Raw genomic sequence first — 115,343 nt, 5'->3', positions numbered from 1 at the left:
CGCGCCGCCAAGACCCCCGTCGCCGTGCACCTCGACCACGCCGAGAACCCCGACCTCGTCCGCGAGGCCGTCGGACTCGGCCTGGGCTCGGTCATGTTCGACGCCTCGAAGCTCCCCTACGCCGAGAACGTGACCTCGACCCGCGAGGTCGTGGAGTACTGCCACCAGCACGGTGTCTGGGTCGAGGCCGAACTCGGCGAGGTCGGCGGCAAGGGCGGCGCCCACACCCCCGGTGTACGGACCGATCCCGACGAGGCCCGTGCCTTCGTCGCGGCCACCGGCGTCGACGCCCTCGCGGTCGCGGTCGGCAGCTCCCACCAGATGCTGACCCGGGACGCGGTCCTGGACTTCGCCCTCATCACGCGCCTGCGTGCCGCCGTCGACACACCGCTCGTCCTGCACGGCTCCTCGGGTGTGTCGGACGCGGACCTCACCGCCGCCATCGCCGCCGGCATGACCAAGGTGAACGTCTCCACCCATCTGAACAAGGCCTTCACCCAGGCCGTCCGCACCCACCTGACCGAGCACCCCACGGCGGTGGACCCCCGGCACTACCTGAACCCGGCGCGCGCGGCCGTGGCCCGGGAGGTGGCGCACCTCCTCACGGTCCTGTCACCCGCCTGACCTGGAGACGACACCGGACGCCCTCCTCGCGCCCGTTCACCCTTCCTGGAGCGCCGCGAGGAGGCCGCGTACGGCGGGGAGGGACAGCGAGGACTTCCGTACCGCCGCGTGGATCGAGCGGACCGGCTCCGGCCCGCGGACCCTGCGGACGACCACGTTCGGATGGCGGCTTCCCAGGCCCATCAGCGGCACCAGGCTGACGCCGAGACCGGCCGCGACGAAACCCTGCGCGGTGGCGTACTCCTCGCACTCCACCGCGATGTCCGGGGCGAACCCGGCCGCCGCGCAGGCGTCGAGGACCGCGTCAAGGCAGGGGCCGGGGCGTTCGCTGCCCACCCACGGTTCGCCGGCGAGCTCGGCCAGGTCGACGGCGGTACGGCGGTCGGCGAGCGGATGCCCCTTGGGCAGCACGGCGCGATAGGGATCGTCGAGCAGATGGACCAGCCGGAGTCCGTCGCCCGCCGCGTCCGGCCCGCCGCCCCGGGGACGTACGACGAGCGTGAGGTCCGCCTCCTCGTCGGGCGGCGCGCCGTCGGCGATCCTCAGATCGACGCGTACGCCCGGGTGTTCGGTACGGAACCGGGCCAGGGCGGGGGCCACGAGATCCGCGCCCGCGGTGGCGAAGTAGCGGACGGAGATCCGCCCGGTGCGGCCCGCCCGCAGATCGGCGAGAGCGGTCTCGGCCTCGGCGACCTGGCGCCCGATGACGGCGGCGTGCTCCGTGAGCAGCCGCCCGGCGGCGGTCGGTCGCACGCCCCGGCCGAACCGTTCGAGCAGGGCGATGCCTGCCTCCTTCTCCAGGACGCCGATCTGCTGACTCACGGCGGACGGGGTGTAGCCGAGGTTCCCGGCGGCGGCCGTGATGGAGCCGCTGGTGACGACGGCCCGGAGCACCTGCATACGTCTCACATCCAGCATGTAGCACAGCTTAACGCTGGATGCATGATTCATCGCTTGTCCTGTCGGATGGGGCGCGGGACGGTGAGGACATGACATCGGCGACACGTATGGGCGTGCTGGCCCTGCTCTGGGGCTCGGGCTTCCTCTGGATCAAGATCTCCCTCAACGAGGGCCTCACTCCCGGGTGGATCACCTTCGTCCGCTGCGTGCTCGGCGCGGCGGTGCTCCTCGCGCTCGCGTACGGGGCGGGGCAGCGGCTGCCACGGGACCGGGCCACCTGGGGGCGGCTCGTCGTCGCCGCCTTCTTCTGCAACGCGCTGCCGTTCCTGCTCTTCTCGGTCGGCGAACAGACCGTGGACAGCGGAGTGGCGGGCGTGCTCAACGCGACGACCCCGCTCTGGTCCCTCCTCATCGGCCTGGCGCTCGGCACCGAACGTTCTCTGCGCGCCACCAACTCGGCCGGGCTCGCCCTCGGCTTCGCCGGGGTGCTGCTGATCTTCGCGCCCTGGAGCCACGGCTCCGGCCTGATGAGCTGGGGCGCCCTCGCACTCCTCGGCGCCTCCGCGAGCTACGCCGTGGCCTTCGCCTACATGGCCCGGCACCTCACCGGCCGGGGCACCGCGCCGCTGGCGCTCTCCGCCGCGCAACTCCTCACCGCGACCGGCCTGAGCACGCCCGCGCTCGCGGCCGGCGGAACGGCGACGGTGACCTGGGCGGGCGTCCTCGCGGTGGCCGTCCTCGGCGTCTTCGCCACCGGACTCACCTTCCACCTGAACTACCGGATGATCGAGGAGGAGGGCCCGACCGCCGCCGCCACGGTCGGCTATCTGCTCCCGGTGGTGTCCGTCGCCCTGGGCGCGCTGATCCTCGACGAACCGCTGACGGTACGGGTGGCGGCGGGGATGGCGATCGTGCTGGCGGGGGTGGGACTGACGAGGTCACGGACGCGACCCCGACGTCCGGTCGGTCGTACGTACCGCCCGCAGCACCTACCCGAACAGGCCCTGGCCGACCCGCTCGACCACGAAGACGGGAATCTCCCGCTCCGTCCTGAGCTGGTAGTCGGCGTAGTCGGGGAAGGCCGCGACCGCCCGCTCCCACCAGGCCGCGCGCTCCTCGCCGGTGACCAGGCGGGCCTTCATGTCCCACGCCCGGGTGCCGTCGCGGACCTCGACAAGGGGTGAGGCGACGAGGTTGTGGTACCAGACCGGGTGTGCGACGGCTCCGCCGTTCGACGCGACGAGCGCGTACGCCCCCTCGTGCTCGACCCGCATGAGCGGGGTCTTGCGGAGTTTGCCGCTCTTCACGCCGCGGTTCGTGACCAGGACGACGGGCATGCCCCGCAAGGTGGTGCCCTTGGTGCCGCCGGACGACTCGTACAGCTCGACCTGCTTGCGCACCCACGTCGTCGGGCTGGGCTCGTATTCGCCTTCGAGTGGCATAAGCATCCCTTTCGTCGATTCGCGGCGTCGCCACCCGTCCGCCTCCGCGTTGTCAGTGCCGACTCCTAGGCTGGCTCCCGACGTGACGGACACGCGCGACACAGGGGAGAGCACAGAGCATGCGGGAATTGTTCCTGGCGGGTCAGCGGGCGTACATCCGATGGATCGACCTGCCGGGCGCGGGGGACGGGCCCGTGCGTGTGTTCGTCCACGGCCTCGGGTGCACCTCGGCCTCGGACTTCGCCCATATCGCGGCCCACCCCGCGCTCGGCGGCGGCCGGGCGCTGCTCGTGGACCTGCTCGGGTACGGGCTGAGCGACCGGCCGGCGGAGTACGACTACCGCATGGAGTCCCAGGCGGCCGCGGTCGCCGCGGTCCTCGACCACCTCGGGCTCACGGGCGTGGACCTGGTCGGGCACTCCATGGGCGGTGCGGTGGCGATCCACCTGGCGGCGGCGCGCCCGGAGCTCGTGGCGAGACTCGTGGTGGCGGAGCCGAACCTGTACGGGGGCGGCGGAGCGTTCAGTTCTCCGGTGGCCGCCCAGGACGAGGACGCGTTCGTGGCGGAGGGGTTCGCCCGGATGGTGGCCGGCGCCGACCGCGCCGACTACGCGGCCCGGCTGCGCCTCGCCGACCCGCTGGCCGTGCACCGCAGTGCGGTCGCCCTGGTCGAGGGCAGTACGCCCGCGCCCGGTGACCTCCTCGCCGGGCTCGGGATTCCCCGGACGTTCCTGGTGGGGGAGTTGAGCCTGCCGGACCCGGACGCGGAGAAGGCGGCCACGTTCGGCATCCCGGTGGTCGAGGTCCCCCACGCGGGACACAACCTGATGCTGGACAACCCCGACGGCTTCGCCAGGGCCCTCGGCCGTGCTCTCGGGGATGGCTCGACCCCACCTCCAGGACAGGGCTGAAACCGATGCGGCCTCCCGGTCGAGAGGACCGCACCCCTGAGAGGATCGATGCCATGACCGTCCCGTTCTCCTCCGGCCCTCGGCACTCCCACCCGCACCCGCACCAGGAGCCCGCCGTGCCCACCCCCCTCACGTACGCCGACGTCAAGATCGCCGCCGATCGGATCGCCGGACAGGTCCGACCCGTCACGGTGGCCGACGCCGACCCCGGCGCCGAGCCGTACACGCTGCACTTCGCCCTGGAACACATGCAGCACACCGGCTCCTTCAAGGCCCGCGGCGCACAGAACTTCCTGCTCGCCCACCGGGAGGACGGCACCCTCCCCGCCGCCGGAGTCACGATCGCCTCCGGGGGCAACGCCGGACTCGCCTGTGCCTGGGCCGCGCTGCGGCAGGGCGTCCGGGCCACCGTCTTCCTGCCGACCACCGCCCCGAAGGTGAAGGCCGACAAGCTCGCCGGCTACGGCGCCGATGTCCGGCTCGTCGGTACGGAGTACGCCGAAGCACTCGCCGCCTGCGAGGCGTTCGCGGCCGACACCGGGGCGCTCGCCTCCCACGCGTACGACCATCCGCTGATCGCCGCCGGCGCCGGCACCCTGCTGGACGAGATCCACGACCGGATCCCGGACCTCGACACCGTCGTCGTCGCGGTCGGTGGGGGCGGCCTCTTCTCCGGCGTCGCCACCGCCGCCCGGCACCACGGCATCCGGACCGTCGCCGTCGAACCCGAGAACTGCCGCGCCCTCGACGCCGCGCTCCGGGCCGGACACCCCGTCGACGTGACCGTCGACTCCGTCGCCGCCGACTCCCTCGGCGCCCGCCGGGCCTCCGCCACCGCCCTGGCGGCCGCCCGACACGAGGGAGTCCGAACCGTCCTCGTACCGGACACCGAGATCATCCGAGTGCGCCGATCCCTGTGGGACGACCGCCGCCTCGCCGTCGAGCACGCGGCCGCCACCGCCCTGGCCGCCCTCACGGCACCGGACCGGCAGGGTGCGACGGACCACGGCTACCGCCCGGCCCCGGGCGAGAAGGTCTGCGTCGTCCTCTGCGGCGCCAACACCGACCCCACCGACCTCACGCACACCGGGGCAACCGCGTAACGCGCCCATGGGCCGCACCCACCCCGAGGCACCCCTCACCCACCCCGACGACCCGGCGTTCCGCGCCTGGCTCCAGACGCTCTCCCACGCCGTCGGCCACGACTTCGAGGAGGAGCTCGCCTCGCCGGGCGGACGCGCCTTCCTCCGGACGACCTTCACCGACAACGGTGCCGTCCCCGCGCCCTGCTTCGCACCCCTCGTGGACGAACACCGGCGGGTCCACGCCGAGCGCGTCGTGACCGCGCTGCTCGCCCGGGCGCACCGGGACACGGGCCGGACCTTCGACGTACCGGTGCGCTACGAGTGGTCCGACGACCGGGACGGGATCGGCCGGGTCTCCGTCGGCCACGAGACCGTCGACGCCCTCGACCCGGTCGACATCGCCGTGACGGCGGCGGAGGGCCTGCAGTGTCATCTCGCCGACCGCGAGCTCCTGGTCTGGCCGCTCTGCCCCGACCACCGCACCGGCCCCCACGCCACCCGTACGCCCACCGGAGCGGCCTGGGTCTGCTCGGTCACCGGCCACGTGGTGGCACCGCTCCCGAGCTGAGCCCTCCTGGGAGGGCCGGTGGCGCGGGGGGCTCGTCGCGTGCGTCAGGATGGGGGCATGACCGAAATTCGTACCCCCCGTCTCATCCTCCGGCGCTGGAGCGACGACGACCTTGTCCCGCTGGCCGAGATCAACGCCGACCCCGAGGTGATGCGCTGGATCGGGGACGGCTCGGTCCGGGATCTGGAGCGGACCGCCGAGGACATCGAGCGGTACGAGGAGGAGTGGGACGAGGAGGGCTTCGGGATCTTCGCCGTCGAGCTCATCGCCTCGGGCGAGCTGATCGGCTTCGCCGGTCTGTCCCTGCCGGAGTTCCTCCCGGAGGTGATGCCGGACGTGGAGATCGGCTGGCGTCTGGGCAGGCAGTTCTGGGGACAGGGATACGCCTCCGAGGCCGCCCACGCGGTCCTGGAGTTCGCGCTCCAGGACCGCGGGCTCGACCGGGTCGTCGCCATCACCCACATCAGCAACCAGGCCTCCGAGAACGTCATCGGCAAGCTCGGCATGACCGAGGAGCGGGAGACGACCCACCCGGCCTTCGGCGTTCCCCTGCGGGTCTACGCGATCGACCTCACCGAGTACGAGGCCTGACGCCCCGGGTCACCGCTGCCTCAGTGGCGCTCGGGCAGGTCCCGTTCCGCCGGCAGTGACGTGAGGTCACGGGCCGTGGGGGAGGCGGCGGCGCGCGAGGACGCCGTGGGCGCCGGCTTCGTGCCGCAGAAGGCCGCCTCCAGCGTCCCGCCGAGCGCCGTGTTGGCGGCACCGTGGTTCGAGGTGTTCGCCATGGCCGCGAGGCTGCGGCGGCCGTCGCGGGTCGAGAAGGCGTACGTGTAGAAGCCCTGCACCGTGCCGGTGTGCCCGTACACCTGCGTACCGCACGACAGGTCGTAGCGGCGCAGACCGAGCCCGTAGAACCGGGTGTTGGTGGTGTCGGTCGGCGTGACCGTCGTCATGGCCTCCATCATCGCCGGGGACAGCAGCCGGCCGCGCATGAGCGCGCTGGTGAAGGTGTTCAGGTCGGCGGGATGGGAGATGACGGCCCCGGCGGACTGGGCCCAGGAGACGGTCTGCTCCGTGGAGTCCACCAGCGCGCCGCCCTCCTCGTCCGGATGCAGGTAGCCGCGCACGTGCGTGCCCTTGATCCGGGTGTCGGGGTGCACGTACGAGGTCTTGCGGAGCTTCAGCGGCTCGAAGATGCGGCGCTCGTACGCGTCGGCCACCGAATGGCCGGTGGCCGCTTCGATGAGCATCCCGACCACCACGAAGTTGGTGTTCGAGTACTTGTAGGACACGCCCGGCTCGGTGGTCCGCGGCTCGCTCAGCGAGAGGCCGACGAGCTCCTGGTAACTGAACACCCGGTTCCGCACGGCCTCGAAGCCCGGTACCGTGTGCTCGAACATCGCGTTCGTGTGGTCGGCCAACCCGCTGCGGTGGGTCAGCAGATGACGGACCGTGATGCGGTCGTCGGGGAGCAGGCCGGGAAGGTACGTGTTCACCGGTGCGTCCAGTTCCAGCTTGCCCTCCTCCACCAGCTGCAGCAGCACGACCGTGGAGAACGTCTTGCTGACGCTGCCGATCCGGAAGCGCGACTGGATGGCCATCGGCGCCCCCGAGACCCGGTCCTGGACACCGACCGTGCGGCTCCGGACGCCGTCGGGACCGGTGAACCGGGCCATGGCACCCGGAGCACCGTTGTCCATGGCCGAGTTCAGCGCGGCGACCACACCGTCCATGTCGGGCTCGGGGACCGCGGGTGTCGTGGCGGCGATGGGCGGGACGGGAGCGCCGGGAGCGGCGAACGCGCTGGTGGCGGGGGCGACGCCCGCGGCGAGCGCGGCGATCAGGGTGGCACTCACGGCCAGGCGTCGGTGCGACGACAGGGGCACGGTGATTCCTCGACTTCTTCCGAATCGTTCGTCACGGCGCACTGTGGAGGTACGCCGCAGGGCACCGGAACATCCGACCGCGAGGCCTGGCCCCGATACCCATGGATCATGAGTGCCAACGTCCGAAAACGGTTCCTGACACGGGGAACGGGTTGTGGAACCCGCACGTCCGCCGGAGGGGATGACGCGGGGGACGCGCAGGGGCCCGGCCGGTCGACTCATGTCGACCGGCCGGGCCCCTGGGGATCATCAGACGAGGTCGAACCGGTCCAGGTTCATGACCTTGTCCCACGCGGAGACGAAGTCGGTCACGAACTTCTCCTTCGCGTCGTCGCTCGCGTAGACCTCGGCGAGCGCGCGCAGCTCGGAGTTCGAGCCGAAGACCAGGTCGGCGCGGGTGCCCGTCCACTTGACCTCGCCCGTGGCGGAGTCGCGGCCCTCGTACGTCGTCGCGTCCTCGGACGTCGCCGTCCAGGTCGTCCCCATGTCGAGCAGGTTGACGAAGAAGTCGTTCGTCAGGGAGCCCGGGGTCGTGGTGAGGACGCCGTGCGCGGACTGCTGGTGGTTCGCGCCCAGGACGCGAAGGCCGCCGACGAGGACCGTCAGCTCCGGCGCGCTCAGGGTCAGCAGGTTCGCGCGGTCGACCAGCAGGTACTCGGCCGGGAGGCGGTTGCCCTTGCCCAGGTAGTTGCGGAAGCCGTCGGCCTGGGGCTCGAGCGCGGCGAAGGACTCCACGTCCGTCTGGTCCTGCGCGGCGTCCACGCGGCCCGGCGTGAACGGCACCTCGACGTCGAAGCCGCCGTCCTTGGCCGCCTTCTCGACGGCCGCGGAGCCCGCGAGCACGACCAGGTCGGCGATCGAGACCTTCTTGTCGCCCGCGGCGTCGAAGGAGGCCTTGACGCTCTCGAGCGTGCGCAGCACCTGCGCGAGGTCGTCCGGGTTGTTGACCTCCCAGTTGCGCTGCGGCTCCAGGCGGATGCGGCCGCCGTTGGCGCCGCCGCGCTTGTCGCTGCCGCGGAAGGAGGACGCCGCGGCCCAGGCCGCGGAGACCAGCTGCGCGACGGTGAGGTCCGAACCGAGGATCTGCTCCTTGAGGGAGGCGATGTCCGCGGCGTCGATCAGCTCGCCCTCGCGGGCCGGCAGCGGGTCCTGCCACAGGAGGACCTCGGAGGGGACCTCCGGGCCGAGGTAGCGGACGGCCGGACCCATGTCTCGGTGCGTCAGCTTGTACCAGGCGCGGGCGAAGGCGTCCGCGAACTGCTCCGGGTTCTCGTAGAAGCGCCGCGAGATCTGCTCGTAGGCCGGGTCGAAGCGCAGCGAGAGGTCGGTGGTGAGCATCGTCGGGAGGTGCTTCTTCGACGCGTCGTGGGCGTCGGGGATGATCGCCTCGGCGTTCTTCGCCACCCACTGGTTCGCGCCGGCCGGGCTCTGGGTGAGCTCGTACTCGTACTCGAAGAGGTGCTTGAAGAAGTCGTTGCTCCACTGCGCCGGGGTCGTGGTCCAGGTGACCTCCAGACCACTGGTGATCGCGTCGCCGCCCTTGCCGGTGCCGTACGAGTTCGCCCAGCCGAAGCCCTGCGCCTCGAGCGGGGCGGCCTCGGGGTCGTCGCCGACGTTCTCGGCGGGGCCGGCGCCGTGGGCCTTGCCGAAGGTGTGGCCACCGGCGATGAGGGCGACCGTCTCCTCGTCGTTCATCGCCATGCGGCGGAAGGTCTCGCGGATGTCGCGGGCCGCGGCGATCGGGTCCGGGTTGCCGTTGGGGCCCTCGGGGTTGACGTAGATGAGGCCCATCTGGACCGCGCCGAGCGGGTTCTCCAGCTCGCGGTCACCGGTGTAGCGCTCGTCGCCGAGCCAGGTGGTCTCGGGACCCCAGTACACGTCCTCGTCGGCCTCCCAGACGTCGGCGCGGCCGCCGGCGAAGCCGAAGGTCTTGAAGCCCATCGTCTCGAGGGCGACGTTGCCGGTGAGGATCATGAGGTCGGCCCAGGAGATGTTCTGGCCGTACTTCTTCTTCACGGGCCACAGCAGACGGCGGGCCTTGTCCAGGTTGCCGTTGTCCGGCCAGCTGTTCAGCGGCGCGAAACGCTGCTGACCGGCGCCGGCGCCACCACGGCCGTCGCTGATGCGGTACGTGCCCGCGCTGTGCCAGGCCATACGGATCATGAGCGGGCCGTAGTGGCCGAAGTCGGCGGGCCACCAGTCCTGCGAGGTGGTGAGCACGTCGGCGATGTCCCGCTTCACGGCCGCCAGGTCGAGGGAGCCGAACGCCTCGGCGTAGTCGAACTCCTCACCGAGCGGGTTCCCCACGGCGGGGTTGGTGGCGAGGATCTTCAGGTTGAGCCGCTCCGGCCACCACTGGCGGTTGCCGCCGCCCTGGGTCGGGTGCGCGGCACGGCCGTGCGCCACCGGGCAGCCGCCCGACTCCTGGGGTACGGGGTCGGTGACGATGGCGTCGTGGTTCTCGGACATGGGAATCCTTCCGGACGGGGCGGATCGCGGTGCTCAGCCGGGGCGGGCACCAGTGGGGTGTCTTGTGCCCGACCGGAGCCGTGGTGTGCCTTGGCTATTGCCGGAAGCGATCCTACGATGGACAGAGTCCAAGTCAAGAACCACGCCAATCATCCGAAGAGGTGAGCCGAAAATGAGCGACCTGCTGGAGCGCCTGCGGGCGCGTGGCTGGCGGATGACGTCCCAGCGGCGTGTCGTCGCGGAGGTCCTCTCCGGTGAGCATGTCCACCTCACGGCGGACGAGGTCCACGCGCTCGCGGTGACGCGCCTGCCGGAGATCGCGCGGGCGACGGTCTACAACACCCTGGGGGAGCTGGTCGCGCTGGGGGAGGTGGTGGAGCTCTCCACCGACGGGCGGGCGAAGCGGTACGACCCGAACGCGCGCCACGCGCACCAGCACCTGGTCTGCTCGAACTGCGGCATCATCCGCGACGTCCACCCGACGGGCGACCCTCTGACGGTCCTCCCGCCGACGGAGCGGTTCGGCTTCACCGTCTCGAAGGCGGACGTGACGTACCGCGGGCTCTGCCCGGCCTGCGCCTGAGAGGGCCGAAAAACGGCGGGAGCCCCTCCACCGTGGCGGTGGAGGGGCTCCCGGGTGTCGCAGCGAGGCGGCGGCGCTCCTAGTTGAGGGCGGCGAGCGCGTCGTCGTAGCTGGGCTCCTCGGCGATCTCGCCGACGAGCTGCGCGTGCAGGACGGTGTCGTTCTCGTCGAGCACGACGACCGCGCGGGCGGTCAGCCCGGCCAGCGGGCCGTTCGCGATCTCCACGCCGTAGTTGGTGTGGAACTCACGGCCGCGGAGCGTCGAGAGGTTCTTGACGTTCTCGAGGCCCTCGGCGCCGCAGAAGCGGGCCTGCGCGAAGGGGAGGTCGGCGGAGATGCAGAGCACCACCGTGTTCTCCAGCGCGCCGACCTTCTCGTTGAACGCGCGGACCGAGGACGCGCAGGTCGGCGTGTCGACGCTCGGGAAGATGTTGAGGACCTTGCGCTGGCCGGCGTAGTCCTTCAGCGACTTGTCCGCCAGGCCCTCGGCGACGAGCGTGAAGTCAGGAGCCTGGCTACCGGGGGTCGGCAGGGTGCCGTTGACCTGTACCGGGCTGCCCTTCAGCGTGACCTGGGCCATGGGAGATCTCCTTCGGACGATGTAAGTGACAACGAGGGGAATCGTACGGCGTGGCGGCCCACCCACGGGACACGGCCCAATTGACCGGTACGCGCGGGGTGGTCCGCGCCTCTTGACGCCCCCTTACTTCACTTCTTAAATCATGGAGGCGACTAAGACTCCTGCTATGTCATGGGCATGGCAAGAGTCGCGTCTTTCCCCACACCCGACGGAAGTGAGAGTCATGCCCTCCGCCCGTTCAGCACGGCGGCCGTTGTTCACCGCCGTGACGGCACTCGCCCTGGCCCTGGCCACCGCGGCGCTCGGCCCCAGCGGCCTCCCTCAGCACAGCGGTCCCGCCGAAGCGACCGCCGCCCTCCGGACCGCGGTCCTCCAGCCGGCGGCCGAGGCGGCCGCCGTCACCTTCTCCGACACCTTCGACGGCGCCGCGGGGCTCCCCGTGGACGGCTCGCGGTGGCAGATCGAGACCGGTGACAACGTCAACAACCACGAGCGGCAGTACTACACGGCCGGCAACCGCAACGCCGCACTCGACGGCCAGGGCCACCTCGTGATCACCGCCCGCAAGGAGAACCCCGGCAACTACCAGTGCTGGTACGGCCGCTGCGAGTACACCTCGGCTCGGCTCAACACCGCCGGGAAGTTCACCGCGCAGTACGGCCACGTCGAGGCCCGGATGAAGGTGCCGCGCGGCCAGGGCATGTGGCCCGCCTTCTGGATGCTCGGCAACGACCTCGGCCAGGTCGGCTGGCCCGCCTCCGGCGAGATCGACATCATGGAGAACGTCGGCTTCGAGCCGTCCACCGTGCACGGCACCCTGCACGGCCCCGGCTACTCCGGCTCCGGCGGCATCGGCGCCGGCTACACCCTGCCCGGCGGCCAGGCCTTCGCCGACGCCTTCCACACCTTCGCCGTGGACTGGTCGCCCGGCAAGATCACCTGGTCCGTGGACGGAACCGTCTACCAGACCCGTACGCCCGCCGACCTCGGCGGCCGTGCCTGGGTCTTCGACAAGCCGTTCTTCCTCATCCTCAACCTCGCGGTCGGCGGCTACTGGCCCGGCGACCCGGACGGCTCGACCACCTTCCCGCAGCAGCTCGTCGTCGACCACGTCCGCGTCACCACCGCCGACGGCCCCACCGCCGGGGGACCGATCACCGGCATCGGCGGCAAGTGCGTCGACGTGGCGGGAGCGAACAGCGCGAACGGCACCCCCGTACAGCTCTACGACTGCAACGGCACCGGCGCCCAGCAGTGGACCGTGGGGACCGACGGAGCGATACGGGCGCTGGGCAAGTGCCTCGACGTCACCTCCGCGGGTACGGCCGACGGCACCCCCGTCCAGCTGTGGGACTGCAACGGCACCGGCGCCCAGCAGTGGACCGCCAACGCCGCCCGGGACATCGTCAGCCTCGGATCCGGCAAGTGCCTCGACGCCACCGGCAACAGCTCCGCCAATGGCACCAGGCTGCAGATCTGGTCGTGCGGCGGCGGCGCGAACCAGAAGTGGACGGTGACGCGCTGACCTGCGGAGCAGTCTGACGGTGCGGCGGGTGACGCGCTGACCTGCGGAGCCGTCTGACGGTGAGGCGGGCGGCCCGCCTACGCTGGTACCCGTGCCGCCCACTCCCCGCCTCCACCGCGTCGCCGTCCTCGTACTCGAAGGGGCGAAGCCGCTCGACGTCGGCATCCCCGCGCAGGTCTTCACGACCCGCGCGAGCATGCCGTACGAGGTGAGGGTGTGCGGCGCGGAACCCGGTCTCGTCGCCGGGGGCGACGGCCTCTCGTACGCCGTCGCCCACGGCCTCGATACGCTCGACTGGGCCGATATCGTCTTCGTCCCCGGTTACCGCTTCCCCGACCGCGAGGACCCGCCGCGGGGTGTGGTCGACGCACTGATCGCGGCCCACGACCGGGGAGCCCGCCTCGCCGCGATCTCCACGGGCGCCTTCGCGCTCGCGGCGACCGGCCTGCTCGACGGCAAGCGCGCCACCACCCACTGGCACTACACCCAGGCCCTCGCGGCGAAACGCCCGCTCGTCCACGTGGACGAGAACGTGCTCTTCGTCGACGAGGGCAGTGTGCTCACCTCCGCCGGCGCCGCCTCCGGCATCGACCTGTGCCTGCACATCCTCCGCGGCGACCTGGGCGTCGCCGCCGCCAACCACGCCGCCCGACGGCTGGTCGCCGCCCCCTACCGCAGCGGCGGCCAGGCGCAGTACGTGCCCCGCAGCCTGCCCGAGCCGCTCGGGGAACGATTCGCCGCCACCCGCGAGTGGGCCCTGCACCGGCTCGGCGAGCCGCTCACCCTCGACGTCCTCGCCCACCACGCGGCGGTCTCGGCGCGCACCTTCTCCCGGCGCTTCGTCGAGGACACCGGGTACACGCCCATGCAGTGGGTGATGCGTGCCCGCGTCGACCTCGCGCGGGAACTCCTGGAGCGCTCGGAGCGGAGCGTCGAGCAGATCGCCGCCGACGTCGGCCTCGGCACCGGAGCGAATCTGCGGCTGCACTTCCAACGCATCCTCGGCACCACGCCGAGCGAGTACCGGCGGACCTTCACCAAGGGCGACTAGCGCCCCACGACGCTCTCCCGGGCGCCACTCGGCACTCGGGGCGCCCGTGAGGTGTCACCGCGCAGGGCGAGGGCGATGAGCACGACGAAGGCCGCGATGCCGCAGAGCGTGCGCGCGATGTTGAAGAGTTCCCAGCGGCTCAGCAGTTCCGCGGTCCCGGGTTCGGGGCCGCTGACCGCCCACTGCTTGATCCTGCCGTTGATCGGCACGTTGCCGAAGCGGGTGATCAGGAAGGACGCGAAAGCGAGCAGAGAGGCCGCGGCGGCGGCGAGGCGGGGCCGGCCGCGGCTGAGGACGGCGAGCGCGAGTGAGCCGAGGGTGGACACGACCATCGCGCCCTGCACGGTGATTCCGTTGACCTTCATCAACTCGGCGTGGAAGGCGAACCGCATGTCCTGCGGTACGGCGTCGAAGGTGGGTACGAGGTTGGCCGCGCCGTACCCGAAGGAGCCGGCGAGGAGACCGGTGGCGAGCAGTGCGACCCCGTGCACGATCCGGATCCGCGCCCTCACTTCGCACGCTCGCTCGCCCCGGCGGCCGGAAGGACGCGGGTGAGCTGGTGCGACCGGCGCATCCGCCCGTCCTCCGTGAACTCCCCGAAGAGATGCACCTCGGTCGAGGTCGGTCCGCCTCTGCGGGTCCGGGCGTGGATGGTGAGGCGGGCGGCGATCCGGTGGCCCTCGGCGACGGCCTCGTGCACCTCGAAGCGACAGTCGACGACGTTCTTCCGTACCGGGCGGAGGTGAGCGAGAAGCCGGTCGTGGTCGAGCGGCAGGCCGTCGCTGACCTGGACGACGTCGGGCGTGTAGTGACGGGCCATCACGGATTCCGGGGGATCGCCCCGGACGGTGGAGTCCGTGAGGGACGTGAAGAACTCCGTGACGAACCGTGCCGGGTCGCGGGAAGGGGTGGGCATGACGCTCCGATCCAGAGACGTTACTATCTCTTACATAGCTGTAAAGATATTGCCGGTCGCCAACGTGGACAAGGCTGTAAGAGATGACTGTCTCCGGAGAAGCTCCCGCACCCCGTGTCCGTCGGCGCCGGGCCGATGCCGAGCGCAGCAGAGCAGCCATCCTCGACGCGGCCGTCCGCCTCCTCCGCGAGCGGCCCGAGGCCGGCCTCGAGACCATCGCCAGGACCGCCGGAGTGACCCGGCAGACCGTCTACGCCCACTTCTCCTCCCGGGACGAACTCCTCGCCGCCGCCGTCGACCGCGTCACCGCTGACGCCGTCGCCGCGATGGACGCCGCCGCCCTCGACGAGGGCCCCGCCGTCGCCGGGCTCCTGAGGTTCCTCGACGCGTCCTGGCGGGCGCACGAGGCCAACGCCTTCCTCCTCCGGGCCGCCCCCGTGCGCACCTTCGGGAGCGAGAGCGACCGGGAGCGGCACGAGCCCGTCACGAGCAGGCTCGCCCGTCTCTTCGAGCGGGGCATCACGTCCGGCGAGTTCGTGACCCGTCAGGACCCTCGCTGGCTGGTCGCCGCCGTGGTCGCACTCGGCCACGCGGCCGGCGACGAGATCACCGCCGGCCGCCTGACGGCCCCCGAGTCCGAGGCCGCCCTTCGCGTCTCCGTCCTGCGCCTGCTGGGCGTCGAGGACACCCAGTCGGTCGGTCGTCGGTCGAGTAGTCGGTCGAGCAGGACCCCTCCGCCCCGATGACCTTGGCGTGATCCTTGCGGACCGTGGCGATCCCGCCTCTGGCCCGGCCGCTCCCACCGCGCGAACCTGGTGGCACCGCAGAAGGGACACTGTTCATGACTCGCATCGCCATCAATGGTTTCGGTCGCATCGGACGCAACGTGCTGCGCGCCCTGCTGGAGCGCGACACCGACATCGAGGTCGTGGCCGTCAACGACCTGACGGAGCCGACCGCCCTCGCGCGGCTGCTCGCCTTCGACTCGACCTCCGGCCGCCTCGGCCGCCCGGTGAGCGTCGACGGCGACACCCTCGTCGTCGACGGCCGTCGCATCAAGGTCCTCGCCGAGCGCGAGCCCGCGCAGCTTCCCTGGGCCGAGCTCGGCGTCGAGATCGTCCTGGAGGCGACCGGCCGGTTCACCAACGCCAAGGCCGCCCGCGCCCACATCGACGCCGGTGCCAAGCGCGTCCTCGTCAGCGCGCCCGCCGACGGTGCCGACGTCACCCTCGCGTACGGCGTCAACACCGACGCGTACGACGCGGAGCTGCACACGATCGTCTCGAACGCCTCGTGCACCACGAACGCGCTCGCGCCCCTCGCCAAGGTCCTCGACGACCTGGCCGGCATCGAGCACGGCTTCATGACGACGGTCCACGCCTACACGCAGGAGCAGAACCTGCAGGACGGCCCGCACCGCGACCCGCGTCGCGCCCGCGCCGCCGGCGTCAACATCGTGCCGACCTCGACGGGTGCCGCCAAGGCGATCGGCCACGTGCTGCCGAACCTCGACGGCAAGCTCTCGGGCGACTCGATCCGCGTGCCGGTCCCGGTCGGCTCGATCGTCGAGCTCAACACGACCGTCGCCCGCGACGTGACCCGTGAGGACGTCCTGGAGGCGTACCGCACCGCCGCGGCCGGCCCGCTCGCGGGTGTCCTGGAGTACTCGGAGGACGCGCTGGTCTCCTCCGACATCACGGGCAACCCGGCCTCGTCGATCTTCGACTCGGAGCTGACCCGCGTCGAGGGCCGTCACATCAAGGTCGTCGCCTGGTACGACAACGAGTGGGGCTTCTCGAACCGCGTGATCGACACGCTCCAGCTGCTGGCCCGCTGACCCCGGACGCCACCACCGAGCACCGCCACCGCGCCTCGCCCTCGCCGAACCACGGATTCGGCGGGGGCGGCGTGCGTTTCTGGGCAGCTGCCCAAGGCGGTGGCGCGAGGTCTGGGCTCCTGCGGACAGACACCCGCCCAGGCGAGCTCGATCATGGCCTGGTCACGTATGCGAGGACGCGCAACGTGCCGGATCCGTAGAGGAGTTCGTATGCCAGGGAGAACGAGCCGCGTGTGGGGCGGTCTGCTGCTCGCCGCCGTGATGGCCGTGTGCACCGCGCCGGGCACAGCCGGAGCGGTCGCCGACGCGGGGACCGCGGGCACCATTCCGTCCGTCGGCACCGACTGGGGCCGGACGGGCCCCTACGAGGTGGACGTCGACATCGAGGCGGTGCACACCTTCTACTACCCGCGGACCATGGGACAGTCGGGCGAGCGCCACCCGGTGATCATCTGGGGCAACGGTACGGGCGCCGTCCCCGGGATCTACAGCTCGCTGCTGCGCCACTGGGCGAGCCAGGGCTTCATCGTCGCCGCCGCCAACACCCCCACGTCGAACTTCGCGATCAGCATGCGTGCGGGGATCGACGTCCTGGAGCACCGGAACGCCGACAGCTCCAGCAGGTTCCACGGCAAGGTGGACCTCGACCACATCGCCTCCGCCGGTCACTCGCAGGGTGGGGCCGCCGCCGTCAACGCGGCCGTCGACCCGCGGGTCGACACCGCCGTCCCGATCCAGCCGGGTCCGCTGACCGACCCGGACCTCATGGACGAGCCGGTCTTCTACCTGGCCGGTCAGCGCGACCTGACGGTGTGGCCGGCCCTGGTGAAGGCCCTGTACCGGGACACGGACCACGTCCCCGCCGTGTACGGCGAGGTCCGCGGCGCCGGGCACCTCAGCTCCATCGGCGACGGCGGGGACTTCCGCGCCCCGACCACCGCCTGGCTGCGCTACTGGCTGCTCGGTGACGAGAACGCGCGCGGGATGTTCTTCGGCCCCGGCTGCGGCTACTGCGTCGACAGCGACCTGTGGTCCGGCTGGGACCGTAACGCCAAGGCGCTCCAGATCCCCGGGCCCGCCGCCTGACGGCGACTCCGAGCGTACGACCGGCTCCGGGACGGCCTCTCGGGAGGGCCCGTCCCGGAGCCGTGTCGCTCCGCGGCGTCAGCGGCGCACGGCCCGCATCAGGAGGACGGCGCCGAGGACCGGGACGCCCAGCGAGAACGCGAGGATCAGCAGGACCTCCATCGGGCCGATCCGGGACGCGTCCCCGAGCAGCGCGCCCAGGAAGACCACGACGGGCACGGCCGCGCCGGTGGCGGTTCCGATGAGCTTCTGACGGTTCTCCCACTGGGGCGCGCCCCACAGCAGCACCAGGGCGACGATCAGCGCGATCGCCCCGGCGTACGGGTTGAGCACGAGGAGCACTCCGGAGACGCCGAGCAGGGTCGCGGTCAGCTTGGTGCGGCCGGTCCTGGGCGACGCCGCCGGTCCGGCCGGCGCCTCCTCGGCGAGGGCGGAAGCGGCGACGGTACGCGGCTCACCGAGGCCCGACAGGACCGCGCGGACCTGGTCGTCGCCCTCCGCGCCGCTGACCTCGATGTGCTCGCGGAGGTCCGCGAGGAGCTCGGCCCGGCGCTCGGCGGGCAGCTCGGCCGTCTCGCGCGCGACGGCGTCGAGGTAGGCGGTGACGAGCGGGTGCTGGTCGGTGGCGTTCATGCGGAATCCCCCTGTGGGTCGGTGAGGAAGTGATCGACGGCGTCCCTGAACAGCGGCCACGCCTGGGCGAACTCGGCGAGGGAGGCCCGGCCGACACCCGTGAGCGTGTAGTAGCGGCGCGGCGGTCCGCTGGGGGAGTCGCGCAGCTCGGTGTCGACGAGCCCTTCGCGGCGCAGTCGCGACAGCAGGGGGTAGATCGTGCCCTGACTGGTGGTCATGACGCTGACCGCGGAGAGCTCGGCGACGAGCTCGACGCCGTACTTCGGCTCGTCCCTGAGCAGCGCGAGGACGCAGTACTCCAGCACCCCCTTGCGGAGCTGGCTGGGGACCCTGTCGCCCGCCTCGTTCATTGCGTTACCAGGAACCATGCAATGCAAGATAGCTCGGGAAGGTGATCACGACAAGCCCGACCCCCGGGGCACGCCTCGTGACCACGACAAGCCCGGCCCCCCGGGGGAGCGAGCTCTCCCGGGGGGCCGGATCACAGCGGCACCAGTCAGCCCGCGGCCCGGTACGCCTCCGTCAGCTTGCCGACCGCGCCCGCGAGATCGCCGGTGAGCAGCAGATGGTCCGCGTCGGCGAACGGCTTGGCCGTGGCCTCGGTGATGTTCTGGCCGATCCTCTGCTGGACGATCTGCCGTGCCACCGCGACGAGCTTCCGCCCCTCGGCGGAGTCGCCCCGGCCGACCGCCTGGAGCGCCTTGCCGGCGACCCGCAGCGCCCGCAGCGCGGGCTCCCCACCGGACGGCGCCGAGGTGAGGGTGGTCAGCCCCCAGCCGTACGGGTACTGCGGGTCGTAGCTGCTGTCGCCCACGTTGAGGGGCAGCTGGGACTCCGACTTCGGCCACGTCACCGGCAGCTGCCCGGTGAACGGCCGCTTGCCGTAGAGGACGTCGGCGACGCCGTCGCCCTCCGTGCCCGGCAGCCAGGACGCGACCAGGGCGTCGACGGCCGGGAGCCGGTCGCCGATGAGCTGCGGCCGTCCCGACACGACCAGGACCGCGCACGGCATCGCCGCGCAGACCTTGTCGACCGCCGCCTTGTCGGCGGCCGTCAGCTCCAGGTCGTTGCCGTTGCCCACGTCACCGAACCCCTCCGCGTACGGGGTCTCGCCGACCACCACCACACCGACGTCGTAGCCCTCGGTCGGCGCGGAGGCGTCCTTCGACCAGCCGATCCCGGCCTCCGGCGCGGCCTTCCGCATCCCTTCGAGGATCGTCGTACCGGTCGTGGTGCGGCCGGAGGAACCCTGCCAGCTGATGGTCCAGCCACCGGCCTGGTTGCCGAGGTCATCGGCGTTCGACCCGGCCACGTACACCTTCTGGGCAGGCTTCAGCGGCAGGACGGAGTCCTCGTTCTTGAGGAGCACCTGCGACTTCGCCACGGCCTCCCGCGCCACCGCGCGGTGCTCGGCCGAGCCGATCGACGGCAGGTTCGTGGTGTCCGCGTACGGCTTCTCGAACAGACCGAGGCGGAACTTCTGGGTCAGGATGCGGGCCACCGCGTCGTCGATCCGCGCGGTGGAGATCCGGCCCGCCTCGACCTCGGAGGTGAGGGTCCGGGTGAACTCCTGGTAGTTCGTCGGCACCATGATCATGTCGAGACCGGCGTTGACCGAGGTGCGCACATCGCTGGGGTAGTCGCCGGGGATCTGGTCGATGGCCTGCCAGTCGCTGATGACGAAGCCCTCGAAGCCCATGCGGTCCTTGAGGACGCCGTTGATCATCTCGGCGTTGGCGTGCATCTTCACCGGACCCTGCTCGTCCCCGAGGACGTCGAGCGAGGAGTACGAGGGCATGACCGTGCCCGTACCGCGCTTCACCGCCTCGGCGAACGGGGCCAGGTGCACCGCTTCCAGCTCCGCGCGCGTGACCTCGGTGACGCCCTGGTCGATCGTGTACGACCCCGTGGTCGAGGAGCCGAAGGCGGTGCCGCCGTCGCCGACGAAGTGCTTGGCGCTGGTGAGGACCTTGTCGTTGCGGTCGAGGTCCTTGCCGTTCCGCGCACCCTGCATCCCGTTGATGACGGTCTCCATGGCGGTGACGAGGGCCGGGTCCTCGCCGAAGGCCTCGTAGGAACGGCCCCAGCGCTCGTCTCGGGTCACGCAGACGCACGGCGCGAAGTCCCAGGGCACGCCGGTCGCCCGCACCTCCTTCGCCGTGACGGCGCCGGTCCGCGCGGCGAGCTCCGGGTCACGGCCGGCGCCGATGCCGATGTTGTGCGGCATGATCGTCGCGCCGATGACGTTGTTGTGCCCGTGCACCGCGTCCACGCCGTAGATCAGCGGGATCTGGTGGCGGGTCGCCTGTGCGCGCAGCTGGTACGCGTCGACCATCGCGGCCCAGGCCGCGGGCGTGTTGGGGGTGGGCACCGAGCCGCCGCCGGAGAGCAGGGAGCCGAGCGCGTACCCGGCGATGTCCCCCTGCGCGCGCAGCGCGTTGCGCTCGGCCTGCGTCATCTGGCCGGCCTTCTCCGCCAGGGACATCCGGGAGAGCAGATCGGCGACCCGCTTGCGTACCGGCAGCCTGGCGTCGAGATACGGCAGGCCGTGCGCGTTCACCACGACGAGCGGGGTCTCCGCCGGTGCCTTGGCGCCGTCGACCGTCAGCCTGAGAGGAACGCTCTCGGCGGCCTCTGCGGCGCCGTCCTTCAGCGTCTGTACCGTGATCGAGCGCGTCGTACCGGACGGCGTCCCGGCGGGGAACACCATGCTGCCCGTGACCGGCGTGTAGTCCTTCCCCGGCTCGGCCCCTCCCGGCTCGGTGCCGCCGCTCTCCGTCTCGTACGTCACGGTGACGGGCTCACCGATCGGCCCGGAGCCGGTGGTGGCCACCGAGACGTCGACCCGGGCGCTGCCGCCCTCGTCGACGGGGTGCACGACGGACCTGGTGACCACCTTGGTGTTCAGGGCGGGCTCCGCCGTGCCGTACAGCTCGACGCCGTCCAGGGCGAACGCCCCCGGCCCGCCGGTCGGGAGCGTGACCGCGTACCCCCACATCCGGTCGAGCCCGAGGACCTGGTCGATGCCGCCGACGGGCTGGTAGTCGGTCCGGTACTGGAACTCCGAGAACGGGACCTCGACGAGGTGCCAGCCCTCCCAGTCGTCGGTGAACGAGGTCGTCCACAGCTCGGAGGCCTCGCCGTTCGCGCCGCCGTCCTTGATCTCCAGCGCGATCCGCTTGCCCGAGCCGGGCGGCAGCGGCGCCGTGTTCTGGCCGTACCACCAGAACCGGATGCCCTTGTACGCCGTCCAGTCGTGCGCCGGCCGGTCGAACGCGAAGTCGTGGGTGAAGCCGCCCCAGCCGCTGATGTCGTAGCGGCCTTCGAGGACCGAGCCGCCCTCGGGGGCGTCGGCACGCTCCCTCAGTTCGAGCTTCGGGTGGGACTCGGTGGCGTTCCCCCAGGTGAACAGGCCCTCGGCGGGCGGCGACGCGAAGGGGACCTCACCCTCGAACCGGTCGACGGCTCGGGGCGCGGGTTCCTGGGCGGCGGCGCTCGGCAGACCGCCGGTGAGCAGGCCGGTGAGGACGGCCGTCGCGGCGACGACGGCCGCGCTCACCCTTCTTCGGGGACGTGCGGATGGCATGCGGGCTCCTTGAAGGGCCTTGGTGGGGCCCTTGTGCGGGGGAGGGGAGTTGAGGGGTGGGCGGGGGATCAGGCCGCGTTGTGGGTCCACTTCTGGTTGGCCCCGCCGGTGCAGGTCCAGATCTGCGCCCTGGTCCCGTCGGCGGAGGAGTTGCCGGTGATGTCCAGGCACTTGTTCGCGCCGGTGTTGACCACGTCGTGCGTGGTGGCGTTGTACGTCCAGCGCTGAGCCGCGGTGCCGTTGCAGTTGTACAGCTGGACCTGGGCGCCGTCGGCCGTCGAACCGCCGGTGACGTCGAGACACTTGCCGAGCGCCCGGACGCTGCCGTCGGCTGCGAGCGTCCAGCGCTGCGCCTCGGTGCCGTTGCAGCCGTACAGCTGGACGGGGGTGCCGTCGGCGGTGGCGCCGCCGGCCACGTCCAGGCACTTGCCGGCCAGACCGGTCAGCGTGCCGGTGCCGCTCTCGCCGTCGGTCGTTCCCGACCAGGCGAAGGTCGCGGTGGTGCGGGCGGGCAGCGTGTACGTGAAGGACTGGTTGCCCCAGTCGACCCGCACCGACTGGGCGGAGGTCCCGCCGTTGTGGGCGATCAGCGCCTTGGAGCCGTCGGCGTTGCGCCAGGCCACGTTCTGGACCGTGCTGTTCGCGGTGGAGTCGATGCGGTACGCGCCGGGCTTCACGAACTTGGTGAGGTGCCCCGTCGTGTAGTACTCGACCGTGTAGTCGACCTGTCCGGCCCGGGCGCCGCCCTCCTGCACGGTGATGAGACCGGTGCAGGTGCCGCAGCCGCCGTTGTGCGGGCCCATGTTCTGGTTGAGCCCCAGGCTCCACTTGACCAGGCTGCCGCTCCAGTTGCGGGCGTAGGTGACGATGTCGCTCATGTCCTCGTTGTGCTGGTTCCCGATCCAGGTGCCGCCCGAGTGCTCGGTGCTGAACTGCTTCACCGAGGGGTACTGGTTGTGGACCTGGGTGCCCACGGCCGGGTCGCCGAAGTAGCCGTGCCAGGCGATGCCGCCGAACAGCGGATCGTTGCGCACACCCGCGTCGTTCAGGATGCCGGCGCCGAAGTTGGCGTAGTCGCCGTAGTTCCAGTCGTGGACGAGGACCTTGGTGGTGATGCCCGCGGCCCGGAAGGCCGGGTAGACGTGGTTCTTGGTGAACTCGACGAGCCCGGCCGGGTTCCAGCTCATCCCCGGGTAGTTCATGGCGGTCGGGTTGCCGGCCTGACAGCAGTTCGGCTCGTTCTGCACGGAGAGGTAGTCGACCTTCACCCCGGCGGCCTGGTAGCTCTGCACGTACTTCACCAGGTACTGGGCGTACAGCGGGTAGTACTCCGCCTTCAGCCAGCCCATCTGGTCCATCCGGCCGTTGTCCTTCATCCAGCCCGGGGCGCTCCACGGCACGCCCTTGACCCGGAGGGCCGGGTTGAGCTGCTTGGCCTGCGCGGTGAGCAGCCGGACATTGGTGTCGTAGCCGTTGGAGCCGAAGTCGCCCAGATCGCAGCAGGTGTCGTCGAGGGAGACGTTCCCGGGCCGGGAGAGGTCCGAGGCGCCGATCGGGTTGCGGACGAACGACAGACCGATGCCCTCGGTCGGCGAGAACAGCTTGCGCATCACGTCGTCACGGGTGGCGGCGCTGATGGCACCGCCGCGCAGCAGATGGGCGGTGGTGTCGGTGATCGACGCGCCCCCGCCCTCGAACTGCTGGTACGTGGTGTTCTCGTCGACGGTGATCGTGTGGTTCGCGGAGCCGCCGGCCGGGCCGAACGCGAGGGGCGCCTGCTGGGCGAGACCGCGCGTGACGGTACGGCCGCCGGAGTCGGAGGTCGTGGTGAGCCAGACGTCGACCCGCTCGCCCGCGGCCTGCGCGGTGCCGGGCCCGGTGAGGACCAGGCTGCCGGCGACGAGGACGCCGGCGGTCAGCGCGGTGAGCGGCCGGAGGCGGCGGGCGCGGAGCCCGGCGGCCGCTCGTCGCTCTCGTCTCTCCACTCCCCGCCGGAAGAACGTGCGTACACCCATATGTGTGTTATGCACCTGACAATCCCTTCGCCGTCTCGCGCCCAACGGGCAACAACAGCAAGCCTTTTATCAAGGCCTGAAGTTATGAGGCGCCCTTCTGCCCGTCAACCCTTCAAGCGTTGTCCGCTCTCATGGGTTGCGTTCGCCCCCTGCAAGGGGATGGCAATGACGCAACTCGCTTGCGAAGTTTGCGATACTCTTGCGCTCATGACGCGACGACTTGCTCAAGTGGCCAAGAAGGTGGGAGTCAGCGAGGCGACGGTCAGCCGTGTCCTCAACGGAAAGCCCGGTGTCTCCGAGGCGACACGGCAGTCCGTCCTCACCGCGCTCGACGTGCTCGGATACGAGCGGCCCACCCAGCTGCGGGGCGAGCGCGCGCGCCTGGTCGGCCTGGTCCTGCCCGAGCTGCAGAACCCCATCTTCCCCGCGTTCGCGGAGGTCATCGGCGGCGCGCTCGCGCAGCAGGGACTGACCCCGGTCCTGTGCACCCAGACCAAGGGCGGCGTCTCCGAGGCGGACTACGTCGACCTCCTGCTCCAGCAGCAGGTGTCCGGAGTCGTCTTCGCCGGCGGACTGTTCGCGCAGGCCGACGCCCCGCACGAGCACTACCACCAGCTCGCCGAGCGCAACATCCCGGTGGTCCTGATCAACGCCTCCATCAAGGGGCTCAACTTCCCCTGCGTCTCCTGCGACGACGCCGTCGCCGTCGAGCAGGCCTGGCGCCACCTGGCCTCCCTCGGGCACGAACGGATCGGCCTCGTCCTCGGCCCCAGCGACCACGTCCCCTCGCGCCGCAAGCTCGAAGCGGCCCGCGCCGTGGCCGAGGCCGCCGGCGGAGAGCTCCCGGACGAGTACGTCGTGCGGTCGATCTTCTCGCTCGAAGGCGGGCAGGCCGCCGCAACCCGCCTCCTGGAGCGGGGCGTCACCGGCATCGTGTGTGCCAGCGACCCGCTCGCCCTGGGCGCCATCAGGGCCGCCCGCCGCCGCGGCCTCTCGGTCCCCTCGCAGGTGTCCGTCGTCGGCTTCGACGACTCCGCCTTCATGAACTGCACCGAGCCGCCGCTCTCCACCGTGCGCCAGCCCATCGAGGCCATGGGGCGCGCCGCCGTCGAGCTGCTCTGCGCCCAGATCCAGGGCACGCAGACGGACCCCGGTGAGCTCCTCTTCGAGCCCGAACTCGTGGTGCGCGGCTCGACGGCGCCGCCGCCGACCGTCTGACCCCTCCGCTCACCGTTCCTCGGCTCCGGCGCCGGGGAGGCCTCACCGCCTCCCCGGCGCCGGAGCCGTTTGTCGTTGACCTGCGGGGATGCGGTGGCCCAACCCCCGTTTCTGCCACGGCTGTTGACAAAGACGTGACCTGCTAGAAACCTGACACCCCGGCGGCGCAAAAGATTAACGAAAATGCTCAATAAGTCTGTATCTCGCCGTCATTCATTGTCAGAGTTCCGCTGGGTTCCTGGCGAACGGCCCCGTGTCGGCTCCGAGCCGGTGGCCCAGCAGACGGAGAGGCCCATATGAGAGGCAAAATCCTGAGCTGGCGGCTGACGATCGGTGTCCTGATAGCCGGACTGATCGCCGTCGGACTCCTGCCGGTCACCGCACACGCGGCAGCCGCGGCCAACCTCGCCCTCGGCAGAACGACGACGGCATCGGGCGCCCACAGCGCCTACCCGGCCGGCAACGTCACCGACGGCGGCCAGCAGTCCTACTGGGAAGGCCCCGCCGGATCGTTCCCGCAGTGGGTGCAGGTCGACCTCGGCGCCGGAACCCGCGTCGACAGCGTCGTCCTGAAGCTCCCCACCACGTGGGAGGCCCGCTCCCAGACCGTCGCCGTGCTCGGCAGCACCGACGGCGGCACCTTCACCACCCTCGCCGCACCCCAGCCACGGGTGTTCGACCCCTCCGCGTCGAACACCGTCACCGTCGGCATCGCCTCCACGACGACCCGGTACATCCGCGTCCAGGTGACGGCCAACACCGGCTGGAACGCGGCCCAGCTCTCCGAGGTCGAGGTCTACGGCGAGAGCGGCGGCCCGGTCGACCCGCCGCCCACGGGCACCAACCTCGCACGCAACAAGCCCATCGAGGCGAGCTCCACGACACAGACGTACGTCGCGGCCAACGCCAACGACGACAGCACCACCACCTACTGGGAGTCCGCCGGATTCCCGGCCGACCTGACGGTGAGGCTCGGCGCCAACGCCGATGTCACGGCCGTGGTCGTCAAGCTCAACCCCGCCCAGGTCTGGGGCCCGCGCACCCAGGCCATCCAGGTCCTCGGGCGGGAGCAGTCAGCCTCCGGCTTCACCTCGCTCAAGGCACGGGCCGACTACGCGTTCAGCCCCTCCAGCGGGCAGAACACCGTCACCATCCCGGTCACCGGGCGCTACGCCGACCTGCGGCTGACCTTCTTCTCCAACACCGGCGCCCCCGGCGCCCAGGTCGCGGAGTTCCAGGTCGTGGGCGCGGCCGCACCCGGCCCCGACCTCACCGTCACCGATCTGACCTGGACGCCGTCCACCCCCTCCGAGACGGACTCCGTGACCGTCCACGCCACCGTCCGCAACGCCGGCACGGCGGCGGCCGCCGCCACCACCGTCCAGGTCACCGTCGAAGGTGCCGTGGCCGGCTCCGCCCCGGTCGGCGCGCTCGCCGCCGGCGCCTCGGCGACCGTCCCGGTCACCGTGGGCAAGCGGCCCATGGGCTCGTACACCGTCTCCGCGGTGGTCGACCCGACCGACACCGTCCCCGAGCAGGACAACGGCAACAACAGCCGCACGGCCGCCACGAAGCTGGTCGTCGGCCAGAGCCCCGGCCCCGACCTCCGCGTCACCGGGATCACCAGCAACCCCACCAGCCCCGCCGTCGGCTCCGCCGTCACCTTCACCGCCGCGGTCCAGAACCGCGGTACCACCACCGCCGCCGGCACGGTCACCCGGCTGACCGCGGGCACCACCACCCTCAACGGCACCACGGGCACCATCGCCGCGGGCCAGACGGTCAATGTGCCGATCTCCGGCAGCTGGACCGCCACCACCGGCGGTGCCACGCTCACCGCGACCGCCGACGCCACGGGCACCCTCACCGAGACCGACGAGACCAACAACGTCTTCTCGCGTTCCCTCGTCGTGGGCCGGGGCGCCGCCGTTCCGTACACCGAGTACGAGGCGGAGGACGCCCGCTACCAGGGCACCCTGCTCACCGCCGACCAGAAGCGGACCTTCGGGCACACCAACTTCGCCACCGAGTCCTCCGGCCGCAAGTCGGTCCGGCTGGGCACCACGGGTGAGTTCGTCGAGTTCACCTCCACCAACCCGGCCAACTCCATCGTCGTCCGCAACTCGGTGCCCGACGCGGCCGCCGGCGGCGGCGCCGAGGCCACGATCAGCCTCTACGCCGACGACGTCTTCGTCCGCAAGCTGATCCTGTCGTCCAAGCACAGCTGGCTCTACGGCAGCACCGACGACCCCGAAGGACTCACCAACCGTCCCGGCGGTGACGCCCGGCGCCTCTTCGACGAGTCGCACGCCCTGCTGGCCCAGTCCTACCCGGTCGGTACGAAGTTCCGCCTCCAGCGCGACGCCGGGGACTCGGCGTCCTTCTACATCATCGATCTGATCGACCTGGAGCAGGTCGCGCCCCCGGCCGCCAAGCCCGCGAACTGCGTCTCCATCACCGAGTACGGCGCCGTCCCCAACGACGGCATCGACGACACCGACGCCCTCCAGCGCGCGGTGACCGCCGACCAGAACGGCCAGATCCCCTGCGTCTGGATCCCCGCCGGCCAGTGGCGCCAGGAGAAGAAGATCCTCACCGACGACCCGCTCAACCGCGGTCAGTTCAACCAGGTCGGCATCCGCGACGTCACCATCCGAGGCGCGGGCATGTGGCACTCCCAGCTCCACACCCTCACCCCACCGCACGAGGCCGGCGGCATCAACCACCCGCACGAGGGCAACTTCGGCTTCGACATCGACCACAACACCCAGATCTCCGACATCGCCATCTTCGGCTCCGGAACGATCCGCGGCGGTGACGGCAACGCCGAGGGCGGCGTCGGCCTCAACGGACGCTTCGGCAAGGACACGAAGATCAGCAACGTCTGGATCGAGCACGCCAACGTCGGCGTCTGGGCCGGCCGCGACTACTCCAACATCCCCGAACTGTGGGGCCCCGGAGACGGCCTGGAGTTCACCGGCATGCGGATCCGCAACACCTACGCCGACGGCATCAACTTCGCCAACGGCACCCGCAACTCGACCGTCTTCAACTCGTCCTTCCGCAACACCGGCGACGACGCCCTCGCCGTCTGGGCCAGCAAGTACGTCAAGGACACCTCGGTCGACGTCGGCCACGACAACCACTTCCGCAACAACACCATCCAGCTGCCCTGGCGTGCCAACGGCATCGCCGTCTACGGCGGTCACGGCAACACGATCGAGAACAACATCATCTCGGACACCATGAACTACCCCGGGATCATGCTCGCGACCGACCACGACCCGCTGCCCTTCTCCGGCCAGACCCTCATCTCCAACAACGCCCTGCACCGCACCGGCGGCGCGTTCTGGAACGAGGACCAGGAGTTCGGCGCCATCACCCTCTTCGCCCAGGGCCAGCCCATCCCCGGCGTGACCATCCGGGACACCGAGATCCTCGACTCGACCTACGACGGCATCCAGTTCAAGACGGGTGGCGGCGAGATGCCGGACGTGAGGATCACCAACGTCCGCATCGACAAGTCGGTCAACGGCTCCGGGATCCTCGCGATGAGCGGCGCCCGCGGCAGCGCGACGCTGACCGGGGTCACCATCACCAACTCGGCCGAGGGCGATGTCCTCGTCGAGCCCGGTTCCCCGTTCGTCGTCAACCGGACCGGCTGACCCCGTGCCCACGAATCGAGAGCGAGGACGGATGAGTTTCCGCCACTGGAGATCACGGGGCCTGAGTGCCGTGATCGCGACCAGCCTTCTGGCCCTGGGAGGACCCCTCATGTCCGCCCAGGCGGCGGGCGGCCCCAACATCGCCCTGGGCGACCCCGCCGCGGCGTCCGGTTCCCACGCCGAGTACGGCGCCGGGAACATCACGGACGGCAACCAGGGAACGTACTGGCAGAGCGCCGGCAGCAGCCTGCCCCAATGGGTCCAGGTCGACCTCGGCGCCACCACCCGCGTGGACGAGGTGGTCCTGAAACTGCCCGCCGGATGGGAGAGCCGCAACCAGACGCTCTCCGTCCAGGGCAGCGCCGACGGCACGAGCTTCGCCACCCTCAAGAACTCCGCCTCCTACACCTTCGCCCCGGGCACGGCCAACACCGTCACGGTCGCCTTCCCGGCCACCCAGGCCCGGTTCGTACGGGTCGACATCACCGCCAACACCGGCTGGCAGGCCGCGCAGCTCTCCGAACTGGAGGTCCACGCCGCCGACGGGTCCTCCGCGAACCTGGCGAGCGGCCGCACCCTGACCGCGAGCAGCCACACCGAGGTGTACGCGGCCGGCAACGCCAACGACGGCAACCGGGCCACCTACTGGGAGAGCGCCAACAACGCCCTCCCGCAGTGGATCCAGGCCGACCTCGGCTCGTCCGTCCGGGTCGACCGGGTCGTCCTCCGGCTGCCCGACGGCTGGGGCGCGCGCAGCCAGACCCTCAAGCTCCAGGGCAGTGCGAACGGCACCACCTTCACCGATCTGACCGCCTCCCGGGCGTACACCTTCGACGCCGCCGGGGGACGGGCCGCGACGATCACCTTCGACGCGACCACCACCCGGTACGTCCGGGTCCTCGTCACGGCGAACAGCGTCCAGCCCGCCGCCCAGCTCTCCGAACTGGAGGTCTACGGGCCGACCTCGGGTGACACCCAGGCACCGTCCGCGCCCGCGAACCTCGCCCTCACCCAGCCGGCCACCGACCAGATCCGGCTCACCTGGAACGCCGCCACCGACGACACCGGCGTCACCGGCTACGACATCTACGCCAACGGCACCCTGCTGACGAGTGTCGCCGGGAACGTCACCACCTTCACCGACACCCGGCCGGCGAACCAGACGGTCACCTACCGCGTCCGCGCCAAGGACGCGGCCGGAAACCAGTCAGCCGACAGCAACGCCGTCACCCGTACCGGCGACACCGGCGACACCCAGGCTCCGACGGCGCCCGCGAACCTCGCGTTCACCGAGCCCACCGCCGGCCAGATCAAGCTGACCTGGAACGCCTCCTCGGACAACACGGGCGTCACCGGCTACGACGTCTACGCCAACAACGTCCTCCGGGGCAGCGTCGCCGGGAACGTCACCACCTACACCGACAACCAGCCGGTCTCCGCTTCCGTCACCTACCACGTCCGCGCGAAGGACGTGGCGGGCAACCGCTCGACCGACAGCAACGCCGTCACCCGCACCGGCAGCGGCGGCACCGGCTCCAACCTCGCCGTCGCCAAGGAGATCAAGGCCTCCTCCGTCGTGCACACCTTCGTCGCGGCCAACGCCAACGACAACAACGTCAGCACCTACTGGGAAGGCGCAGGCGGCAGCTACCCGAACACCCTGACCGTCAAGCTCGGCTCCAACGCCGACGTCGACAGCCTCGTCCTCAAGCTCAATCCGGACACGGCCTGGTCGACCCGCAGCCAGACCGTCGAGGTCCTCGGCCGCGAACAGAGCGCCACCGGCTTCAGCAGCATCGCCGTCGCGAAGAGCCACACCTTCGACCCGGCGAGCGGCAACACCGTCACCATCCCCGTCTCCGCCCGCGTCGCCGACGTCCAGCTGAAATTCACCGCCAACACCGGCGCCCCGGCGGGCCAGCTCGCCGAGTTCCAGATCATCGGCGTCCCCGCCCCCAACCCCGACCTGGAGGTCACCGGCCTCACCACGACGCCCGCCTCGCCCGTCGAGTCGGACCCGATCACCGTCAGCGCCACCGTCCGCAACACCGGTCCGGCCGCCGCGCCGGCCAGCGCCGTCGCGCTGCGCCTCGGCGGCACGAAGGTCGCGACCGCGCAGGTCGGGGCTCTGGCCGCCGGCGCACAGACCACGGTCAGCGCCTCCATCGGAGCCCGCGACGCAGGCAGCTACCAGCTCAGCGCCGTCGCCGACGACGCGAGCGCCGTCATCGAGCAGAACGAGTCCAACAACACCTACACCCGCCCCACCGCCCTGGTGGTCGCGCCGGTGTCCAGCTCCGATCTGGTCGCCGCCTCGGTGACGACCTCGCCGTCCAGCCCGGCGGCCGGCGACACGGTCACCTTCAAGGTGGCCCTGAAGAACCAGGGCACCGCGGCGAGCGCGGCGGGCAGCCACGGCGTCACCCTCACCGTCACGGACTCCACGGGCGCGGTCGTCAAGACCCTGACGGGAGCCCACAACGGAGCCCTCGCGGCCGGTGCGAGCACCGAGGTGGCCCTCGGCCCGTGGACGGCGGCCAACGGTTCGTACACGGTGAAGACGGTCGTCGCCGACGACGCCGACGAACTCCCGGTCAAGCGCGCCAACAACACCTCCAGCCAGCCCCTCTTCGTGGGTCGCGGCGCCAACATGCCGTACGACATGTACGAGGCGGAGGACGGCACCGTCGGCGGCGGAGCCACCGTCGCCGGGCCCAACCGCACCATCGGCGACATCGCGGGCGAGGCCTCCGGCCGCAAGGCCGTCAGCCTGGACGCGACGGGGGAGTACGTCGAGTTCACCACCCGGCGCTCGACCAACACCCTGGTGACCCGCTTCTCCATCCCGGACTCCCCGGGCGGTGGCGGCATCGACTCCACCATCAACGTCTACGTCGACGGGGTGTTCAAGAAGTCGCTGCCGCTGACGTCCAAGTACGCCTGGCTGTACGGCGCCGAGGCCGGTCCGGGCAACTCCCCGGGCTCGGGCGCCCCGCGCCACATCTACGACGAGGCGCACCTCCTCCTCGGCGAGACCGTCCAGGCGGGCAGCAGGATCCGGCTCCAGAAGGACGCCGCGAACACCTCCACGTACGCGATCGACTTCGTCAACCTGGAGCAGGTCGCCCCGGTCGGGAACCCGGACCCGGCCACGTACACCGTGCCGGCCGGATTCGGCCACCAGGACGTGCAGAACGCCCTGGACAAGGTCCGGATGGACACCACCGGAACCCTCGTGGGTGTCTACCTGCCGCCGGGCGACTACCAGACGGCGAGCAAGTTCCAGGTGTACGGGAAGCCGGTCAAGGTGGTCGGCGCCGGGCCGTGGTTCACGACGTTCCACGCGCCGTCGACCCAGGACAACACCGACGTCGGCTTCCGCGCCGAGGCGGCGGCCAAGGGCTCGCTGTTCAAGGGCTTCGCCTACTTCGGCAACTACACCTCGCGCATCGACGGACCGGGCAAGGTCTTCGACTTCGCGAACGTCACCGACATCGTCATCGACGACATCTGGAACGAGCACATGGTGTGCCTCTACTGGGGCGCCAACACCGACCGGATGACGATCAAGAACTCCCGGATCCGCAACCTGTTCGCCGACGGCATCAACATGACCAACGGCTCGACGGACAACCACGTCGTCAACAACGACGCCCGGGCGACCGGTGACGACAGCTTCGCCCTGTTCTCCGCGATCGACGCCGGCGGCGCCGACATGAAGAACAACGTCTACGAGAACCTCACCACGACCCTGACCTGGCGAGCGGCGGGCGTGGCCGTCTACGGCGGCTACGACAACACCTTCCGCAACATCCACATCGCCGACACGTTCGTCTACGCGGGCATCACCATCTCGTCCCTGGACTTCGGCTATCCGATGAACGGCTTCGGGACCGAACCGACGACCTTCGAGAACATCTCCATCGTCCGGGCGGGCGGCCACTTCTGGGGCTCCCAGACCTTCCCCGGCATCTGGGTGTTCTCCGCCTCGAAGGTCTTCCAGGGCATCAGGGTGAACCATGTGGACATCGTCGACCCCACGTACAGCGGGGTGATGTTCCAGACGAACTACGTGGGCGGTCAGCCACAGTTCCCCATCAAGGACACCGTGTTCACGGACGTCTCGATCACGGGTGCACGCAAGAGCGGTGACGCCTTCGACGCGAAGTCCGGGTTCGGGCTGTGGGCCAACGAGATGCCCGAGTCGGGGCAGGGGCCCGCCGTGGGCGAGGTGACCTTCAACGGGCTGCGGCTGAGCGGCAACGCCGTGGACATCCGTAACACCACCTCCACGTTCAGGATCAACGTCAACCCGTAACCCGTAACCCGTAACCCGTAACCCGTACTCCCCAGCGAGGCCGATGCAGGTGGCTTGCAGCCACTTGCATCGGTCTTGCGTGCGTTCTGGCCGACCCCGCCAGGAACCGGGCGCGTGGACCCCCTGCAGAGCCGTTGAACTGTCGGTTTCCTGAGTGGTGTATTCGACTCATCAGCCCTTGGCTGTCGGGCAATTACGAAATCGGCGCGATATCTTGCGTTCACTTGTTGATGGTGATTGAGTGTGCGGCGCCCCACAACGCACAGGCGGTGGGGCGACCTCCACGTTCAGGCCCGAAGGGGACCACCCATGAGAAGTGCCCGGTTCCGCCGTACGCGCCGCGCCAGCGCGGTCACCCTCGTCTCCGCGCTCACGCTGACCGCGCTCGCCGCCTGCGGCACGAGCAGCAGCAACAACAACGGCAGCGGCGGTTCCGAGGGCGGTGGGTCCTCCGACCCCACCGCCCCGCTGGACCCGAAGACCAAGGTCACGCTCACGATCGACTGCATGCCCCCCGCGGCGAAGGCGGCCGAGCTCAAGGAGTGGAAGGAGGACGTCGCCGCGTTCAACAAGACGTACCCCAATGTCACCATCGAGGGCCGCTCCACCCCCGGCCAGTGTCTGGAGCCGCCGCGCTTCACCGCGATGCTCAAGGCCAAGTCCCAGCCGGACGTGTTCTACACCTACTTCACCGACCTGCCGCAGGTGCTCTCCGAGAACGGCGCCGCGGACATCACCGCGTACGTCAACGACAAGAGCGTCCCGCTCCTCAAGGACATCGACCCGAACGTCCTGAACTCCCTCAAGCAGGACGGCAAGCTCTACGGCCTCCCCACCAGCAACTACACGATGGGCCTGCTGGTCAACCGCAAGCTCTTCAAGGACGCCGGCCTCGACCCCGACGCCCCGCCGCGCACCTGGGAAGAGGTCCGCACCGCCGCCAAGAAGATCGCCGGACTCGGCAACGGCGTCGCAGGCTTCGGCGAGTACAGCGCCGGCAACACCGGCGGCTGGCACTTCACCGCCCAGATGTACAGCATCGGCGGAGAGGTCGTCGACGCGAGCGGCAAGAAGGCCGCCTTCAACAACGAGCTGGGCAAGCAGGTCGCCAAGAACCTCCACGCCATGCGCTGGGAGGACGACAGCATGGGCAAGACCCAGCTGCTCAAGTGGGGCGACCTGCAGAAGCAGATCGCCACCGACAAGCTCGGCATGTTCCTCGCCGCCCCCGACGACATCGCGTACATGGTCCAGCAACTCGGCGCGAAGTACGAGAACTTCGGCATGGGCCCCATCCCCGGCGAGAAGAACACCCTGGCCGGCGGCAACAACTACATGATCAAGCAGGGCATCTCCGGCGACAAGATCAAGGCCGCCGTCGCCTGGCTCAACTTCAAGAACCTCACGGTCGGCAAGGGCCAGTTCGACTGGGCCCGCACCAAGCAGGACGCGCTCCCCGTCGGCGTGCCGCAGCCCAACTTCTGGCTGAACGACTCCAAGACGAAGGACGACGCCGCACGCGTCGCCAACGCCACCATGCCGGTCGAGAACTTCAAGTCCTTCATGGACAACCCCGTCGCAGGCAAGGCCGAGCCGCCGAAGGCGCAGGAGGTCTACAAGGTCCTCGACAACGTGATGTCCGGCCTCCTCACCAACGAGGACGCGGACATCGACAAGCTCCTCGCCACCGCCGAGGCGCAGGTCAACCAGGTCCTCGCCACCCAGTGACGGGCACCGGTGGGGGCGGACCGACCGCCCGCCCCCGCCGGCCCCCGACCCCTCCCAGGACCACCCCGGCAGACCAGTACCAAGGAGCGACGATGTCGGCCCCCAGCCTGACCCCGAGCACGACGGGCAGTGCCCGCCACTCCCCGCCGCCCGCGGCGGGACCCGTACCCCCCGGTGGCCGTGCCCGCTTCGCGAAGAGCCTGCGGCGCAACCTCACCGCCCACGGCTTCCTCATCGGCGCCGTGCTCTGCTTCGCCTTCTTCTCCTGGTACCCGATGGTCAGGGAGTTCCTCCTGGCCTTCCAGAAGACCGAGAGCGGACAGTCGACCTGGGTCGGCTTCGACAACCTCGTCACCGTCGTCAACGACCCGGCCTTCTGGCAGGCCTGGCGCAACACGCTCCTCTTCACCGTGCTCGCGCTCGTCTTCGGCTTCGTCGTCCCCTTCGTCGTCGCCCTCGTCATCAACGAGTTCCACCACGGCCAGGGTTACCTGCGGCTCCTCGTCTACCTGCCCGTGATGCTGCCGCCGGTCGCCTCGGTTCTCCTCTTCAAGTACCTGTACGACCCCGGCTACGGCCTCCTCAACGAACTGTTCCGGTCCGTCGGCCTCCCCGAGCAGCAATGGCTCCAGGACCCCGACCTCTCCATGCTCTCCGTCGTCATCGCGTCGACCTGGATGAACATGGGCGGCGCCGCCCTGATCTACCTCGCGGCGCTCCAGAGCATCCCCGGCGAGCTCTACGAGGCGGCCGAACTCGACGGCGCCGGGCTGTTCCGCAAGATCTGGCACGTCACCATCCCGCAGACCCGCCTGATCCTCTCCCTGATGCTGCTCATGCAGGTCATCGCCACCATGCAGGTCTTCGTCGAACCGTTCCTGCTCACCGGGGGCGCGGGCCCCGAGGGATCGACCACGACCGTCGTCTACCTCATCTACCAGTACGCCTTCAACTTCAACAACTACGGTGCCGCGGCGGCGCTCGGCCTGCTCCTCCTCGTACTCCTGGCCGGATTCTCGGCGGCGTACGTGAAGCTCAGCCGCGCCGAGGACGAGTAGGACCGGGGAGACCACCATGTCCACACGCACACTCATCTCGCCGGCGCAGCTCGCCCGCCCCCGCGGCAAGGCCCTCTACTGGGTCGTCTTCGCCGTCGTCGTCGGCGGCTTCACCCTGGCGTTCCTCGGCCCCCTCTACTGGATGGTGTCCAGCGGCTTCAAGGACACCCAGGAGGTCATCCAGACACCGCCGACCCTGGTGCCGGAAACCTTCGCGCCGGAGAACTACTCGCGCGCCTGGGAGGTCATGGACCTCTCCACGCTGCTCTTCAACACCCTCTACTACGCGTTCGGCGCGCTCGCCTTCCAGCTCGTGCTCGACGTGGCCGCCGCCTACTCCCTCTCCAAGCTCAGGCCGATCTTCGGCAAGGCCGTGCTCGGCATGATGCTCGCGACCCTGATGATCCCGGCGACCGTCCTCGTCGTACCCCAGTACCTGACCGTCCTGGACCTGCCGATCTTCGAGCGCAACCTGCTGAACTCGCCCTGGGTGATCTGGCTGCCCTCGGTGACCAACGCGTTCAACATCTTCCTGCTCAAGCGCTTCTTCGACTCGATCCCCAAGGAACTCCTGGACGCCGCGTCCATCGACGGAGCGTCCCCGATGCGGATCCTGTGGTCGATCGTGCTGCCCATCTCACGGCCGATCCTCGGAGTCGTGTCGATCTTCGCCGTCGTGGGGGTCTGGAAGGACTTCCTCTGGCCGATGCTCACGCTGCCCGACCCCGCCGGCCAGACCCTCAACGTCGGCATCTACTCCCTCTCCAACGGCGTCCCGGTCAACGTCCTGATCGCCGCGCTGACCATCGCGTCCGTGCCGACCCTCCTCATCTTCCTGGTCTTCCAGCGCAACATCATGAGCGGCCTCACGGCGGGCGGCCTCAAGGGCTGACCGTCCGTCCGCTTCCCGCGCACCACCCCATGCCTTCGTCGCCGGCCCGCCTTCCATGCCCCGCAGCATCCGGGCCGGCGACGAAGAACCCCGACCTGCCCGAAAGGACCGTCACGTGGCAGCCCCTCACTCGCATCGCACCGACGACTGGTGGCGCAACGCCGTCATCTACCAGGTGTATCCGCGCAGTTTCGCCGACGGCGACGGCGACGGCACCGGGGACCTCGCGGGCGTCCGGGCGAGACTGCCCTACCTCGCCGAACTGGGCGTCGACGCCGTCTGGTTCACGCCCTGGTACCTCTCGCCCCTGGTCGACGGCGGCTACGACGTCGCCGACTACCGCACCATCGACCCCGCATTCGGCACCCTCGCCGAGGCCGAGAAGCTCATCGCCGAGGCCCGCGAACTCGGCATCCGGGTGATCGTCGACATCGTCCCCAACCACGTCTCCGACCAGCACGCCTGGTTCCGCGCCGCCCTCGCGGCCGGCCCCGGCAGCCCGGAGCGCGAGCTCTTCCACTTCCGGCCCGGCCACGGCGAGAACGGTGAACTCCCGCCGAACACCTGGCCCTCCCAGTTCTCCGGACCGACCTGGACCCGGGTCGAGGACGGCGAGTGGTACCTCCACCTCTTCACCCCCGAACAGCCCGACCTCAACTGGGACCACCCGGCCGTGCGCCGCGAACACGAGGACGTCCTCCGCTTCTGGTTCGAACGAGGAGTCGCCGGCGTACGGATCGACTCCGCCGCGCTGCTCGCCAAGCACCCGGCCCTCGCCGACTTCGTCGAGGGCGTCGACCCCCACCCGTACATCGACCAGGACGAACTCCACGACATCTACCGGGCGTGGCGCGCGATAGCCGACGAGTACGGAGCCGTCTTCGTCGGCGAGGTCTGGCTCCCCGACTCCGAACGCTTCGCCCGCTACCTCCGCCCCGACGAACTCCACACCGCGTTCAACTTCAACTTCCTCTCCTGCCCCTGGGAGGCGGACCGGCTGCGCCGCACCATCGACGACACCCTCGCCGAACACGCCCCCGTCGGCGCCCCCGCGACCTGGGTCCTCTGCAACCACGACGTCACCCGCACGGTCACCCGCTACGGGCGCGCCGACACCGGCTTCGACTTCGCCACGAAGACCTTCGGCACCCCCACGGACCTCGCCCTCGGAACCCGACGGGCCCGCGCGGCGGCCCTGCTGACCCTGGCGCTCCCGGGATCGGTGTACGTGTACCAGGGCGAGGAACTGGGACTGCCCGAGGCGGAAGTGCCGCCGGACAGGATCGAGGACCCCATGCACGCCCGCTCCGGCGGCACCGACCCCGGCCGCGACGGCTGCCGCGTCCCGCTGCCGTGGACCGCCGGAGCGCCCTGGTACGGCTTCGGCTCCGACGCCGGCTCCCAGCCGTGGCTTCCCCAGCCCCGGGACTGGGACGACTACGCGGTGGACCGTCAGCAGACGGACCCGGGGTCGATGCTGGCGCTCTACCGCGAGGCGCTGAGGCTGCGCCGCTCGGTCGCGGGCTTCGGCGACGGCCCCCTGACCTGGCTGCCCGCGGCGGAGGGAGTGCTCGCCTTCGCCCGCGGCGAGGGCCTGCTGTGCCTGGTCAACCTCTCCGCGACCCCGGCCGAACTCCCGGCGCACCAGCAACTGCTCCTGGCGAGCGGCCCCCTGGCCGCCGACGGCCGCCTGCCCGCGGACACGGCGGTGTGGCTACGGACCTGACCTCACTCACACGGTCGTGAGCGCTCCCGGTGCCGACCACGGCGCCGGGACGCCGCTCCGTGCTGAGCCGCCAGGCACGGGCTCAGACCGAATCGCCGTACCGGCGCAGGACCTGAGGCAGATAGTCCGCCCCCGGACCGAGCCGCTGCGCCTCGGCGACCGACGACACGAAGGCGACCACGTCCAGCTCGGGCCCGCCGCCACGCCCGGTCTCCACGGCCACGAGCTCGGCATACCGCCCGAGCACGAGGGCGCAGGCCACGGGCGGTGCGAGGAAATGGAAACCGAGGCTGCCGAATCGGCGTCCACGGGTGACCGCGAACAACCGCAACTCCTCGTCGGCGATCCGGACCCCGAGCTCTTCGGCGAGCTCTCGCGCGGCGTCGCGCCGCACGGCCTGCCCGTCGAGCGGGTGACCGTCGGCAGGCGGTTCCACCGAGCCACCCGGGAGCGTCCAGCGGCCGGGTGCGGCTGTGGTGGGGGCCCCGCGGCCGACCACGAGGCCCCGTTCGGTGGGCAGCAGCACCGTGACGAACACCGACCCCGGCACGTCTTCGGGGGGCCGGAGAACCCGCAGGGCCCTGTGCCGGTAGGAGAGCCGGGCCCAGCGCGCCACCAGCACACCGGGCGCGGGGAGATCGATTCCCAGACTCGCGACCAGGGGCCCGTCGAACGTGGTAGGCGTGCGGGCCTTCGTGTCGGCCCACAGGCGGTCCACCTCCCCCTGTTCCCACGGTGTCAGGGCGGGCAGAGGGTGCTCGACGAAGCTGATCCGGCGAACGTCGAGGAACTCCACGGGCCGCGCCGGGCGGGGGTCGCTACCTGAGGTGGTCACGGAGTACCTCCTCCGCCTCGTCGAGCCGCTCGCGCAGTTCGACCGCGGCCCGAACGCGACTCCGGGCGTACGCCTCCAGGGACGGTGTGACCGGTCCCAGCCCGTCGACGACGGTGTTCAAGGGGTAGACCGCGCACCCGAGGTACGCCGCCGTCAGCCGCACCACGCTCACCAGCTCCGCCACCGGCGGCACCGGATGCAGCTCGCGGTAGGCGGCGACGAGCCGCGCGAGGCCTTCCGGCCAGTCCGCGTGGGTCAGCACGGTGCGGGGATCGAGCGCCAGGCGCCCCAGCTCCCACATCGCGTCGCGCCGGCCGGGCGGATGGAAGTCGATCACGGCGGCGACGCGGTCACCCCGCAACAGCACGTTCGGCCCCGACAGATCCCCGTGCACGATCTGCGAGGTCGTCTCCGACGGCGCCTTCTCGAGCAGCCGTTCCACGTGATGCAGCGCGGCCAGCCGTTCCCCCGAGGCTCTCGCCGCCCACTGCTCGAAACCGCTGCGCGGCGGCTCCGCCTCGTACCGGCGCACCAGGTCCGTGAGCCGCACGCGGGCGCGCGCCGGATCGAAGGACCGGTCCCTCGGGCCGCGCGTGGGCCGGCCGAACGGATGGCGGGCCAGACCCCGGTGCAGGCGCCCGATCGCCGTCCCGACCGCCTCCCATCTCCGGCCCGTGAGCCGTCCGTCGGCCGTGACCGCTCCGGCGACGTACGCCGTCACCGAGAGGGCCGTCGCCCGGTACGAGGCGACCAGCCGCTCCTCGTCGATGACGGGACGGGCCCGCGCCACGGGCACACCGCAGAGCCGGGCGTACTCGCTGAGCCCGGCAGCGGCCTCGGCCCGGGTGAGATCCGTCCCGGCCGGGTACGTCTTCACGAACCAGCGGTCGCCCGTGTCCGTCTCCGCCACGAAGTTCCGGGTCGCCGTGCCCGCCGGCCCCTCGGTGAGGGAGGCCGGAACGATGCCGAACTCGCCCGCGAGCAGGAGCGTCACACGGTCGAGCAGCACACGGGAGCCGATGGTCACGACCGAGCCTTCCCCGGGGGGCGGCGCGCGAACCCGGCCATGCCGTGTGACGCGGGGCACCCGTCCCCGTCCCGGCTCACGACGCAACGCCTGGAAGCGAAGGAGCAGAAGCATGACCGCGCAGAACCCGCTGACCGCGCAGAACCGGCCGACCGCGCCACGGGCCGCGATGTGGCCCCTGTACGCGGCGGGCTTCACGACCGCGTTCGGCGCCCACGGCATCGCCGCGAGCCTCGGCGGCTTCTCGGAGGACGCCGTCACCTCGCTCCTGATACTCGGCGGGCTCCTCGCCCTGTACGACGGCGCCGAGGTCCTCCTCAAGCCGGTCTTCGGCACCCTCGCCGACCGGATCGGCGCGCGCCCCGTGCTCCTCGGCGGCCTGGTGGCGTTCGCCGCCGCCTCGGCGGTGTACGCGATCGCCGACAGCCCCGGCTGGCTGTGGGCCGCCCGCCTGGGCCAGGGCGCCGCCGCCTCCGCCTTCTCGCCCTCGGCCTCCGCGCTCGTCGCCCGGCTCAATCCGGCCGCCAAGCACGGGCGGGCCTTCGGCAGTTACGGCTTCCACAAGTCCATCGGCTACACCCTCGGCCCGCTCCTCGGCGGCATCCTCGTCTGGGCCGGCGGACTGCGCCTCCTCTTCACGGTCATGGCGGTCCTCGCGGCGGCCGTCGCGGTGTGGGCGTCCCTCGCCGTGCCCGTCGTGCCGCCGCTCCCCAAGGCCCGGCAGACCGTGCTCGATCTGGCCCGCCGGCTGACCTCCCGCACGTTCCTGGCGCCGACCGCCGCCCTCGCCGGCGCGACGGCGGCCCTCTCGGTCGGCGTCGGCTTCCTGCCGGTCTCCGGCCGCGCGGCCGGCCTCGGCACCGTGGCCACCGGCGCCGCCGTCTCCCTCCTCGCCCTGACCGCCGCCGTCGTCCAGCCCGCAGCCGGCCGCGCCCTGGACGAGGGCCGCCTGACGACCCGTACCGGTCTCACGGCCGGACTCCTCGTCACCGCCGCCGGACTCGGCTGCGCCATGCTCCCCGGCCTCCTCGGCGTACTCACCGGAGCGACCCTCATCGGCGCGGGCACCGGCCTGATCACCCCGCTCGGCTTCGCCGCCCTCGCGGCCGGCACCCCGCGGGAGCGGCTGGGACAGACCATGGGTTCGGCCGAACTCGGCCGGGAACTCGGCGACGCCGGCGGCCCCCTGCTCGTCGCCGCCGTCGCGACCGCCACGACCCTCACGTTCGGCTTCGCCGCACTCGCCCTTCTGCTGGCGATCGGCCCACTCCTGGCGCTGCGCCGACGACCCGCCTAGGGCGCGCATCGAGTCGTGATCACCGACTGTCCTGGTGAGGTCTTTGATCCAGATCATCGAGGCGTGCAGGTGGAGACTGGCGCGGTAGCTGCCGGGAGTCCTGATGTCCGGGCGGGGACTCAGGGGACATGGCCCGGCACCCGGCTCAGGTTCCGGGGAGGACACGGCGCGTTTCGTAGGCCCACATCGCGATCTCGACCCGGTTGCGGGCGCCGAGTTTGGCCATCAAGCTCGCCAGGTGCGTCTTCACCGTGCTGAGGCTGATGTGCAGCACGTCGGCGATCTCGGTGTTGGTCAGACCGCGCGCGACGGCGAGGAGCACCTGCTCCTCGCGGGCGGTGACGGGGGAGACCGGCTGGGCCGCGGGCCGGCCGGCGGGCAGGTCCGCGAACGTCTGGAGCAGGCGGACGGTGACGCTGGGCGCGATGAGCGCCTCACCGTCGGCCGCCGACCGTACGGCCTGCGCCAGAAGGTCCGGTCCCGTGTCCTTGAGGAGGAATCCGCGGGCGCCGGCACGCAGTGAGCCGTAGACGTACTCGTCGAGGTCGAACGTGGTGATGACGACGACGGCCAGCGGGTCGGCGACGCCCGGGCCGGCGACCAGCCGGGTGGCCTCGAGCCCGTCGAGTACGGGCATCCGGATGTCGAACAGGCAGACGTCGGGGCGCAGTTCGCGGGCCAGACGTACCGCTTCCCGCCCGTCGGCGGCCTCGCCGACCACCTCGATACCGGGCTGGGCGTTCAGAATGATCCGCAACCCGGTGCGGATGATCGTCTGGTCGTCAGCGACGAGGACGCGAATGGACACCGCTCTCGCTCCTCGCTCTCGGCAGTTCGGCTTCGACATGCCAGCCCCGGTCGGTACCCGGCCCGGCTCGTAGTGTGCCGCCGAGCAGGGTCGCGCGCTCGCGCAGTCCGGTAAGTCCGTATCCGTCGCGACCCCGGCCGGTGCGCCGGCCGTTGTCGCGCACGCTCACCCGTACCGAGTGCCGTTCCGCGGCGACCCGAACGACGAGCTCGGTCGCGTCGACGGCATGGCGCAGCGCGTTGGTCACCGACTCCTGCACGATCCGGTAGACGGCCGCGTCCACGGCCGGGGGCAGCGCGTCCAGTTCGCCGTCGAGCCCCAGGTCGAGCCTGAGGCGACCACCCGGGGTGCGCACCAGGCGCTCCAGATCCGCGACTCCTGCAGGGGGCGCCAGCTCGGCGCCGACCTCGCGGTCGCGCAGCGTGGCGACCATGGCGCGCATTTCCTCCAGCGTGCGCGCCCCTTCCTCCTCGACCCCCTCCAGCGCCTCGACGGCGGCGGACGGGTCGGTGCCCGCGAGCACCCGGCCCGCCTGGGCGATGATCACCATGGCCGACACGTGGTGGGCCACCGTGTCGTGCAGTTCCCGGGCGAGCTGCTCGCGCTCGCGGGAGCGCACCTGCTCCAACTGCCGCTCGCGAGCGGTCACCCGGAACCGCACGGCAGCCCCGACCACGCCGGGCAGCAGCAGGAAGACGAAGCCCACGACCTTTTCGACGACCGGGGTCTCGTCCGTGACGACACACAGCGCGCCGACCGCGAGGATCACCGCGCCGCCCAGCACGATCTCGCGTCCCGATCCCCACCGGGGCAGCGCGTACACCAGCACGAGCACGACCCCGCCGGTGTACAGGCCGACGGGCTCGCGCGGTGCGGCGACGAGCGAGGCCACCGGAAGCAGGATCACCGAGCCGAAGGCCAGCGTCACCATCGCCAGCGGGCGGGTCCGGCGCCACAGGGGCAGCAGGCACAGCCATACGGCCAACACCACCGCCACCGGCCGCCACACGACGTCCTCGCGCAGGGTGGCCTCCAGCGCCACAGCGGCAAGGCCCGCGGCGAGCAGCGCCCAGTCCCGCCGCACCCGGGCGGGCGCGTCGGGCGGCCGGGGTTCGGTCCACAGGGTTCGCAGGTCGTCTCGGAGCACGGTTCTCAGCCTAGGGACCGCGGCGTGCCGCGCATCGGCCGAAAGGACGGGTCGTCACTCCGCCCCGGGGCCGACGGATCCGCGGCTCGCGGGCCGATGCCGCGGAGCGCCCTGGCGACGAGCCTCGGCATCGGCGGCCGTACAAGGACGGCCGACGAGGTGGTTGGAGGACCCGATGCTCTCGAAAGCCCTGTTGCGCCTGGGCGCAGGCGCCGCCCGCCATCCCTGGCGGGTGATCGCGGCATGGCTGGTCGCCGCCACGCTCGCCGTCCTCGCCGCGATCGCCTTCGGCGGGCGGAATGCGGATTCGATGACCGCTCCGGGACTGGACTCCCAGCGGGCCGCGGAACTGATCGAGCGGACCGGCACCGGCCAGGAGGGGATGACCGCCCAGGTGGTCGTCACCCCCCTCGACGGCGCTGCGACGTTCTTCGACCACGACAGTGCGCGCACCGCCCTCACGCGGCTGCGGGCCGAGGTGAAGCGGCTGCCGCACGTGCTCGGCACGAGCGACCCGGCGGGGGCACTCGACGCGGGCGGGGACACCGCCGTGCGCGGCGGCCTCGTCTCGGCCGACGGGCGGATCGCGGTCGTCCGGGTGCAGTACCCCGACCAGAGCCGGCTGTCGGCAGAAGACCTCGACGCCCTCGTCGATCTCGGCGACCGGCTGCGCGCCGAACTGCCCCTGCGCATCGAGATGGGCGGGAGCCTCTTCTATGCCTTCTCCGACCCCGACGGCGGCGCGAGCGAGCTGATCGGCCTCGTCGCCGCGGCCGCGATCCTGTTCCTGGCGTTCGGTTCGCTCGTCGCCGCCGCACTGCCGATCGGCATGGCGGTCTTCGGACTGACCGTCGGGGTCGCCACGATGACGGTACTGGCGGGGGTCACGGACGTCCCCACCTTCGCACCGGTCCTGGGCAGCATGGTCGGGCTCGGAGTGGGCATCGACTACGCACTGTTCGTGCTCGCCAGGCACCGGGAGTACCTCGCGCGCGGGCTCGATCCGCACGAGGCGGCCGGACGAGCGGTGGCCACGGCGGGGCGGCCGGTGGTCTTCGCCGGCGGAACCGTCGTCGTGTCGATCCTCGGAATGGCGGTCGCGAACGTGCCGTTCATGACGGTGGGCGGGGTTGCCGTCTCGATCGTCGTCCTGACGATGGTGCTCGCGTCGGTGACGCTGCTGCCGGCCTTCCTCGGCGCCGCCGGCCCACGCCTGGCCCGGGCCGGCCGGATCGCCCGGGCTCTGCAGACCAGGAAGCCGGGCCGACTCGCACGGCGGCGGGACCCGGCGGCAGACGCCGCCCACGCCGCCGGGTGGCGTCGCTGGATCGGGCACGTCAGCCGGCACCCGGTGCCGTACGCGGTCGGCGCGGCGGGGCTGCTGCTGACCGCGACGCTGCCCGTGCTCGGCCTGCGCGTCGGCCTGCCCGACGACGGCTCACTGCCCCACAGCCGTACCGAGCGCCGGGCCTACGACCTCGTCGCCGAGGGGTTCGGCCCGGGCACCAACGGTCCCCTCGTCATCGCCGCGGACCCCACCGGTGATCCGGGAGTGCTGGACCGACTCGTCGCGACGGTCGCGGCGGATCCGGGCATCGCATCCGTCGCGCCGACGCACATCGATCGGGCCACCGGCATCGCGACCCTCGTGGTGTTCCCGACCAGCAGCCCTCAGGACAAGGCCACGGCCGACACCATCGCCCGGCTGCGCACCGACGTGCTGCCCACGGCGATCGGGCACGGCCCGGCCAGGGCCCACGTCGGCGGCGCCGCCGCGAGCCTGTCCGATGTGGGCCGACGCACCAGCCAACGCCTGCCGGTGTTCGTCGCCGCCGTGCTGGCGATGTCGTTCCTGCTGCTGATGCTGGTCTTCCGCTCGATACTCGTACCGCTCAAGGCGGTACTGCTGAATCTGCTGAGCATCGGCGCGGCCTACGGCATCATGGTCGCGGTCTTCCAGTGGGGCTGGGGAGGCGCACTCATCGGGCTGGAAGCGACCGTTCCGATCGTGTCGTTCATCCCGATGTTCCTCTTCGCCATCCTGTTCGGCCTGTCGATGGACTACGAGGTGTTCCTCCTCTCCCGCGTACGCGAGGAGTACCTGCGCACCGGCGACAACGGCACGGCGATCGTCGAGGGCGTCTCGCGCACCGCCCGGATCATCACCTCGGCCGCCCTCATCATGGTGGCGGTCTTCCTGTCCTTCGCCGTCGCCGAGGACCCCTCCACCAAAATGTTCGGGCTCGGCCTGGCCACCGCGATCTTCATCGACGCCACGGTCGTACGCATGGTGCTGGTACCGGCGACCATGACACTCCTCGGACGGACCAACTGGTGGCTGCCGAAGTGGCTGGACCGGATGCTTCCCCGCGGCCCGGTCGGCACCGACGACACCGACGCGGAATCCACGGGTGAAGCCCCGCGTCCACGGCTGGTTGACCGTTGACTCGACTCCTGCCCGTCCTTGACGTCCGGCACCTCACCGCCAACCGTGCACGAGCTCGTTAGAGCCGGGTCTCGTCCACCCGCACTTCCGCGCCCCGGATCATCTCCATCACCGTCTCCGACACTGCGCGGGTCCGGGGCTCGCGCAGGTCGAGGACCGGCGTCGGGTTCGAGACGCCATGGGCGACGAGCAGGTTCATCAGGGGCCAGAGGGCCTCGGAGCGTCTCGGCAGCGGGATTCCACGACCGTCCGGCGCGATGACCTGGGCCGTCGTGACTCCGGCGAGGAGGCTGGTGCGGGCCCAGTCGACCACCTGTGACCTGCCGTTCGGGCTGACCCGGAGAACGACGTCCCTCGTGTGGTGGAGAACCGCCAGATAGTTCATCGGGACCGTCAGGCGCCGGGCCACGTCGTACGGGGGTGAGCCGTCCGCCGGGCGGACACGGAGCAGCGTGTCCAGGACCGGACCGTGGTCCTGGAAGGTGGTCCTGCCGCGCAGCGACAGGAACCGGGCGAGCACCAGGTGGCCGCCGCGGCGCGACCAGCGGCGGGGGACAGAGCCGAAGGCCCCCTCCTCACCCGGGAGGAACTCCGCCAGCCGACGGGCCTCCTCGCCCGGCTCGGTCACCGGGGCCCGTTCCTCGACCACCTCGCGGGCCACGGCGGCGTACCGGGCCGCCGTGGCCGCGTCGAGGCGCCGGAGGTCGATGAGGTCGCCGTCCATCACGACACCGCCGACCGACATCGATATCCGCATCTGCTCCAGCTGACGACGGGCGTAACGGGTCACGTCCGTCATGCGTCCGTCGAGGTCGATCACCCGGCACGTCCGTGTCCCCGCGAGGAGGAGGCTGCGCGGCCAGAGGACCGTGACCTTCCCCGGCGTCGGCGCGTCCGGCGGATCGACGAGGACGGCCAGCCGCCCCGCCGTGATCGCCGACAGGCACAGGGACGGTACCTGGACCTCTTCGGTGACCTCGCGTCCCCCGGAACACCCGGCGGCGTCCTCCCCGTCGTGGACCCACAGCCTCAGCCCGACCGTCGCCTTGAACTCTGCCGGATCGTGATCGCCCCCGTACGTCGTGAACGTCCCACCCCCTTCGGGGCTGTACCGCACGAACGACGCCTCGCGGACGTCCGCCCGTACCAAGCGCGCGCCCACCGCACCCCCGGGGGAGCGAGGCGCCCACACCACCGTGGTGTCGTCCCCGTAGGCGGGGCCCGCGTCCCGCTCCCGGTTCCGCCGGGTGATCCGGGGAAACTCCTGCCGGGCGCTCCGGACCGCTGCGAAGGGGATCACGGCCGTTCCCACCGCCCCGAGGCCCAGGGCGCCCGCCACCCAGAACCACGCGGCACCCTCGACCCAGGCGACGTACCCCACGACGAGGAGCACCGGTCCGGCCAGACCGGCGAACGCGGCGAGGATCAGATTGCCGATGAGCACGCCGGCATAGCTGCGCATGGACCCCTCCTTCGGTCAGGTACCCAGGGGATCATCGTTCTCCCCGGCCCCGCCCCTGAGAAGGGGTCCCGCCCCGTGACTTCCGCCCGCTCCGGGCCGCTGCCCGCTCGGACGGGGAGTCAGGACACGGACCTGCCGAAGAACTCCAGCTCCGCGACCGCCACCTGCTTCGTGGGGTCGGCACGCCACGCCGTACGCAGCACCAACTGCACCGTCAGCGCGTCCCGCACCCGCACGTCGACCCGCTGGGTGCCGCCGTCGTTGATGCGGTGCTGCGAGACGTGCGTCTCGCCGGAGGAGTCCTTGACCACCAGGTCGAAGGTGCGCGGGGTCGCCTGGCCGTCGGCCTGCGTGGTGTTCTTCGAGCTGCCCGGCGTGATCAGGACGCTGAGCAGATCGGTCGGCTCGGCGAACCTGGCCTCCATGTACTGACCCGCCGAGTCGCCCGCGTACCCCGTGCCCCACCAGGTGTTGGAGTACCCGTCGCCCGCCAGCTTCGCCTGCTGCTTCGGCGCGGAGTGGGAGGCGGCCCAGGCCACCGGGTGGACCGGGACCCGCTTGGCGAAGTGGTCCTGGATCGCACGGACGGCCGGCGGACCGCCGACGATGCCGCCGACCACCACGGTGACGACGCCCGCCGCGATCAGGGCGCGGACGATCCAGCGGCTCCGGTCGCGGCTGAGCCCGGGACGCCGGCCCGCGTACGGGCCCTCGGCCGTCGAGAGCTGCTCGGGGACCATCGGAGTCGCACAGAAGCGGCAGAAGTGACGGCCCGGGGCGTTGGCCAGCGAGCACGCCGGACACGGCGTGCCGCCCGGCACGGGAACGGCCGCCTCGGCGGCCCGCACCGTCGGCCGCGCCGCCTCCGGACGCGCGGGGAGCACCGGCGCCGCGACGGCCGGCTCCGCGGCACTACGGCCCGGGACCGGGACGAGGAGGGACCGCACGAGCGTGTCCGACGGTGTGTCGGAGGCCGGCCCGTGGGATGCCGTCCCTGCCACCTCCGGTACGGGGACGGGCGCGGGCTCCGGTGCGGCCGAAGGCGCCTCCGAGGAGGGGGCCACGGCGGGCAGCGGGGCGGTCACCTCCTCGGGACCGACGGAGGACCGGCTGTCCGTCCCCTCGGCCGGGGAGCCGGCCGAATCCCCCGCGGTGGCCTGCGGCGCATCGTCCGCCGACGCGGAGGCCGGCTCTTCCCGGACCGTCCCCGCGGACTCCGAAACCGAAGCCGACGCGGAGGGCGGGGCCGACGTGCCGGACGGGGTGGCGGCGGACCCGCCCTCCTCGCTCGCCGCGCCGGCCGGGCTGTCCCAGCGCAGGAACGCGCCGCAACTGTCACAGAACGACTGGTCCGCCGCACGTACCGGGCTCGCGCAGTCCGGGCAGGGGCGGGACTGGGGCGCGTCACTCATCAGGGTCAAGCTCCTTCGGATGGACGGGAAGAGGTCGCCGAGGACGGCGGGGAGATCGTCACCGCGACCGTGAACGGCAGATGCGCGGGACGGGCCGCGGCCACGACCGCGCGCAGCCGGTGCGGATCCACGGCGGCCGGGTCGGCGACCCGGAGAACCACGTGCAGCCCGGCCACCGGCGCCCCGGGGAACGGTCCCAGCGGCGCCGCCGACCAGCTCGCACCCCCGCTCTCGGTGATCTCCGGAGGCACGCCGAAGGCGAGCCGCACCGCCGCCGCGAGACCCTGCCGGGTGCCGCGCACCCGGTGCAGCGCCACGGCCGAGGCGACCGCGTGCCGGCGGAGCGGCAGCGGCTCGTCGCCGCCCAGCTCGGCCCCGACCCAGGTCGCGAGGTAGTCCACGAAATCGGCGGGGGCCAGCGCGGGCGAGAAGTACGCCTCAAGGGAGTCGAGGACGGTGAAGAGCGGAGCGAGGACGACGTCCAGGCCGGACACGAACCGCTGCCCGAAGTCGTCCTCCGCGTAGACGGCGGGCAGCGCCGCCCCCAGCGGGTACGGGGTCGCGAGGCCCGGCACCGTACCCCGCGCGGACCCGCTCACCGCGCCTCGATCACACGGACACGATGGTCGAACGGGAAGAGCAGCGCGGACGGCGCCAGCTCGATCCGGTCCGTCGTGTCACCCCGGCGGCCGGTCAGCGGATCCGCCGGATGCAGCAGGACCTCGTCCACCAGCTCCACGCCCGGTACCCGCTGGAGCGCCGCGAAGACCTCACCGGCCCGCAGCGGGCGCCCGAACGGCCACCCCGCGCCGTGCGCCCCACCCGTCAGCGGGTCCAGATACGCGTACAACGCGTCGAGGGCCTCGGCCCGTACGCGCTCCGCCTCGGCCGCCCGGAAGGAGTGCAGCGTCGCCACCACCGTCACCCCCTGGTAGAACGGCGGCCCGACAGCCAGCCGCGTGCCCAGCGGGCGCCGCTCGTCGAGGAAGCCCGTCACCCGGGACAGCAGCTCCTCGCCCGGCACGAGCTGCTCGAACCGCAGCCGGCCGCCCCGGTCCGGTACGGCCTGCGGCACGACCAGGACCCGGACCGCGTTGTCGCCCGCCTCCGCGGCGTCCGCCGCCAGGCAGGAGATCCGCGCCGCCTCGGGCGCCGCGCGGCGCGCCAGCTCCTCGTAGTCCCGGGCGGTGACGGCCCGTTCCTGCGCACGGAGGCTGATCGGCGCACGGGACTTGGCCTCCTCGACGGTCTCCCCGTCCACCCCGCCCCGCGCCGCCTCGCGGTTCTCCACGCGCGCGATGTACGGGATGGAACTGCGCAGGACGGTGATCGTCGAGCGGGCCACATTCCCCGCCCGGCCGCCCCCGGTGCCGTACCGGACCGCCCGGATCGCCGCCCCCTTCGGCGGAACCGCCCCGAACTGCCGCAGCGTGCCGTCCGGTTGACGTACGCACGGCCCGAAGGCGATCTCGCCGGTGGTCGCGTCGAGGGTGACGTGCCGGTCACCGGGGCGCGAGGAGGCGAAGTCGCGGACGACGGTCCACTCCTGCCAGCCCGCCTCGGGGTCCTCCTCGTCGACGCCGCTGTCCGCCCGCTCGGCGACCTGGAGCAGCAGCGGCGGCCGGTCCACGACCGGCGCGTGCGCCAGTCGCAGCCGCTGCGCCGGCACGCCCTCGGACTCGCCGAGCTGCTCGTTCCGCACCGCCTCGGCGTGCGCCGCGCGGACCGTCCCGCCGATGGTGAACGCCCCGGCCGCCCGTACCGTCGGCGACTCGCTGTACGAGGGGAGACCCGCGGCGGCCTCGACGACCCGGCAGCGGACCCAGCCCGCCTCGTGCCCGCCGAGACGCGAGACCGCGTGCCCGGACGGCATGTGCAGCACCACCTCACCCGGGCGGTTGAGCCCGCCCGTGCTGTCCTCGTCGACCTCGCACACGACCCAGCCCTCGGCCCCGGTCCACGCCTCCCACACCAGCGGCGGCCTGCGCGGGTCCACACCGACGCCGTCCACCCGGCTGTCCAGGTCGAGGACGAGCACACAGTCCGGCACCGCCGCCGAGAGACCGAGCAGCAGCAGATCACCGACGCGCGGCAGGGGAGAGAAAGCCGGTACGTCCTCACCGCCGAGAAGATCCTGCGAGCGGTCCTCGGGCGCCCCACCCGCCTCCTGGCGCAGGAGGTGCGTCAACGAGCAGGGCACGACGGTCAGATCGGCGGCCGTCGCGAAGACGACCGCCTCCTCCGTCTCCGTACGCCCGGTGGACACCTCCGTGCCCGTGGGCAGCACCACCGGCTCCGGCTGCGGCGCCGAGAGCCGGAAGGTGATGTCGGCGCGGGCCGCCGCGGGAGGGAACAGCGTCACCCCGAGCAGGTCCAGGAACGCCAGATGGTTCTTCTCCGGGACCCGGTTGAGGCGGTAGACGAGCTGGTCCGCCATGTGCGCGACCGCCTCGACCAGGGTGACGCCCGGGTCCGAGACGTTGTGGTCGGTCCACTCGGGGCACGCCTGCTGGATGTAGCGCTTGGCGTCGTCGACGAACTGCTGGAAGCGACGGTCGTCGAGATGGGGTGCGGGCAGGGCCATGGTGGCTCTTTCAGTCCTCGGAGGGGATGACGTAGAAGGGGAAGACGAGGTTGCGCGGGTTGTTGGCGCCGCGCACCCGGTACCGGATGTCGATGAAGAGGGTGGTCGGCTCCCCTGGCGCGGGGGAGACCGTGACCTCCTCCACGTCGATGCGCGGCTCCCAGCGGTCGAGCGAGGACATCACCTCGTAGCGGACCCGGCCCATCGTCGAGTCGTTGACCGGAGCGAACACCAACTCATGTACCGCGCAACCGAATTCGGGCCGCATGGGCCGCTCGCCCGGCGCGGTGGCGAGGACGAGCCGCATCGACTCCTCGATCTCCCGGTCGCGCCGGACGAGCGCGATGGAACCGCTCGGGCCGGTCCGCAGCGGGAAGGCCCAGCCCGCACCGACGAAGTGCTCACTCAAGGGAAGATCCTCCTCTGGATTCCACGGGACGGGACGGCGGGAGCGCCGTCAGAACGGCAGGCTCGCCTTGAGCGGGTTGGGCAACGGCGGGGTCATCGTGATGAGGGCCGGCGCGTTGACCACGGCCTCGGTGAGAGCCGAGACCTTGAACTTCGTCCCGGCCTTGATGTTCACGCCGAGCCCCGCGTCGAGCGTGATTCGCCCCGTCGCCGAGAGCGTGAGATCCGCCCCCGACTCGACCGTGACCCCCCGGGCCCCCGAAATGGTGACCGTCCCGTCGCTGGCGATCGTCAGGGTGGTGCGCGCCTCGTTCAGCTCGACGCTCAGTCCGCCCTTCGCGGTCCGCAGCCGGATGCCGTGCGAGGCACGCGTCCGGCCGCCCTCCTCGCGCAGCTCCACGGTGTGACCGGTACGGGACGTCAGGGCACGCCACTGGACGCGCCCGCTCGTCGGGTCGACGGGCGGCACCCGGTCGGTCGCCGGGGTGTGCTTGTCGACGCCGTTGTACAACCCCGCCAGGACGTACGGGTGTTCAAGGGAACCCCGGTCGAAGGCGCACAGCACCTCGTCGTCCACCTCGGGCAGCATGAGGCCGCCGCCCCCGCGCCCGCCGAGCTGGGCGACCCGGCACCAGCCGCTCTCGTACGTCGCCGACAGCCACGGGAACCGCAGCCTGACCCGGCCGAGCGAGAGCGGGTCCTTGGTGTTGGTGACCAGCGCGACCGCGACACCGGGCATCGGCGGCGCGGCCTCCCCGCCGCCGGAAGCCGTCCCGTACAGCGACCGGAACTGCCGGCCGGACACGGTCAGCCAAGTCGCGAACTGCCGTCCGGACGCGAAGACATGACGGACACCGGTGGCGGTGTACCGCCCCTCGAACGGGAAGCCGGCGCCCTTCACGGCCACCGGCTGCCCCGGCTTCAGCGCCGGATTGCCGGTGACGGCGACCTCCAGCTCCGCGAACGACCCGGTGACGTCGTCGGCGAGCGCCGTCGCCGCCTGCGTCACCTCCGACTGGGTCGTGAACGGCGTGTCGGTCGCGGCGAGTTCGGCCGGACCGAACGGCGCGGAGAGCTGCGCCGGGGTGATGTCGGAGACGATCTCCTTGCTCGCGACGGCGGGCGTCGGCGAGGACAACGCCTGCTTGGTAAGGGGATCCCAGCCCCGCACGTCGACCTTCCCGACCTGCCCGGCGGCGGTCACGGACACCCGGCTCTGCAGCGTGTTGCTCCCGAAGTCCAGGACGTACGGGCTGGCCGCCGCCGGCGTGGTGTCGGCGGGCGCCGAGGAGGCCGGGGGCAGCGCGGCGAACACGAGCCGGCCGGCCGGGTCGAGCGACAGCCGGACGTCGTTCTCCCGGGCGAGCCGGGACAGGAAGTCCCAGTCGGTGATGTTGGGCTGGGTGGCCAGCTCGTACACCGTCGGCGTCGCGTCGACCTTGCCGAGCGGGATCCGGTTGAGCGCGGCGAGCTTCCGGACGATGTCGGAGGCCGTCATGTTCGGATAGCCCTCGACGCGTCGGCTGCGCAGCAGACGGTGGCCGGGGTCGTAGCCGCGCACGATCAGATACCGGCCGTGACCGGGGGCCGCATCCACCTCGACGGCCGTGACCTCGCCGGTGAGCATGGGCTCGCCGAGCTTCCCGTCGGTGAAGGGGGACAGCACCGCCATGGCGCCGACCTTGAGGAACGGGAACTTCGTGGTGAGGGTGCCGTCCTTGTCGCTGAACGTCAGCTGGAACGCGGACGGGACGTTGACGCTCGCGTCCACCCAGCCCTCGGTGAGGCGGACCGCGAGCGGGTCCGGCAGCGGCGTGCCGTCGAGCTGCACGTGGAGGACGGTGGTGAAGGTCTTCTCGCTCATGAGGCGCCCTCGGTCTCCGGCGTTTCGGTGGTGGACGGGAGCAGCAGTTCGGTGCCGGGGCGCAGCCGCATCGGGTCGTCGATGCGGTTCGCCTCCGCGATGACCCGCCAGCGGGTCGCGTCGCCGTACTCGCGCCAGGCGAGGGAGGCGAGGGAGTCCCCGGCGACCGTCCGGTGCACCCGGCGGGCCGACAGGGCGCCGGACGTCGGGTTCTGCTTCTTGGTCGCGCTGGAGATCTCGGTGAGGGAGAGCGAACACGTCGCCCGGATCGGGATGCCGCTGGGGCTGAAGAGGGTGTACGTCGCCGACACGGAGGTCACGTACGCGACGAACTGCACCGTCGAGAACGAACCCCAGGAGAACTGCACCCACGGCGGCGACGGCGCCTTCGCGGCGATGCTCTGTTGGGTCACCTCGCAACAGGACAGCAGAAGCTCCACCTGCTGCTGCACGTCGTTCGACGACGGGTCGCCCGAACGGTCCAGGAAGACCTCCAGCTGGAGCTGGGCCGGCTCGCTGCCGGTGAACTTGGGCGGCGCGCCCCGGTCGTACGCGACGGCCTGCTCGGTGAACCAGTGGGCGGACCGGCTCAGTTGGAGCTGATCCGGGTTGAACTCGAACTTCACCTCGCCGAGCCTCCCGCCGTACGAGCTCGACAGATCGGTCGGCGGCTGGTGGATGGCGAGCGAGGCGCGGGAGAGGCCGCTGGCCGTCGACCCGCCGAAGAACGGGGCCATCTCAGGCGCCTCCCGCATCGGTGAAGCCGTGGTGCGCGATCTCCAGGGTCTCCGTCGCCACGGCCGGGCTGCTCGGGTCGAGGGTCGGCCCCGTCCACCGCACCGGCAGCACCTCGACCAGGCCCCACTGCGCCACCACCGACCCGTCGGCACGCAGCGCCGCGATCTGCGCGGTCGGACGGGTGATCCCCGTGGCGAGCGACGAGATCCAGGCGGCGACGTTCGCGGTCTCGGGGGTGAGCGGGCGGGTGAGCCGGATGGTGGAGAAGGTGACGCGGGTGGGCAACTGCCAGACGAAGCCGTTGTTGCCCCCCTCCCGGCGCTGCTCCACCTCCACCTCGGAGGAGAGACCGTCGCAGCTGTTGAACACGCCGAGGTCCTCGCCGTCGATGGTGAGCTTGAAGAAGACGGTGGATGCGGGGTCCGGCTGCTGGGGCATGGTGGCGGTCTCTCGGATCGGCGCGTTCAGTGGTGGTGGTGGCGGCGGTGGCGGGGGGTGGGGCGGGTCCCGGTCATCGGCCGTGGTCGCGGAGGCGGCCCACCCGCTCGCGGTCGGCACGGAGCTCGGCGCGGAGGAGCCGCGACAGGGGGGTGACGAGGCGGCGGGCCAACTCGTCGAGCTGGGTGGGTGATTCGGGGTCGGCCTGGCCCGGGGCGGCGGTGCGCTGCACGGAGGGCGAGGACGAGGGCGAGGATGGGGAGGGCGCGGTCCGGGTGACCGTGGTGGCGGCGCGTGGCGCGTGCGGGGCGGGAACGGGGGCTGCCGAGGCCCGCTGGACCGGGGCGGGGGTGACCACGGGCATGGCCGGCGAGGGCGCGCGCGTGGCTGACGGGGGCGCCTCGGCGGCGGTCTGACGCTGGACGACCACCGGCCGGGCGACGGGCCGCGCGGCGGACGGCCGGGCGAGGGGGACGACGGGACGCGGGGAGCCCTGGGGGGCGGCCCCGCCGCTGCGGGGCGGAGCGGCGGCCGTGCGCTGAACGGCCGGGGCGGGGGCGGCGGTCGGCGTGACGAGAGGAACGGCGGCGGTCGGGGAGGGCGCGGGTGCGGGCTGCTGGGGGCCGGGCGCGGGCGTGCTCGCGGTGTTCGGCAGGCTCGGGGTGAGAGGCCGCGCAGTGGCGAGCGGACGCACGGCCCGCCGCTGGACGCGGGGCGCGGTGGCGCGGGGGAGGTCGGTGACGGTGACGACGGGCGGGACCGGCAGGACAGGTGGGATGGGCGGGTGTGTGGGTGCGGTGACGGAGGTGCGCGGGCCGGCGGCCACCGTCGAGGCGGGCGAGTCGGTGGAAGGCTGAGGCCGTGGCGCGGCCGTGGCGCGCTGGACCGGGGGAGGAGTCGACGGGTCGGGCGCGGCGCCGTGAGGCAGGGCGGCGGTCGAGGGCGCGGTCGGCGCGGTCGGCACGTTCACGACGGGTGGTTCGGGGGCGGGCGACGGCTGGTTCCGGTACGCGGTCGCCCGCTGCACGGGCGCGGGCGCGGACGCGGACGCGGCCGACGCCGGGGCGGGGGTGGCCGCCCGACGGGGCTCCTGCGACGGCAACGGGGTGCTCGTGAGGGGGCCCACCTGCGGGGGAGCGGGCACGACGGGGATTCCCGGGGCGGGTGACGCCTTGGCCTGCGCAGACGTCTCCGAGGGCACGGCCGTGCGCGTGATCGGCGCACCGATCGGAGACCGTCGCGGCACCGGGTTCGCACGCGATACCGGCGCGTCGGTGGTGGCGCGCTGAACCGGGGCGCCGAGTCCGGGCCGGGTCGGGGGAGTCGGCGGGGTCGTCGGGCTCACGGGGGCGCTGGCGGACGCCCGTACGGCCGGGGGCGCCGGGAGCGTCGGAGCCGCCGGGCCTGACTGGGACACCGGTGAGGTGGGGCGTACAGGGGCGGCTTGACCTGTGGGTACGCGGGCGTCCGGGGCGGCCGGGGATACGGAACCGGGCGCGGGTGCCGCACCCGCCGGGGGGACGGACGTGACGGGCGTCCGGGTCGCTGGAGCCGACGGAGTCAGGGGGCCTGCGGGGGAGGCGGAACGGGCGACGCTTCGGGCCACTGGAGTTGCCGGAGTAGTGGGGTGCGCCGAGGCGGTGGATCCGGTCGTGGGTCCCTGCGCCGCAGGACCGGCGGGCGCGGCGGAACGGGCGACGCTTCGGGCCACCGGAGTCGCGGGGCGCGCCGAGGCGGTGGATCCGGTCGTGGGTCGCGGCGCCGCAGGACCGGTGGGCGCGGCGGGGGAGGCGGGACCGGCCTTCGACGCCGGAGCCGTGGGACTGGCGGGCGCGGCTGCCGACGTCCGAGGCGGAGGACTCGCCTGAGGCGCCGGCACAGCCTGCGGTACCGGCACAGCCTGAGCCGCCGAGGCCGGCGGAGCCACGGACGTCGGCGGAGCCACCGGCGGCGTGGACGCCGTCGTGTTCCAGTCGGCTCCCGGGGCGCGCCGCGAGCGGCGTACGGGAGGGCGGCGCTGCACCGGAGTGCCGGGCGTGAGGCCGGGAGTCCCGGGCCCGCCGGGGGAAGCGGGACCCGGGACGTTCTGGGGCCGACCGGCAGCCGAAGGCTCCGGTGCGGCGGTGACGGGCGCATCCGTGGAAGGCGCCCCGTTCTCCGGCGTACGGGCAGGGGCGGCCGCCCGCTGGACGGACGCCGTGCCGGGCCCGGCCACGCCCCCGGGGCGGGCGGCACCGGCCGGAGCCAGCTGCCGCGGCGGCTGAGCGGGCCGAGCGGAGACCAGCGGCGAGCGCCGAACGGGCGTGGGCCGTACGGGGCTTGGCCGCGCGGAACCGGCGGACGGTTGCGTGATACCGGCCGCACCGACCTGGGGCGTGGACGCCGGAACAACCCGGTCATCCGTCCCACTGCGGGCCACGGCGGCACGCTGGACGGCGGTATGCGGCGAGCGAGGCGCGTTCCCGGCCTCGCGTGCCGTGCCGCCACCCCGTACCGGAGCGGCCGCAGCCTCCTCCCGTACGGGACGAGGCGTCGGCGCGGGCCGATCGACCGGCGGTGTCGCGGGCGCACGCTGAACAGCCGAAGCCGTCCCCGCCCCCGAAGCCGTCGCCGACCCCGTACCCGCCACCGGCAACCGCAGCCCCGGCAGCTCCGCCCCCTCGGAGTGCGCCGCGGACTCCCGTGCCACAGGCGCAGGCACAGCCCGTACCGCGTCGAGCATGACGCCGCCCGGTGCGTCCGGCACCGCCCCGTGGCCCAGGTCGCTCTGGAAGGAGGGGTTCCAGTGGGTCGCGAGCGACGCGGAGAAACCGTACTCCGCGACGGTCCGCGGACCCGAGGCCAGGACCCGCTGCACGGGCGGCAACGCCCGCCACGCATCCCCCGAGGCCGCGGGCGCGACGTACGCGGCGCTCTCCTCACGTATACCGGATTCCACGCCCCGAGCGTTCCGCGTCCGCGCCGCCCGCCACTTCTCGAACATTCCCACAGTCCCCTCCAACCTCCTTTCCCTGTCCCGCCGTTACGCCTGAGACCGCTCCACCAGCGACGCCACCTGGGCCACGTACCTCCGCCGGTCCGCGTGTTCCAGATCGAGGATGTCGTCCATGCCCCAGTGGAAATGGAAGGCGAGGTACGCGGTCTCCTCCTCGATCCGGTCGGCCGCGTACGTCACGATTCCCCCAGGCGGCTCCCGGCCAGCTCCACCTCGAAGGACTCCTCGCAGTGCGGGCACGCGACGGCGGCCCTGGTGTGGCCCTCCGCGTTGATCTGCCGGTAGAAGTCCTGGAGGAACGCCAGGTCGGAGGCGAACATGTTCTCCACCGTCCCGTCGTGGACCGACGGGAGCGTGCCGAGCCGGGTGATGACCCGGCCGAGCAGCACCACGGACAGGTACGCCGGGTTCTCGCGGACCCGGATGTCGCGCAGCGGGAGCAGCTCGTCCCGGGCCGTGGCCAGCCGCATCGCCCCGCTGCGGTGCACGGTGCCCGACTCGTCGACGAACCCGCGCGGCAGCTCGAACTCGAACTCCGTCCGGAGCGGCTCCTGTTGGCGGCCCTGCTGGGTGCCCGCCGATCCCTCGCGTCGCATCAGCCGAGCGTCAGCTCTTCGAAGGTGATGGTGACCTGCTCGGTCAGGGCCGCGGCGTCGCCGGCCTTCGTCGCGCTCAACTCCACCTTGGTGCACCAGGCGTTGCGCAGGTTGTACCGCTTGACCTCGGTGAGCTGGTAGTCCAGGAAGATGATGGACGCGTCCTTGCGGGCCGCGCCCATGTCGCCGGCGATGGAGGACGTGATCCACTCGGTGAAGGCGGCGGACTGGGTGGCACCACGGGTCACCGTGCACTCACCGGCCTTCTTCACGCCGGGGAGCTTCTTGATGATCGGCTTGCCGTCCGCCGATACCTGCTGGAACTCGATGACGTCCTGCTCCATCGAGAGACCGCTGATCTCCTGCAGGGTCTCGACCATGACGCCGTCGATCTGCAGGCCGAAATTGTGGGTGGTGAGGGCGTCACCGGTGTCGAGGGACATGGGGGTTCACTCCTGTTCGAGGGGGATCCGCGCGCGGCAGGCGCACGGACCCAGATCGGAAGGCCGGGGCGTCGAGCGGCACGGCGGGCGTGGAGGGGAGAAGGGGGAGAAGGGGGGAGGACTACTCCTCCAGCTCGCCCCCGCCGCCCTGGATCTGCGCGAGCCGGAAGACCACGAACTCGGCGGGCTTCACCGGGGCGATGCCGATCTCACAGACCACACGGCCGAGGTCGACGGACTCCGGCGGGTTGGTCTCCGCGTCGCACTTCACGTAGAAGGCGTCCTCGGCGCGCTGGCCGAAGAGCGCGCCCTGGCGCCACTCGTTGACGAGGAAGGCCGAGATGTTGCGGCGGATGCGGGCCCACAGCGACGGGTCGTTGGGCTCGAAGACGACCCACTGCGTCCCGACGAGGATGGACTCCTCGAGGTAGTTGAAGTAGCGGCGCACGTTCAGGTAGCGCCAGGCCGGGTCGGAGGCCAGCGTCCGCGCGCCCCACACCCGGATGCCGCGGCCGGGGAAGGCGCGGATGCAGTTGACGCCGATCGGGTTGAGCAGGTCCTGCTCACCGCGCGTGATCTGGAGTTCCAGGTCGACCGCACCGCGCACGATCTCGTTGGCGGGGGCCTTGTGGACACCGCGCTCGGCGTCGTTGCGCGCCCACACGCCGGCCATGTGGCCGGACGGCGGAACCACCCGCGTCTGGCCGCTCGCCGGGTCGAAGGCCTTGATCCACGGGTAGTAGAGGGCCGCGTACGGCGAGTCGTAACCGGCGATCTCCTGGCGCCACTTGCGGATGTCGCGGGCGTTGAGCGACGGCGGCGGGTCGAGGATCGCCATCCGGTCGCCCATCAGCTCGCAGTGCGCGATGAGACCGATCTGGACGGCCTTGACCTGCTCCAGGTCGATGAGCCCCTGCTGGTAGGCGGCCATCAGGTCGGGCACGGCGACCATGTTGATCTCGTCGTACGCCTCCAGGCCGCCGAAGCCGGTGCGGTCGGCGGAGTCGCCGATGAACTGCCCGGACTCCAGGGCGGCGGCGACATCGGCGCCCGCGTCGACCTGCCCCGGTATCCGCGCGGGCGGGGCGAGGGTCACGGCCTGCGCGTCGGGCCTGGCGAGCTGCCCCGCGGCCGCGGCCTCCTCCAGGACGATCGTCTTGGAACGCTGCTTGACCTGCGCGACCACATAGTTGCGGGCGCTCTTCTTGGCGGAGGCGTCGAAGCTCTCGACGACCTTCTCGCCGTCCTTGACGACCAGCTTGAAGCGTTCGGCCTCGCCCTCGACGTCCTGCACCTCGACGGTCAGCGCACCGCCGGCCTCGGAGCCGGCCGTGATCGCGGCGACCTTGAAGGTGCCGAGCGCGACGGCCTCACCGGCCACGAGCTGCGGCGCGGCGGCCGTGGCGGCGGCCGATCCGACGGCCCGCGTGGCGCCCTGCGCGTCGCCACCGCCGACGCGCACGACGTATGCGGCGGTGCCGCCGTTGTTGAAGAACCCGTACACGGAGTGGGCGAGGTAGTACCCGTCCGTGAAGTCACCGAACGACGCCACGTACTGGGACCAGTTGGTGACGAGCACGGGCTCGTTGAGCGGTCCGACGGGCGCGAGCCCGACGAACGCGGCGACAGAGGTTCCGAGGCCCTCGATGGGACGGGAGCCGCTGGCGACTTCCTCGACGTAGACGCCGGGGGACAGGTACGTGGGCATGGTGCGGGTTCTCCTCGGAGAGCGTGGTTCTGCGGAATGCGGTGGCTCTGCGATGTCCGACTCTCGTCGAACCGCTCCGGGCAGAGCAGGGGAGAAGGGGCGCTCATGAGGGCAGCGCCCGTTGCCCTCGCGTACATCGCGCACCCGACGCCCGACCCGGGTCTCGTACGCCCGGGAACCCGGCCCCGGCCACCGCGGCACCCGCATCCCGGCCACCGCAGGACCCGCGCCGCGGCCGACGGGCTGCCGGGGCACGCTACGCTGCCCCCGGGCAGGGACTTTCGGGCAGCCGGGCACCCCACCCGCTCCCTTAACGTTCGCCCATGACCATGTGGACCTCTCTGGACCCGGCCGAGGTGACCGTCGAGCCCGGAGCACGGGCCGGCGCCCGACTGCGGGTGCGGAACACCGGCGACACCGTCGAGGAATACCGCCTCTCCCTCGTCGGCAAACCCTCGGGCTGGTCCCGGGTAGAGCCGGACGTGCTCCGCCTCTACCCGGGCAGCGAGGGGACCGCCGAGATCTCCTTCGCCCCGCCCCGCTCCTCGGACGTGGAGGCCGGGCCTCTCGCGTACGGCATCCGTGTCGACCCCCGGGAGAACTCGGGCGCCCGCGACGTCGTGGAGGGCCGGCTGACCATCACGCCCTTCACCGAGACGCGCGCCGAACTGCTGCCGCCCGCTCTGCTCGGCCGCTTCCGCGGGCGGGCCCGGATAGCCGTGGACAACCTCGGCAACACCCCGCTGACCGCCTCCCTCGTGGCGCGCGACGAGGCGAACCGGCTCACCTTCGACGTACGGCCGAACGCCGTGCAGATCGCCCCCGGCCGCGCCGCCTTCGGTGAACTCGTGGTGCGGCCCCAGGCCGTGCGATGGACCGGCGCCGAGGAATCGCACCGCTTCACCGTCGCCGTCCGACGGGCCGGCGACGACACCGCCCTCGACCTCGACGCCACCTTCGACCAGCGCCCCGTCTTCGGGAACTGGCTCGTCGTGGCGGGCGGACTCCTGCTGACGGCCGTGATCGCGTTCGTCGTGCTCTGGTTCTCCTTCTCTCCGAAGGTGGTCAGCGCGGCGAAGGATCTCCGGGCGACGAACGCGCCCCGGCCCGCGCCGCAGGGCACCGGCGACGCGCTCCCCGAAGCCCCGCCTCCGCCCGGTGCGACCGGAGGCCCCACCCCCGGCGGGAAGTCGCCCGGTGCCCTGCCGCCCCTGACGGACGGGGGGCCGGGCGGCGGGGACGGCGGGGGCGGCGGCCCCGGTGGCGAGGGACCGACCGAGGGCGGCGCACCCGGCGGTGGCGACGGTGGTGGAGGCGGCGGTGGTGCCGACCCGACCGAGGGCGGTCAGGACCCCGGTGACGGTGGCGGTGGCGGGGACCAGCCGCCGCCGCCCCCGCCGGCCCAGCAGCCCACCCTGCCGCCGTGGCGCCTCGGCTACCCGAAGGACCTCGTCGTCGAATTCGCCCAGGAACGCCTCGCGAGCCTGGGGGGAAGCAACCCCTGCACGCTCAAGCCGGGTTGGACCCCGGGCGTGATCGACACACGGACCCGCGCCTCCCTCGCCTGCTACCAGAACGCCGTCGTCGACGACGGACGCGAGAACGGCAGGAACTCCGCCGCGATCTTCGACACGGACGAGGTGGGCGAGCTCGGCCGGGCGACCCTCACCTCCCTGTGGGCCCAGCGCATCACACCCGACTCGGTGAAGAGCGGCGCCAACACCATGCAGACCACCCAGCTGATGGCGGCCTTCTGGTGGGCGTACAACCGCGAATCCGACACCAAGGACCTCGAAAAGGCGCGCTGGTACGCACAGGCAGGCATCGACTACCTGCGCTCGGACAAGGAGACGCTCGCCCGGTACAACAGCAGCGTCGCCGACCACATACGCGAGTACCAGGCGGCCGTAGGCCTGCCCCCGACCGGTACGGCCGACTGGAACACGATCCGCAAGATGGTCGGCGGTAGCGTCATGTGAGCCGACCGGCACGTAAGCCGACGGGCGAGGAGAGGGGGCCACCCACACGGGTGGCCCCCTCTCCTCGCCCACGGCACCCGGCGCCCGCCCCGCTACGGAGCCCAGGGCGCCCGCCCCTCCAGGACCAGTCGCCCCGCCTTCCGGTACTCGCGCCGCGCCCCCGCCCGTACGTCCTCGCCCGTGACCGCCGAGCCACGGGCCGCCGCAAGGTATCCGGCCGTCACCGCGGCCGACCGGATCGCGCCGCCGGCCAGCTCGAACTCCTTGGCGCAGCGCGCGATCTCCTCCGCCACGTCCTCCGCCCTCGGGGTGCCCGCCAGGCAGGAGTGCCAGAGCGAGACGCGCTGTTCGGCGTCGGGGAACGGAAAGTCCACGACCACATCGAGCCGGCGCGTGAACGCGTCGTCGATGTTAGCCCGGAGATTCGTGGTGAGCACCGCGATCCCGTCGAACGCCTCAAGACGCTGCAGCAGATACGCGCTCTCCAGGTTCGCGTACCGGTCGTGCGAGCTCTTCACCTCCGACCGCTTGCCGAACACCGCGTCCGCCTCGTCGAAGAGCAGCACACAGTCCGTGCGGTCCACTTCGACGAAGATCCGCTCCAGGTTCTTCTCGGTCTCGCCGACGTACTTGTCGACCACCGACGAGAGGTCCACCACATAGAGATCCAGGCCCAGTTCACCCGCCACCACCTCGGCGCCGAGCGTCTTTCCGGTGCCCGACTCCCCGGCGAACAGCGCCACGACACCGCGCCCGCGCCCGCCACCGGTGCGCAGCCGCCACTCGCCGAGCACCCGGTCCCGGTGGCGGGCCCGCGCGGTCAGCTCGTGCAGCAGGCCCAGGGGCTCCTCGGGCAGGACGAGATCGGCGAAACCGACCGCCGGCCGGATCCGGCGGGCATGGCTGTCGAGCAGAGGCGCGGAGAGCAGCCGGGCACTGTGCTGCACCTGCGCCAGGGTCGGCGCGGTGCCCTCGAAGGCGGCGAGCGCCCGCGCCGTACGGGCCGCCCGGCGGATCTGATCGCGGCTGAGACGGTACGCCGCCGTGGCCTCGGCCACATCGAAGTCGCCCTCCAGCGGACCGAGTTCACACTGCCACAGATCGGCGGTGCCGAGCGCTCCGCCCGGCGCTTCGAGGGCCAGCAGCTCCGCGTCCGGTGCCCAGCCGGGGTCCGGCGCGTCGGCACCGGCGAGGACCACCGTCGTACCGGACGAGGCGAGCGCACGCACCAGCGGCCCCGGCCGTTGAGGCAGCGGCTCGACGACCACGGCGGCTCCGCGCAGCCGTGCCTCGCGCAGCACCGCCCGCGCCACCACGGCGTCGACGCACTCCGGCCGGTACCGCAGGACCGGCCGTCCGGCCCCGAGGAGTGCCGCCACGACCGCGTCGGTGGCGGCCCCCGGCACCCGCTCCCGCAGATGTACGGTGACCGGCCCTGCGGCGGCGACCCGCGCACCCAGCGGCGTGGTCACGACGTCCGACTCCGCACCGGCGGGGGACGGCATCAGCAACTCCACGCCGACACCCGACAGGAGGGAATCCATCCGGGCGTCGGCACCCAGCAGGTGCGCCACCACCCGCTCGGGAACGCGCAGCGCCCGCCCGGGGAGCGGCCGGTCCTCGTCCTCGACGTCGAGCAGGCCTCCGGAGCGAAGCGGCGCGCCCGGATGGAAGCGGTCACGTGCGACAGGGTCGAAGGGGCCGGTACCCGCGAGGTCCAGGGTGAGCCCGATCGTGGCGCGGCGCCGCCCGACATCGTCGTTGAGGTACCCGTACAGCGCCTCGAAGCCCCGGTCCACATCGGGCGCGAGCGCCACCAGCAGGATGTGGGCGTCGAGCGGGGACAGCCCGAAGGCCCGCGCGAGCGCGCAGAGCCGATCGCCCCCGCGGAGGTCCGGCAACGGGAGATCGACTTCGTGTGCCTCGTGCATCCCGTGCGTCTCGTGCGCCTCGTGGCCGACCGGACCCGCGGCGATCCGGCGTACGGCCCCCTCGGAGAGGTACAGCCCGCGCAGCGGATCACCGGCCGTGGGGTCGCCGGCACTCCGTGCGTCGACGAACGCGCCGACCCGCGCCCGCAGGACGGCGAGCCGGTCGAGCAGCGGGGAGCCGGAGCCGGGTACGGTCCGGGGGGCGCTCATTCCCCGGCCCCGTCCTGCGAGCCGCAGGCACCACTGCCGTTCTCCAGGGCTTCCAGGGCCTCCAATGCCTCAAGCGCCGCCAAGCGCTCCTCGGCCTCCTCGGGCTCCCCGGTCACCTTGCGTGTCCGGGCCTGCGGGGTCACCTTGGCCGCGCCCTGACGCCGTATCATCCGGGGCCTGGACGCGGCAGGCACCCCGGCGACACCGCGTACGACGATCTCCCCCTCGGTGACCGGCGGAGCCACCTCGTACACCGGGGTCACCGGGAACGGCGTGGTGATCACGACGTCGAGCGAGGGCTTGAGCTCACCGCCGAGCGCGGACCAGATGTCGGCGAGCGAGCGCGACTCGGCGGGCGGGACCGCGACGGAGATCGGCAGCGAGGTGGTGATCGAGCGCACCGACTCGGGCACCGCGTCCTCGGGCAGCACCTCGTGCGGAAGCAGCAGCGCCATCGCCCCCGACAGCAGCCGGTGCTCGTCCTCGGGCCGGGAGGTCCAGGCGGTCACCAGGTACGAGAGCCGGAACCAGCGCGGCGGTAGGCGCTTGCGCGTCACGACGCCCTGGGCGTCCCACTCGGCCTGGGCGCCGCGCTCCCGCCGGGCCACGTCCTCCCGGATGTCGTACAGATAGGCGTTCAGGGTCGGGGCGTTGCGGCGGGCCGCCCACTCACGGGTCGGCGCGTCGAAGGCGACATCGCCCTCGACGGCGGGCGTGAGCAGTCGGCGCAGTGCCTCGTCGATCTCATGGAGCATCAGATGTAGCCTTCGCGGAGCGCGTACGCGACGGCATGCGCCCGGTTGGTGAGCTGCAGGCGTGTCATCAGCGCGTGCAGAATGTTCTTGACGGTCCGTTCGGAATAGGCGAGTTTCTCGCTGATCTGCCGGGTGTCGAGCCCCTCGGCGAGCAGCCTGAGGACGTCCACCTCGCGCGGCGCCATCCCGAAGAGCGGCGCCGCCCCTCCGGTGGCCGCGCCCGCCGTCGTCGCCCGCTGCAGGCGCCCCACCTGGTTCAGCAGCCGGCTGACGAGGTCCGGCGGGAGCTCGCCCTCACCGCGCGCCGCGCTGTGCACGGCGCTCAACAGCCGTTGCTCGGTGGCCTGATGACGCCAGATGATGGCCCGTACCCCGTACTCGACGACGGCCAGCAGGTCGGGCTCGCGCAGCTCGCGCGCGACGAGCACGACACGCTGGTCCCTTCCGCGCAGCAGGCGCCGCAGTTCGGCCGTGGTGGGATCGTCGATCCGCTCCGCGAGCATCACCGCGACCGCCGGGGCGTCCCGGCACACCTCGTCCTGGTCAGGAACGACGTCGACGGTCGGCTGGTGCCTCAGGTGGCTGATGAGCCCGGCCCGACTGAGTGGATCGGATGCGTGGACGGTCACCGTCACCCGCTTGGTGAGCACTTCCGCTACCTGCTCTTTCTCACTCGCCTCGACCGCCAGTGCGCGGCCGCATGGTGAGCTCCCCGTGGTCTTCTGATTGCTGGTCTGCTGTGGTGGTGCTGTCCGTGGCCGGCGCGCCGGCCACGGTGGTACCTCCCAGGTTCCCGTGCGCCACTCACGTCCCGCTGCCGCCGTACTAACGCCCCGCTGTCGTCCTCCAGGACCGGTGCGATCCGCCCCTGACCAGCCAATCCTTATGTGGCGCACCTCACTTGTGGTCGCCCGTGATCCGCTCCACGTCCGTCATCAGTGAATCCAGCCACTCCGCGGCCGCGTAGTACGGCCGAGGAGCCCCCGGCGGCTCGGCGTCGAAGTCGGCGAAGGCACGTGCGCCGACGGCGACCGGTGTGCCGGGCGTGTCGCCGCCGGGGTCCAGTCGGGCGGAGACCAGCAGCATGCCCGCCGCCACCCGGTCGCCGATCCGGGTGACCGCCTCGGCCGGCTCCGGGGACAGCGGCGGGACGACGGTCGCCTCGGGCGGTACGAGCAGCCGGCCCGCGCCCCACAGGGTGTGATGGCCGGACATCAGGGCGGCCTGCCAGTCCTGGCGGTCGTCCGGCGCGTCCAGCTCCTTCGGCTCGCTCCGGTACTGCGCGTACGCCGATTCCGCCATGATCAGGGCGTGCTGCAGCGACCGATGGCCCGGCGGGACGGCCACCGGGGCACGCGCCCCGCCGGCCGCGAGCTGCGAGGTCGTGGCCACCACGGTCTCCGCCGCGCTGCGGAGCATCGTCGCCACCGACCGCCGCAACTCGTCGTGGGCGCCCCGGGGCCAGGCGAGCAGCCCGAACACGGCGCCGACCGCGCTGCCCGCGAGCACGTCGAGGAGCCGGAACTCGGCGAGCCGCCAGGTCGCGGGGGCCAGCTGGGCGAAGACCAGGGCGATGACCATCGTGAACATCGCCTGGGCCCACCCCACTCCCTTCACCGGCCCGAGCGTGAAGGCCACCAGCATCAGCGGGGGCAGCGCGGCGGCGTACACCGTCGTGTCCGTCCCGACCAGGGCGAGCAGCGCGGCCACGACGAGCGCCCCCACGAGGGTTCCGGTGAGCGCCATCCGCACCGTGCTCCTCGTCTCCCGCGCCGTCGTACGGGTCAGGGTGAGCGTGGCGAGGAGCATCCAGAATCCGTGCGGCAGCGTGTCGAGGCCCGCGATCGTCCGCGCCGCCGCGAGCGCCAGCGCGATGCGCACCGCGTTCTGGAAGAACACCGACCGCTGCCCCGCATGCCCCGAAAGACGCCGCCACCACAGCTGGGGCGCCCGCATCCGCGCGTACCAGAACCGCCCCGGTGCCGCCGCCGGGGCATCCCTGCCCCGGACGGCGATCTCCGCCGCCGTGGACAGCGCCAGCGCGGCGTCGGCCACCTCGAGGACGGCCGCGTGGCGGCGCAGCGCGGCGGGCGTGGCACCCGGCTCGGCGCCCGCGGCCACGGCCCGACGGGCCTCCTGGAGCCGGGAGCGGGCGTCTCCGGAGCTCTCCCGGCCGCGCAGCAGGGAGGCGGTCTCCAGACACGCGGCCCGCACCGCGCGCAGCACCCCGGGCCCCATGCCCGCAGGGTCGCCGGAGAGCGGCGGAATCGTCGTCAGCCGCCCCAGCAGGGTGCGGGCGGCCAGACCGGTATGAGCCAGCGCCCGGGCCCTGACGCCCGGACCCGCGGGCCGTTCCGCCTCCGGCACCCGTGAGGACCGGAGTCCGCCGCTCACCTCCCGGGCGGTTCGCAGCGCGGTCTCGCCGAGCGTGTACGGAGCGGAGGCCAGCTCGCCGGCGCAGCGCCCCGCGTGGTCGGCGGCCCGGGCGGCCAGTTCGCGGTAGGGGACGCCCGGCGTGCGATCGGGCAGCAGGAACGCCTCGGCGAGGATCAGCAGGGCCAGGCCGACCGTCGCTCCCACCAGCCGTTCGCCGAGCGACCCGGGGGCGTAGGGCGGGAAGGACGGCAGGATGTACATCAGTTGCAGCCCCGGAGCGGCGCCGGCCGGCCGCGGCCCTCCCACGGCCGTGAAGGCCAGCACGAACCCGACGACCAGCATGCCGAGGACCGCACTCCACGTCCGTACGGACAGGTAGGTGCCGATCGTGATGAGTGCCCAGCAGGCGGGCACCACGGGCACCAGCGTCGCGGCGCGCTGCCGTCCGGTGCCGGGGATGTGCGAAAGGCCCGCCATCGCGACGGCGGCGAAGAGCGCGTACGTGGCGGCGACGGCCGAGTCGAAGCCGTACAGGAAGAGGTAGAAACCGGCGGTGCCGGCGAGCGTGACGCGCACCGACCGCCGTACGGCCGCCGCGTACACGGGCGGGAGCCGGGCCTTCGGCCGCCGCGCCCCGGGAGTGCCACCCATATCCCCAGGATCCCCCGGGCCGCTCCGTCCGGCACGCGGCGGGCCGCCGTCCCGCAGGACGACGGCCCACCGGGTCGGCCTACTGCGCGGCCGGCACCGTGTCCTGGAAGGCCGTGCCCGCCGTGCGGTACGCCCCGACCTTCGCGGCCACCTGGGCCGGACTCAGGATCTGGTCCTTGACGTGCAGGACGTAGTCGACCTTCTGGTCGTAGGAGCGCGGTGTCGTCGAGGTCTGGCCGGCGAGGTCGATCAGCCACTGGTTGAAGTTGATCGACATCGGCCGCTCGGGGAGGTACCGGGCGTCGTGCCGGCCGAATTCCTGGCCGTCGACGTAGTAGACGATCGTGTTGTCGTCGATGGTCAGCACCAGGTCGTGCCAGCCGGCGTAGCTCGCGCGGACCTCGGAGTGCTGGTTGACGGCCTCCCACGGGTCGGGCCGGTAGGTCTCCCACGACGTGGTGTAGAGGATGTTGGCGGGCTCGCCCCAGCCGCCGTTGGGGAGGTACTCGAAGTCGTACTCGGCGTAGTCGTCGGCCATCGGCGCCTTGAGGTCGTTGATGGTGAAGAAGGTCTGCACGACACGGTCGCCGTCCGGACCCGACACCGGAGCGTCGGAGAAGCGCACCCGGGCCGCGTACGTGCCGTTCTTGAACTTCGAGGCCCGCGTGAGGATCTCGGTGTGCCGGGTGGACTCACCCGTCCCGGCGGTCGAGCTCCGCAGGTTCATGATCGAGTTCGTGCCCTCCTTGGCGAAGGTGACGTTCTCGGGCGCCCAGGTGGCACCGGGCACCCCGGGCCCGCCGGAGTTGGAGCGGACACTCCAGCCGTGGGCGTTGATCGCCGGGTCCGTGTGGCCGGTGTAGTCGAAGTCGTCGAAGAGCGCGGCCCCGGTGGGCGGGTCGGTCGGAGGGGTGGTGGGGTCGGTCGGCGTCGGGGTGGGTTCGTTGCCCGCCGGGGCGGTCCCCCAGACCGGCACGCCGCCCACGGTCGCCGTGACCTTGGACCAGTTGGCGTACGTCGTCTGGGCCGGCCCGAAGGAGTAGTCGTCGCTCTGGTTCAGCGACTGCCAGTTGGAGCGGTGGAAGCGCAGCTGCATGTCGCCGGTGTCCGCGCCGGGCGCGAGGGAACCGGCGCCGGCGGTGAAGCCGATCTCCAGGTAGCGGTCGGCGGTCGCGGTGGGATGGGCCAGCGTGCCGAAGGTGCCGGTGAGGTTGGCGCAGCCCTTCACCGCCCAGGAGCAGGCGTAGGTGTACGAGGCTCCCGCGTCGGCCTTGAAGTAGTAGCGCACCTTGACCTGGCTCAGCGGCACGCTCGACGCGCCGGTGTTGACCACCTTGAGCCAGGGTTCGACCTGGTCGCCGCCGGTCGAGCTCTGCCGGTACTGGACGGTGACCGCCTCACCGGCGGCCGCCGCCGGCAGGGCGGTGAGGGCGGTGGCACCGAGCCCGGTCACCGCGGCGACGGCGAGCGCGGCACGGATCCGCAGGCTCCTGCTCCTTGTGGGGTCGTTCATGGTGTTTCCTCTCCTCGGGTGGGGTGCTTCCGTTACGGGCGGGGTCATGGGGCGGTGGTGACGAGGGGCGTGGGCGTGGGGGGCAGGCGGCGTGGCACCCCGAGGGTGTCGAGCCGGGTCCGGTGGTGGCGAAGGCGCTCCTGGAAGCCCGGCCAGTCGTGGCGGCCGGTCCAGACGACCTCGGCGAGTGCGCAGAGCCGCGGAAACGTGAGGTACTCGGCGTGCGCGGTGGTGGGCACGTACTCGGTCCACAGCTGCACCTGGGAGCCGAGGACCCGGGCGGCCTCCTCCGGGCTCCAGTCCGCCGGAGCGGGTTCGTTGCCGTGCACGGCGCGCAGGTCGACGACCTCGCCGGCCTGGCCCGGCGGTTCGGCGGGGCCGGCCGACTGGGGGTAGTCGAGGTACGTCGTGCGGTGCGGCGCCATGACGACCCGGTGCCCGCGGCGGACGGCCGTACGGCCGTGGTCGGCGTCGCGCCAGGGCATGACGGTGAAGTACGGCGGGAGGTCGGCGCCGTTCTCCGTCCAGCTGAGCGGCTGCCGTCCCGCGTCGAGGAGGTGCCGTCCGATCCGTTCCATGAACCAGCCGTGCAGGGCCGAGGGTCCCGGCAGCCCCTCCTCGGCGGCCCTCCGCCGCGCGGCGGGCGAGTCGTGCCACTCGGTCGTGGGGCACTCCTCACCGCCGATGTGCACGTACGAGGAGGGGAAGACGTCCATCACCTCGTCCAGGACGGTGCGGCAGAAGTCGAGGGCGCCGTCGTGGACGCCGAGGATCGTGTCGCACACGCCCCACCGGTCCCAGACGTCATAGGTACGGCCCGGATGGTTGCCGAGCTCGGGGTAGGCGGCGAGCGCGGCCCGGACATGCCCCGGCATCTCGATCTCGGGAACGACGGTGACGCCGCGCTCCGCCGCGTACGCCACCAGGCCGGTGAGTTCGGTCCGCGTGTAGGCACCGCCGTGCGGCAGCCCGCCGACCTCGGTGAGCCGGGGCAGCGCGGCGACCGGCATGCGCCAGCCCTGGTCGTCGGTGAGATGGAGGTGGAGGACGTTGAGCTTGTGGAGGGCGAGGAGGTCGACGTACCGCCGGAGGTAGGAGACGGGGCGGAAGCGGCGGGCGACGTCGAGCATGGAGCCGCGCCAGGGGAAGCGGGGGGTGTCGGTGATCTGCGCGCAGGGCACGGACCACGCGACGCCGGTGACGGGTTCGGCGCGGAGGGCCTCGACGGGCAGCAGCTGGCGGAGGGTCTGGAGGCCGGCGAGGAGCCCCTGCGGGCGGGCGGCCCGCAGCAGCACCCCTTCGGTGCCGATGGTGAGGCCGTATCCCTCCTCGCCGAGGCCGGTGAGGGCGCGGTCGAGCGCGAGGACGACGGAGCCGTCGGCCCGCGCGGGCAGCGGCAGACCGGTGGCCGGTCCGAGCAGGGTGCGCAGCAGTCCGGCGGCGCCTTCGGCGCCGGGTGAGACCTTGAGCGCGGTCGAGTCGTCGAAGGTGAACGTGCCGGGCAGGAGGTGGAGGTGGGTGGGTTCGGGAACGAGTCGGGGCTGGGGCATCGCGGTGCGTTATCCCTTCACGGCTCCGCCGGTCATTCCGGCGGCGACCCGGCCCTGCAGGACCAGGAAGAGGACGAGGACGGGCAGGGCGAAGAGGGTGGAGGCGGCCATGGTGGCGCCCCAGTCGGTGCCGAAGACATTGGAGAAGGACGACAGCCAGACGGGCAGGGTGCGGTCGTCCTGGTTCTTGATGATGAGCATGTTGGCGAAGGCGAACTCGTTCCACGCGGTGATGAACCCGAAGAGCGAGGTCGCGAGCAGTCCGGGGGCCAGCAGCGGGAGCGTCACCCGGCGGAACGCGGCGGTGCGGGTGCACCCGTCGACCTGTGCGGCCTCCTCCAGCTCGGCCGGGACCGCCGCCAGGAAGGAGCGGAGGGTCACGATGGTGAAGGGCAGGGTGACCATGAAGTAGATGAGACTGAGGGTCGCGAGCCGGTCGAGCAGGTCGGCGTCCCGGGCGATCACGTACATCGGGATCAACAACGCTTCCCAGGGCGCCACCTGGGCGATGAAGACCATCAGGATGAAGCCCCGTCGGCCGCGCCAGTTCATCCGGGCGACGGCGAACGCGGCGGCCAGCGCCACCACGAGGGCGAGCACGACGCAACCCGCGGTCACCAGCAGGCTGTTGCGCCAGAAGATCCAGAACCCGTCGGCGGCCACCGCGTTCCGGAAGTGCTCCAGGGTGACGGAGACGGGCAGGAACCGCGGGGTCTCGGACTGGATGTCGCGGGTCGGCCGGAATGCCGTGAGGACCATCCAGTACACCGGGAACACGGCCAGGACGAAGACGAGCGCCGCCGCGGTGTTGAGGGGGAGTCGGCGCAGGGCGCGCGGGGTCACCGGTCGGCCTCCTGTCGGAGCATCTGGCGGAAGTAGGCGATCAGTACGGCGACGAGGAGAAGGACCGTGAGCGTGGAGACGGCCGCCCCGAGGTCGTAGCGGTGCAGCGACTGGGCCACCCGGTAGGCGTACACGGGCAGGGTGGTCGTCGCCTCGCCCGGCCCGCCCTTGGTCACGGCCCAGATCTGCGCGAAGCAGCGGAAGACCCAGATGACCTCCAGACAGAGGACGAGACCGAAGATCGGGCGCAGCAGCGGAAGCGTGACCGAGCGGAAGATCCGCAGGCCACCCGCGCCGTCGAGCCGGGCCGACTCGTACAGCTCGGCGGGGACGGTCAGCAGCGCCGAGTGCAGCGTGATCGCGGCGAAGGGCACCGACTGCCAGACCACCAGCAGGACCAGGACGGTGAACGCGGCGGGCCCGTCCGCCAGCCACGAGTACCCCTCGAAGGACTCGAACCCCAGCCGGACGAGGACCCAGTTGACCACTCCGAGCCGGGAGGCGAAGAGCCACTGGAAGACGGTCGTGGTGGCGATGACCGGGCTGGCCCACGCGAGGACCAGACCGGTCGTCACCAGGATCCGCATCCGCCGGCCGAGCCGCTGCATCATCAGGGCGACCAGCGTCCCGATCACCATGATCAGCACGACGTTGATCAGGGTCCACCAGAAGGTGCGCCGGACGACCTCCCAGAACTCGGGGTCGGCGAGCACGGTCCGGTAGTTGTCGAACCCCACGAACGAGGCGTCGCCACGGATGAGTTCGCCCATGCCGTACTGCTGGAAGGAGATGAGCAGATTGCGGACGAAGGGATATCCGAGGAGGAGCAGACCGCCGAGGACGGTGGGGGCGACCAGGAGGTAGGGCCAGAAGGCCGCCCGGTTCGACCGGTCGGGGAGCCGTACGGCGGGGCCGCTCACGAGCCGAGGGTCTTGGTGATGCTCTGCGAGGCGGTCGCGGCCGCCTGTGCGGGATCGGTGCCGGTGAGCACGGCGGTCATGTACTGCTTGATCGGGTTGGTGGCCTCGACGGCCGCCCACTGCGGGGAGTTCGGCGTCGCCCGGCCCTGGGCGGCGCCCGCCGCCATCGCGGCCGTCCCCTCGTCGTCCTGGATCACCCGTGCGAGCGAGGTGCGGTTGGGCACGTAACTCATCGTTCTGGCCATGTCCGTCTGCCACTTCTCGCCGGCGAGCGCCTTGACCACCTCGTAGGCCCCCTCGGGGTGGGTCGAGGTCTCGGGCACGATGAGGTCGGAGCCGCCGGTGAAGACGGCGCCCGGCTTCCCCGCGGTCTTGCCGGGGATCGGGAAGAAGCCGAGCTTGCCCTTGAGCGCGGGGTTGATCTCCTCGACGATCTTCGCGCCGCCCGGTACGGCGATGATCTGGGCGGTCTCGCCCTTGGCGAAGACCTCGGCCTGCGGGGGCTTGGCCTCGTCGGAGTCCTTGGGACCCTTGCCGAGGGCCTGGAGCTGCCGGTAGAAGTCCATGCCGGAGCGCGCCTGCGGGGTGTCGAGCGCCCCCTTCCACGAGGCCCCGTCCTTGACCGCGAGGTCGCCTCCCTCCTCCCAGACGAAGCCGGACAGGGCGTACCAGTTCTGGCCGGGCAGGTAGATGCCCTGGGTTCTGCCCCGGTTGAGCTTCGCGGTGACGGTGAGCCACTCGGCCTGCGTCTTCGGGGGTGTGGTCACGCCCGCGCGGGCGAAGAGGTCCTTGTGGTAGATCACGACCCGGTTGGCGGCGTACCAGGGGATGCCGTACTGCTTGCCGTCGACCTTCCCGGGCTCGGCGAGCCCCGGCAGCCAGTCCGCGCCGTTCAGCTCGGCGGTCTTGTCGCTGAGGTCGCGGACGCCGCCGCTCGCCGCGTACTGCGCGATCTGGGTGTTGCCGACCTCGATGACGTCCGGGGCGTCCTTGCTGGCGAGGGCGGCCGTCACCTTCTCCCCGATGCCGTCCCACTCCTGGATCTGGATGTCCAGGTCGATGTCCTCGTGCTCCGCCTCGAAGCCGGCGCGGAAGCGGTCGAGGAAGGCGTCGGTGACGCTGTCCTTCATGATCCATACGGTGACCTTCTCCGGTCCGCCGGAGGCCGCCGGGTCGCCCGACCCGCCACAGGCCGTGGCGGTGAGGGCGACGGCTGCCGCGAGGGCGACGGAGCCGGCGAGGGGACGAGTCTTCACGGGCACCTCGATGAATGGTTGACCAATTGGTCAAGTGGTCAGGTGTGTGACCAGAAGGTGGCACGCCCGGAGGGAGTCGTCAATCCCTTGAAAAACATGGGTTGTTCACCGGGTCATGGCTCAATCGCTGCGGCTAGTATCGGACTTACCAGTTGACCAGTCAGGGTGAGGGTGGATGGCATGAAGGACGGCTCCTCCAGCGGGGTGCTGAAGCGGGAGCGGGTACGGGAGCACCTGCTGGGCCTGATCGAGGCGGGCGGCCCCGGCGACCCGATCCCCTCCGAGCGCACCCTGTGCGCCACCCTCGGCGTCTCCCGGCCCACCTTGCGCGCGGCCGTCGACGAACTCGTCGCGACCGGCGCGCTGGTGAGGGAACACGGCCGCGGGATGTTCGTCGCCCCCGCCAAGATCACCCAGCGGCTCGCCCCGGACGACGCGGCCTTCACCGTCCCCCGCGCCTCGGGCAGCTGGTCCAGCACGGTCCTGGAATCCGCCACGGTCCGGGCCGGCGCCCGCATCGGCCGCAGACTCCGGCTCTCGCCCGCCGCCGAACTGCTCTACGTCGCCCGCCTCCGCCTGGTCGACGGCTCACCCATGGCCATCGAGCACCTGCACATCCCGGCGGACCTGGTGGGCGCCGCGCTCACCCCGGAGGAGCTCGAAGCGGGCGATCTCTACGACCACCTGCGGGAGCACCACCGAGTCCACGTCCAGGAGGCCACCCAGTCGATCGAACCGACCGTCGTCAGCGAGGACGAGGCCGCGCTCCTGGACGTCCCCGTCCTCTCGCCCGCCCTGCTGATCGAACGCCTCACCCTGGACACCGCGGGCCGCCCCGTCGAGTACGTCCACTCGGTCTACCGGGGCGACCGCTACCGCATCGTCTCCCGCCTCGACTTCACCCGCGACGGCCTCGTGACCTCCTCCACGGAGGGGGATGCATACTGACCGGCAGCGGAACGGCGCGCGGGGGAGGGGACGGCATGGAGCTGAAGCGGGAGCGCGTACGGGAGCATCTGCTGACCGTGATCGAGAGCCGCCGCCCCGGCGACGCCATCCCGTCCGAGCGCACCCTCTGCGCCACCCTCGGCGTCTCCCGGCCCACCCTGCGGGCGGCGGTCGACGAACTCGTCGCCACGGGCCTGCTGGTACGCGAACACGGCCGCGGCATGTTCGTCGCACCGGACAAGATCACGCAGGAACTGGTCGCCGAACACCGGGCGGCCGGCGCGCCCCGCAGCCGCGGCGACTGGACGAGCACGGTGCTCGCCCTCCGCACCGTACGGGCCGGTGCCCGTATCGGCCGCAGACTGGCGATCTCCCCGGCGGCGGAACTCGTCCACGTGACGCGCCTGCGGCACGTCGACGGAGCCCCGATCGCCCTGGAACACCTCCACGTCCCGGCCGACCTGGTCCCCGGGCTCACCGCCGCCGACATGGAAGGCGGCTTCTACGCCCACCTGCGGGAGCGGCGCGGCATCCGTCCGGCCCACGCGGTCCAGTCGATCGAGCCGACCGTGCTGAGCGAGGAGGAGGCGGCCCTGCTCGGCGTGCCGGTCCTGTCGCCCGCGCTCCTCTTCGACCGGATCACCTCCGACACGAACGGCAGGCCGGTCGAGTACGTCCGCTCCCTCTACCGGGGCGACCGCTACCGCATCGTCTCCCGACTCGCCCTCGCCGACGGCGCCGCCGGCGACCCGGCGGCGGATGCGGCACGGGGCGGGACGTGGTGGGGGACGGTGGAGTGACGGCCCGTCATCCGGACACCAGCGCCGGGGCGAGCTCGCGCCGTTCGCGCTCCGGTAAAACGGTCGGGTCGGCCGTCAGGACCTGCAGGCAGACGTGGTCGGCCCCGGCGTCGAGGTGCTCTTGTACGCGTCGTACGGCGGCGTCCGTGTCGCCGTACGCGACGATCGCGTCCACCAGCCACCGGCTCGGGCCGCCCACGAGGTCCTCGTCGCCGAAACCGAGCCGGCGGACGTTGGCCGCCTGGTGCGGGGCAGCGGCGATGTACATGGCGACATAGGCCGTGGCCACCTCGCGTGCCCGGCCGGCCGGGGGTTCGATCCCGGCCGGCCGGGATTCACCGCTCAGGGACGACCGGTGGCAGGTGCGGCAGCGGTTCACGGGCCGCGTGCCAGGCAGCGGGAAGGCCGGCGACCCCCGTCCGGGCGGCGATCACCCCGCCCACCATCGCGCAGGTGGTGTCGATGTCACCGCGACCGGCGACCGTGAACCACAGGCCCTCGTGCAGGTCGTCGAGGTGCCCCGCCGCACACCACAGGGCGTAGGGAACGGTGTCGGGCCCGGACATCCGGTAGCCGGAACCCAGGACCTCCGCGGCGTGCCGGACCGAGGTGCGCTCCGGCATCCGGGCCGCGATCCGCACACCCGACCGGACGTCGCCGTCGGGGAGGCGTGCGGCGACCGCCCGGAGGAACTCCGGCCGCGCAGGGGCGGGTCCGCCCCGGCTGCGCGTCGCCAGCGCGGCGGCGACCGCGACCGCCACCGCACCCGCGACCGCCTCCGGATGATGGTGCGAGACCATGCTCTGGCGTGCCGCCTGCTCGGCGACCGCGTCGAGGTCGGCGGCGTGCCAGGCGCCGAGCGGGGCGACGCGCATGGCCGCGCCGTTACCCCAGGAGCCCTGACCGCCGAACTGCCCGGCGACCACCTCGCGCCAGGGCTCGCCCGCTCCGATCCGACGGAGGACGTCGTGCATCGAGGCGCCGTACCCCCGGTGCGTGTCGTCGGCGTAGGCCGCCGCGAGACCCAGAGCCAGACGGTCCTGGTCGACGCTGCCGCCACCCTCGGCGAGTTCCCGGACGAGAACGAGCGCCTGGGCGGTGTCGTCACTCCACTGCCACAGCGACTCCGGCGGCGGCGTCCGTGACTCCAGGGCCCCTGGGCCCTCCCGGCGCAGGATGCCGAACCACCGGTCACCGAAGGCGTCACCGAAGGCGAGCCCGTGCAGCGAGTCGAGGACGGCGGCAGACATGCTGATCATCGGACGAGTATCACAGCGGGCCGGCGCCCCGTGCACCGCGTTTTCGGTGGGGACCCGAGGCGAACTCGGACGCCCCCGGCCGCCCGGGGGTGAGCCGGGCGGCCGGGGGCGCACCGAGAGCCGTACGGCGGAGCGTCGGCGTTCCTACGCCGCCGCCAACGCCAGCGTCGGCGACAACCGTGACGCCCTGACCGCCGGGTACAGCCCCGCCACCGTGCCGATGGCGAGCGTCGCCGCGAAGCCGCCGCCCACCGCCCACGGCGGTACGACCCACGGCAGCCCGCCCGTCGACGCGTACACCCCCGTCGCCGCCCCGCCGAGCGCCACGCCCGCCAGGCCGCCGAGGCCGGACAGCATCAGGGACTCCGTCACGAACTGGATCCTGATCTGGCCCCTCGTCGCGCCCAGGGACCGGCGGAGGCCGATCTCGTGGCGGCGTTCGAGGACCGAGATGATCATGGTGTTGGCGACGCCGACCCCGCCCACCAGGAGCGCGATCCCGCCGAGCCCCAGGAGCAGCGTGGAGAACGCCCCCTCCGTCGCCGCCTTGGCCTTGAGCGCCGACGACGGATCGCCGACCGACACGTTCTGCGGGTTCTGCGGATCGATCGTCGGAGCGAGCAGCCGCTGCACGTCCTCCACGGAGGCGTCGGTGGACCGCTCGTACACCGTCGTCGGATGCCCGTCGAAGCCCAGCAGCCGCTCCGCGCCCGCCCAGCCGACCAGGGCCGACCGCTCGATCTCGGGCGCGAGCGGCAGCGGGTCGAGGATGCCGATGACCGTGAAGTACCGGTCGTCGATCCAGACCTGCCGGCCCGGCTCGGTGATGCCGAGCCGCTCGGCGGCGACATGACCGAGGACCACGGACGGGTAGCGGCCGGTGGCGGTGTTCAGCCAGGTGCCGGACGAAAGCCCGCCCCTGAGGACGTCGAGAAGTCCCTCCGTCGCCGCCTTCACCGCGATCCCGCCGGTCTCCGCCTCGGGGATCTTCTCGGATCGGCGCACCGAACTCGTGAGGTCACCGGTCCCGGCGGCCTCCTCCACTCCCGCGATCCTGCCGACCATCCCCACCGCGTCCTTCGGCAGCTTGACCTCCTGCCCGCTGAACATCCCCTCGCCCGGCTTGGCGACCAGCATGTTCGTACCGAGCGCGTCGAGCTGGCGCAGCAACTGGGCCTGGCTGGAGGCGGAGATGCCCACGACCGCGATCATCGTGGCGATCCCGATGGCGATGCCGAGGGCCGAGAGCACCACCCGCACGGGCCGGCTCCGCAGTCCGGCGGAGCCGACGTGAAGCACGTCCCGCGGACCGAGCCGCGCGGCTGTGAGTTTTCTCGTACGGGACATCAGGCCGCGACCTTTCCGTCACCGGACGGGCCGGGCGACCCGGACCCGCCGACGGCGAGCGACGTGTCGGCCACCACCCGCCCGTCCCGTATCCGCACCTGCCGAGGCAGCCGCCCCGCGATCTCCGTGTCGTGCGTGATGACCGCGATGGTCGCGCCCTCCGCGTTGAGTTCGTGCAGAAGCGTCATCACCGCCTCCCCGGACGCCGAATCCAGCGCGCCCGTCGGCTCGTCGGCGAGCAGCAGGGCCGGTTCGCCGACCACCGCGCGCGCGATGGCGACACGCTGTTTCTGCCCGCCCGACAGCTCGTGCGGCCGGTGCTTCATCCGGTCGGCGAGGCCCACCCGGGCCAGCGCCTCGGCGGCCATCTTCCGCCGTCGGGCACGGGGAAGCCCGGAGTACAGCAGCCCCTCGGCCACGTTCTCCAGCGCGCCCACGCCCGGCACCAGATGGAAGGCCTGGAAGACGAAGCCGATGCGGCGGGCGCGCAGCGCCGACAGCCTGCGGTCCGACAGGGAGGCGATGTCGTGCCCGGCGATCTCGACGGTGCCGGCGCTGGGCCGGTCCAGGGTGCCGACGATGTGCAGCAGCGTCGACTTGCCGGATCCGGAGGGCCCGACGATGCCGAGCAACTCCCCTTCCCCGACGGTGAGATCGACGCCGTCGAGGGCCCGGACGCCGCCCGCGTACTCCTTGGTGACGCCGCGGAGCCGTACCACCGGGGTCGAAGTCTCACCAGGCGTCGTGGTGATGCCCGGGGCCGGCGCCCCACCTGGCGTCGGGACCGAGCTCGTGGTCATGGCCGAGGTCGTCGTCATGCGGACGGCACCCCGACCTTCATGCCCTCGCGCAGCCCGCCCCCGCTGACCTCGACCCGTCCCTGCCCGAACATGCCGAGCTCGACCTCCACGTCCCGCGTCGTTCCGTTCTCGACGACCTGGACGCCGAAGCCGCCGCCGGGAAGGGCGAGCAGCGCGTTCACCGGTACGGTCAGGACGTCCCGGCGCGTCTCGCCGGTGAGGTCGACGGTGACCGGGGACTGGTCGATGCCCTTGACCTTCTCCGGCTGGTCGAAGGAGACCGTGACGGGGATCTTCGGCGTCCTGTCCTGCGGGTCGTCGCCCTCCGACGCGGTCTTCCCGACGGCCGACACCTTCCCCGGAAGCTGCGTACCGTCCGGCAGCCGTACCGTCACCCGGGTCCCGGTCTTCGCCGACTCGGCCTCCGACACGGGTATCTCGAAGCGCACCACCCGCTCGGAACCGGTCACGGTGAGCACCGGCCCGCCCGGCGCGATCCGGTCGCCGGGCGCGGCGCCCGCCTCCTTCACCCGTACCGCACTGCCCGCGAAGGCGATCTGGTCCGGGCCGATGGTGCCGGTCCGCTTCAGGTCGTGGGACTTCTGCCAGCGCTTCACGGCGGCGGCCGTCTTCGCCGTGTACTCCTCGTCGACATCGAATCCGATGTACCCGAGGGCGGCGAGGTTCTCCTCCAGCTGGCGGACGTCCTTGCCCTTGTCCCCGGTCTTGAGCGTCCGGTACATGGGCTCGGCACCGTACATCAGGCGGACCGGGCCGCCCTCGACCTCGTACAGCCGCTCGTCCCGCTCGACGACCGCTCCGGTCGCGGCGATCCAGGTCAGGACCCCGGCGGGACCCGCGTTGATCTTTCGTTCGCCGAGGTGGCCGAGGGTGCCGTCCTGCTGGGAGCTGTTGCTGAGGTCGCCCCGGGTGACGGGAGCGGTCGCGGCCGGCAGTCCCTTCGGGTCGGCGGTGCCACCGGCCCCGGCGGGTGCCTTGTCGGGCGCGGACACGGCGGTGACCGCCGCGCCGCCGCCCGCGACGGCGACGATCGCCGCGAGGGCGCACAGCAGCCGGCGCCGGGCCATCGGCCGCTCGTGGCCGCTCATCGGGCCACGCTCCCGCACGCCTTGGCGGCCTTGTCGAACTTCTGCTTCTCGGCGCCCCGCGGTATCGGCATGGCCGCCTGCGCCCCGCTGTCGAACTTCGGGTCGGGCATGTTGAAGCCGTTCTCCCGCATGCACTTCGCGTATGCGAGCGCCTTGTCCTTGTCGGCCTGCGTCGGCTCCTTGCCGAAGCCGGCGCCGCCGGCCTTGTCCTGGCAGGCCTTGAACGCCTTCTCCATCTTCTCCTTCGACATGCCGTCCCCGCCGATGGTGAGCCCGACGCCCTGCTCGCCCGGCTTCGGCTCGGGCACGTCGAGCCCCTGCTCGCGCAGGCACTTGCGGTGCTCGAAGGCCTGGTCGGCCTTCTTGCCCTCGTCGCTCACGCTCCCGTCCTTCTGCCCGCTCCCGGAGGTACCGGAGTCCGAGTCCGAGCCCGAGCAGGCGGTGGCGAGCAGGGTGAGGGCGGCGGCCAGGGAGGTGGTGGCGGCGGCCCGGGTGATCCGTCGAATCGTCATGGCGTGGAGCGTGCCGCGAAGGGGTGTTTCGTTTCTCTCTGCGGTTTTGTTTACACCGGCGAAAGGTCGCTTTCGGATACACAGGAGGCATGCGCGTACTGGTGGTGGAGGACGAGGCGTTTCTCGCCGAGATGATCGCCGAGGGGCTGCGCCGCGACGCGCTCGCCGTGGACATCGCGGCCGACGGCCTCGAAGCACTGCGGAAGATGCAGCTGGGGGAGTACGACGTGCTCGTCCTGGACAGGGATCTGCCCGGGATGCACGGCGACGACGTCTGCCGCCGCGTGGTCGAACAGCGGCTGATGACCCGGGTGCTGATGCTGACGGCGGCCGGCACGGTACGGGACCGGGTCGAGGGCCTCGGCCTGGGCGCCGACGACTACCTGGCCAAGCCCTTCGCGTACGACGAGCTGCTCGCCCGTGTCCTGGCCCTCGGCCGCCGTGCCCGGCCCGCGCTGCCGCCCGTACTGGAACGGGCCGGGATCGTCCTCGACACCGCCCGCCGCCAGGCCAGCCGCGACGGCCGCCATCTGCACCTGTCGCGCAAGGAGTTCGCCGTCCTGGAGGCCCTGCTGCGGGCCGAGGGCGCGGTGGTCAGCGGCGAGGACCTGATCGAGCAGGTCTGGGAGGAGCACACCAGCTACCGCACGAACGCGGTACGGGTCACGCTGAGCAAGCTGCGCGCGAAGCTGGGAGAGCCGCCGGTGGTGGAGACGGTCCCGGGCTCGGGCTACCGGATCGGGTCATGAAGCGGGACATGAAGCGGAATGTGCAGCGGGTCATGAAGCGCGTCATGAAGCAGGTCACGACGGGGGAGCGGGCCCGGCTCACCGCCCTGTACGGCGGGCTCCTCCTGCTCGCGGGCGCCCTCCTGACAGGGGTCGTGTACTTCCTCGTGAAGGAGGGCCTGTACTCGTCGATCAGCCTGGCGGTCACCGGGACCGTACCGGCGCAGCGACTGGAGGAGCTGCCGAGCCCGCATCCGACCGCGCTCACCAGCGCCGCTCCGGCCAGTCGCCTCCCCATGAGTCCGGTGCCCGCGAGCCCCGCCCCGACGGCCGGAACCGAGCTTCCCAGCGAAGTGCTCGCGATCACGCGGTCGGTGAGCGGCGCGGCGGAGTCCGCTGCTCTGGAACGCCTCCTGACGGTGTCGCTGATCGTGCTCCTCGTGTACGCGGCGCTCTCCGTCCTGCTCGCGTGGTGGATGGCGGGCCGGGTGCTCCGGCCGGTGGCCGTGATCACGGAGACGGCCCGCCGGCTGTCGGGCGAGAACCTCCACGAGAGGATCGCGCTCGACGGACCGCCGGGCGAGCTGAAACGGCTCGCCGACACCTTCGACGGGATGCTCGGCCGGATGGAGGGGCTGGTCTCCGCCCAGCAGCGGTTCGCGGCGAACGCCGCCCACGAACTGCGTACGCCGGTGGCCGTGCAGCGCGCGGCCGCCGAGATCGGGCTCGCGGGGGAGCCCTCGCCGGAGCGCGTCGCCCGCATCCGGGCGAAGCTGATCGAGGTCGCGGACGACAGCGAACGGATCATCGAGGGCCTCCTGCTGCTCGCCGCGTCCGACCAGGGTCTCCGGGAGCGGCGCCCGGTGGCCGTGCACGAGGTGGCCCGCCAGGCGGCGGACGCGCTCGCGGCGGAGGCCGCGGAACACCGGGTGACGGTGTCCGTCCGGGCCCTGCCCCTGACGGTCGACGGCGACGCGGTGCTCCTCGACCGTCTGGTGCACAACCTGGTCGCCAACGGTGTACGGCACAACGTCCCCGGCGGCCGGGTCGAGGTCCGCACGGGCCCGGGCGGCATCGAGGTGTCCAACACCGGCCCCGAGGTCCCGTCCGAGACGGTCCCGCTGCTGTTCGAGCCCTTCCGTCGTCTGACCGAGCGCACCCACGCCCCCGGCGAGGGCGCGGGGCTCGGCCTCTCGATCGTCGAGTCGATCGCCCGCGCCCACGACGCGACGACGCAGGCGTTCCCGAACCGGGAGGGCGGCGGCCTTACGGTGCGGGTGCGGTTCGGTGGGGCGCACCAGCACCGATGATGCGATCGCCCGGTCGTCCGCCCCGCCGTCAGCCGGCGGCGGGCCGGTCGCGTTCCCCCAGCACCTCCAGGTAGTGCGGGTTGTGCATGATGCCGAGGACGTTGCCGAACGGATCGAGGACCGCTCCGGCGCGGAAGTCGCCGTAGTCGCGCAGCGGTTCGTGCTCTTTCGCGCCGAGGTCCAGCAGTCTGGCCAGCTCGGCGTCGACGTCGTCGACGTGCCAGTAGGCGACGACTCCGGCCGGGGCGGAGGGAGTTCGGGAGATGCCGAGCTCCTGATGGTGGTCGCCGAGCCGGAACTCGATGTACTCGGGGCGCTCGAAGTACGGCTCGATGCCGAGGACTTCGGAGTACCAGGTACGGGCGGCGGCCAGGTCGTCGGCGTGATAGCGGATGGTCGCGAGGCCACGGAATGTCGTCATGCAGAGCAGTCTGCCGCTCAACTAGGCCGATTCCTGTCCTAGATGGAAGGATCCCGCGCGGAATTCATCCGCGTGACGTCCGTTGCGAAGATGCCCGTCGCCGCGATGTCCGTCGTACCGTGCCGACGACCCTTCATGATCAACTTACCGGTCGGTGGGGGGCTTGTGGCAAGGCCGGGGGCGTGCCGCAGAATCACCGACCGAGGCCAGGGTGTACTGACGAACGACGGAGCGGGGAGCTGCGGGATGCGTGTGGTGCTGTCGACGTACGGAGGGCGCGGGAGCGTCGAACCGATGGTGGGACTCGCGGTGCGGCTGCGGGAACTCGGCGCGGAGGTCCGGGTGTGCGCACCGCCGGACGAGGAGTTCGTGGACCTCTTCGCCGGCATCGGCGTGTCGCCGGTGCCGGTGGGCCGCCCGGTGCGCCCTGTGATGGCCTCGGTGGCACCCGGGTCGACGGTCGGACTGGCGCAGCGGGCGGCGGAGTTGATCGCCGCGCAGTTCGGCGCGGTCGCCGCGACGGCCGAGGGATGCGACGCGCTGGTGGCGACCGGCCCGCTGCCGGTGACGGCCGGCGCCCGGTCGGTCGCGGAGAAGCTGGGCATCCGCTACGTGCACGCGAGCCATCAGCCGATCAGCCTGCCCTCGCCGCACCAGCCGCCTCCCGGACGGCGGGGCAGGCCGTTGCCGCCGGGGGTGACCGACAACCGTGAGCTCTGGGAGCTGGACGCCAGGAACGCGAACGAGATGTTCGGTGCGGAGATCAACACCCACCGGGCGGCCATCGGCCTGCCGCCGCTGGACAACGTCCGCGACTACGCCTTCACCGACCGGCCGTGGTTGGCGACGGACCCGGTCCTGAGCCCGTGGCCGGAGCCGTCGGTGCTCGATGTCGTGCAGACCGGTGCGTGGATGCGGCCGGACGACCGCCCGCTTCCGCCCGGCCTCGTGGAGTTCCTGGGCGCCGGAGCCCCGCCGGTGTACGCGGGATTCGGCAGTACGCCGATGGGCTCCGACGCCGCGAAGAACATGGCCCGCGTGGCGGTCGGGGCGATCCGCGCACAAGGCCGTCGCGTGATCGTCGCCCACGGATGGGCCGGCCTGGGCCTGATCGACGACGGGGACGACTGCTTCGCCGTCGGCGAGGTCAACCAGCAGGCGCTGTTCGCCAGGGTGGCTGCCGTCGTGCACCACGGCAGCGCGGGCACCACGACGACGGCCGCGCGGGCCGGCGTGCCCCAGGTGATCGTGCCCCAGGGCGGGGACCAGCCGTACTGGGCGGGTCGGGTGGCCGACCTCGGCATCGGCGTGGCACACGACGGCCCGACCCCGACCGTCGCCTCCCTCCTTGCGGGCCTCGAAACGGCCCTGACCACGCCGACCCGCGCGCGCTCGCGGGTCGTCGCGGCGACGGTCGATACCGAAGGAGCGATGACGGCCGCGAAGCGGCTGCTCGCCGAGATCGACGGGGACGGGCCGCCACGGCGCGCATGAACCACCGGGGTCGCCGCCCACGACCCCGGCCGTCGGTCGAACAGTCAGTCGGAGCCAGTCGGAGCCAGTCAGAGCCAGTCGGAGTCAGTCAGGCTGTCATTCCGTCAGTCGGCCAGTCGGTCGGTGCGCGCCGCCGCCGGGGCCGTACGTGCGAAATGGCGGGCCGTGGGTACGAGCGCCGCGACCGCCGGTACGAGGAAGCAGGCCGCGGCGCACGCGGCGAGGACCGGCGTGACGCCGAAGTGGCCGATGGCGGGCGCGATCAGGGCGAGACCGACGGGTGCGAGGCCGTAGGACACCAGGAAGTCCAGTGACGACACCCGGGCCAGCTTGTCCGGGGCGACCTCGCGCTGGGTGGCGGTGAACCAGGGCACGTTGAACAGCTCGATGCCGATCCCGGCGACGGCGTACGCCGCGACGACCACGGCCGGATGCACCGGCAGCGTCAGGCTCAACGGCGCGACACCGTACGCGCCGAGCCCGGCGAGCGCGGCCCAGCCCTGGGAACGCGGCCGCCAGCGGGCGATGACGAGGGCCCCGGCGAGCGCGCCCACGGTGTACGCGGTCATGGCGGCGGCGAGGACCCACTCGGTGCCGTAGCGGTCGCGGCTGATCAGGGGCAGCGCGACGCTGGTGGCGGAGTATCCGAGCGCGATGACGGCGACGAGGGCGGCGAGTCCGGCGAGGAACCAGGGATGGCGGCGCGCCTCCCGTATGCCGTCAAGGAATTCGGTGCGGAACCCGGCCCCGGCCCGCGGGGAGCGCCTCGCGGCGGACTCCGCGGAATCCTCTGCGGCGGCCTCCGCGACGACGCCCTCCTGAGCGCCCGGCTCCGCGCCCTGCCGAGCGCTCGGCTTCGAGCCCGGCTCCTCCTCCGTCACCTCCGCGACGACGCCCCCCTTGCCCGGGGCGAGCGCGGCGATCAGCCACAGCACCCCGATGCCGAGCAGCAGCGTCCGGACGTCCAGGAAGGCCGCGAGCAGCGCGGTCAGGGCGGGTCCGGCGAGGGTGGAGCCGCGTACCGCCATGGTCATGGCGGCGTTGGCCTGCTGGCGACGCCCGGGTTCGACGGTCTCCGCCGTGAGGGCCTGGAACGCCGGCCGGCAGGCGCCCTGCCCGGCACCGGCGAGGGCCGCGGCGAACGTCATCAGCACGAGCGACCGGCCGAGGCCCGCGGCGAGCAGGGGCGCGGCGGCCGCCGCGGCGAGGGCGGACCAGAGGACGACCGCACGGCGGGAGTGCCGGTCGGCCAGGACGCCGCCGACGGCGACGGCGGCGAGGAATCCGGCCGTGCGGGCGGCGAGGACGAGACCGAGTCCCGCGGCGCCGAGGTCGCGGTGCAGAACGGCGAGCCCGAGGACGAAGGGCAGGGCCCAGGTCGCGAGGCCGGATGCGGTGGTGCCCGCCCACAGACGCAGGAAGGCGGGGTCCCGTACGACCGAACGCGGGCGTGGGACGGGGGACTTGGCGACTGTCGGCGTGGGTGTGGTTGCCACGGTGTGCTGCTCCTCGGACGTGGGGGAGCGGTTCGTGAACCGACCCCCCGGGGTCGTTAATGAAAATGATTGCCATTACAGTACCCTTCGAACGCGGCACTCCTGCCCGGTGCACGACAACACCCATGCCCCGCCCCTCCCAGACCGGAGAATCCATGCGCCACCCCGCCCGTCTCGGTATCGCCCTGACCCTCGCCCTCGCCACCGCGGGCTGCTCCACCGCGGCCGGTGGTGGAGACGCGGCGGACACCGAGGCCGCCGCGAGTCCCTCCTCGAAGACCTCCGTCACCAGCTGCGGCCGCGCCGTGTCGCTCGCCGAGCCGCCGCGCCGCGCCGTCGCCCTGGACCAGAGCTCGACCGAGATGCTGCTCGAACTCGGACTCCAGGGCCGGATGGCGGGCACGGCCAACCTCAAGACCAAGATCCCCGCCCCGTACGAGGCCGCGTACGCGAAGATCCCGGTGATCGCGCCGAAGATCGCCACCGGCGAGCAACTGCGCTCCGCCACCCCCGACTTCGTCCTCGCCGGCTCCGCCGACCTCTACACCAAGGACCGCGCCGGCACCCGCGAGGAGCTGGACGCCCTGAAGGTCCCCACCTTCGTCAGCGCCGTGGACTGCCCGCAGCACAACCCGGCCGGCCGGACCCCCTTCGAGCTGCTCTTCTCCGACTACGAGAACCTGGGCAAGCTCTTCGGCGCCGAGGAACGCGCCGGCAAGCTCGCGGCGGACCAGCGCGCCGCGGTCGCCAAGGCGGGCGTGAACGCCTCTCCGGCGCGGCAGGGAGCGGACCGGCCGACCGTCGTCTACCTCTACTCCGTCTTCAACGGCATGCCGTACGTGGCCGGCAAGACCGGCCTGCCCAGCGAGATGAGCCGGATCGTCGGCGCCAAGAACGCCTTCGACGACGTCGAGGAGGACTGGCCCGAGGTCTCCTGGGAGGAAGTCGCCCGGCGCGACCCGGACTTCATCGTGATCGGCGACCTGTCCGAGCGGGGCCGCCCCGGCGACAGCGCCGCCGAGAAGCGGGCCACGATGACGGCGCACCCGGTGATCTCACGGCTGGACGCGGTCCGCCACAACAAGATCATCGAGGTGCCGGGCATCGAACTCGACCCCTCGGTCCGCTCCGTACACGCCCTCGGACTGCTCGCCCAGGGCATGAAGGACCTCGGACATGCCCGCTGACCACCAGGCTCCAGGGGCCCCGGGAGGGGCGTCGCGCGCCTCCGCCGGCCACCACGCCGGAGGGCCCTCGCACGCGCCCGCCGCCCCGCCCCCTGACCCGTCCGCCGACCCGTCCGCTGACCCGTCCGCTGACCCGTCCGCCGACCCGCCCGCTGCCCCGTCCATCCGCATGAGCCCGGCGGAGCTCCTGCTCCCGACGGCCCGCGGACGCGGCCGTACGACCGAGCCCGCCACCCCCGGGCCCCTGACGCCGGGCCTGCCGGATCTGCCCGGCATGCCGGGCCCGTCGGCACCAGTCGGCCGACCCGGCAGGCTCCACAAGGCCGCACCGCCCCACCCCGGTTCGCCCCCCGGCCCCGGCGGCCCCGGCACCCGGCCGGGCATCCGGCGGCCCCTCCTCCTGCTCCTCTCCACGGCCACGCTCGTGGCCTCGATCGCCGCAGCCGTCCGCATCGGCACCGCCGACACCGGCTGGACCGACCTGGCCCGCGCCCTCGCCACCCACCTCGGCCTGGACGTCCGGCCACTGCCCCCGCTGGTGGACTCGCTCATCTGGGACCTGCGGCTGCCGCGCGTCCTGATGGCCGCGCTCGTGGGCGCGTCGCTCGCCGTGTGCGGCACGGTGCTCCAGGCGGTCACCCGTAACGCGCTCGCCGACCCCTACCTGCTCGGCGTCTCGTCCGGCGCGTCGACCGGAGCCGTCGCCGTCGTCGTCCTCGGGATCGGCGCGAGCACGCTCGGCGTCACCGGGGGCGCGCTCGTCGGCGCGCTGCTCTCCTTCGCGCTGCTGCTCCTCCTGTTGAGGCGTACCGGCCTCGACTCCGTCCGCATCGTCCTCACCGGAGTGGTCGTCGGACAACTGCTCACCGCGCTGACCTCGCTGATCCTGATGGCCTCGGCGGACGCGGACACGACCCGGGCCGTCACGCACTGGCTGCTGGGATCCATGGCACCGGCCCGCTGGAACACCGTCGTGGTCTGCGCGATCGTCACCCCGCTGGGCCTGGCCGTGGCGTGGCTGTGCTCGAACGCCCTCGACGGGCTCGCGTTCGGCACGGACACCGCCGCCTCCCTCGGCATCGGCGTACGACACACCAGGATGCTGCTGCTCGTGGTGACGGCCGCGCTGACCGCGGTCGCGGTGGCCACCGTCGGCGCCATCGGTTTCGTCGGGCTGATCGTGCCCCACGGGGTGAGATTCCTCGTCGGACCGCTGCACCGGGTGCTGTTGCCGTACGCGGCGCTGGCCGGCGCGGTGTTCCTCGTGTGGACGGACGCGCTCGCACGGATCGCCTTCGCACCCCGCGAGGTTCCCGTCGGCGTGATCACCGCACTCCTCGGCGTACCGCTCTTCCTCCTCGTCCTGCGCAGGAGAGGTGAACTGTGAGGATCACCGCCGACAATCTGAGCTGGTCGGTGGCGGGCACACCGGTGGTGCGTGAGGTCAGCGCGACGATCGCCCCCGGCGAGACCGTCGGTCTGCTCGGCCCGAACGGCTCAGGGAAGTCCTCCCTGCTGCGCTGCCTGGCCGGGCTCCGCGCCCCCGACGCGGGCACGGTCGAGTACGACGGCACATCGGTGGCGGACTGGAGCGCGCGCAGGATCGCCCGCCATGTCGCCTTCGTCGCGCAGGACTCGGGCGCCGACAGCGATCTGCGGGTCGCCGACGTCGTCGGCCTCGGCCGCACCCCGTTCCGGGACCGCTGGCGCGGAGCGGACGCCACCGACCGGGCGGTGATCGCCGCCGCCCTGGAGGTCGTCGGCCTCACCGCACTCGCCGACCGCTCCTGGAAGGCACTGTCGGGCGGTGAACGCCAGCGGGCCCACATCGCCCGCGCGCTGGCCCAGCAGCCGTACGCCCTGCTGCTCGACGAACCCACCAACCACCTCGACGTCAAGCACCAGCTCGAACTGATGGAGCTGCTGACCGGCACCGACCGGACCGTTCTGGTCGCCCTCCACGACCTGTCGCTCGCGGCCCGCTACTGCGACCGGCTCCTGCTCCTGCACCACGGCCGACTGATCACGGCCGGGACTCCCGAGGCCGTCCTGACCGCCGACCGGCTCGCCGAGGTGTTCGAAGTCGACGCCGAACTCACCACCGACGCCCTGGGACGCCCGACCGTCAGCTACCGCCGCCCCCTCGGCGCATCCGCCCCGACCCCGACCCACACTCTGAAAGAGACACGATCTTGAACACGTCCGTTTCCCCTTCACTCTCGGTCGACAAGCTCATCGCGGCCTCCCTGGCCGGCGAACACGGCCCGCTCCCCGCCGAACTCGTCGCGACCAGCGTCTTCTGGATCCACCACGGCACCCGCCTGGCCGGCGGTGACACCACCTACCTCAACCAGTACGTCCTGGTGCGCGTCGGCGGCACCTTCGGCGGCTGCGCGTTCGAGGCCGGCGAGCTCACCCCGGAGATCTGCCGCGACTACTCCGGTACACCGCTCGACGTCCTGCTGCGGGATGCTCCGCGCCCCTTGCGGATCGCCGCCCTCGACGCCTACCTCGCCCACACGCGACCGCACCGGGTCGCCGCCGAAGAAGGGGATGCCGAACCGGTCGGCCTCCCGAGCGGTACGCCGGAGATCCGTGCGAGGGCCCGCGACGCGGCCATCGCCGGTCTGCTCGACATCGAGAAGGGCGCCAAGGTGGGCCTCATCGGTGTGGTCAACCCGCTGGTCGCGGCGATCCGCGAGCGCGGCGGGGAACCCCTGCCCTGCGACTTCAACCTCAGGGCGACCCAGTGGGGCGACCCCGTCACCGACGACATGAACGAGGTGCTCGACCGCGCCGACGCGGTCGTCGCCACGGGGATGACCCTGAGCAACGGCTCGTTCGACACGATCCTGGAGCGCTGCCGCCACCGTGGCATCCCGCTGATCGTCTACGCGCAGAGCGGCAGCGCCGTCGCCCGCGCCTTCCTCGGTTCGGGAGTGACCGCCCTGTCGGCAGAACCGTTCCCCTTCTCCCAGTTCAGCGCCGAGGAGACCGTCCTGTACCGCTACCGCACGGTGGACGGCGCATGACCAGCGCCACTCACCGGGCCCGCGCCCCGCGGACAACCCATACGGCCGCGCTCACCGCCGAGGCCGGAGCCGAGCCGGCCGCCGAACCTGCCCCGGCCGGCACGGGCGTCGGCGTCGGCACCAACACCGGCGTCGGCACGGGCGTCGGCACGGGCGTCGGCACTGACGTCGGTACCGGAACCGGCCACGCCCCCTGCCATCACGGCGAGCTCCTCCAGGGCGTCTTCCTCGACGCCGACGGACGCCGGTGTGCGGGCCTCGTCACGCTCCCGCTGGCCGGCCCCGGCAGCCGGGCCGAGTTCGTCCGCCGGCCCGGCGCACCTCCCGAGGCGCTCACCGTCGTCCCCGCCGACCGGCGGAAAGCCGCACGCGCCGCGGCCCTCGCGGTGACGGAGTGCGCCTCCCAGGTCGGACTGCCGCCCTGTGGTGGGGAGTTGAGGCTCACCGGCGACGTACCGATGGGCCTGGGCATGGGCAGCTCCACCAGCGACGTGATCGCGGCGGTCCGAGCGGTCGCCGACTCGTACGGGCTCCGCCTCGCCCCCGACGTCGTCGCCCGCCTCGCCGTCCGCGCGGAACGGGCCAGCGATCCCTTGATGCTCGACGCCCGTCCGGTCCTCTTCGCCCAGCGGGAGGGCCGGATCCTGGAAGTCCTGGGTCCGACCCTCCCGCCGCTGGTCGTCGTGGGCTGCGTCCTCGGTGGGGGAGCACCCGTCGACACCCTCGCCCTGCCGGCACGGGAAGCCACCGATGCCGACGTTCGGGAGTACGAACGGCTGCGCACCCTCCTGCGCCGTGCGATGGCCACCGGCGACGTACGGCTCCTGGGCCGGGTCGCCACGGCCAGCGCACGGCGGGGCCAACGCGTACTGGGCCACCCGGAGTTCAAGACCCTGACCGCGATCGCCCGGCGTGCCGGAGCGGCGGGCGTACAGATCGCGCACAGCGGCGCCGTGGCAGGCGTCCTGTTCGACCCGGCCGCACCGGGAGACCTGCGCGGGCGCCTGCGCCGCTGCCGCGACGCGCTGAACACCCACGGCATCCCCACCACCCGCACGTTCACCACCCCCGCCACCACCACCCCCGCCCCGTCGCTCACCACCAAGGAGCTCCTCGATGGACCAGCACATCGCCGAGGCGATCGGCCGGCCGGACCTGATACGCCTCGACGACCGTCTCGTCTGCCTGCGCTTTGAGACGATGAAGGTGGTCTCCGCGCTCGCCGCCGTACGCCACCTCCTCGACACCGGAGTCGTACGCCGCGGGGACACGCTGCTCGACAGCTCCAGCGGCATCTACGCGTACGCCCTCGCCCTGGCCTGTCACCGGCACGGCATGCACTGCCACATCGTCGGCTCCACGACCGTCGACAAGACGCTGCGCACCCAGCTCGCCGTACTCGGCGCCACGCTCGAACAGATGGATCCCTGCGACGACCTCAAGCTCGACCAGAAGCGACGCGTCGAGCGGATCCACGAGATCCTCGCCGCCCACCCCGAGTACCACTGGATGCGGCAGTACCACGACGACATCCACTACCTCGGATACCGGGCGATCGCCGACCGCATCCGAGCGGAGACGGGCACGGACCGGCTCACCGTCGTCGGCGGAGTCGGCTCGGGCGCCTCAACCGGCGCCCTCACCCGCTACCTGCGCGCCCCATCGGGCAAGGCGTCGGGCAGCGGCCGGACCGACGGCCCGAACGACGCCGCGACGGACGGCCGGACGGACGCCGCGACCGACGTCGAACTCGTCGGCGTCCAGCCCTACGGCAGCCTCACCTTCGGCGCCCAGCACACCTCCGACCCCGAGATCATCATCGCCGGCATCGGGAGCTCGATCCCCTTCGCCAACGTGTCCCACGAGCTGTACGACACCCTCCACTGGATCTCCTTCGACGCCGCCCTGTCCGGCGCCGTCGACCTCCTGCGCCGCCACGCCGTCTTCGCGGGACTGTCGACCGGCGCGGCCTACCTCGCCGCACGCCACGAACACGACCGCGCCCCCGAACGCACCGTCGTCTTCATCGCCCCCGACACGGGCCACCGCTACACCGACACCGTCTACGCGCGCCACCGCGAAGCGACACCCCTCGCCCACCTCGCCCCCCGCGACATCGCGGACCAGGCCGAACTGGCCCTTCCCTGGTCGCGGATGCCCTGGAACCGCACCCCGACCCCGCCACTCACCGCCTGACCCCCCGGCCCCAGGGAGCGGCCCCCGCACAGCGCTATGGGTCTTCATCTGCCTGCGCACCCTGCGACCGCCGACCGCGATCGCGCTCATCGCGCTGATCACCGCGGCCTCGGTGACCGCTCACCTACGCCTGGCCGGCCGTCTGGACGTCGACGTGTTCCTCGCACCGCCGGCGATCGCCGTCGCGGTCTTCGTCCAGATGGACCGCCAGGCGCGGCGCCGGCGTGAGCTGTCCACGACCTGGCTCCCGCCGACCTCGCCGACGGCAACGGCCGCGACCAGGCCCTTCACAAGCTCGCCGAGCGCGAGACCTCCCACCGCCTCACCGTCCGCTGCCACATCGACGGCACCCCCGCCGAGCCCCTGCCCGAACGGGTCCGGTCCGCCCTGCTCCGCATCGCCCAGGGCGCCCTCGCGAACGTCCGCGAACACTCCGGCGCGACGACCGCGGCGCTCACCCTGACGTACCTCGACGACCAGGTCGTCCTGGACGTCGCCGACGACGGCCACGGCTTCGACCCCGCGGCTGAACCGGCTGCCGAACCCGCCGCCGCGCGGCACAAGGGAAGGCAAGGGGGCGGGGAGCCGACAGGCACACGCGGCCACGGGCTCCCCGCCATCCGGACCCGCACCCGTCGACTCGGCGGCACCCTCACCATCGAATCCCTGCCGGGCGAGGGTACGGTCCTCTCCGCCGCGATCCCCGTCCATGCGGCGACGACCTGACCCCGATCAGCTGCACGCGTATCAGGAACGCCGTCGTGTCGTCAGATGCCGCAGCTGGACGCGGACCAGAAGCGGCCGTCCCGGTGGTCGAGGTGGGTGTGGTCGCCGTGTCCGGGGTAGCCCGGGCCGAGGATCCCGTTGAAGCCGTGGTTACGGGCCTGCTGGGCCAGCCGGCACAGCGAGTGGGGCCCGGAGCCCAGGTCGGCCGCGTCACCGTAGAGATGGCGGCTCGACGAGGCGCCGCCGACCGCGTCGTTGCAGGCATGGCTGCGGAAGCCGCTGGTGACACGGATGCTCTGGTCGCCGAGGGCGTGCCGCAGTGCCTCCAGCTTCCACATCGTGCGCAGGGCATTGGACTTGGCGGTGGCCGCGCTCACGGCACCGCCGGCCCAGGTGGAGTTGCAGTTGTTGAGCTCCGCGTAGGAGAAGTGGACGGGGGTGCAGTCGTCGTCCTGGAGCGCGTAGATCTTGCTGAACGTCGCGGGGCCGGCGACACCGTCGGCGGCCAGGCCGTAGGCGGTCTGGAAGCGCTTGACCGCGGCCGCCGTCCCGGGGCCGTAGTCGCCGTCGATCGCCAGCACCCCGCCGTAGCCGGGATACCCGGCCACACGAATCTGCAGCGCCGTGACATCGGCACCGGTGGCCCCCTGGGAGAGGGTGCGCGACCAGGTGTAACAGCCGTCGGCCTGGGCGGTACCGGCGGTGGCGATCACCCCGCCCAAGGAGGCAGTCATGATCATGACAAGCGAGAGGAGTAGTCGCAGTGGCAGGGAACGCAGGGGACGTCGGGACATCGATCCTCCATGGCCTCACGAATCCGAGGTGACCCAGGGGCGAGAGTCCCCGGGAGTCCCCCCGAGACTGACGGCCCGGTCGACGCGCGTCAACCACACCGGAGCAGGCGTCATTTGTCGAGCCAATGGCGCCGGATGAACGGGAGAACGCCCCCGCCCCCCATCCCTGACGGTGGGCGAGACGGAGACGACGACCGGGTACGTGTCGTCCACCCGGGGCGCCAGGTTCTCACCCGCCCCTGTTCGGCCCACAGGTCATTGTCAGACCCTCGCGAGAGGATCACCTCATGACGACGATTCCCGCCGATGAGGCGCTGTCCGGCCTGTCCGACCAGCCCACCGTGTCCGACCGCGCCGCGTACGAGGCCGCTCTCCAACACCTCCGTGAGGCCTCGCGGTCCTACTACGGGGACGGTGACAGCGCGATGGACGACACCACGTACGACCGGCTTCGGCTCGCCGTCCTGGCCTGGGAGACGGAGAACCCGGCGGAGGTCGCCCCGGACAGCCCCACCGGCCTGGTCGCGGACGGCGCCGCCCCGGCCGGAGACGTGGCGCACACCACCCGCCTCCTCAGCCTGGACAACGTCTTCGACGCCGAGGGGCTGGTGGCCTGGGGCGCCTCCGTCGAGCGCCGCCTCGGCCGCGCTCCGGCCGGCGGTTACACCGTCGAGCCGAAGATAGACGGAGCGGCCGTGGCCGCCCGCTACCGCGACGGCCGCCTCGTGCAGGTCATCACCCGCGGCGACGGCCGGCACGGCGAGGACGTTAGCCATGTGATCGGCCAGATCGACGGCCTGCCCGAGCAGCTCGCCGAGGCCGTCACCGTCGAGGTCCGGGGCGAGGTCGCCTTCACCCAGGAACAGTTCGAGACGGCGAACGAGGTCCGTACCGCCCACGGCGCGCAGGTCTTCGTCAACCCCCGCAACGGCACGGCGGGCACCCTGAGGGCCAAGGGCCGCCCGTACCGGCTCCGGATGACGTTCTGGGCGTACGGCGTGGTGGAGCTGGACGGCGTGCCGTTCCTGCCGACGGGCGCGACCCACGCCGAGGCGCTGGCAGCGGTGGCCGGCGCCGGGGTGCAGACGACCGCGGCCTCCCCGGCGGGCCTGCTCGTCGTCTCCGACCTGGCCGCGGCCCAGGCACAGGCCGACGCGGTCGCCGCGATGCGTACGGAGCTGCCCGTGGGCATCGACGGCCTGGTCATCAAGCTGAACGACACGGCCGAGCAGGAGGCGGCCGGACTCGGCTCCCGTTTCCCGCACTGGGCCATCGCGGTCAAGCTGCCCGCGATCGAGCGGCAGACGGTGCTCGAGGACGTCGTGTGGGAGGTCGGCCGCACGGGGGTGCTGGCCCCCACCGCGATCCTCACGGCGGTCGAGATCGACGGATCGACGGTCACCCGGGCGACCCTGCACAACCCGGCGGACATCCGGCGTCGCGACCTCCACATCGGTGACACGGTGACGGTGTACAAGGCGGGCGACATCATCCCGCGCGTCCAGGCGGCGGTCGTCCCGCTCCGCCCGGCCGGGGCGACGCCGGTGCCCCTGCCCGAGACGTGCCCCCGCTGCGGCGGCGAGATCAACACGGCCCAGGAGCGGTGGCGCTGCGCGAAGGGAACGGCGTGCGCGCTCCCGGCCCTCATCGAGTACGCCGCGGGGCGCGAGATGCTCGACATCGACGGCCTCGGCAAGACGTACGTGGCGGCTCTGGTCGAGTCGGGCGACGTCCGCGACGTGGCGGACCTCTTCACGCTGACCGTCGAGCAGCTGACGGCCGCGTCCGGCAGCGCGAAGCGGGCGGCCAAGCTCGCCGAGCAGATCACGGCCGCGAAGGACCGCCCCCTCAACCGCGTCTTCTGCGCCCTGGGAGTGCTCGGCACCGGGCGCAGCATGTCCCGCCGTATCGCCCGGCACTTCGGCACGATGGACGCGATCCGTCAGGCCGACGCCACCGAGATGCAGGACGTGGAGGGGATCGGCCCGGAGAAGGCCCCGGTCATCGTCGAGCAGGTCGCGGCGCTGGCCTCGGTGATCGACAAGCTGACAGCGGCGGGCGTCAACATGAGCGAGCCCGAGGACCCGGCGGCGGCCCGGGGCGGCGGCCCGCTGGAGGGCAAGGTGATCGTGGTCACCGGAAAGATGGCGGGCCCGCTGGACGGCTTCGGCCGGTCCGAGATGAACGCCCTGATCGAGAAGGCCGGCGGTCGTGCGGGAAGCAGCGTCAGCGCGAAGACATCCATCCTCGTGGCCGCCCCGTCCGCGAACGGCAAGCCGAGCTCGAAGGCGGTCAAGGCAGCCGAACTCGGCGTGGAGGTCCTCACCCCGGAGGCCTTCGCGGAGCGGGTCGCCGACTACCTGACCTGATGAGCCGATGCGGTGTGTGGGGCACGGCGGTCCGCCGCGTGCCCCCAGCACACCGCAAGACCGCGGGACCACCCCGTGGCCGCGCGCGACGATCGGAAACGCGACAACCGATGAGTGCACGCCCCGCGCCCGGTCCACCCTGCACACCCCACGCACCCAAGGAGCGGCAGATGACCGAATCGACGACATTCGACCTCGGGCCACAGACCCGCATCGTGGCCCGTCTCGCGGAGGGCGTTTCCGACGCGCTGCTGGCCGGCCCGACGCCATGCCCCGACTACCCGGTCCGGACCCTCCTGGGCCACCTCACAGGACTTGCCGAGGCCTTCCGCGACGCAGCCCGGAAGGACCTCGGACCCACGACGAACACGGCCCCCGACACGGCCGTGCCCTCCCTCCCCGCCGACTGGCGCGAGCGCTTGCCGCGAGTGCTGGACGAACTGGCCGAAGCCTGGAGGGATCCGTCCGCATGGACGGGCATGACCCGTGCGGGTGGCGTGGACCTGCCCGGCGAGATCGCGGCGGCGGTCGCCGTCGACGAGCTGGTGATCCACGGCTGGGACCTGGCCCGGGCCACCGGTCAGGACTACACCCCCGACGAGACCGCCCTGCGGGCCTCGCACGCCTTCCTGCTGGAGACCGCCGAGGACGAGAGCCGCGGCGGCGGCATCTTCGGAGCCGTCGTGCCCGTCCCGGACGACGCACCGTTGCTGGACCGGGCGGTAGGCCTGAGCGGCCGAGACCCGAACTGGACGCCACCGGCGGCCGGTGACCGATGACCGGCGGCCGGTGACCGGCGGCCCGTGACCGGTGAGGGAGTCGCCCGGTGGACGTATCTCGGTCCCGGCGTACGAGGGCTGTTCATCCAGGCTCCGAGGCCCCACCATGCTCCTGACTACTCGTGCGTAACACGTCGTAGGGGGAAGTGTGTTGAAGCCCGGTTCCCGGATCGCCGTTCCGATGCTCGCCACCGTCGTGTCCTTGCTCGTGCCCACCACCGCTGTCCGGGCCCAGCCGCCTGCTCGGAGCGAGCTCGCCCACACACCGGTCGTGTTCGTCCACGGCTACAACGCCGACCCCGGCGTCTGGGGCGGCCTGCGTGAGGACTTCAAGGCCGACGGCTACACGGACGCCGAGCTCTTCTCCTTCGGTTACGACACGCACCGGTCCGTGAACGAGGTCCTCTCCGGCGAACTCGCCGCGTACGTCGAGGGAGTGAAGCGGCAGACCGGCGCCGCCCGCGTCGACCTCGTCTCCCACTCCTTCGGCAGTCTCGTCACCCGCTGGTACGCGAAGTACGACCCCGCAGGCCAGGCCTCGGTCGCCCACTGGGCCTCCCTCGCCGGCCCCAACCACGGCACCGGCACCGCATGGGCCTGCGCCCTGTGGGACCAGGCGTGCCGCGACATGACTCCTGGCTCGTACGTCCAGAAGGGTCTGGTGGCGGGCGACGAGACACCCGGCACCGTGCGCTACGCCACCTGGTGGTCCCACTGCGACGAGGTCATCAACCCCGACAGCAGCGTCCCCCTGGACGGCGCGACCAACAACGCCGCCGGCTGCCTCGCCCACAACGACTTCCTCGGCGACGACACCGTCTCGCAGGGCGTCCGCGCGTTCCTCCGTTCCTGAGGGTTCTCTCACCCGCGCAGCCCGGAGCTCCGGTGCGGCCGCCGGGAACACGGTCCTTGACCCTCACGTGGCGTCAGGCCGCATAGTCGATGCCGTGGAAGATCACTGGACCGTGGGACGCGTGGCCGACCTGGCCGGCGTGAGCGTCCGCACGCTGCATCACTATGACGAGATCGGGCTCGTTCGGCCGTCGACACGCACCGCGGCCGGGTACCGGGCCTACGCGGCCGGAGACGTGGAGCGGTTGCGGGAGGTGTTGGCCTACCGGCGGTTGGAATTCGGGCTGAGGGAGGTGGCGGAACTGGTCGACGACCCGTCCACCGACGCCGTCGCACACCTGCGCCGACTGCGCGCCCTGATGCTGGAGCGGCGCGATCGGGCCGACGCCACGGTCGCGGCCATCGACAGGGAACTCGAGGCGCGGGCGAAGGGGCTGAACGTGACGCCGGAGGAGCAGCTGGGGATGTTGGGTGCACGGCTGTACGACGAGATCGGCGGCGCCTACACCGCGACACGGCGTACGGACCCGCGGATCGCCGCGCACATCTGGGGCGCACTCGGCGACGCGCGGACGGTGGTGAACGTCGGGGCCGGCACCGGCTCCTACGAGCCCGCCGATCGCGACGTGACCGCGGTGGAGCCGTCGGCGGTCATGCGGGGGCAGCGGCCCGCCGGTTCGGCGCGGTGTGTGGCCGCGGCCGCGGAGAGTCTCCCGTTCGCGGACCAGTCCTTCGACGTGGCGATGGCCGTCTCCACGGTGCACCACTGGGGCGACCCGATGGCGGGGCTGCGTGAGATGCGGCGGGTGGCCCGCAGGGTGGTGGTGCTCACGTTCGACACCGACGAGCCCGGATGGCAGGACCGGTTCTGGCTCACCCGCGACTACCTGCCCGAGTTCGCCACCGTCCTGGAGGGTTTTCCCTCGCTCGCCGGGATGGCCGACGCGATCGGCGGCCGCGCCGAGCCGGTGCCCGTCCCGTGGGACTGCGCCGACGGGCTGTTCGAGGCGTACTGGCGCCGACCGGGGGCGTATCTGGAGGATCACGTGCGCCGCGCGATGTCGGTGTGGACGAGGGTCGGGCCGGAGGCCGAGCAGCGGGCGGTACGCAGGCTCGCCGACGACCTCGACTCCGGCCGGTGGGCGGAGCGCAACAGCGGCCTCGCACGCCTCGACGCCGCAGATCTCGGCCTCCGCCTGTTCATGGCGTGAACCGCGTCGAAGCGACATCCGGCCACGGCCCCTCCGCGAAAACCGGTTGGCGGACCACATCGGCCGTTGCTAGCCTCCCGGAGGCCGTGCGAGAGAACGAGGAGGTGGTACCCGTGAACGCAGTATCGACATGGGTGCTCCCCTCCGGGGTCACGGTCGGGCGATAGGTCGTCCGGGAGCGCCGTACACGAGCCCTCCCGAAAGGCACGACCGTGCACTTCACTTCTGAACAGCGTCTCGACGACGGCGTCCTCGAGCGCGAATTCACCCTCGGCGAGATCCCCGGCACCCTGTGGACGCCTGGTTCCGCGCAGGCCCCGCAGGCCCCGCTGGTCCTGATGGCCCACAACAACGGCCTGCCCAAGGCGGACCCCCGGCTGCGCGCCCGGGCCCGGTACACCGCGTCGCGCGGCTACGCGGTGGCCACCATCGACGCCGCCGGGTGCGGTGACCGTCCCCGTTCCGCCGCCGACGAGGAGGCCCGTGCCGACCTCCGGAGGGCGATACAGGCCGGTGAGCCGGTCGACGAGATCTTCGAGTCCCTCATCGCCCCGCTGGTCGAGAACGCGGTCCCGGAATGGCAGACCACTCTGGACGCACTCCTCGAACTGCCCGAGATCGGCGGCGGCCCGGTCGGGTACTCCGGGGGGTGGGCCGCCCTCGGCATCCGGCTGGCGGTGGTCGAGCCCCGCATCGCGGCCGCAGGCTTCTTCGCCGGGGGATTCGTGCCCCGTGCCCAGCGCGAAGAGGCCAGGCAGGTCACCATTCCGTTGTTGTTCCTGCTGCAGTGGGACGACACGGGGAACCCCCGGCAACGGGCCCTGGACCTGTTCGACGCCTTCGGCAGCAAGGAGAAGACGCTGCACGCCAATCCGGGAGGGCACACCGGCACGCCGTGGTTCGAGCTGGAGGACGGGTGCCGGTTCCTCGACCGACACCTGAAGTGACGCCGGCCGGCATCCGCCGACCGTCAGCCGCAGTGGTACGTGAACGTCGCGGCCGACGAGTGGGTGCCGGGGGAGGTGATCACGAGCCGCGCCACGGCCTGGTGCGTACCAGGCCCGCGGAAGGTCCACAGAAGGTGGAGACTCGCTTCCTTCTGTCCGCGGGCCACCTTCTCGCGCAGGGCCCCGGACCGGGTCCCGTCGCTGCGTTCCCAGCGGTACACGAGGGTGCCCGGCCTCCCGTCCGTCCGCACCAGGCCCACCACGTCCGCCGTGCCGTCGCAGCCGAGCCGCTGCCCCGGGGCGCTGACGGCGACGTCCCGCACCGCGACGCGGGGCCCGTACTGCCGCCAGGCGAGGAAGACCAGGACGGCGACCAGGACGACGGCGGCGAACGCGTAGCGCCACGGCCGACGGGAGCGGGCCGGCCGTGGCGCGGGGACGCCGGGGAGCGTGCCGTGCCAGATCTGGACCGCTGTGGGGCTGTTCTCGGCACGCCGGAGGGCCGCCGCGGTCACACCCGGCCCGAACCGCAGCACTTCGCCCTCCACCCGGTCGGGAGCCGTCGCATCCGACGCCGGGCGCTCGAACCAGTGGCTGCCGAGCTCGGTGGCGCTGTAGTCGTCGTCGTTCATGAGATCGTGCACCGCCGGATGAAGATCTGCTGCAGGGAACCGCCGTTCGCTGCGGCGGGGTACGTGGTCACGCGAAGCCCCCAGTAGCATCCGGCGCCCCGGACGTCGTGGGCGAGGGCGAGGGTGTACCGAGTGGCTCCCTCGCGCTGGTAGGTCTCCGAACCGTCGGGCGTGCCCGGTGCGCCCTTCTCGTCCCCGGTGAACCACTCGACGTGGATCGTCACCGGCCCTGTGCCGTCCGTGGTGACCTCCACGGCGCCCGAAGCAGTGGTCGGCCCCGTCTGCCGCAGGCTCGTGACGGAAACCGCGGTCACGGCGACGGGAGAGGGAGCGGCCGTCGTGGTCGGAGGCGTTTCGGCAGGGGTCGTGGCCGGGGTTCCGGTGGACGTGGATGTGGACGCCGGCGTGGGCGTCGACGCGGTGGGTGATGCCGAGCCGGACGAGCTCGTCGGGGGAGTGGCCGTGGTCGGCGCTGCCGTCGTGCCGTCGGTGGAAGACCCGGCGGGGGTGGCGCTCGGCCCGGTGCTCCCGGACGAGGCGGACGCCGAAGGAGGTGCTGTCGGCGGGAGTTCCGGACCCGGGGAGGACGGCGACAGCGGCGACGTGCTGGGCCCCGGCGAGGCCGTTCCCGGGCCGGTGCTCGTCGTAGCGAAGGCCTGGGCGGCCTCGTCGCCGTTCGTCGCCTCGACGCCGGCCCGCGCGGCGAGGGCGAGCAGCAGCGCCAGGACGAGCGCGGCCGCACCCGCCGGCACCCCGCGGGGGATACGCCACCGGGGGCGCGGCGGCGGGGCGGGCAGGGTGGTGGTGGCCAGCACCGTCGTCCCCTCCGACGCACCGCCGCCACCGGAGGAGGGCAGGAGCAGGGGAAGAAGCGCGGCCAACGCCGCCAGCCGTCCCCGGCCCCGCTCTTCCCAGTCCGGTCCGTAGGCGGCGGTGGCGACGGACTCCAGCTCGGTCACGAAAGCGGCCGCGTTCTCCGGCCGCTCGTGCGGGGACTTGGCCAGACCCCGCCGGATCAACGGGCGCAGCGGCTCCGGCGCCTGACCGTCGGGGACGGGTGAGTCCAGATGGTGCAGGGCGAGCTCGGCGAAGTTGTCGCCGGAGAACGGCTTACGGCCGGTCAGACACTCGAAGAAGGTCGCGGTCGCCGCGTAGACGTCGGCCGCCGGTGACGCGGGTGCGCCGTTCCACTGCTCGGGCGCCATATAGCCGGGCGTTCCGGCGACACCCGGTGTGGCGCCCCGGCCGGCCGCGATCCCGAAGTCGACGAGCTTGGACGACCCGTCGACGGCCACCAGGACGTTCTCGGGCTTGTAGTCGCGGTGCACGACGCCCGCCCGGTGAGCGGCGGCGAGGCCCAGGAGCGAGCCCTTGAGCACGACGAGCGCGGCCTCGGGGCCCGTCGACCCCTCCCGCGCGATGAGGGCCCGCAGGGCGACGCCGTCGACGAGTTCCATCACGATGGCCGCGCCCCGCGGCGCCTCGACGTACTCGTAGAACCCGACGACGTACGGACTGTCCAGAGCCCCGAGCAGCCGGGCCTCGGACCGGAAGCCCCGTACGAACGCCTCGTCCGAACGGAACCGCTCACTCAGGTACTTCACGGCGACCGGCATGCCGGTCGCCTCGTGCGTGGCGAGCACGACGCGCCCACTGCCACCCGCACCCAGTTCCCGGGCCTCGACGTACCCCGGAACCACCCATGCGCCCATGTCCATCCCCCTCGACGCCGCGGCCGACCCATCCCCCTCACATGGACAGATTCTGGCCACGGCCGGTTCCCCACGAAAGAGGGCAGCCGAACGCACTACGGCCGCGACACCTCAGGAACGCGCCCCGAACAAAGGGGAGTCGCCCGTGAAGCAGCCGAGCCGTCGACGCGAAGATGCCGCAGCCTGGGTGAATCGACCGGGAGGAGCCGACTCACCCCCGGGCCTCAGGGGGCGTCGATGTCGAACTAGTCTTCGCATCATGGCCCTGCGACCTGACGAGTTCTACGACCACGCGCTCGCCGCTGCCGACGGTGAGCGTCGGCTCCCGCTCGCGCGCATGACGGGGTGGACCATCAGCCCCTTCGAAGCGGACGGACTGCGCGTCTCACCCCTGCGCCCTCCGGTTCTGCCCGAGCCGCCGCGACACGGCGAGGACCCGTCGAACTGCGACGCGTGCCGCGACCGAGGCGACGGGATCTGGTTCAACGCCCGCTGGCGGCTCACCCGGATCACCGGAGTCGGTGTGCCGCTGGTGCTCATGCTGCACCCGATCGAGCACTACGACATGGCGGACCTGCCCGACGAACTGGCAGCCGAGTTGGGGGTCCTGTCCACCCACATCGTCCGCCACGTGCAGGCCCTGCCCCACATCTCGCGAGCCCACGTCTACCGCATCGGGGACGGAGGCGCCCATCTGCACATCTGGTTCTTCGCCCGGCCAGAGGGACAGACCCAGCTGTACGGCTCATGGATGCCCGTCTGGGACGACCTGCTGCCGGAGTACCCGGCAGACGTGGCAGAGGCGGATGCGGCGATCGTGGCAGACGCATTGGTCGCCTCCGTCGGAGGAAGCCGCTCACCTGCCGACGAACCGCCGCACGAAGTGGCACCTTCCTCCAGTTGACGACCGCTGACCTGAGCTGCATCTCTGCATGCGCGAAACCCCAGGAAGGGGGCCTACCGGGGGTTTCGGCGCAAGGGGACGGACCGTCAGTAGGCGGCGGCCGTCTTCGGGTTGGGACCGTAGGCGTTGTCCTGCCGCTCGCCTTCGGTGGCGAGTAAGACGATCAGGATGACGCCGCCGACCAGCGGGATCAGGGCGAAGAGGGCCGACCAGCCGGAGCGCCCGGTGTCGTGCAGGCGCCGGACGGTCACGCCCAGGTGCGGCAGGAGCACGGCCAGGAAGTAGATCGGGTAGAGCAGCGGGAAGGTGCCGATCGCGAGGTCGACCGTCACGACGACGACCACCGCGATGATGTTGATCAGGAAGAACATCCAGTGTTCCTTGCGGCGCGCACGTCCACTGAACACCACGTATTTCTTGAGAACTTCGAGGTACCAGTTCACTTTTTCCCCAATGAGTAGGTATTGCGAGCGGGATCAAGCCCCCTGCGGGGCAAGCTTTGCGCAGGATCGATCGGATCGCTTCGACTTCTGAGAATCCTGGTGCGGGCCTCTCGCGTGCCCGTCAGGTGACGGTCTGCGGACGACATGACATCCGCGATCCCCTCCAGTGCTGCGCCCCACCCCCGCCAGGCGCCAGTCACGGGCTCCCGTGCCGCCGCCTCTTGCTGAACCTATCGAGATTCGATAGTTTCCAATCGAAAGTCGATGCGATGACGTGAGGGTGGTCATGGGAAAGCTGGCAGTGCGTGCGTTGCGCACCGTGCTCGCGGTGGTGCTCGCCGGCACCGTGTTCGTGCAGGCGTTGATGGTGTGGGTGCTGGTCAGTGGGCGCGACCCGGAGGACGGGTCGCTCCCACTGACCGCGCTGCGGGTGATCGTGTTCCTGGGGATGGTGTCGGCGCAGGTCGCTCTGGTGTGTGTATGGCGGCTGGTGGCGATGGTGCGACGTGGAACGGTGTTCTCTCACGCGGCCTTCCGGTACGTGGACGGTGTGATCGGCGCGATCGTCGCGGCTGCCCTCATGTGGTTCACGGTGACCGTCCTCAACGCGCCGGGCCAACGCGACGACCCGGGCGTCACCGTCATCATGGGCGGGATCGGCGTGGCCATCCTGGGGGTCGCGCTGATCGTGCTCGTCCTGCGGATGCTGCTCGCCCAGGCCGTCGAGCGCGATGTCGAAGCGGCGCGGATGCAGGCCGAGCTGGACGAGGTCATCTGATGCCGATCGTCGTCGACATCGATGTGATGCTGGCCAAGCGGAAAATGTCCGTGGGCGAGCTCGCCGGCCGCGTGGGGATCACGCCCGCCAATCTGGCGGTACTCAAGAACGGCCGCGCCAAGGCCGTCCGGTTCGCGACGCTCGCCTCGCTCTGCGACGTGCTGGAGTGTCAACCGGGTGACCTGCTGCGCTGGGAGGCCGAGGACGCCGCAGGCGGATGACGTGCCCGCAGGGCGACGCCACGTGCTCGCTCCGATAGCCCCGCCCCCGCGCACTCACACCGGCCGACCCAGGGCACGTCCGACACACGCCCCAGGCGCCGGCCTGAGCGTCGTCCTGCTCCTGCTCCTGGTCCTCGTCGTCACCCTCGCCGGCCGACACAGATCGCCGCGGTTGCCGTTCGCTCTGCCCCCGGCCACCGTGGAAAGGGAGTCCTGCTGATCGACAGCCGCTGAAGCGGCTCGGCCGGGGGCATCCCGCCGCATCGCGTCCGTGCACCCAGCACGTGACCCCCGGCCGTTCGGGTGGCCGCGTCCTCCCGGCCCGACTGCAAGGGAGCAGTACATGACAGAGGTCCGCCCCGGGGACCGTGTCCCCGTCGACCGACCAGCGGGGTTCCGTCCACGGCCGGACCATGACGACCGCGAAGCCCCCACTGACCTGCGGCTCATCGGGATCGACCCGAATTTCTGGTATCCGGTGGCCGTCTCCCGGGCCGTACGGAAGGAGCGCACGCATGCCGCCGTCATCGCCGGCGAGCGGATCGCTCTGTACCGCGGCCGGAGTGGCAGGGTGTACGCCTTGGAGGACCGGTGCGCGCACCGTCAGGTGCCGCTGAGCCTGGGCGTCGTGGAGGGGGACGCACTGCGTTGCTGCTACCACGCATGGACCTACCGAGGCAACGGTCGCATCTCGCAGATCCCGTACCTGCCCAAGGGCTGCAAGCGGCCTCCGCGCGGTGTGCGGTCGTACCCGGTCCGCGAGGCGTTCGGCCTGGTGTTCGTCTTCCCGGGCGACCCGGAGAGGGCCGATACGGCGCCGTTCCCGTCACTGCCGGAGTTCGACGCGGCCACCCACCGGACCATGACGTTCTCCCGCACCGTGAAGTGCCACTACTCGTTCATGCACGAGAACCTCCTCGACATGAACCACCAGTTTCTGCACCGGGGAGTGCTGGGCAAGATCCAGCCCAAGCTGCTGGGGTACGAGACCGGTCCGCGGTTCGTCGAGGCCCGCTACCTCTTCGTCCCGGCAGGCGGCCGGAAGGACCGCGGTGCCGGCCTGCTCTCCGCCGAGGGAATCGGCGGGCGGCAGACACCCGACGTCATCACCATTCGCACCGAGTACCCGTACCAGACGCTGCAGGCGATCCCCGACGGCGCCGAACTTCCGGCGTTCTCGCTCTGGGCCGCCTACGTGCCGGAGGATGCCGAACAGCGCACGAACCACGCCTACGGCCTCCTGATGATCGCGAAGCCGCCGATCCCCGGGGTGATCCACCTGGCGTGGCCGCTGATCCGTCGCTTCACCGAGCGGGTGTTCGCCCAGGACCGGATGGCGGTCGAGGCCGAGCAGCGGGCATGGGACGAGCAGGGCGAGGACTGGAACCAGGAGGTGTTTCCCCTGATCCTTGACCTCCGCGACGTCCTGCGCACCAACGGTGTGCCCTTGGACCCCGGCAGGGCCGGGTCGTGGGGGGCACCGACGAGCCTCAACGGCTTCGCGGAAAGCCCAAGGCCCGCGTCCGACGGGCCGGCTGGGCAGGGATAGTCCCGCGTACGGGAAGATGCGAGACGTGCCGACCCTGGGCAGGATCCAAGCGACACGCTCGGCAGCGACGCGACCTCGCGGTCAAGACATGCGCCGTCGCCTCAGGCGATGACCGCGCCCATGGACAGGTTGTGTCGCACCGCACGGCCCTCCGCTCGATCCGGTGGGACGGGTCCGAGTGCCCCAGGGGAACGGCTTCCCGGGCGTTCCACAGATCCTGCTCAAAGGTTACGACCGCGTACGGCCGTACCTCCTCACCTGCGGGAAGTCCCCCTGTCCGATCCGGCGCCCGGTGAGCCGGTGGAGATGAGGGCGGTGCGGCCTCCGGAGCGGAAGAGTGGTCGACACCGGGGCGCCGCAGGCAGCGGCGGGCGCTCAGACGTGACCGTCCAGGAGTCCCCGTACCTCGGCGAGGGTCATGGGCCCCGCCTGGTGCGCCACCGCTTCTCCCTCCCGCAGCAGGACGCAGGAAGGGGCTCCGGTGATCCCGTATCGCTCGGTTGCGGCCGGACACCGCGTGATGTCGGTGCGGACGGCCAACAGACGGCCCGCGTACTCGTCGGCGATGCCACCCACGACGAGGTCCATCGCCCGGCAGGGCTCGATCGCCTTGGGCCATGTCCCGGTGAAGTACGCGAGGACCGGGACTCCGCTCATCCTGAGGATGAAATCGAATTCCGCATCCTCACGGGGTTGGTGAACCCGTTTCGTCATGAGCGCCCCTGACCTTGCGTTCCGTCGTTCCATCCCCATAGTCCCCCACGCGCCTGCGGCCCGGACCGGCGGCTACTCGGTGCGGCCTTGCCCCGCCAGGGCTCCGGATCCCCGAACTGCGAGCCCTGTCTGTTCCGGCGGATCGGCGCGGCCCGCGAGCTGTGCGTGGAGATCGTCCACGACGGGGCCGCAGCTCGTACCGGCCGGCCACGACGCGAGGCTCGCCGACGGCGAGGAGAGTGCGCGCCCCGGGACACTCCGGCGGGCACCCCGGTCACCCGTGTACCGACCCGGTGCGGCCCCGAGGGCCGCACCAGGCCGGGCATGCCTCATGCCGCGGCAGCGGCTGCAGGGGCATAGCCAGGCCCGACATTCCTCTTCCCGCCGGCCGCGCGGGAAAATGGAAGCGTGAACCTGTCCGAGAAGTCGGGCCACGGGCTGCGTGAGCTGGTCGGCACCAGCCTGTTCAGTCACGTCGCCGGGCCCGCCGGAGCACAGAACCGGGCGCGCATCCACGGCGCCCCCGGCCCGCGCTGGTTCGGCCCCGAGAGGCCCATCCGCACGGTTCACGGGGACGCGTCGATGTTCATCGGCGGCCTGAGTGCGCTCCTCCTGCAGTCCCTCCACCCGCGCGCGATGGCCGCCGTCGCCGCGCACTCCGGTTTCCGGGGCGATCCGTGGGGACGCCTCCAGCGCACCAGTACCTTCCTCGCCTTCACCACCTACGGCACCGCCGAGGACGCCCAGCGCGCCGTGGACCATGTCCGCGAGGTGCACGAGCGGATCAGGGGTACCACCGCCGGTGGGGAGCCGTACCACGCCGCCGACCCGCATCTGCTGTGCTGGGTGCACGTGGCGGAGGTGGACAGCTTCCTGCGCGCACACCAGCGGTTCGGGGCACACCCCCTCGACGACGCCGGCTGCGACGCGTACGTCGCCGACGCCGCTCTGGTGGCCCGCGCCCTCGGCGTCCCCGATCCGCCCTGCGACCGCAATGCCCTCGAGGCCCGGCTGGCGAGCTACCGTCCCGAACTGCGCGCCACGCCGCAGGCCCAGGACGCGGCCCGCTTCGTACTGCGCGAGCCCCCGCTGCCCTGGGTCGCCCGCGGCCCCTACGCCGTACTGGCCTCGAACGCGGTCCGTCTGCTGCCGCCGTGGGCCCGTGTGCTGCTGGGCCTGCACGTGGCGTCGTATGTCCCGGAGGATCTCGTACGCCTGTCCGGGCGGGCGCTGACGGGGACGATCCGGTGGGCGATGGGGGCGCTCCCGCCTCGCGAGGAGCTCGCCGAGCCACGCTGACGGCTCCACGTCCCGGGCCGCCCGGGGCGTCCGGGCGGCCGCACAGGCTACCCGGTCCGCCCGGCCCGCCCGGCCCGCCTGGGACGGCGCACCGCGAGGTGGCTGTCGAGGGACGTCACTCCTTGACGAAGGCGAGGAGGTCGGGGTTCACGGTGTCGGGATGCGTGGTCAGCATGCCGTGGGGGAGACCCTCGTAGCTCTTCAGCCGACCGTTGCGCAGCAGCTTCGTCGACAGCGGAGCCGAGTCGTCGTAGGGGACGATCTGGTCGTCGGTGCCGTGGGCGACCAGAACGGGCACCTCGATCTGCTTCAGGTCCTCGGTGAAGTCCGTTTCTGAGAACGCCTTGATGCAGTGGTAGTGGGCGTTGGCCGCGCCGCTCATGCCCTGCCGCCACCAGTTGTCGATCACACCCTGGGAGACCTCGGCGCCGGGGCGGTTGTAGCCGTAGAACGGCCCCGCTGGAATGTCGACGTAGAACTGGGCGCGGTTGGCGACGAGCGAGGCCCGGAAGCCGTCGAACACCTCGATCGGCAGGCCGCCAGGGTTGGAGTCGGACTTGACCATGACGGGCGGGACGGCCCCGACGAGCACGGCCTTCGCCACCCGTCCCGGCTTGGCGCGAGCGACGTACCGGGCGACTTCGCCGCCCCCGGTCGAATGGCCGATGTGGACGGCATCGCGGAGGTCGAGCGCGTCGGTCACGGCTGCCACGTCGGCCGCGTAGGTGTCCATTTCATGTCCGGTCGCGCTCTGGCCGGAACGGCCGTGCCCGCGCCTGTCGTGGGCGATGACGCGGTACCCGTGTTCCAGGAAGAACAGCATCTGGTTGTCCCAGTCGTCGCCGCTCAGAGGCCAGCCGTGATGGAACACGATCGGCTGGGCGTCGCGCGGCCCCCAGTCCTTGTAGAAGATGCTGGTGCCGTCCTGCGTAGTGACCGTACCCACGAACTTCCTCCGCCCAGGTGTACCGATGAGACGACCCTTGGGGTCGATGCACGGAAAGAGACAGCCTGCAACGCCGACACGGCACGCGGGGAGCGGCCTGACGGATTGCGGCCTCGTTGAAGAAACATACCCGTATAAGGCATTTCTCTCATTCCCTGTGGTCCGGAACGAGGGGGGCCGTCGGCCGGTCCGTGTGCCGGTGAGCGTCGTTAATCGGTCGTACTGAACGACCGGTCGGTAAACCTGAGTCGTCTCTGTGCAGGCCGGCAGTTGCTGAGGAGCTGGAGCGAGCGGGTGCGGGCCCCGGGCGAAGCCGTCCGGCACCAGCGCTGACCTGCTGAACATCCTTTCGATCACCGGTATGTGGTGGCAGGTGTCCGGATAGCAACCGCGAAGATGCGATCGCTCTGTGTGTCAGCGAAACTCCGAAGCGCAAGAGGGGCGGTGATCGCAAGGTAGATGCCGCCTCAACTCTTCGAATCGAAAGTGAGTCCCTGTCATGATCCGCCGTTTCGCTGCGGTCTCCGCGTCCGCTCTCCTCTGTCTCGTCGGCACGGCCGGTGTTGCGGAAGCCCGGGCCGAAAGCCTGTACGCGCCCTCCGCCGTCGTGCTGAGCATCAGCAAGGGGGCCGATGCGAGTACGGCCACCGTCCAGCGCGCGGTCACGCTCAGCTGCGCGCCGACCGCCGGCGGAACGCATCCCGCCCCGGAGGCCGCCTGTGCCGAGCTCAAGGCCACCGCTGAGGGAGGCGCCTTCGAGGGGCTGCTGGCCGCCCCGGAACCGGACCGCATGTGCCCGCAGCACTTCGACCCCGTCACCGTCACCGTGGACGGAGTGTGGGAAGGGTCCCGCACCTCGTGGGAGTACACCTTCGCCAACACCTGCGCCATGGGCGTCACCCTGAACGGTGGGGCGGCCTTCGCGTTCTGACCGGCGCAGCTTCGGCCGCGGCGGATTCCGAGGCCCAGTCGACGTTGTCGGACGAGGGTCAGACGTGCGCGGCTCCGCACGCGGCGGATGCTGCACCACGCTGACGCACGTACATGTCGGCGCTCGTGCACGAGGTGTTGTCCGACAACAGAGTCGAACAACACCTCGTACGGGAAGGACTCCGGCCGGGCCGTCAGCCTGGCTCGCCTGTATGGCCGCCCGGCGGTTCGTAACAGCGCCTTTCTGCGAGCCACCTGGCCGCCGGCCCCCGTGCCCCAGGGGCCACCGGGCCACCGGGGACAAGGGGAGGGGTGTCGTCCGTATAAGAGGGCGTATGTCTTCCACGGCACGATGGCCGTAGCCGCGATCCGCTGTGGCTCCGGCCGTGAGCACCCGACAAGAACTCGTCCCCATCAGGGGTGAGAATGATGAAGGCCGACCAACCCTCCACGACGTACTTCAGTTCACCTCGGCGGGTCCTCGCCCGTGAGCCCGTCGACGGATTCACGGATGAGGTCGGCGTGACCGGCGTGGCGGGCGTACTCCTCGATGAGGTCAAGGAGAATGCGGCGGAGGTTGGGGCGTTCGCCGCTACGGGTCGTGTAGGCACCAAGTTGGTCCAGCCCGCCCGTGTTCAGCGCCTCGTCGACGATGGCACGGGAGCGGGCGACTGATTCCTGCCAGAGAGCGCGCAGTTGCTCGGGGGTGTCCTCCGCGGCGGAGCGGTAGTCCCAGTCGGGGGTGCTGTCCCAGTCGACGGTGTCCCAGGGCGCACCGACAGGGGAGCCGAGCCACAGCCGTGCGAAGTGACTGTCTTCTACGTGCGCCAGGTGCTTGAGAAGGCCGCCCAGAGTGATGGTGGCCGTGCCGAGTGTGGCGCGAAGGCCGGAGGCGCCCAGGCCGGAGCATTTCCAGGCCACGGTCGCCCGCTGCCGTTCGAGGGCGCCGAGGACGGCTGCTGCCTCGGTGCCGGCGAGTGGTGGTTCCGGCCAAGCTTCGGCTGCGCTCTCAGTCATGGCTGCAGACCTTAGCGAACGGAGCCGACAGTGCATCCGACGGGTGCACCGCAACGAACCGATCACCCAGAACCAAAGGAGTTGTCGGACAGGCTGTAGGCCTCGGGGTCGCGCAGGCCGACGCAGTCAAAGGCCCAAAACGCCTCTGAGTAGACGAAGGTGCCCGTCATCCATGGCTCGTGAGCGGACAACCGGGCGACCTGGAACGCGGCTTCAGGGATACGCAGCGACGGTGAACGGAAGCCCACCGCGCCGGCACCCTCGAAGCCGCGCGTGCCGTAGTAGTGCGGCGAACCCTCCAGGAAGACCAACGGCACACCCCGGCTGTCGGCTGCTTCGAGGGCGTGGGCGATGAGCTGTGTACCGATGCCCTGACGCTGGAACTCCGGGACCACGCCCAGCGGTGACAGCGACAGGACGTCCACGATTCGGCGCGGAGCGTCCAACCGCGTCGCGCTCAGCAGGACATGCCCGACGACCCGGTCATCAACGACAGCGACAAAGGACATCGGTGCCAGTGCAGCCTCAGCAACGCGAAGTGCCTCCACGAGCCCGGGAACCCGCTCGTTGTCACCGAAGGCACGCGTATGAACGTCGCGCACCTCTCGGTGATCCTCAGCGGTCTCGTGCCGGATCACCAGCCCGGCACCAGCGGGAGCGCTCCGGGTGCCTTCGGGCGCATGGTGTGACGTCATGGCCGCGAGGGTAGATCGCGGGGCGGCTCATGCGCGAGGCAATTGCGCACCAGGTCGTCACCCCGCGTGCTGCGGCCTGGTCTGCTGTGCCTGCTGCCCGGTTGGTACGAAGACGGCAACGTAGTCCTCGAATCCTTCATGTAGGCCCCATTCCTCACGGGCCATGGCGGCTTCGTGTCTCGCTCGGGAGTCTTGGCGACCCTTGGCGTAGACGTGGACCGTGTAGATCGTGACGGGGTCGAGTCGCAGGGTCCGGTCGTCTCCGTTCCCACCTGTGAGCCAGCCCGCGGCAGGTGCGGCAGGTCCGGTGGTGGGGCCGTAGATGCCCATCCGTCCGCTGGAAATCGGCTGGTGTGGCCACGTGCCGAGCAACTGCCATTGCTCCGGCTGTTGGACAGGAGCGACGTCGGTGAGGATGAGGGTCACCGGTCACCGCATTGGAGGGAGCTGAACTGAGCTGAGCTTGGCCGAGTCGTGCTCCGTCTGGGTTTGGGCCCCTTTCCATGCAGGGGCCACACGCGTCAGCCCCATATCCCGAGGGCGATCTCTTCGAAGAACCGGCTCCATTCGCCCTCCTCGTGTGCGAAGGGCGTCTCGTCGACCTGGGTGATGTGTTCGCGGAGGCTCTCCATGGCTTCTGCGCGGGCCTGATCGTCGTCGTGGGGGAGTTTCCTGAGTTCGGCGAGACCGGTCTCGACTGACGTGAGGGCGTGGACGAGTGAGGAGACGTCCTGGTGCATGGGGACGCAAAACTCCTCTCCCTCCGCGAACGAGTGGATCTGGCCGGTCTTGGGGTCGAGGGCGACGACGGCGTACTGGAACTCCCCGAGGATCTCCCACTGTTCGGCCCCTTGGGGGAGGGTGGCGCCGACGGCGTCGAAGGCAGCTTTGAGGGTCGGCCGGCACGCGAGCCGGTCGCAGGCGTCGAGGTCGAGCTTGCTGGAGAACAGCTTGCTTGACGGCAGGCCCACGGTGGCCAGGACCCTGGCTGTTTCAGGGTGCATGCGGCTACTGGCGTGATGGGGGAAGTACGTGACACCGGTGAGGCCGAGCGTGCCCAGTACATGTATCGGCATGGTGGCGATCAGCACATTTCGCGGGTCGAAGTGTTACCAGATGCCCTGCTCGAGCTCTTCGAGGGAAAGGTTCCACTGGGACTCATCATTCTCGAACGGGGTGGGGTCGAAGGCCTCGACGACTTCCCGGAACCGGGCGGCGAGTTCCTCGGGGTGGGCATCGCTCTCGTGGTCGTTCTCGACCTTCCGGAGTTCGATGAGAGCGAAGACGAGTGATTCGATGTCGCGGTGGAGCTCGATGTAGTCGACCGCGCCCTCGGGGAAGGCGTAGATCTTGCCCGACTTCGGATCGAGGGCGAGCAGCGAGGTGAACAGGTATCCCACGCTCCACCATGAGCGGCTCTCGAGAGGACACTGCAGACCGTAGTGGTCGAACCGGCTGCCGAGCGTGATGGCGTCGACGTCCGGAGCATAGGGGTCTTCGACGTCCATGCGAGAGGTGAACACCTCGGAAGTGGGAAGCCCCACGGTGCTGAGGAAGTCGGCGGTACGCGCGTCAACGCCGGTGACGCCACTGTGCGGGAAGTAGATGACGCCGTCCAGGCCGTAGGCACTGGTCACACTCTGAGGGGTTACGGTGAAGTTCACTTTTCAGAAGCCTCGATACGACTGTTGCCGTGCATTTTTCTGACTCGTTGTGATCTTTCGGGTGCTGCCGAAGTGAACGTGAACCCGGTCAGAACACTCAAGGGAGCAGTGTATGGCCGAGCCTCGTTCGGACTATTGCAAACCCGCATCCTCACCCGACCACGAAAACCGCCTCGCCAGCCGCCACCATGCCGGGTACGTTCCTCTCGTGTGTTACTACGCCGACAAGCCCTACAAGCTGCATTACGCCTGCGTGCCCTGCCGCGTGGCGTTCAAGCGGCACCCCGGGCCCGGCGACGCACACCGATGCCCCCGCTGCGCCGAGCCAATGCTCTGTGCCGGCCATGACTTCGCGGCACCACGGCGCCGAGACACCAAGGCGTGGACCGTCGTGGCTGCGGTGCTGGACGCCGGACTGCGTTACGAAGGCCGCGAACCGTGCGGCTGCGGCAGGGAACCCAAGTTCCGCCCCCGTACGCGGGCCCAGTTGCGGGCACGTCGCATCGCAGCAGCACGAAGCGGGACGCCCCTCGCCGACATGCTCGGACGCGTAGATCCACAGACGCCCGCATGACCTGATACTCCGATAGATCCACGGCACGTGACCTGCTGCCGGACAGTGTCCCCGGATCTGGCTGGCTCGCGAGGGCAGTCGCACATCCCCCAGGGCGTCGGGTTGAAGTCGCCCGGTTGTAGGTCGGAACCCACGCGGTCACGCCTGGAGCAGCAGGCCACACGTCCGTACCCGTGGCAGTTTCGCCGTGGGTGTCGCCAGAGTCCTCCGTGCCGAACTCTGCGTACGACGCGCCCTCGAAGCCGGCCGCCCTTGAGCCCGGGTGTGGCCGTGACCCGTGCATCCGCGTAGACGTCCTCGTCCACGGCGTCCCGTCCACGGCGTCCTCGTCCTCGTCATCGTCATCGCAGCGGGCGGAGCGCTGCCCCACGTGGTGCCAGGGCAGTCGATCCAGCGGGCGGCAGGCCGCCCATACCCCGAAGGCCGGTGATTCTGCCGATGCGAGCGTGCCACG

Annotated in this window: 98 protein-coding genes and 3 pseudogenes (1 of these 101 only partly in view); 46 read left to right on the top strand and 55 right to left on the bottom strand. The window is 71.8% G+C overall.

The window, feature by feature from the left end:
* Window positions 1–624, top strand: the 3' portion of a protein-coding gene (locus N5875_RS00770) for a class II fructose-bisphosphate aldolase (RefSeq protein ID WP_318210255.1). 213 nt of this gene lie to the left of the window's left edge; the window shows 624 of its 837 coding nt (coding positions 214–837); its start codon lies off the left edge, out of view; the stop codon is at window positions 622–624.
* A gap of 36 nt (window positions 625–660) precedes the next feature.
* Here the strand turns inward: N5875_RS00770 and N5875_RS00765 are convergent, their stop codons facing one another.
* On the bottom strand, window positions 661–1,542 hold the full coding sequence (locus tag N5875_RS00765; RefSeq protein ID WP_318210254.1) for a LysR family transcriptional regulator: 882 nt from the start codon (window positions 1,540–1,542) through the stop codon (window positions 661–663).
* Window positions 1,543–1,562: 20 nt separating this feature from the next.
* Here N5875_RS00765 and N5875_RS00760 point away from each other — a divergent pair.
* A pseudogene (locus N5875_RS00760) lies at window positions 1,563–2,399 on the top strand (DMT family transporter); the annotation flags it as partial.
* Window positions 2,400–2,513: 114 nt separating this feature from the next.
* Here the strand turns inward: N5875_RS00760 and N5875_RS00755 are convergent.
* Window positions 2,514–2,966, bottom strand: coding sequence for a nitroreductase family deazaflavin-dependent oxidoreductase (locus tag N5875_RS00755; RefSeq protein WP_338491117.1), 453 nt, complete (start codon window positions 2,964–2,966; stop codon window positions 2,514–2,516).
* Between the two features lie 119 nt (window positions 2,967–3,085).
* On the opposite strand from N5875_RS00755, the gene N5875_RS00750 reads away from it, so the two are divergent.
* The 4 genes from N5875_RS00750 to N5875_RS00735 all read left to right on the top strand — a co-directional run bounded on the left by N5875_RS00750 (window position 3,086) and on the right by N5875_RS00735 (window position 6,121).
* Window positions 3,086–3,877: an alpha/beta hydrolase gene (locus tag N5875_RS00750; protein WP_338491116.1), complete on the top strand. Its 792-nt coding sequence runs from the start codon at window positions 3,086–3,088 to the stop codon at window positions 3,875–3,877.
* A gap of 116 nt (window positions 3,878–3,993) precedes the next feature.
* Window positions 3,994–4,980: a serine/threonine dehydratase gene (locus tag N5875_RS00745; RefSeq protein WP_338499048.1), complete on the top strand. Its 987-nt coding sequence runs from the start codon at window positions 3,994–3,996 to the stop codon at window positions 4,978–4,980.
* 7 nt (window positions 4,981–4,987) lie between these two features.
* Window positions 4,988–5,530: a hypothetical protein gene (locus N5875_RS00740; RefSeq protein ID WP_338491114.1), complete on the top strand. Its 543-nt coding sequence runs from the start codon at window positions 4,988–4,990 to the stop codon at window positions 5,528–5,530.
* Between the two features lie 57 nt (window positions 5,531–5,587).
* Window positions 5,588–6,121, top strand: coding sequence for a GNAT family N-acetyltransferase (locus N5875_RS00735; RefSeq protein ID WP_318210250.1), 534 nt, complete (start codon window positions 5,588–5,590; stop codon window positions 6,119–6,121).
* A 20-nt stretch (window positions 6,122–6,141) separates the two neighbouring features.
* On the opposite strand, the gene N5875_RS00730 is transcribed toward N5875_RS00735, so the two are convergent.
* The gene (locus N5875_RS00730; RefSeq protein ID WP_338491113.1) at window positions 6,142–7,416 is read right to left on the bottom strand and encodes a serine hydrolase domain-containing protein; all 1,275 of its coding nucleotides are present in this window, start codon (window positions 7,414–7,416) and stop codon (window positions 6,142–6,144) included.
* 249 nt (window positions 7,417–7,665) lie between these two features.
* Window positions 7,666–9,885: a catalase/peroxidase HPI gene (gene katG / locus N5875_RS00725; RefSeq protein WP_318210248.1), complete on the bottom strand. Its 2,220-nt coding sequence runs from the start codon at window positions 9,883–9,885 to the stop codon at window positions 7,666–7,668.
* A 172-nt stretch (window positions 9,886–10,057) separates the two neighbouring features.
* Between katG and N5875_RS00720 the strand changes: the two genes are divergently transcribed.
* The gene (locus N5875_RS00720; protein WP_318210247.1) at window positions 10,058–10,468 is read left to right on the top strand and encodes a Fur family transcriptional regulator; all 411 of its coding nucleotides are present in this window, start codon (window positions 10,058–10,060) and stop codon (window positions 10,466–10,468) included.
* A 79-nt stretch (window positions 10,469–10,547) separates the two neighbouring features.
* On the opposite strand, the gene tpx is transcribed toward N5875_RS00720, so the two are convergent.
* Complete coding sequence (gene tpx, locus N5875_RS00715) at window positions 10,548–11,048, bottom strand: thiol peroxidase (protein WP_318210246.1); 501 nt, start codon at window positions 11,046–11,048, stop codon at window positions 10,548–10,550.
* Window positions 11,049–11,271: 223 nt separating this feature from the next.
* Between tpx and N5875_RS00710 the strand changes: the two genes are divergently transcribed.
* Complete coding sequence (locus N5875_RS00710) at window positions 11,272–12,573, top strand: family 16 glycosylhydrolase (protein WP_338491110.1); 1,302 nt, start codon at window positions 11,272–11,274, stop codon at window positions 12,571–12,573.
* A gap of 91 nt (window positions 12,574–12,664) precedes the next feature.
* On the top strand, window positions 12,665–13,624 hold the full coding sequence (locus N5875_RS00705) for a helix-turn-helix domain-containing protein (RefSeq protein ID WP_338491109.1): 960 nt from the start codon (window positions 12,665–12,667) through the stop codon (window positions 13,622–13,624).
* On the opposite strand, the gene N5875_RS00700 is transcribed toward N5875_RS00705, so the two are convergent.
* Window positions 13,621–14,115: a DUF1772 domain-containing protein gene (locus N5875_RS00700; protein WP_318210243.1), complete on the bottom strand. Its 495-nt coding sequence runs from the start codon at window positions 14,113–14,115 to the stop codon at window positions 13,621–13,623. The two genes, N5875_RS00705 and N5875_RS00700, sit on opposite strands and share 4 nt — an antisense overlap.
* Window positions 14,116–14,132: 17 nt before the next feature.
* The gene (locus N5875_RS00695; RefSeq protein ID WP_318210242.1) at window positions 14,133–14,540 is read right to left on the bottom strand and encodes a nuclear transport factor 2 family protein; all 408 of its coding nucleotides are present in this window, start codon (window positions 14,538–14,540) and stop codon (window positions 14,133–14,135) included.
* 83 nt (window positions 14,541–14,623) lie between these two features.
* Here N5875_RS00695 and N5875_RS00690 point away from each other — a divergent pair, with 83 nt between their 5' ends.
* The 3 genes from N5875_RS00690 to N5875_RS00680 all read left to right on the top strand — a co-directional run bounded on the left by N5875_RS00690 (window position 14,624) and on the right by N5875_RS00680 (window position 17,463).
* Complete coding sequence (locus tag N5875_RS00690; protein WP_338491108.1) at window positions 14,624–15,286, top strand: TetR family transcriptional regulator; 663 nt, start codon at window positions 14,624–14,626, stop codon at window positions 15,284–15,286.
* A gap of 95 nt (window positions 15,287–15,381) precedes the next feature.
* Window positions 15,382–16,377 (top strand): type I glyceraldehyde-3-phosphate dehydrogenase, encoded by a 996-nt coding sequence (gap, locus tag N5875_RS00685; RefSeq protein ID WP_338491106.1) that lies wholly within the window; start codon window positions 15,382–15,384, stop codon window positions 16,375–16,377.
* A 210-nt stretch (window positions 16,378–16,587) separates the two neighbouring features.
* Entirely contained in the window at window positions 16,588–17,463 is an 876-nt protein-coding gene (locus N5875_RS00680; protein ID WP_318210239.1) for an acetylxylan esterase, read from the top strand.
* Between the two features lie 78 nt (window positions 17,464–17,541).
* Here N5875_RS00680 and N5875_RS00675 read toward each other — a convergent pair whose 3' ends face one another.
* From N5875_RS00675 to N5875_RS00660, 4 genes are all read right to left on the bottom strand, one after another.
* Window positions 17,542–18,096, bottom strand: a complete 555-nt coding sequence (locus tag N5875_RS00675) for a hypothetical protein (protein WP_318210238.1) — start codon at window positions 18,094–18,096, stop codon at window positions 17,542–17,544.
* Window positions 18,093–18,464 carry a PadR family transcriptional regulator gene (locus tag N5875_RS00670; RefSeq protein WP_318210237.1) on the bottom strand — a complete coding sequence of 124 codons (372 nt, stop codon included), beginning with the start codon at window positions 18,462–18,464 and terminating at the stop codon, window positions 18,093–18,095. Before N5875_RS00670 ends, N5875_RS00675 begins: the two co-directional genes overlap by 4 nt.
* Window positions 18,465–18,592: 128 nt before the next feature.
* A complete protein-coding gene (locus N5875_RS00665; protein ID WP_338491102.1) occupies window positions 18,593–21,682 on the bottom strand; it encodes a glycoside hydrolase family 3 N-terminal domain-containing protein in 3,090 nt (1,029 codons plus the stop codon).
* Between the two features lie 68 nt (window positions 21,683–21,750).
* Window positions 21,751–23,697: a lectin gene (locus tag N5875_RS00660; RefSeq protein ID WP_338491100.1), complete on the bottom strand. Its 1,947-nt coding sequence runs from the start codon at window positions 23,695–23,697 to the stop codon at window positions 21,751–21,753.
* Window positions 23,698–23,904: 207 nt separating this feature from the next.
* Between N5875_RS00660 and N5875_RS00655 the strand changes: the two genes are divergently transcribed.
* From N5875_RS00655 to N5875_RS00625, 7 genes are all read left to right on the top strand, one after another.
* Complete coding sequence (locus N5875_RS00655; protein ID WP_266972685.1) at window positions 23,905–24,915, top strand: LacI family DNA-binding transcriptional regulator; 1,011 nt, start codon at window positions 23,905–23,907, stop codon at window positions 24,913–24,915.
* 296 nt (window positions 24,916–25,211) lie between these two features.
* Entirely contained in the window at window positions 25,212–28,580 is a 3,369-nt protein-coding gene (locus N5875_RS00650) for a CARDB domain-containing protein (RefSeq protein WP_338491097.1), read from the top strand.
* A gap of 31 nt (window positions 28,581–28,611) precedes the next feature.
* Window positions 28,612–32,898: a discoidin domain-containing protein gene (locus N5875_RS00645; protein ID WP_338491096.1), complete on the top strand. Its 4,287-nt coding sequence runs from the start codon at window positions 28,612–28,614 to the stop codon at window positions 32,896–32,898.
* A gap of 309 nt (window positions 32,899–33,207) precedes the next feature.
* Complete coding sequence (locus N5875_RS00640) at window positions 33,208–34,626, top strand: extracellular solute-binding protein (protein WP_338491094.1); 1,419 nt, start codon at window positions 33,208–33,210, stop codon at window positions 34,624–34,626.
* Between the two features lie 92 nt (window positions 34,627–34,718).
* A complete protein-coding gene (locus tag N5875_RS00635) occupies window positions 34,719–35,684 on the top strand; it encodes a sugar ABC transporter permease (RefSeq protein WP_338491093.1) in 966 nt (321 codons plus the stop codon).
* 16 nt (window positions 35,685–35,700) lie between these two features.
* A complete protein-coding gene (locus N5875_RS00630) occupies window positions 35,701–36,576 on the top strand; it encodes a carbohydrate ABC transporter permease (protein ID WP_073905630.1) in 876 nt (291 codons plus the stop codon).
* Between the two features lie 115 nt (window positions 36,577–36,691).
* Entirely contained in the window at window positions 36,692–38,302 is a 1,611-nt protein-coding gene (locus N5875_RS00625) for a glycoside hydrolase family 13 protein (protein ID WP_338491083.1), read from the top strand.
* Between the two features lie 82 nt (window positions 38,303–38,384).
* Here N5875_RS00625 and N5875_RS00620 read toward each other — a convergent pair whose 3' ends face one another.
* A complete protein-coding gene (locus N5875_RS00620; protein ID WP_338491081.1) occupies window positions 38,385–39,137 on the bottom strand; it encodes an NUDIX domain-containing protein in 753 nt (250 codons plus the stop codon).
* Complete coding sequence (locus N5875_RS00615) at window positions 39,121–40,164, bottom strand: phosphotransferase (protein WP_338491079.1); 1,044 nt, start codon at window positions 40,162–40,164, stop codon at window positions 39,121–39,123. The genes N5875_RS00620 and N5875_RS00615 overlap by 17 nt, the downstream gene beginning before the upstream one ends.
* A 169-nt stretch (window positions 40,165–40,333) precedes the next feature.
* On the opposite strand from N5875_RS00615, the gene N5875_RS00610 reads away from it, so the two are divergent.
* Window positions 40,334–41,461, top strand: coding sequence for an MFS transporter (locus tag N5875_RS00610; protein ID WP_338499046.1), 1,128 nt, complete (start codon window positions 40,334–40,336; stop codon window positions 41,459–41,461).
* 145 nt (window positions 41,462–41,606) lie between these two features.
* Here the strand turns inward: N5875_RS00610 and N5875_RS00605 are convergent, their stop codons facing one another.
* Together N5875_RS00605 and N5875_RS00600 are read right to left on the bottom strand one after the other, a co-directional pair.
* Entirely contained in the window at window positions 41,607–42,269 is a 663-nt protein-coding gene (locus tag N5875_RS00605) for a response regulator transcription factor (RefSeq protein ID WP_338491078.1), read from the bottom strand.
* Entirely contained in the window at window positions 42,244–43,416 is a 1,173-nt protein-coding gene (locus tag N5875_RS00600; protein ID WP_318210224.1) for a histidine kinase, read from the bottom strand. The genes N5875_RS00605 and N5875_RS00600 overlap by 26 nt, the downstream gene beginning before the upstream one ends.
* Window positions 43,417–43,591: 175 nt before the next feature.
* Between N5875_RS00600 and N5875_RS00595 the strand changes: the two genes are divergently transcribed.
* Entirely contained in the window at window positions 43,592–45,862 is a 2,271-nt protein-coding gene (locus tag N5875_RS00595; RefSeq protein WP_338491075.1) for an MMPL family transporter, read from the top strand.
* A 58-nt stretch (window positions 45,863–45,920) separates the two neighbouring features.
* On the opposite strand, the gene N5875_RS00590 is transcribed toward N5875_RS00595, so the two are convergent.
* From N5875_RS00590 to N5875_RS00550, 9 genes are all read right to left on the bottom strand, one after another.
* Window positions 45,921–47,324 carry a hypothetical protein gene (locus N5875_RS00590; protein WP_318210222.1) on the bottom strand — a complete coding sequence of 468 codons (1,404 nt, stop codon included), beginning with the start codon at window positions 47,322–47,324 and terminating at the stop codon, window positions 45,921–45,923.
* A 119-nt stretch (window positions 47,325–47,443) separates the two neighbouring features.
* Window positions 47,444–48,736, bottom strand: coding sequence for a hypothetical protein (locus N5875_RS00585; protein WP_338491072.1), 1,293 nt, complete (start codon window positions 48,734–48,736; stop codon window positions 47,444–47,446).
* A 5-nt stretch (window positions 48,737–48,741) separates the two neighbouring features.
* On the bottom strand, window positions 48,742–49,335 hold the full coding sequence (locus tag N5875_RS00580; protein WP_318210220.1) for a phage tail protein: 594 nt from the start codon (window positions 49,333–49,335) through the stop codon (window positions 48,742–48,744).
* Window positions 49,332–51,320 (bottom strand): putative baseplate assembly protein, encoded by a 1,989-nt coding sequence (locus N5875_RS00575; RefSeq protein WP_318210219.1) that lies wholly within the window; start codon window positions 51,318–51,320, stop codon window positions 49,332–49,334. Before N5875_RS00575 ends, N5875_RS00580 begins: the two co-directional genes overlap by 4 nt.
* 10 nt (window positions 51,321–51,330) lie before the next feature.
* Window positions 51,331–51,729, bottom strand: coding sequence for a GPW/gp25 family protein (locus N5875_RS00570; protein WP_030317086.1), 399 nt, complete (start codon window positions 51,727–51,729; stop codon window positions 51,331–51,333).
* A 48-nt stretch (window positions 51,730–51,777) separates the two neighbouring features.
* Entirely contained in the window at window positions 51,778–53,592 is a 1,815-nt protein-coding gene (locus N5875_RS00565; RefSeq protein ID WP_338491070.1) for a VgrG-related protein, read from the bottom strand.
* Window positions 53,589–54,329: a LysM peptidoglycan-binding domain-containing protein gene (locus N5875_RS00560; RefSeq protein ID WP_318210217.1), complete on the bottom strand. Its 741-nt coding sequence runs from the start codon at window positions 54,327–54,329 to the stop codon at window positions 53,589–53,591. Before N5875_RS00560 ends, N5875_RS00565 begins: the two co-directional genes overlap by 4 nt.
* Before the next feature lies 1 nt (window position 54,330).
* Window positions 54,331–54,768 carry a phage tail protein gene (locus tag N5875_RS00555; protein ID WP_318210216.1) on the bottom strand — a complete coding sequence of 146 codons (438 nt, stop codon included), beginning with the start codon at window positions 54,766–54,768 and terminating at the stop codon, window positions 54,331–54,333.
* Window positions 54,769–54,841: 73 nt separating this feature from the next.
* Window positions 54,842–55,912, bottom strand: a complete 1,071-nt coding sequence (locus N5875_RS00550) for a hypothetical protein (RefSeq protein WP_338491067.1) — start codon at window positions 55,910–55,912, stop codon at window positions 54,842–54,844.
* 508 nt (window positions 55,913–56,420) lie between these two features.
* Between N5875_RS00550 and N5875_RS00545 the strand changes: the two genes are divergently transcribed.
* Window positions 56,421–56,636, top strand: coding sequence for a hypothetical protein (locus N5875_RS00545; protein ID WP_338491065.1), 216 nt, complete (start codon window positions 56,421–56,423; stop codon window positions 56,634–56,636).
* Between the two features lie 1,154 nt (window positions 56,637–57,790).
* Here N5875_RS00545 and N5875_RS00540 read toward each other — a convergent pair.
* The 4 genes from N5875_RS00540 to N5875_RS00525 all read right to left on the bottom strand — a co-directional run bounded on the left by N5875_RS00540 (window position 57,791) and on the right by N5875_RS00525 (window position 60,510).
* Window positions 57,791–57,943, bottom strand: coding sequence for a DUF6760 family protein (locus tag N5875_RS00540; protein WP_167346856.1), 153 nt, complete (start codon window positions 57,941–57,943; stop codon window positions 57,791–57,793).
* Window positions 57,940–58,359: a hypothetical protein gene (locus N5875_RS00535; protein ID WP_318212507.1), complete on the bottom strand. Its 420-nt coding sequence runs from the start codon at window positions 58,357–58,359 to the stop codon at window positions 57,940–57,942. Before N5875_RS00535 ends, N5875_RS00540 begins: the two co-directional genes overlap by 4 nt.
* The gene (locus tag N5875_RS00530; RefSeq protein WP_055604137.1) at window positions 58,359–58,802 is read right to left on the bottom strand and encodes a phage tail protein; all 444 of its coding nucleotides are present in this window, start codon (window positions 58,800–58,802) and stop codon (window positions 58,359–58,361) included. Before N5875_RS00530 ends, N5875_RS00535 begins: the two co-directional genes overlap by 1 nt.
* A gap of 121 nt (window positions 58,803–58,923) precedes the next feature.
* Window positions 58,924–60,510: a phage tail sheath subtilisin-like domain-containing protein gene (locus N5875_RS00525; RefSeq protein ID WP_318212506.1), complete on the bottom strand. Its 1,587-nt coding sequence runs from the start codon at window positions 60,508–60,510 to the stop codon at window positions 58,924–58,926.
* Window positions 60,511–60,833: 323 nt separating this feature from the next.
* Here N5875_RS00525 and N5875_RS00520 point away from each other — a divergent pair, with 323 nt between their 5' ends.
* A complete protein-coding gene (locus N5875_RS00520; RefSeq protein ID WP_338491055.1) occupies window positions 60,834–62,489 on the top strand; it encodes a hydrolase in 1,656 nt (551 codons plus the stop codon).
* Window positions 62,490–62,581: 92 nt separating this feature from the next.
* On the opposite strand, the gene N5875_RS00515 is transcribed toward N5875_RS00520, so the two are convergent.
* From N5875_RS00515 to N5875_RS00475, 9 genes are all read right to left on the bottom strand, one after another.
* Window positions 62,582–64,630, bottom strand: a complete 2,049-nt coding sequence (locus N5875_RS00515) for an ATP-binding protein (protein ID WP_338491054.1) — start codon at window positions 64,628–64,630, stop codon at window positions 62,582–62,584.
* Window positions 64,627–65,385 (bottom strand): DUF4255 domain-containing protein, encoded by a 759-nt coding sequence (locus N5875_RS00510; protein WP_338491052.1) that lies wholly within the window; start codon window positions 65,383–65,385, stop codon window positions 64,627–64,629. The genes N5875_RS00515 and N5875_RS00510 overlap by 4 nt, the downstream gene beginning before the upstream one ends.
* Window positions 65,385–66,035: a response regulator transcription factor gene (locus N5875_RS00505; protein WP_318212502.1), complete on the bottom strand. Its 651-nt coding sequence runs from the start codon at window positions 66,033–66,035 to the stop codon at window positions 65,385–65,387. The genes N5875_RS00510 and N5875_RS00505 overlap by 1 nt, the downstream gene beginning before the upstream one ends.
* A gap of 247 nt (window positions 66,036–66,282) precedes the next feature.
* A complete protein-coding gene (locus N5875_RS00500; protein ID WP_338491050.1) occupies window positions 66,283–68,412 on the bottom strand; it encodes an FUSC family protein in 2,130 nt (709 codons plus the stop codon).
* A 79-nt stretch (window positions 68,413–68,491) separates the two neighbouring features.
* On the bottom strand, window positions 68,492–69,925 hold the full coding sequence (locus N5875_RS00495) for a cellulose binding domain-containing protein (RefSeq protein ID WP_338491048.1): 1,434 nt from the start codon (window positions 69,923–69,925) through the stop codon (window positions 68,492–68,494).
* 44 nt (window positions 69,926–69,969) lie between these two features.
* Complete coding sequence (locus N5875_RS00490) at window positions 69,970–71,475, bottom strand: beta-N-acetylhexosaminidase (protein WP_318212499.1); 1,506 nt, start codon at window positions 71,473–71,475, stop codon at window positions 69,970–69,972.
* Between the two features lie 9 nt (window positions 71,476–71,484).
* A complete protein-coding gene (locus tag N5875_RS00485) occupies window positions 71,485–72,318 on the bottom strand; it encodes a carbohydrate ABC transporter permease (protein ID WP_318212498.1) in 834 nt (277 codons plus the stop codon).
* Window positions 72,315–73,238, bottom strand: a complete 924-nt coding sequence (locus N5875_RS00480; RefSeq protein WP_338491046.1) for a sugar ABC transporter permease — start codon at window positions 73,236–73,238, stop codon at window positions 72,315–72,317. The genes N5875_RS00485 and N5875_RS00480 overlap by 4 nt, the downstream gene beginning before the upstream one ends.
* Window positions 73,235–74,494, bottom strand: coding sequence for an extracellular solute-binding protein (locus N5875_RS00475; protein ID WP_338491043.1), 1,260 nt, complete (start codon window positions 74,492–74,494; stop codon window positions 73,235–73,237). The genes N5875_RS00480 and N5875_RS00475 overlap by 4 nt, the downstream gene beginning before the upstream one ends.
* A gap of 180 nt (window positions 74,495–74,674) precedes the next feature.
* Here N5875_RS00475 and N5875_RS00470 point away from each other — a divergent pair, with 180 nt between their 5' ends.
* Both N5875_RS00470 and N5875_RS00465 read left to right on the top strand, forming a co-directional pair.
* Window positions 74,675–75,442 carry a GntR family transcriptional regulator gene (locus tag N5875_RS00470; RefSeq protein WP_055598643.1) on the top strand — a complete coding sequence of 256 codons (768 nt, stop codon included), beginning with the start codon at window positions 74,675–74,677 and terminating at the stop codon, window positions 75,440–75,442.
* Between the two features lie 35 nt (window positions 75,443–75,477).
* Window positions 75,478–76,242, top strand: a complete 765-nt coding sequence (locus N5875_RS00465) for a GntR family transcriptional regulator (RefSeq protein ID WP_318212495.1) — start codon at window positions 75,478–75,480, stop codon at window positions 76,240–76,242.
* A 7-nt stretch (window positions 76,243–76,249) separates the two neighbouring features.
* On the opposite strand, the pseudogene N5875_RS00460 reads toward N5875_RS00465, so the two are convergent.
* The 6 genes and pseudogenes from N5875_RS00460 to N5875_RS00435 form a co-directional block, all read right to left on the bottom strand.
* A pseudogene (locus N5875_RS00460) lies at window positions 76,250–76,543 on the bottom strand (LLM class F420-dependent oxidoreductase); the annotation flags it as partial.
* Between the two features lie 34 nt (window positions 76,544–76,577).
* Complete coding sequence (locus N5875_RS00455) at window positions 76,578–77,501, bottom strand: ADP-ribosylglycohydrolase family protein (protein WP_318212493.1); 924 nt, start codon at window positions 77,499–77,501, stop codon at window positions 76,578–76,580.
* Window positions 77,502–77,645: 144 nt separating this feature from the next.
* Window positions 77,646–78,848 carry an ABC transporter permease gene (locus tag N5875_RS00450; RefSeq protein WP_318212492.1) on the bottom strand — a complete coding sequence of 401 codons (1,203 nt, stop codon included), beginning with the start codon at window positions 78,846–78,848 and terminating at the stop codon, window positions 77,646–77,648.
* Complete coding sequence (locus tag N5875_RS00445) at window positions 78,848–79,666, bottom strand: ABC transporter ATP-binding protein (protein WP_338491039.1); 819 nt, start codon at window positions 79,664–79,666, stop codon at window positions 78,848–78,850. Before N5875_RS00445 ends, N5875_RS00450 begins: the two co-directional genes overlap by 1 nt.
* Window positions 79,663–80,757, bottom strand: a complete 1,095-nt coding sequence (locus N5875_RS00440) for a peptidoglycan-binding protein (protein WP_338491037.1) — start codon at window positions 80,755–80,757, stop codon at window positions 79,663–79,665. Before N5875_RS00440 ends, N5875_RS00445 begins: the two co-directional genes overlap by 4 nt.
* The gene (locus N5875_RS00435) at window positions 80,754–81,269 is read right to left on the bottom strand and encodes a hypothetical protein (RefSeq protein ID WP_338491035.1); all 516 of its coding nucleotides are present in this window, start codon (window positions 81,267–81,269) and stop codon (window positions 80,754–80,756) included. The genes N5875_RS00440 and N5875_RS00435 overlap by 4 nt, the downstream gene beginning before the upstream one ends.
* 89 nt (window positions 81,270–81,358) lie before the next feature.
* Between N5875_RS00435 and N5875_RS00430 the strand changes: the two genes are divergently transcribed.
* Both N5875_RS00430 and N5875_RS00425 read left to right on the top strand, forming a co-directional pair.
* Entirely contained in the window at window positions 81,359–82,018 is a 660-nt protein-coding gene (locus tag N5875_RS00430; RefSeq protein WP_318212488.1) for a response regulator transcription factor, read from the top strand.
* Window positions 82,019–82,026: 8 nt separating this feature from the next.
* Window positions 82,027–83,307: an ATP-binding protein gene (locus tag N5875_RS00425; protein WP_338491034.1), complete on the top strand. Its 1,281-nt coding sequence runs from the start codon at window positions 82,027–82,029 to the stop codon at window positions 83,305–83,307.
* 28 nt (window positions 83,308–83,335) lie between these two features.
* Here the strand turns inward: N5875_RS00425 and N5875_RS00420 are convergent, their stop codons facing one another.
* On the bottom strand, window positions 83,336–83,728 hold the full coding sequence (locus tag N5875_RS00420) for a VOC family protein (RefSeq protein WP_338491032.1): 393 nt from the start codon (window positions 83,726–83,728) through the stop codon (window positions 83,336–83,338).
* Window positions 83,729–83,974: 246 nt separating this feature from the next.
* Between N5875_RS00420 and N5875_RS00415 the strand changes: the two genes are divergently transcribed.
* Window positions 83,975–85,222, top strand: coding sequence for a glycosyltransferase (locus tag N5875_RS00415; protein WP_338491030.1), 1,248 nt, complete (start codon window positions 83,975–83,977; stop codon window positions 85,220–85,222).
* A 104-nt stretch (window positions 85,223–85,326) separates the two neighbouring features.
* Here the strand turns inward: N5875_RS00415 and N5875_RS00410 are convergent, their stop codons facing one another.
* Window positions 85,327–86,718, bottom strand: coding sequence for an MFS transporter (locus N5875_RS00410; protein ID WP_338491028.1), 1,392 nt, complete (start codon window positions 86,716–86,718; stop codon window positions 85,327–85,329).
* Window positions 86,719–86,873: 155 nt separating this feature from the next.
* Here N5875_RS00410 and N5875_RS00405 point away from each other — a divergent pair, with 155 nt between their 5' ends.
* The 7 genes and pseudogenes from N5875_RS00405 to N5875_RS00375 form a co-directional block, all read left to right on the top strand.
* Entirely contained in the window at window positions 86,874–87,905 is a 1,032-nt protein-coding gene (locus N5875_RS00405; protein ID WP_318212483.1) for an ABC transporter substrate-binding protein, read from the top strand.
* Between the two features lie 169 nt (window positions 87,906–88,074).
* Window positions 88,075–89,292, top strand: coding sequence for an iron ABC transporter permease (locus N5875_RS00400; protein WP_338491027.1), 1,218 nt, complete (start codon window positions 88,075–88,077; stop codon window positions 89,290–89,292).
* Window positions 89,289–90,101, top strand: coding sequence for an ABC transporter ATP-binding protein (locus tag N5875_RS00395; RefSeq protein ID WP_338491025.1), 813 nt, complete (start codon window positions 89,289–89,291; stop codon window positions 90,099–90,101). The genes N5875_RS00400 and N5875_RS00395 overlap by 4 nt, the downstream gene beginning before the upstream one ends.
* Entirely contained in the window at window positions 90,098–90,937 is an 840-nt protein-coding gene (locus N5875_RS00390; RefSeq protein ID WP_318212480.1) for a DUF364 domain-containing protein, read from the top strand. Before N5875_RS00395 ends, N5875_RS00390 begins: the two co-directional genes overlap by 4 nt.
* Window positions 90,934–92,133: a GHMP kinase gene (locus N5875_RS00385; protein ID WP_338491022.1), complete on the top strand. Its 1,200-nt coding sequence runs from the start codon at window positions 90,934–90,936 to the stop codon at window positions 92,131–92,133. Before N5875_RS00390 ends, N5875_RS00385 begins: the two co-directional genes overlap by 4 nt.
* The gene (locus N5875_RS00380) at window positions 92,054–93,133 is read left to right on the top strand and encodes a pyridoxal-phosphate dependent enzyme (protein ID WP_338491020.1); all 1,080 of its coding nucleotides are present in this window, start codon (window positions 92,054–92,056) and stop codon (window positions 93,131–93,133) included. Before N5875_RS00385 ends, N5875_RS00380 begins: the two co-directional genes overlap by 80 nt.
* A 52-nt stretch (window positions 93,134–93,185) precedes the next feature.
* A pseudogene (locus N5875_RS00375) lies at window positions 93,186–93,859 on the top strand (ATP-binding protein); the annotation flags it as partial.
* A gap of 41 nt (window positions 93,860–93,900) precedes the next feature.
* Here N5875_RS00375 and N5875_RS00370 read toward each other — a convergent pair.
* Entirely contained in the window at window positions 93,901–94,593 is a 693-nt protein-coding gene (locus N5875_RS00370) for a D-Ala-D-Ala carboxypeptidase family metallohydrolase (RefSeq protein WP_318212477.1), read from the bottom strand.
* Window positions 94,594–94,940: 347 nt separating this feature from the next.
* Here N5875_RS00370 and ligA point away from each other — a divergent pair, with 347 nt between their 5' ends.
* From ligA to N5875_RS00345, 5 genes are all read left to right on the top strand, one after another.
* Window positions 94,941–97,022, top strand: coding sequence for an NAD-dependent DNA ligase LigA (gene ligA / locus N5875_RS00365; protein WP_338491017.1), 2,082 nt, complete (start codon window positions 94,941–94,943; stop codon window positions 97,020–97,022).
* A 170-nt stretch (window positions 97,023–97,192) separates the two neighbouring features.
* Window positions 97,193–97,801 (top strand): TIGR03086 family metal-binding protein, encoded by a 609-nt coding sequence (locus N5875_RS00360; RefSeq protein WP_338491015.1) that lies wholly within the window; start codon window positions 97,193–97,195, stop codon window positions 97,799–97,801.
* Window positions 97,802–97,952: 151 nt separating this feature from the next.
* The gene (locus N5875_RS00355) at window positions 97,953–98,654 is read left to right on the top strand and encodes a triacylglycerol lipase (RefSeq protein WP_338491012.1); all 702 of its coding nucleotides are present in this window, start codon (window positions 97,953–97,955) and stop codon (window positions 98,652–98,654) included.
* A gap of 112 nt (window positions 98,655–98,766) precedes the next feature.
* Window positions 98,767–99,864 (top strand): MerR family transcriptional regulator, encoded by a 1,098-nt coding sequence (locus N5875_RS00350; RefSeq protein ID WP_338499044.1) that lies wholly within the window; start codon window positions 98,767–98,769, stop codon window positions 99,862–99,864.
* Between the two features lie 212 nt (window positions 99,865–100,076).
* Entirely contained in the window at window positions 100,077–100,811 is a 735-nt protein-coding gene (locus N5875_RS00345; protein WP_338491009.1) for an alpha/beta hydrolase, read from the top strand.
* 23 nt (window positions 100,812–100,834) lie between these two features.
* On the opposite strand, the gene N5875_RS00340 is transcribed toward N5875_RS00345, so the two are convergent.
* Together N5875_RS00340 and N5875_RS00335 are read right to left on the bottom strand one after the other, a co-directional pair.
* On the bottom strand, window positions 100,835–101,443 hold the full coding sequence (locus tag N5875_RS00340) for a hypothetical protein (protein WP_338491006.1): 609 nt from the start codon (window positions 101,441–101,443) through the stop codon (window positions 100,835–100,837).
* Window positions 101,440–103,155, bottom strand: coding sequence for a serine/threonine-protein kinase (locus N5875_RS00335; RefSeq protein WP_338491004.1), 1,716 nt, complete (start codon window positions 103,153–103,155; stop codon window positions 101,440–101,442). The genes N5875_RS00340 and N5875_RS00335 overlap by 4 nt, the downstream gene beginning before the upstream one ends.
* Before the next feature lie 259 nt (window positions 103,156–103,414).
* On the opposite strand from N5875_RS00335, the gene N5875_RS00330 reads away from it, so the two are divergent.
* Entirely contained in the window at window positions 103,415–104,059 is a 645-nt protein-coding gene (locus tag N5875_RS00330; protein ID WP_318212470.1) for a hypothetical protein, read from the top strand.
* An 86-nt stretch (window positions 104,060–104,145) separates the two neighbouring features.
* Here the strand turns inward: N5875_RS00330 and N5875_RS00325 are convergent, their stop codons facing one another.
* Window positions 104,146–104,502 carry a DUF805 domain-containing protein gene (locus N5875_RS00325; protein WP_318212469.1) on the bottom strand — a complete coding sequence of 119 codons (357 nt, stop codon included), beginning with the start codon at window positions 104,500–104,502 and terminating at the stop codon, window positions 104,146–104,148.
* A 286-nt stretch (window positions 104,503–104,788) separates the two neighbouring features.
* Here N5875_RS00325 and N5875_RS00320 point away from each other — a divergent pair, with 286 nt between their 5' ends.
* From N5875_RS00320 to N5875_RS00310, 3 genes are all read left to right on the top strand, one after another.
* Window positions 104,789–105,280 (top strand): DUF2975 domain-containing protein, encoded by a 492-nt coding sequence (locus tag N5875_RS00320; RefSeq protein WP_318212512.1) that lies wholly within the window; start codon window positions 104,789–104,791, stop codon window positions 105,278–105,280.
* The gene (locus N5875_RS00315) at window positions 105,280–105,501 is read left to right on the top strand and encodes a helix-turn-helix transcriptional regulator (RefSeq protein WP_318212468.1); all 222 of its coding nucleotides are present in this window, start codon (window positions 105,280–105,282) and stop codon (window positions 105,499–105,501) included. Before N5875_RS00320 ends, N5875_RS00315 begins: the two co-directional genes overlap by 1 nt.
* A gap of 343 nt (window positions 105,502–105,844) precedes the next feature.
* Window positions 105,845–107,050 carry an aromatic ring-hydroxylating dioxygenase subunit alpha gene (locus tag N5875_RS00310; protein WP_338490998.1) on the top strand — a complete coding sequence of 402 codons (1,206 nt, stop codon included), beginning with the start codon at window positions 105,845–105,847 and terminating at the stop codon, window positions 107,048–107,050.
* 375 nt (window positions 107,051–107,425) lie between these two features.
* On the opposite strand, the gene N5875_RS00305 is transcribed toward N5875_RS00310, so the two are convergent.
* Window positions 107,426–107,764 carry a thioredoxin family protein gene (locus N5875_RS00305; RefSeq protein ID WP_338490996.1) on the bottom strand — a complete coding sequence of 113 codons (339 nt, stop codon included), beginning with the start codon at window positions 107,762–107,764 and terminating at the stop codon, window positions 107,426–107,428.
* 408 nt (window positions 107,765–108,172) lie between these two features.
* Here N5875_RS00305 and N5875_RS00300 point away from each other — a divergent pair, with 408 nt between their 5' ends.
* Entirely contained in the window at window positions 108,173–109,063 is an 891-nt protein-coding gene (locus N5875_RS00300) for an oxygenase MpaB family protein (protein WP_338490993.1), read from the top strand.
* Between the two features lie 115 nt (window positions 109,064–109,178).
* Here N5875_RS00300 and N5875_RS00295 read toward each other — a convergent pair whose 3' ends face one another.
* Window positions 109,179–110,009, bottom strand: coding sequence for an alpha/beta hydrolase (locus N5875_RS00295; RefSeq protein WP_318212464.1), 831 nt, complete (start codon window positions 110,007–110,009; stop codon window positions 109,179–109,181).
* Window positions 110,010–110,508: 499 nt separating this feature from the next.
* On the opposite strand from N5875_RS00295, the gene N5875_RS00290 reads away from it, so the two are divergent.
* A complete protein-coding gene (locus N5875_RS00290) occupies window positions 110,509–110,940 on the top strand; it encodes a subtilase-type protease inhibitor (RefSeq protein WP_318212463.1) in 432 nt (143 codons plus the stop codon).
* A gap of 464 nt (window positions 110,941–111,404) precedes the next feature.
* Here the strand turns inward: N5875_RS00290 and N5875_RS00285 are convergent, their stop codons facing one another.
* The 4 genes from N5875_RS00285 to N5875_RS00270 form a co-directional block, all read right to left on the bottom strand.
* Window positions 111,405–111,956 (bottom strand): DinB family protein, encoded by a 552-nt coding sequence (locus N5875_RS00285; RefSeq protein ID WP_338490990.1) that lies wholly within the window; start codon window positions 111,954–111,956, stop codon window positions 111,405–111,407.
* Between the two features lie 62 nt (window positions 111,957–112,018).
* A complete protein-coding gene (locus N5875_RS00280; RefSeq protein WP_338499042.1) occupies window positions 112,019–112,594 on the bottom strand; it encodes an N-acetyltransferase in 576 nt (191 codons plus the stop codon).
* 578 nt (window positions 112,595–113,172) lie between these two features.
* Window positions 113,173–113,727, bottom strand: coding sequence for an SUKH-4 family immunity protein (locus N5875_RS00275; protein WP_338490988.1), 555 nt, complete (start codon window positions 113,725–113,727; stop codon window positions 113,173–113,175).
* A 33-nt stretch (window positions 113,728–113,760) separates the two neighbouring features.
* Window positions 113,761–114,315 carry an SUKH-4 family immunity protein gene (locus tag N5875_RS00270; RefSeq protein ID WP_338490986.1) on the bottom strand — a complete coding sequence of 185 codons (555 nt, stop codon included), beginning with the start codon at window positions 114,313–114,315 and terminating at the stop codon, window positions 113,761–113,763.
* Window positions 114,316–115,343 lie beyond the last annotated feature (1,028 nt).

This window comes from Streptomyces sp. SJL17-4, assembly GCF_036826855.1.
In the GTDB taxonomy this organism is placed as follows: domain Bacteria; phylum Actinomycetota; class Actinomycetes; order Streptomycetales; family Streptomycetaceae; genus Streptomyces.
The sequence above is the reverse complement of the archived record's forward strand: the minus strand, read 5'-3'. Positions and strand labels throughout refer to the sequence as shown.

What these genes read in the sequence shown, in the direction of transcription:
- N5875_RS00765 (WP_318210254.1), bottom strand. Translation starts at nt 1,542, where the DNA reads ATGCTGGATGTGAGACGTATGCAGGTGCTCCGGGCCGTCGTCACCAGC.
- N5875_RS00755 (WP_338491117.1), bottom strand. Translation starts at nt 2,966, where the DNA reads ATGCCACTCGAAGGCGAATACGAGCCCAGCCCGACGACGTGGGTGCGC.
- N5875_RS00750 (WP_338491116.1), top strand. Translation starts at nt 3,086, where the DNA reads ATGCGGGAATTGTTCCTGGCGGGTCAGCGGGCGTACATCCGATGGATC.
- N5875_RS00740 (WP_338491114.1), top strand. Translation starts at nt 4,988, where the DNA reads ATGGGCCGCACCCACCCCGAGGCACCCCTCACCCACCCCGACGACCCG.
- N5875_RS00735 (WP_318210250.1), top strand. Translation starts at nt 5,588, where the DNA reads ATGACCGAAATTCGTACCCCCCGTCTCATCCTCCGGCGCTGGAGCGAC.
- katG (WP_318210248.1), bottom strand. Translation starts at nt 9,885, where the DNA reads ATGTCCGAGAACCACGACGCCATCGTCACCGACCCCGTACCCCAGGAG.
- N5875_RS00720 (WP_318210247.1), top strand. Translation starts at nt 10,058, where the DNA reads ATGAGCGACCTGCTGGAGCGCCTGCGGGCGCGTGGCTGGCGGATGACG.
- tpx (WP_318210246.1), bottom strand. Translation starts at nt 11,048, where the DNA reads ATGGCCCAGGTCACGCTGAAGGGCAGCCCGGTACAGGTCAACGGCACC.
- N5875_RS00710 (WP_338491110.1), top strand. Translation starts at nt 11,272, where the DNA reads ATGCCCTCCGCCCGTTCAGCACGGCGGCCGTTGTTCACCGCCGTGACG.
- N5875_RS00695 (WP_318210242.1), bottom strand. Translation starts at nt 14,540, where the DNA reads ATGCCCACCCCTTCCCGCGACCCGGCACGGTTCGTCACGGAGTTCTTC.
- N5875_RS00690 (WP_338491108.1), top strand. Translation starts at nt 14,624, where the DNA reads ATGACTGTCTCCGGAGAAGCTCCCGCACCCCGTGTCCGTCGGCGCCGG.
- gap (WP_338491106.1), top strand. Translation starts at nt 15,382, where the DNA reads ATGACTCGCATCGCCATCAATGGTTTCGGTCGCATCGGACGCAACGTG.
- N5875_RS00680 (WP_318210239.1), top strand. Translation starts at nt 16,588, where the DNA reads ATGCCAGGGAGAACGAGCCGCGTGTGGGGCGGTCTGCTGCTCGCCGCC.
- N5875_RS00675 (WP_318210238.1), bottom strand. Translation starts at nt 18,096, where the DNA reads ATGAACGCCACCGACCAGCACCCGCTCGTCACCGCCTACCTCGACGCC.
- N5875_RS00670 (WP_318210237.1), bottom strand. Translation starts at nt 18,464, where the DNA reads ATGGTTCCTGGTAACGCAATGAACGAGGCGGGCGACAGGGTCCCCAGC.
- N5875_RS00665 (WP_338491102.1), bottom strand. Translation starts at nt 21,682, where the DNA reads ATGCCATCCGCACGTCCCCGAAGAAGGGTGAGCGCGGCCGTCGTCGCC.
- N5875_RS00660 (WP_338491100.1), bottom strand. Translation starts at nt 23,697, where the DNA reads ATGGGTGTACGCACGTTCTTCCGGCGGGGAGTGGAGAGACGAGAGCGA.
- N5875_RS00655 (WP_266972685.1), top strand. Translation starts at nt 23,905, where the DNA reads ATGACGCGACGACTTGCTCAAGTGGCCAAGAAGGTGGGAGTCAGCGAG.
- N5875_RS00650 (WP_338491097.1), top strand. Translation starts at nt 25,212, where the DNA reads ATGAGAGGCAAAATCCTGAGCTGGCGGCTGACGATCGGTGTCCTGATA.
- N5875_RS00645 (WP_338491096.1), top strand. Translation starts at nt 28,612, where the DNA reads ATGAGTTTCCGCCACTGGAGATCACGGGGCCTGAGTGCCGTGATCGCG.
- N5875_RS00640 (WP_338491094.1), top strand. Translation starts at nt 33,208, where the DNA reads ATGAGAAGTGCCCGGTTCCGCCGTACGCGCCGCGCCAGCGCGGTCACC.
- N5875_RS00635 (WP_338491093.1), top strand. Translation starts at nt 34,719, where the DNA reads ATGTCGGCCCCCAGCCTGACCCCGAGCACGACGGGCAGTGCCCGCCAC.
- N5875_RS00630 (WP_073905630.1), top strand. Translation starts at nt 35,701, where the DNA reads ATGTCCACACGCACACTCATCTCGCCGGCGCAGCTCGCCCGCCCCCGC.
- N5875_RS00610 (WP_338499046.1), top strand. Translation starts at nt 40,334, where the DNA reads ATGTGGCCCCTGTACGCGGCGGGCTTCACGACCGCGTTCGGCGCCCAC.
- N5875_RS00595 (WP_338491075.1), top strand. Translation starts at nt 43,592, where the DNA reads ATGCTCTCGAAAGCCCTGTTGCGCCTGGGCGCAGGCGCCGCCCGCCAT.
- N5875_RS00590 (WP_318210222.1), bottom strand. Translation starts at nt 47,324, where the DNA reads ATGCGCAGCTATGCCGGCGTGCTCATCGGCAATCTGATCCTCGCCGCG.
- N5875_RS00585 (WP_338491072.1), bottom strand. Translation starts at nt 48,736, where the DNA reads ATGAGTGACGCGCCCCAGTCCCGCCCCTGCCCGGACTGCGCGAGCCCG.
- N5875_RS00575 (WP_318210219.1), bottom strand. Translation starts at nt 51,320, where the DNA reads ATGGCCCTGCCCGCACCCCATCTCGACGACCGTCGCTTCCAGCAGTTC.
- N5875_RS00565 (WP_338491070.1), bottom strand. Translation starts at nt 53,592, where the DNA reads ATGAGCGAGAAGACCTTCACCACCGTCCTCCACGTGCAGCTCGACGGC.
- N5875_RS00560 (WP_318210217.1), bottom strand. Translation starts at nt 54,329, where the DNA reads ATGGCCCCGTTCTTCGGCGGGTCGACGGCCAGCGGCCTCTCCCGCGCC.
- N5875_RS00555 (WP_318210216.1), bottom strand. Translation starts at nt 54,768, where the DNA reads ATGCCCCAGCAGCCGGACCCCGCATCCACCGTCTTCTTCAAGCTCACC.
- N5875_RS00535 (WP_318212507.1), bottom strand. Translation starts at nt 58,359, where the DNA reads ATGCGACGCGAGGGATCGGCGGGCACCCAGCAGGGCCGCCAACAGGAG.
- N5875_RS00530 (WP_055604137.1), bottom strand. Translation starts at nt 58,802, where the DNA reads ATGTCCCTCGACACCGGTGACGCCCTCACCACCCACAATTTCGGCCTG.
- N5875_RS00525 (WP_318212506.1), bottom strand. Translation starts at nt 60,510, where the DNA reads ATGCCCACGTACCTGTCCCCCGGCGTCTACGTCGAGGAAGTCGCCAGC.
- N5875_RS00520 (WP_338491055.1), top strand. Translation starts at nt 60,834, where the DNA reads ATGACCATGTGGACCTCTCTGGACCCGGCCGAGGTGACCGTCGAGCCC.
- N5875_RS00515 (WP_338491054.1), bottom strand. Translation starts at nt 64,630, where the DNA reads ATGAGCGCCCCCCGGACCGTACCCGGCTCCGGCTCCCCGCTGCTCGAC.
- N5875_RS00510 (WP_338491052.1), bottom strand. Translation starts at nt 65,385, where the DNA reads ATGCTCCATGAGATCGACGAGGCACTGCGCCGACTGCTCACGCCCGCC.
- N5875_RS00500 (WP_338491050.1), bottom strand. Translation starts at nt 68,412, where the DNA reads ATGGGTGGCACTCCCGGGGCGCGGCGGCCGAAGGCCCGGCTCCCGCCC.
- N5875_RS00495 (WP_338491048.1), bottom strand. Translation starts at nt 69,925, where the DNA reads ATGAACGACCCCACAAGGAGCAGGAGCCTGCGGATCCGTGCCGCGCTC.
- N5875_RS00490 (WP_318212499.1), bottom strand. Translation starts at nt 71,475, where the DNA reads ATGCCCCAGCCCCGACTCGTTCCCGAACCCACCCACCTCCACCTCCTG.
- N5875_RS00470 (WP_055598643.1), top strand. Translation starts at nt 74,675, where the DNA reads ATGAAGGACGGCTCCTCCAGCGGGGTGCTGAAGCGGGAGCGGGTACGG.
- N5875_RS00465 (WP_318212495.1), top strand. Translation starts at nt 75,478, where the DNA reads ATGGAGCTGAAGCGGGAGCGCGTACGGGAGCATCTGCTGACCGTGATC.
- N5875_RS00455 (WP_318212493.1), bottom strand. Translation starts at nt 77,501, where the DNA reads ATGATCAGCATGTCTGCCGCCGTCCTCGACTCGCTGCACGGGCTCGCC.
- N5875_RS00450 (WP_318212492.1), bottom strand. Translation starts at nt 78,848, where the DNA reads ATGTCCCGTACGAGAAAACTCACAGCCGCGCGGCTCGGTCCGCGGGAC.
- N5875_RS00445 (WP_338491039.1), bottom strand. Translation starts at nt 79,666, where the DNA reads ATGACGACGACCTCGGCCATGACCACGAGCTCGGTCCCGACGCCAGGT.
- N5875_RS00440 (WP_338491037.1), bottom strand. Translation starts at nt 80,757, where the DNA reads ATGAGCGGCCACGAGCGGCCGATGGCCCGGCGCCGGCTGCTGTGCGCC.
- N5875_RS00435 (WP_338491035.1), bottom strand. Translation starts at nt 81,269, where the DNA reads ATGACGATTCGACGGATCACCCGGGCCGCCGCCACCACCTCCCTGGCC.
- N5875_RS00430 (WP_318212488.1), top strand. Translation starts at nt 81,359, where the DNA reads ATGCGCGTACTGGTGGTGGAGGACGAGGCGTTTCTCGCCGAGATGATC.
- N5875_RS00425 (WP_338491034.1), top strand. Translation starts at nt 82,027, where the DNA reads ATGAAGCGGAATGTGCAGCGGGTCATGAAGCGCGTCATGAAGCAGGTC.
- N5875_RS00420 (WP_338491032.1), bottom strand. Translation starts at nt 83,728, where the DNA reads ATGACGACATTCCGTGGCCTCGCGACCATCCGCTATCACGCCGACGAC.
- N5875_RS00415 (WP_338491030.1), top strand. Translation starts at nt 83,975, where the DNA reads ATGCGTGTGGTGCTGTCGACGTACGGAGGGCGCGGGAGCGTCGAACCG.
- N5875_RS00405 (WP_318212483.1), top strand. Translation starts at nt 86,874, where the DNA reads ATGCGCCACCCCGCCCGTCTCGGTATCGCCCTGACCCTCGCCCTCGCC.
- N5875_RS00400 (WP_338491027.1), top strand. Translation starts at nt 88,075, where the DNA reads ATGAGCCCGGCGGAGCTCCTGCTCCCGACGGCCCGCGGACGCGGCCGT.
- N5875_RS00385 (WP_338491022.1), top strand. Translation starts at nt 90,934, where the DNA reads ATGACCAGCGCCACTCACCGGGCCCGCGCCCCGCGGACAACCCATACG.
- N5875_RS00380 (WP_338491020.1), top strand. Translation starts at nt 92,054, where the DNA reads ATGGACCAGCACATCGCCGAGGCGATCGGCCGGCCGGACCTGATACGC.
- N5875_RS00370 (WP_318212477.1), bottom strand. Translation starts at nt 94,593, where the DNA reads ATGACTGCCTCCTTGGGCGGGGTGATCGCCACCGCCGGTACCGCCCAG.
- ligA (WP_338491017.1), top strand. Translation starts at nt 94,941, where the DNA reads ATGACGACGATTCCCGCCGATGAGGCGCTGTCCGGCCTGTCCGACCAG.
- N5875_RS00360 (WP_338491015.1), top strand. Translation starts at nt 97,193, where the DNA reads ATGACCGAATCGACGACATTCGACCTCGGGCCACAGACCCGCATCGTG.
- N5875_RS00340 (WP_338491006.1), bottom strand. Translation starts at nt 101,443, where the DNA reads ATGAACGACGACGACTACAGCGCCACCGAGCTCGGCAGCCACTGGTTC.
- N5875_RS00335 (WP_338491004.1), bottom strand. Translation starts at nt 103,155, where the DNA reads ATGGGCGCATGGGTGGTTCCGGGGTACGTCGAGGCCCGGGAACTGGGT.
- N5875_RS00330 (WP_318212470.1), top strand. Translation starts at nt 103,415, where the DNA reads ATGGCCCTGCGACCTGACGAGTTCTACGACCACGCGCTCGCCGCTGCC.
- N5875_RS00320 (WP_318212512.1), top strand. Translation starts at nt 104,789, where the DNA reads ATGGGAAAGCTGGCAGTGCGTGCGTTGCGCACCGTGCTCGCGGTGGTG.
- N5875_RS00315 (WP_318212468.1), top strand. Translation starts at nt 105,280, where the DNA reads ATGCCGATCGTCGTCGACATCGATGTGATGCTGGCCAAGCGGAAAATG.
- N5875_RS00310 (WP_338490998.1), top strand. Translation starts at nt 105,845, where the DNA reads ATGACAGAGGTCCGCCCCGGGGACCGTGTCCCCGTCGACCGACCAGCG.
- N5875_RS00305 (WP_338490996.1), bottom strand. Translation starts at nt 107,764, where the DNA reads ATGACGAAACGGGTTCACCAACCCCGTGAGGATGCGGAATTCGATTTC.
- N5875_RS00290 (WP_318212463.1), top strand. Translation starts at nt 110,509, where the DNA reads ATGATCCGCCGTTTCGCTGCGGTCTCCGCGTCCGCTCTCCTCTGTCTC.
- N5875_RS00285 (WP_338490990.1), bottom strand. Translation starts at nt 111,956, where the DNA reads ATGACTGAGAGCGCAGCCGAAGCTTGGCCGGAACCACCACTCGCCGGC.
- N5875_RS00275 (WP_338490988.1), bottom strand. Translation starts at nt 113,727, where the DNA reads ATGCCGATACATGTACTGGGCACGCTCGGCCTCACCGGTGTCACGTAC.